The sequence below is a fragment of the Effusibacillus sp. SKA8 genome, from assembly GCF_058273125.1.
The window spans coordinates 1-115,343 of record NZ_JBZCSF010000004.1 but is presented as its reverse complement, the minus strand read 5'-3'; the positions used below and the strand labels follow the sequence as shown (position 1 = coordinate 115,343).

119 protein-coding genes, 1 pseudogene and 2 riboswitches (1 of these 122 running past the window's edge) are annotated in these 115,343 nt (G+C 51.3%); of the genes and pseudogenes, 27 read left to right on the top strand and 93 right to left on the bottom strand.

Annotation, left to right across the window (positions count from 1 at the left end):
- The 6 genes from AC4ED1_RS05310 to hisC all read right to left on the bottom strand — a co-directional run.
- Window positions 1-946, bottom strand: the 5' portion of a protein-coding gene (locus AC4ED1_RS05310) for a LutB/LldF family L-lactate oxidation iron-sulfur protein (protein ID WP_490936419.1). It extends 491 nt beyond the left edge of the window; only the first 946 of its 1,437 coding nucleotides appear in the window; the start codon lies at window positions 944-946; the stop codon falls past the left edge of the window.
- A 144-nt stretch (window positions 947-1,090) separates the two neighbouring features.
- Complete coding sequence (locus AC4ED1_RS05305) at window positions 1,091-2,134, bottom strand: ABC transporter substrate-binding protein (RefSeq protein WP_490936417.1); 1,044 nt, start codon at window positions 2,132-2,134, stop codon at window positions 1,091-1,093.
- 94 nt (window positions 2,135-2,228) lie between these two features.
- Window positions 2,229-3,023: an ABC transporter ATP-binding protein gene (locus AC4ED1_RS05300; RefSeq protein ID WP_490936415.1), complete on the bottom strand. Its 795-nt coding sequence runs from the start codon at window positions 3,021-3,023 to the stop codon at window positions 2,229-2,231.
- Between the two features lie 35 nt (window positions 3,024-3,058).
- On the bottom strand, window positions 3,059-3,964 hold the full coding sequence (locus tag AC4ED1_RS05295) for an ABC transporter permease (RefSeq protein ID WP_490936413.1): 906 nt from the start codon (window positions 3,962-3,964) through the stop codon (window positions 3,059-3,061).
- A gap of 176 nt (window positions 3,965-4,140) precedes the next feature.
- Complete coding sequence (locus AC4ED1_RS05290; protein ID WP_490936411.1) at window positions 4,141-5,232, bottom strand: bifunctional 3-deoxy-7-phosphoheptulonate synthase/chorismate mutase; 1,092 nt, start codon at window positions 5,230-5,232, stop codon at window positions 4,141-4,143.
- 17 nt (window positions 5,233-5,249) lie between these two features.
- Window positions 5,250-6,371: a histidinol-phosphate transaminase gene (gene hisC / locus AC4ED1_RS05285; protein WP_490936409.1), complete on the bottom strand. Its 1,122-nt coding sequence runs from the start codon at window positions 6,369-6,371 to the stop codon at window positions 5,250-5,252.
- Between the two features lie 130 nt (window positions 6,372-6,501).
- Here hisC and ilvA point away from each other — a divergent pair, with 130 nt between their 5' ends.
- From ilvA to AC4ED1_RS05260, 5 genes are all read left to right on the top strand, one after another.
- The gene (gene ilvA, locus AC4ED1_RS05280) at window positions 6,502-7,707 is read left to right on the top strand and encodes a threonine ammonia-lyase (RefSeq protein ID WP_490936407.1); all 1,206 of its coding nucleotides are present in this window, start codon (window positions 6,502-6,504) and stop codon (window positions 7,705-7,707) included.
- Between the two features lie 31 nt (window positions 7,708-7,738).
- A complete protein-coding gene (locus tag AC4ED1_RS05275) occupies window positions 7,739-9,898 on the top strand; it encodes a cell division protein FtsA (RefSeq protein WP_490936405.1) in 2,160 nt (719 codons plus the stop codon).
- Window positions 9,899-10,010: 112 nt separating this feature from the next.
- A complete protein-coding gene (locus AC4ED1_RS05270; protein ID WP_490936403.1) occupies window positions 10,011-10,241 on the top strand; it encodes a spore coat associated protein CotJA in 231 nt (76 codons plus the stop codon).
- Window positions 10,238-10,507 (top strand): spore coat protein CotJB, encoded by a 270-nt coding sequence (locus AC4ED1_RS05265; protein WP_490936401.1) that lies wholly within the window; start codon window positions 10,238-10,240, stop codon window positions 10,505-10,507. Before AC4ED1_RS05270 ends, AC4ED1_RS05265 begins: the two co-directional genes overlap by 4 nt.
- 21 nt (window positions 10,508-10,528) lie before the next feature.
- Window positions 10,529-11,098 carry a manganese catalase family protein gene (locus tag AC4ED1_RS05260; protein ID WP_490936399.1) on the top strand — a complete coding sequence of 190 codons (570 nt, stop codon included), beginning with the start codon at window positions 10,529-10,531 and terminating at the stop codon, window positions 11,096-11,098.
- A 73-nt stretch (window positions 11,099-11,171) separates the two neighbouring features.
- On the opposite strand, the gene AC4ED1_RS05255 is transcribed toward AC4ED1_RS05260, so the two are convergent.
- Window positions 11,172-11,624, bottom strand: a complete 453-nt coding sequence (locus AC4ED1_RS05255; protein ID WP_490936553.1) for a Fur family transcriptional regulator — start codon at window positions 11,622-11,624, stop codon at window positions 11,172-11,174.
- Between the two features lie 71 nt (window positions 11,625-11,695).
- A complete protein-coding gene (locus AC4ED1_RS05250) occupies window positions 11,696-12,295 on the bottom strand; it encodes a DUF502 domain-containing protein (RefSeq protein WP_490936397.1) in 600 nt (199 codons plus the stop codon).
- 205 nt (window positions 12,296-12,500) lie between these two features.
- Between AC4ED1_RS05250 and AC4ED1_RS05245 the strand changes: the two genes are divergently transcribed.
- Entirely contained in the window at window positions 12,501-13,166 is a 666-nt protein-coding gene (locus AC4ED1_RS05245) for a lytic transglycosylase domain-containing protein (RefSeq protein WP_490936395.1), read from the top strand.
- Window positions 13,167-13,214: 48 nt separating this feature from the next.
- On the opposite strand, the gene AC4ED1_RS05240 is transcribed toward AC4ED1_RS05245, so the two are convergent.
- From AC4ED1_RS05240 to AC4ED1_RS05185, 12 genes are all read right to left on the bottom strand, one after another.
- Window positions 13,215-14,243 carry an NADH:ubiquinone reductase (Na(+)-transporting) subunit F gene (locus AC4ED1_RS05240; RefSeq protein WP_490936393.1) on the bottom strand — a complete coding sequence of 343 codons (1,029 nt, stop codon included), beginning with the start codon at window positions 14,241-14,243 and terminating at the stop codon, window positions 13,215-13,217.
- 63 nt (window positions 14,244-14,306) lie between these two features.
- Window positions 14,307-15,092 carry a 2-keto-4-pentenoate hydratase gene (locus AC4ED1_RS05235; protein WP_490936551.1) on the bottom strand — a complete coding sequence of 262 codons (786 nt, stop codon included), beginning with the start codon at window positions 15,090-15,092 and terminating at the stop codon, window positions 14,307-14,309.
- 93 nt (window positions 15,093-15,185) lie between these two features.
- On the bottom strand, window positions 15,186-16,994 hold the full coding sequence (locus AC4ED1_RS05230) for a XylR N-terminal domain-containing protein (RefSeq protein WP_490936391.1): 1,809 nt from the start codon (window positions 16,992-16,994) through the stop codon (window positions 15,186-15,188).
- 106 nt (window positions 16,995-17,100) lie between these two features.
- Window positions 17,101-17,346, bottom strand: coding sequence for a hypothetical protein (locus tag AC4ED1_RS05225; RefSeq protein ID WP_490936389.1), 246 nt, complete (start codon window positions 17,344-17,346; stop codon window positions 17,101-17,103).
- Between the two features lie 13 nt (window positions 17,347-17,359).
- A complete protein-coding gene (locus tag AC4ED1_RS05220) occupies window positions 17,360-18,871 on the bottom strand; it encodes a YHS domain-containing protein (RefSeq protein ID WP_490936387.1) in 1,512 nt (503 codons plus the stop codon).
- 35 nt (window positions 18,872-18,906) lie between these two features.
- Complete coding sequence (locus AC4ED1_RS05215; protein WP_490936385.1) at window positions 18,907-19,209, bottom strand: MmoB/DmpM family protein; 303 nt, start codon at window positions 19,207-19,209, stop codon at window positions 18,907-18,909.
- Between the two features lie 7 nt (window positions 19,210-19,216).
- Window positions 19,217-20,329, bottom strand: a complete 1,113-nt coding sequence (locus tag AC4ED1_RS05210) for a ferritin family protein (protein WP_490936383.1) — start codon at window positions 20,327-20,329, stop codon at window positions 19,217-19,219.
- A 207-nt stretch (window positions 20,330-20,536) separates the two neighbouring features.
- Complete coding sequence (locus tag AC4ED1_RS05205; RefSeq protein ID WP_490936381.1) at window positions 20,537-21,784, bottom strand: FAD-dependent oxidoreductase; 1,248 nt, start codon at window positions 21,782-21,784, stop codon at window positions 20,537-20,539.
- A gap of 136 nt (window positions 21,785-21,920) precedes the next feature.
- Window positions 21,921-22,967, bottom strand: coding sequence for a calcium/proton exchanger (gene cax, locus AC4ED1_RS05200; protein WP_490936379.1), 1,047 nt, complete (start codon window positions 22,965-22,967; stop codon window positions 21,921-21,923).
- Between the two features lie 179 nt (window positions 22,968-23,146).
- Entirely contained in the window at window positions 23,147-24,676 is a 1,530-nt protein-coding gene (locus AC4ED1_RS05195) for a solute symporter family protein (protein WP_490936377.1), read from the bottom strand.
- Window positions 24,676-25,035, bottom strand: a complete 360-nt coding sequence (locus AC4ED1_RS05190; protein ID WP_490936375.1) for a DUF485 domain-containing protein — start codon at window positions 25,033-25,035, stop codon at window positions 24,676-24,678. The genes AC4ED1_RS05195 and AC4ED1_RS05190 overlap by 1 nt, the downstream gene beginning before the upstream one ends.
- Before the next feature lie 354 nt (window positions 25,036-25,389).
- Window positions 25,390-25,773: a DUF309 domain-containing protein gene (locus AC4ED1_RS05185; RefSeq protein ID WP_490936373.1), complete on the bottom strand. Its 384-nt coding sequence runs from the start codon at window positions 25,771-25,773 to the stop codon at window positions 25,390-25,392.
- Between the two features lie 77 nt (window positions 25,774-25,850).
- On the opposite strand from AC4ED1_RS05185, the gene thmT reads away from it, so the two are divergent.
- Window positions 25,851-26,042, top strand: coding sequence for a 2-hydroxymuconate tautomerase (gene thmT, locus AC4ED1_RS05180; protein WP_490936371.1), 192 nt, complete (start codon window positions 25,851-25,853; stop codon window positions 26,040-26,042).
- Window positions 26,043-26,103: 61 nt separating this feature from the next.
- On the opposite strand, the gene corA is transcribed toward thmT, so the two are convergent.
- The 3 genes from corA to AC4ED1_RS05165 form a co-directional block, all read right to left on the bottom strand.
- Window positions 26,104-27,075 (bottom strand): magnesium/cobalt transporter CorA, encoded by a 972-nt coding sequence (gene corA, locus AC4ED1_RS05175; protein WP_490936369.1) that lies wholly within the window; start codon window positions 27,073-27,075, stop codon window positions 26,104-26,106.
- A 127-nt stretch (window positions 27,076-27,202) separates the two neighbouring features.
- A riboswitch (M-box (ykoK) riboswitch) is annotated at window positions 27,203-27,372 on the bottom strand.
- A gap of 74 nt (window positions 27,373-27,446) precedes the next feature.
- The gene (gene acsA / locus AC4ED1_RS05170) at window positions 27,447-29,180 is read right to left on the bottom strand and encodes an acetate--CoA ligase (protein ID WP_490936367.1); all 1,734 of its coding nucleotides are present in this window, start codon (window positions 29,178-29,180) and stop codon (window positions 27,447-27,449) included.
- Between the two features lie 153 nt (window positions 29,181-29,333).
- Window positions 29,334-30,683, bottom strand: a complete 1,350-nt coding sequence (locus AC4ED1_RS05165; protein ID WP_490936365.1) for a hemolysin family protein — start codon at window positions 30,681-30,683, stop codon at window positions 29,334-29,336.
- Window positions 30,684-30,985: 302 nt separating this feature from the next.
- Between AC4ED1_RS05165 and AC4ED1_RS05160 the strand changes: the two genes are divergently transcribed.
- Window positions 30,986-31,474 carry an inorganic diphosphatase gene (locus AC4ED1_RS05160; protein WP_490936363.1) on the top strand — a complete coding sequence of 163 codons (489 nt, stop codon included), beginning with the start codon at window positions 30,986-30,988 and terminating at the stop codon, window positions 31,472-31,474.
- A 72-nt stretch (window positions 31,475-31,546) separates the two neighbouring features.
- On the opposite strand, the gene AC4ED1_RS05155 is transcribed toward AC4ED1_RS05160, so the two are convergent.
- On the bottom strand, window positions 31,547-31,804 hold the full coding sequence (locus AC4ED1_RS05155; RefSeq protein WP_490936361.1) for a hypothetical protein: 258 nt from the start codon (window positions 31,802-31,804) through the stop codon (window positions 31,547-31,549).
- A gap of 107 nt (window positions 31,805-31,911) precedes the next feature.
- On the opposite strand from AC4ED1_RS05155, the gene AC4ED1_RS05150 reads away from it, so the two are divergent.
- On the top strand, window positions 31,912-32,694 hold the full coding sequence (locus AC4ED1_RS05150; RefSeq protein ID WP_490936359.1) for an ABC transporter substrate-binding protein: 783 nt from the start codon (window positions 31,912-31,914) through the stop codon (window positions 32,692-32,694).
- A gap of 46 nt (window positions 32,695-32,740) precedes the next feature.
- Here AC4ED1_RS05150 and AC4ED1_RS05145 read toward each other — a convergent pair whose 3' ends face one another.
- Both AC4ED1_RS05145 and trpS read right to left on the bottom strand, forming a co-directional pair.
- Complete coding sequence (locus tag AC4ED1_RS05145) at window positions 32,741-33,667, bottom strand: peptidase U32 family protein (protein ID WP_490936357.1); 927 nt, start codon at window positions 33,665-33,667, stop codon at window positions 32,741-32,743.
- 40 nt (window positions 33,668-33,707) lie between these two features.
- Window positions 33,708-34,688: a tryptophan--tRNA ligase gene (gene trpS / locus AC4ED1_RS05140; RefSeq protein WP_490936355.1), complete on the bottom strand. Its 981-nt coding sequence runs from the start codon at window positions 34,686-34,688 to the stop codon at window positions 33,708-33,710.
- 155 nt (window positions 34,689-34,843) lie between these two features.
- Between trpS and AC4ED1_RS05135 the strand changes: the two genes are divergently transcribed.
- Complete coding sequence (locus AC4ED1_RS05135) at window positions 34,844-35,596, top strand: C39 family peptidase (protein ID WP_490936353.1); 753 nt, start codon at window positions 34,844-34,846, stop codon at window positions 35,594-35,596.
- Here AC4ED1_RS05135 and AC4ED1_RS05130 read toward each other — a convergent pair.
- Both AC4ED1_RS05130 and AC4ED1_RS05125 read right to left on the bottom strand, forming a co-directional pair.
- The gene (locus tag AC4ED1_RS05130; RefSeq protein WP_490936351.1) at window positions 35,593-36,210 is read right to left on the bottom strand and encodes a sulfite oxidase-like oxidoreductase; all 618 of its coding nucleotides are present in this window, start codon (window positions 36,208-36,210) and stop codon (window positions 35,593-35,595) included. The two genes, AC4ED1_RS05135 and AC4ED1_RS05130, sit on opposite strands and share 4 nt — an antisense overlap.
- Complete coding sequence (locus tag AC4ED1_RS05125; protein ID WP_490936349.1) at window positions 36,207-38,009, bottom strand: ABC transporter ATP-binding protein; 1,803 nt, start codon at window positions 38,007-38,009, stop codon at window positions 36,207-36,209. Before AC4ED1_RS05125 ends, AC4ED1_RS05130 begins: the two co-directional genes overlap by 4 nt.
- A gap of 123 nt (window positions 38,010-38,132) precedes the next feature.
- On the opposite strand from AC4ED1_RS05125, the gene mqnE reads away from it, so the two are divergent.
- The 4 genes from mqnE (at window position 38,133) to AC4ED1_RS05105 (ending at window position 41,421) form a co-directional block, all read left to right on the top strand.
- Window positions 38,133-39,239: an aminofutalosine synthase MqnE gene (gene mqnE, locus AC4ED1_RS05120; RefSeq protein ID WP_490936347.1), complete on the top strand. Its 1,107-nt coding sequence runs from the start codon at window positions 38,133-38,135 to the stop codon at window positions 39,237-39,239.
- A gap of 130 nt (window positions 39,240-39,369) precedes the next feature.
- Window positions 39,370-39,729, top strand: a complete 360-nt coding sequence (locus tag AC4ED1_RS05115) for a DUF2512 family protein (RefSeq protein WP_490936346.1) — start codon at window positions 39,370-39,372, stop codon at window positions 39,727-39,729.
- Window positions 39,729-40,136 (top strand): DUF1540 domain-containing protein, encoded by a 408-nt coding sequence (locus AC4ED1_RS05110; RefSeq protein WP_490936345.1) that lies wholly within the window; start codon window positions 39,729-39,731, stop codon window positions 40,134-40,136. Before AC4ED1_RS05115 ends, AC4ED1_RS05110 begins: the two co-directional genes overlap by 1 nt.
- 154 nt (window positions 40,137-40,290) lie before the next feature.
- Window positions 40,291-41,421, top strand: a complete 1,131-nt coding sequence (locus AC4ED1_RS05105; RefSeq protein ID WP_490936344.1) for a UDP-N-acetylmuramoyl-tripeptide--D-alanyl-D-alanine ligase — start codon at window positions 40,291-40,293, stop codon at window positions 41,419-41,421.
- A gap of 61 nt (window positions 41,422-41,482) precedes the next feature.
- On the opposite strand, the gene AC4ED1_RS05100 is transcribed toward AC4ED1_RS05105, so the two are convergent.
- From AC4ED1_RS05100 to AC4ED1_RS05070, 7 genes are read right to left on the bottom strand one after another with little or no spacing between them, the layout of a single operon-like run.
- A complete protein-coding gene (locus AC4ED1_RS05100) occupies window positions 41,483-42,424 on the bottom strand; it encodes an NAD-dependent epimerase/dehydratase family protein (protein ID WP_490936343.1) in 942 nt (313 codons plus the stop codon).
- A complete protein-coding gene (locus tag AC4ED1_RS05095) occupies window positions 42,421-43,734 on the bottom strand; it encodes a UDP-glucose dehydrogenase family protein (RefSeq protein ID WP_490936342.1) in 1,314 nt (437 codons plus the stop codon). The genes AC4ED1_RS05100 and AC4ED1_RS05095 overlap by 4 nt, the downstream gene beginning before the upstream one ends.
- Window positions 43,731-44,489, bottom strand: a complete 759-nt coding sequence (locus tag AC4ED1_RS05090) for a GT-D fold domain-containing protein (protein WP_490936341.1) — start codon at window positions 44,487-44,489, stop codon at window positions 43,731-43,733. The genes AC4ED1_RS05095 and AC4ED1_RS05090 overlap by 4 nt, the downstream gene beginning before the upstream one ends.
- A 2-nt stretch (window positions 44,490-44,491) precedes the next feature.
- Complete coding sequence (locus AC4ED1_RS05085; protein ID WP_490936340.1) at window positions 44,492-45,601, bottom strand: YheC/YheD family endospore coat-associated protein; 1,110 nt, start codon at window positions 45,599-45,601, stop codon at window positions 44,492-44,494.
- On the bottom strand, window positions 45,598-46,764 hold the full coding sequence (locus AC4ED1_RS05080; RefSeq protein WP_490936339.1) for a glycosyltransferase family 4 protein: 1,167 nt from the start codon (window positions 46,762-46,764) through the stop codon (window positions 45,598-45,600). The genes AC4ED1_RS05085 and AC4ED1_RS05080 overlap by 4 nt, the downstream gene beginning before the upstream one ends.
- The gene (locus AC4ED1_RS05075) at window positions 46,761-47,573 is read right to left on the bottom strand and encodes a glycosyltransferase family 2 protein (RefSeq protein WP_490936338.1); all 813 of its coding nucleotides are present in this window, start codon (window positions 47,571-47,573) and stop codon (window positions 46,761-46,763) included. Before AC4ED1_RS05075 ends, AC4ED1_RS05080 begins: the two co-directional genes overlap by 4 nt.
- Window positions 47,560-48,657, bottom strand: a complete 1,098-nt coding sequence (locus AC4ED1_RS05070) for a glycosyltransferase (RefSeq protein ID WP_490936337.1) — start codon at window positions 48,655-48,657, stop codon at window positions 47,560-47,562. The genes AC4ED1_RS05075 and AC4ED1_RS05070 overlap by 14 nt, the downstream gene beginning before the upstream one ends.
- A 672-nt stretch (window positions 48,658-49,329) precedes the next feature.
- On the opposite strand from AC4ED1_RS05070, the gene AC4ED1_RS05065 reads away from it, so the two are divergent.
- Entirely contained in the window at window positions 49,330-50,541 is a 1,212-nt protein-coding gene (locus AC4ED1_RS05065) for a glycosyltransferase family 4 protein (protein WP_490936336.1), read from the top strand.
- A gap of 20 nt (window positions 50,542-50,561) precedes the next feature.
- On the opposite strand, the gene AC4ED1_RS05060 is transcribed toward AC4ED1_RS05065, so the two are convergent.
- From AC4ED1_RS05060 to AC4ED1_RS05020, 9 genes are all read right to left on the bottom strand, one after another.
- Window positions 50,562-51,356 (bottom strand): peptidase associated/transthyretin-like domain-containing protein, encoded by a 795-nt coding sequence (locus AC4ED1_RS05060; RefSeq protein ID WP_490936335.1) that lies wholly within the window; start codon window positions 51,354-51,356, stop codon window positions 50,562-50,564.
- On the bottom strand, window positions 51,347-52,210 hold the full coding sequence (gene rfbD / locus AC4ED1_RS05055; protein ID WP_490936334.1) for a dTDP-4-dehydrorhamnose reductase: 864 nt from the start codon (window positions 52,208-52,210) through the stop codon (window positions 51,347-51,349). The genes AC4ED1_RS05060 and rfbD overlap by 10 nt, the downstream gene beginning before the upstream one ends.
- The gene (gene rfbB / locus AC4ED1_RS05050) at window positions 52,207-53,211 is read right to left on the bottom strand and encodes a dTDP-glucose 4,6-dehydratase (RefSeq protein WP_490936333.1); all 1,005 of its coding nucleotides are present in this window, start codon (window positions 53,209-53,211) and stop codon (window positions 52,207-52,209) included. Before rfbB ends, rfbD begins: the two co-directional genes overlap by 4 nt.
- An 11-nt stretch (window positions 53,212-53,222) precedes the next feature.
- The gene (locus tag AC4ED1_RS05045) at window positions 53,223-53,678 is read right to left on the bottom strand and encodes a dTDP-4-dehydrorhamnose 3,5-epimerase family protein (protein WP_490936332.1); all 456 of its coding nucleotides are present in this window, start codon (window positions 53,676-53,678) and stop codon (window positions 53,223-53,225) included.
- 37 nt (window positions 53,679-53,715) lie between these two features.
- Window positions 53,716-54,198, bottom strand: coding sequence for a class I SAM-dependent methyltransferase (locus AC4ED1_RS05040; RefSeq protein ID WP_490936331.1), 483 nt, complete (start codon window positions 54,196-54,198; stop codon window positions 53,716-53,718).
- Window positions 54,195-55,055 carry a glycosyltransferase family 2 protein gene (locus AC4ED1_RS05035; RefSeq protein ID WP_490936330.1) on the bottom strand — a complete coding sequence of 287 codons (861 nt, stop codon included), beginning with the start codon at window positions 55,053-55,055 and terminating at the stop codon, window positions 54,195-54,197. Before AC4ED1_RS05035 ends, AC4ED1_RS05040 begins: the two co-directional genes overlap by 4 nt.
- Window positions 55,056-55,067: 12 nt before the next feature.
- On the bottom strand, window positions 55,068-55,661 hold the full coding sequence (locus AC4ED1_RS05030; RefSeq protein ID WP_490936329.1) for a methyltransferase domain-containing protein: 594 nt from the start codon (window positions 55,659-55,661) through the stop codon (window positions 55,068-55,070).
- A gap of 36 nt (window positions 55,662-55,697) precedes the next feature.
- Entirely contained in the window at window positions 55,698-56,711 is a 1,014-nt protein-coding gene (locus AC4ED1_RS05025; protein WP_490936328.1) for a glycosyltransferase family protein, read from the bottom strand.
- A 166-nt stretch (window positions 56,712-56,877) separates the two neighbouring features.
- The gene (locus AC4ED1_RS05020; RefSeq protein ID WP_490936327.1) at window positions 56,878-57,417 is read right to left on the bottom strand and encodes a CatB-related O-acetyltransferase; all 540 of its coding nucleotides are present in this window, start codon (window positions 57,415-57,417) and stop codon (window positions 56,878-56,880) included.
- Between the two features lie 160 nt (window positions 57,418-57,577).
- Between AC4ED1_RS05020 and AC4ED1_RS05015 the strand changes: the two genes are divergently transcribed.
- Entirely contained in the window at window positions 57,578-58,270 is a 693-nt protein-coding gene (locus AC4ED1_RS05015) for a glycosyltransferase family 2 protein (protein ID WP_490936326.1), read from the top strand.
- An 83-nt stretch (window positions 58,271-58,353) separates the two neighbouring features.
- Here AC4ED1_RS05015 and AC4ED1_RS05010 read toward each other — a convergent pair whose 3' ends face one another.
- From AC4ED1_RS05010 to AC4ED1_RS04910, 21 genes are all read right to left on the bottom strand, one after another.
- On the bottom strand, window positions 58,354-59,433 hold the full coding sequence (locus AC4ED1_RS05010) for a YncE family protein (RefSeq protein WP_490936325.1): 1,080 nt from the start codon (window positions 59,431-59,433) through the stop codon (window positions 58,354-58,356).
- Between the two features lie 131 nt (window positions 59,434-59,564).
- Window positions 59,565-59,987: a class I SAM-dependent methyltransferase gene (locus AC4ED1_RS05005; protein ID WP_490936324.1), complete on the bottom strand. Its 423-nt coding sequence runs from the start codon at window positions 59,985-59,987 to the stop codon at window positions 59,565-59,567.
- A gap of 60 nt (window positions 59,988-60,047) precedes the next feature.
- The gene (locus AC4ED1_RS05000) at window positions 60,048-60,485 is read right to left on the bottom strand and encodes a rhodanese-like domain-containing protein (protein ID WP_490936323.1); all 438 of its coding nucleotides are present in this window, start codon (window positions 60,483-60,485) and stop codon (window positions 60,048-60,050) included.
- Window positions 60,486-60,994: 509 nt separating this feature from the next.
- A complete protein-coding gene (gene lgt / locus AC4ED1_RS04995; protein WP_490936322.1) occupies window positions 60,995-61,777 on the bottom strand; it encodes a prolipoprotein diacylglyceryl transferase in 783 nt (260 codons plus the stop codon).
- A gap of 34 nt (window positions 61,778-61,811) precedes the next feature.
- A complete protein-coding gene (locus AC4ED1_RS04990) occupies window positions 61,812-62,582 on the bottom strand; it encodes an urease accessory protein UreH domain-containing protein (RefSeq protein ID WP_490936321.1) in 771 nt (256 codons plus the stop codon).
- A 72-nt stretch (window positions 62,583-62,654) separates the two neighbouring features.
- Entirely contained in the window at window positions 62,655-62,816 is a 162-nt protein-coding gene (locus tag AC4ED1_RS04985) for a hypothetical protein (RefSeq protein ID WP_490936320.1), read from the bottom strand.
- 186 nt (window positions 62,817-63,002) lie between these two features.
- Complete coding sequence (locus AC4ED1_RS04980; RefSeq protein ID WP_490936319.1) at window positions 63,003-63,518, bottom strand: multicopper oxidase domain-containing protein; 516 nt, start codon at window positions 63,516-63,518, stop codon at window positions 63,003-63,005.
- On the bottom strand, window positions 63,455-64,057 hold the full coding sequence (locus AC4ED1_RS04975; RefSeq protein WP_490936318.1) for a multicopper oxidase domain-containing protein: 603 nt from the start codon (window positions 64,055-64,057) through the stop codon (window positions 63,455-63,457). Before AC4ED1_RS04975 ends, AC4ED1_RS04980 begins: the two co-directional genes overlap by 64 nt.
- A 170-nt stretch (window positions 64,058-64,227) precedes the next feature.
- A complete protein-coding gene (locus tag AC4ED1_RS04970) occupies window positions 64,228-64,449 on the bottom strand; it encodes an SHOCT domain-containing protein (RefSeq protein ID WP_490936317.1) in 222 nt (73 codons plus the stop codon).
- An 88-nt stretch (window positions 64,450-64,537) separates the two neighbouring features.
- Window positions 64,538-65,896: a sensor histidine kinase gene (locus AC4ED1_RS04965; protein WP_490936316.1), complete on the bottom strand. Its 1,359-nt coding sequence runs from the start codon at window positions 65,894-65,896 to the stop codon at window positions 64,538-64,540.
- Window positions 65,889-66,593: a response regulator gene (locus tag AC4ED1_RS04960; protein WP_490936315.1), complete on the bottom strand. Its 705-nt coding sequence runs from the start codon at window positions 66,591-66,593 to the stop codon at window positions 65,889-65,891. The genes AC4ED1_RS04965 and AC4ED1_RS04960 overlap by 8 nt, the downstream gene beginning before the upstream one ends.
- Before the next feature lie 139 nt (window positions 66,594-66,732).
- A complete protein-coding gene (locus AC4ED1_RS04955; RefSeq protein ID WP_490936314.1) occupies window positions 66,733-66,990 on the bottom strand; it encodes a hypothetical protein in 258 nt (85 codons plus the stop codon).
- 49 nt (window positions 66,991-67,039) lie between these two features.
- Complete coding sequence (locus AC4ED1_RS04950; protein ID WP_490936313.1) at window positions 67,040-67,603, bottom strand: acyltransferase; 564 nt, start codon at window positions 67,601-67,603, stop codon at window positions 67,040-67,042.
- Entirely contained in the window at window positions 67,600-68,574 is a 975-nt protein-coding gene (locus tag AC4ED1_RS04945) for a Gfo/Idh/MocA family oxidoreductase (protein ID WP_490936312.1), read from the bottom strand. Before AC4ED1_RS04945 ends, AC4ED1_RS04950 begins: the two co-directional genes overlap by 4 nt.
- Window positions 68,571-69,695, bottom strand: a complete 1,125-nt coding sequence (locus AC4ED1_RS04940; RefSeq protein ID WP_490936311.1) for a DegT/DnrJ/EryC1/StrS family aminotransferase — start codon at window positions 69,693-69,695, stop codon at window positions 68,571-68,573. The genes AC4ED1_RS04945 and AC4ED1_RS04940 overlap by 4 nt, the downstream gene beginning before the upstream one ends.
- A 6-nt stretch (window positions 69,696-69,701) precedes the next feature.
- Window positions 69,702-70,889, bottom strand: coding sequence for a glycosyltransferase family 4 protein (locus AC4ED1_RS04935; protein ID WP_490936310.1), 1,188 nt, complete (start codon window positions 70,887-70,889; stop codon window positions 69,702-69,704).
- 5 nt (window positions 70,890-70,894) lie between these two features.
- On the bottom strand, window positions 70,895-71,860 hold the full coding sequence (locus tag AC4ED1_RS04930; RefSeq protein WP_490936309.1) for a GDP-mannose 4,6-dehydratase: 966 nt from the start codon (window positions 71,858-71,860) through the stop codon (window positions 70,895-70,897).
- Entirely contained in the window at window positions 71,857-72,921 is a 1,065-nt protein-coding gene (locus tag AC4ED1_RS04925) for a glycosyltransferase (protein ID WP_490936308.1), read from the bottom strand. Before AC4ED1_RS04925 ends, AC4ED1_RS04930 begins: the two co-directional genes overlap by 4 nt.
- The gene (locus AC4ED1_RS04920; protein ID WP_490936307.1) at window positions 72,915-74,048 is read right to left on the bottom strand and encodes a glycosyltransferase family 4 protein; all 1,134 of its coding nucleotides are present in this window, start codon (window positions 74,046-74,048) and stop codon (window positions 72,915-72,917) included. Before AC4ED1_RS04920 ends, AC4ED1_RS04925 begins: the two co-directional genes overlap by 7 nt.
- Entirely contained in the window at window positions 74,045-75,403 is a 1,359-nt protein-coding gene (locus AC4ED1_RS04915) for a glycosyltransferase (RefSeq protein ID WP_490936306.1), read from the bottom strand. The genes AC4ED1_RS04920 and AC4ED1_RS04915 overlap by 4 nt, the downstream gene beginning before the upstream one ends.
- 85 nt (window positions 75,404-75,488) lie before the next feature.
- The gene (locus AC4ED1_RS04910) at window positions 75,489-76,634 is read right to left on the bottom strand and encodes a glycosyltransferase family 2 protein (protein WP_490936305.1); all 1,146 of its coding nucleotides are present in this window, start codon (window positions 76,632-76,634) and stop codon (window positions 75,489-75,491) included.
- 85 nt (window positions 76,635-76,719) lie between these two features.
- Between AC4ED1_RS04910 and AC4ED1_RS04905 the strand changes: the two genes are divergently transcribed.
- Window positions 76,720-77,754 carry a glycosyltransferase family 4 protein gene (locus tag AC4ED1_RS04905; protein ID WP_490936304.1) on the top strand — a complete coding sequence of 345 codons (1,035 nt, stop codon included), beginning with the start codon at window positions 76,720-76,722 and terminating at the stop codon, window positions 77,752-77,754.
- Here AC4ED1_RS04905 and AC4ED1_RS04900 read toward each other — a convergent pair.
- From AC4ED1_RS04900 to AC4ED1_RS04890, 3 genes are all read right to left on the bottom strand, one after another.
- Window positions 77,703-78,443: a sugar phosphate nucleotidyltransferase gene (locus AC4ED1_RS04900; protein WP_490936549.1), complete on the bottom strand. Its 741-nt coding sequence runs from the start codon at window positions 78,441-78,443 to the stop codon at window positions 77,703-77,705. The two genes, AC4ED1_RS04905 and AC4ED1_RS04900, sit on opposite strands and share 52 nt — an antisense overlap.
- Window positions 78,444-78,480: 37 nt before the next feature.
- Window positions 78,481-79,503 (bottom strand): mannose-1-phosphate guanylyltransferase, encoded by a 1,023-nt coding sequence (locus tag AC4ED1_RS04895; protein WP_490936303.1) that lies wholly within the window; start codon window positions 79,501-79,503, stop codon window positions 78,481-78,483.
- 101 nt (window positions 79,504-79,604) lie between these two features.
- Window positions 79,605-80,699 (bottom strand): inositol-3-phosphate synthase, encoded by a 1,095-nt coding sequence (locus AC4ED1_RS04890; RefSeq protein WP_490936302.1) that lies wholly within the window; start codon window positions 80,697-80,699, stop codon window positions 79,605-79,607.
- 203 nt (window positions 80,700-80,902) lie between these two features.
- On the opposite strand from AC4ED1_RS04890, the gene AC4ED1_RS04885 reads away from it, so the two are divergent.
- Window positions 80,903-81,127 carry a hypothetical protein gene (locus AC4ED1_RS04885; protein ID WP_490936301.1) on the top strand — a complete coding sequence of 75 codons (225 nt, stop codon included), beginning with the start codon at window positions 80,903-80,905 and terminating at the stop codon, window positions 81,125-81,127.
- 130 nt (window positions 81,128-81,257) lie between these two features.
- Here the strand turns inward: AC4ED1_RS04885 and AC4ED1_RS04880 are convergent, their stop codons facing one another.
- From AC4ED1_RS04880 to AC4ED1_RS04850, 7 genes are all read right to left on the bottom strand, one after another.
- Window positions 81,258-82,541: an S-adenosylmethionine decarboxylase related protein gene (locus AC4ED1_RS04880; RefSeq protein WP_490936300.1), complete on the bottom strand. Its 1,284-nt coding sequence runs from the start codon at window positions 82,539-82,541 to the stop codon at window positions 81,258-81,260.
- A 136-nt stretch (window positions 82,542-82,677) separates the two neighbouring features.
- Window positions 82,678-83,340, bottom strand: a complete 663-nt coding sequence (locus tag AC4ED1_RS04875) for a DUF2642 domain-containing protein (RefSeq protein ID WP_490936299.1) — start codon at window positions 83,338-83,340, stop codon at window positions 82,678-82,680.
- 14 nt (window positions 83,341-83,354) lie between these two features.
- Window positions 83,355-84,749 (bottom strand): arsenic transporter, encoded by a 1,395-nt coding sequence (locus AC4ED1_RS04870; RefSeq protein ID WP_490936298.1) that lies wholly within the window; start codon window positions 84,747-84,749, stop codon window positions 83,355-83,357.
- Window positions 84,742-84,900 carry a hypothetical protein gene (locus tag AC4ED1_RS04865; RefSeq protein WP_490936297.1) on the bottom strand — a complete coding sequence of 53 codons (159 nt, stop codon included), beginning with the start codon at window positions 84,898-84,900 and terminating at the stop codon, window positions 84,742-84,744. Before AC4ED1_RS04865 ends, AC4ED1_RS04870 begins: the two co-directional genes overlap by 8 nt.
- Window positions 84,901-84,981: 81 nt before the next feature.
- On the bottom strand, window positions 84,982-85,851 hold the full coding sequence (locus AC4ED1_RS04860) for a hypothetical protein (protein ID WP_490936296.1): 870 nt from the start codon (window positions 85,849-85,851) through the stop codon (window positions 84,982-84,984).
- Between the two features lie 346 nt (window positions 85,852-86,197).
- Window positions 86,198-86,710, bottom strand: a complete 513-nt coding sequence (locus AC4ED1_RS04855) for a hypothetical protein (protein WP_490936295.1) — start codon at window positions 86,708-86,710, stop codon at window positions 86,198-86,200.
- 172 nt (window positions 86,711-86,882) lie between these two features.
- Complete coding sequence (locus AC4ED1_RS04850) at window positions 86,883-88,133, bottom strand: glycosyltransferase family 4 protein (RefSeq protein ID WP_490936294.1); 1,251 nt, start codon at window positions 88,131-88,133, stop codon at window positions 86,883-86,885.
- A 198-nt stretch (window positions 88,134-88,331) separates the two neighbouring features.
- Between AC4ED1_RS04850 and AC4ED1_RS04845 the strand changes: the two genes are divergently transcribed.
- From AC4ED1_RS04845 to AC4ED1_RS04835, 3 genes are read left to right on the top strand one after another with little or no spacing between them, the layout of a single operon-like run.
- The gene (locus AC4ED1_RS04845; RefSeq protein ID WP_490936293.1) at window positions 88,332-89,606 is read left to right on the top strand and encodes a nucleotide sugar dehydrogenase; all 1,275 of its coding nucleotides are present in this window, start codon (window positions 88,332-88,334) and stop codon (window positions 89,604-89,606) included.
- 15 nt (window positions 89,607-89,621) lie between these two features.
- Complete coding sequence (locus AC4ED1_RS04840) at window positions 89,622-90,593, top strand: NAD-dependent epimerase/dehydratase family protein (RefSeq protein WP_490936292.1); 972 nt, start codon at window positions 89,622-89,624, stop codon at window positions 90,591-90,593.
- An 18-nt stretch (window positions 90,594-90,611) separates the two neighbouring features.
- Window positions 90,612-91,529 (top strand): NAD-dependent epimerase/dehydratase family protein, encoded by a 918-nt coding sequence (locus AC4ED1_RS04835; RefSeq protein WP_490936291.1) that lies wholly within the window; start codon window positions 90,612-90,614, stop codon window positions 91,527-91,529.
- Between the two features lie 16 nt (window positions 91,530-91,545).
- Here AC4ED1_RS04835 and AC4ED1_RS04830 read toward each other — a convergent pair whose 3' ends face one another.
- The 4 genes from AC4ED1_RS04830 to AC4ED1_RS04815 form a co-directional block, all read right to left on the bottom strand.
- Window positions 91,546-91,707, bottom strand: a complete 162-nt coding sequence (locus AC4ED1_RS04830; protein WP_490936290.1) for a hypothetical protein — start codon at window positions 91,705-91,707, stop codon at window positions 91,546-91,548.
- 155 nt (window positions 91,708-91,862) lie between these two features.
- Entirely contained in the window at window positions 91,863-92,333 is a 471-nt protein-coding gene (locus AC4ED1_RS04825; RefSeq protein WP_490936289.1) for a hypothetical protein, read from the bottom strand.
- 138 nt (window positions 92,334-92,471) lie between these two features.
- Window positions 92,472-93,860, bottom strand: coding sequence for a class II fumarate hydratase (locus AC4ED1_RS04820; RefSeq protein ID WP_490936288.1), 1,389 nt, complete (start codon window positions 93,858-93,860; stop codon window positions 92,472-92,474).
- Between the two features lie 43 nt (window positions 93,861-93,903).
- Window positions 93,904-94,383 (bottom strand): hypothetical protein, encoded by a 480-nt coding sequence (locus AC4ED1_RS04815; protein ID WP_490936287.1) that lies wholly within the window; start codon window positions 94,381-94,383, stop codon window positions 93,904-93,906.
- Window positions 94,384-94,459: 76 nt separating this feature from the next.
- Here AC4ED1_RS04815 and AC4ED1_RS04810 point away from each other — a divergent pair, with 76 nt between their 5' ends.
- Genes AC4ED1_RS04810 through AC4ED1_RS04795 form a run of 4 tightly spaced genes read left to right on the top strand, consistent with a single transcriptional unit; the run spans window position 94,460 to window position 98,603 of the window.
- Complete coding sequence (locus tag AC4ED1_RS04810) at window positions 94,460-95,596, top strand: glycosyltransferase family 2 protein (protein WP_490936286.1); 1,137 nt, start codon at window positions 94,460-94,462, stop codon at window positions 95,594-95,596.
- A complete protein-coding gene (locus AC4ED1_RS04805) occupies window positions 95,593-96,768 on the top strand; it encodes a hypothetical protein (protein WP_490936285.1) in 1,176 nt (391 codons plus the stop codon). The genes AC4ED1_RS04810 and AC4ED1_RS04805 overlap by 4 nt, the downstream gene beginning before the upstream one ends.
- Entirely contained in the window at window positions 96,765-97,484 is a 720-nt protein-coding gene (locus tag AC4ED1_RS04800) for a glycosyltransferase (RefSeq protein ID WP_490936284.1), read from the top strand. Before AC4ED1_RS04805 ends, AC4ED1_RS04800 begins: the two co-directional genes overlap by 4 nt.
- Window positions 97,485-98,603, top strand: coding sequence for a glycosyltransferase family 4 protein (locus AC4ED1_RS04795; RefSeq protein WP_490936283.1), 1,119 nt, complete (start codon window positions 97,485-97,487; stop codon window positions 98,601-98,603). It abuts the gene before it with no gap.
- Between the two features lie 226 nt (window positions 98,604-98,829).
- Here AC4ED1_RS04795 and AC4ED1_RS04790 read toward each other — a convergent pair whose 3' ends face one another.
- The 8 genes from AC4ED1_RS04790 to AC4ED1_RS04755 form a co-directional block, all read right to left on the bottom strand.
- A complete protein-coding gene (locus AC4ED1_RS04790) occupies window positions 98,830-100,728 on the bottom strand; it encodes a tetratricopeptide repeat-containing glycosyltransferase family 2 protein (RefSeq protein ID WP_490936282.1) in 1,899 nt (632 codons plus the stop codon).
- Window positions 100,729-100,739: 11 nt separating this feature from the next.
- Window positions 100,740-102,398, bottom strand: a complete 1,659-nt coding sequence (locus AC4ED1_RS04785; RefSeq protein ID WP_490936281.1) for a glycosyltransferase — start codon at window positions 102,396-102,398, stop codon at window positions 100,740-100,742.
- On the bottom strand, window positions 102,355-104,367 hold the full coding sequence (locus AC4ED1_RS04780) for a glycosyltransferase (RefSeq protein WP_490936280.1): 2,013 nt from the start codon (window positions 104,365-104,367) through the stop codon (window positions 102,355-102,357). The genes AC4ED1_RS04785 and AC4ED1_RS04780 overlap by 44 nt, the downstream gene beginning before the upstream one ends.
- Window positions 104,368-104,514: 147 nt before the next feature.
- Window positions 104,515-105,237 (bottom strand): DUF6385 domain-containing protein, encoded by a 723-nt coding sequence (locus tag AC4ED1_RS04775; protein ID WP_490936279.1) that lies wholly within the window; start codon window positions 105,235-105,237, stop codon window positions 104,515-104,517.
- 212 nt (window positions 105,238-105,449) lie between these two features.
- Window positions 105,450-106,094 (bottom strand): DUF6385 domain-containing protein, encoded by a 645-nt coding sequence (locus AC4ED1_RS04770; RefSeq protein ID WP_490936278.1) that lies wholly within the window; start codon window positions 106,092-106,094, stop codon window positions 105,450-105,452.
- Between the two features lie 459 nt (window positions 106,095-106,553).
- Window positions 106,554-107,567 carry a DUF881 domain-containing protein gene (locus AC4ED1_RS04765; protein WP_490936277.1) on the bottom strand — a complete coding sequence of 338 codons (1,014 nt, stop codon included), beginning with the start codon at window positions 107,565-107,567 and terminating at the stop codon, window positions 106,554-106,556.
- Window positions 107,564-108,115, bottom strand: coding sequence for an RNA polymerase sigma factor (locus AC4ED1_RS04760; RefSeq protein ID WP_490936276.1), 552 nt, complete (start codon window positions 108,113-108,115; stop codon window positions 107,564-107,566). The genes AC4ED1_RS04765 and AC4ED1_RS04760 overlap by 4 nt, the downstream gene beginning before the upstream one ends.
- A 32-nt stretch (window positions 108,116-108,147) precedes the next feature.
- Window positions 108,148-108,978 (bottom strand): aminotransferase class IV, encoded by an 831-nt coding sequence (locus AC4ED1_RS04755; protein WP_490936275.1) that lies wholly within the window; start codon window positions 108,976-108,978, stop codon window positions 108,148-108,150.
- Between the two features lie 361 nt (window positions 108,979-109,339).
- Here AC4ED1_RS04755 and AC4ED1_RS04750 point away from each other — a divergent pair, with 361 nt between their 5' ends.
- Entirely contained in the window at window positions 109,340-110,833 is a 1,494-nt protein-coding gene (locus tag AC4ED1_RS04750; protein ID WP_490936274.1) for a methyl-accepting chemotaxis protein, read from the top strand.
- A gap of 98 nt (window positions 110,834-110,931) precedes the next feature.
- Here the strand turns inward: AC4ED1_RS04750 and AC4ED1_RS04745 are convergent.
- From AC4ED1_RS04745 to AC4ED1_RS04720, 6 genes and pseudogenes are all read right to left on the bottom strand, one after another.
- Window positions 110,932-111,696, bottom strand: a pseudogene (locus AC4ED1_RS04745) (urease accessory protein UreD); the annotation flags it as partial.
- A 51-nt stretch (window positions 111,697-111,747) separates the two neighbouring features.
- Entirely contained in the window at window positions 111,748-112,425 is a 678-nt protein-coding gene (gene ureG, locus AC4ED1_RS04740) for an urease accessory protein UreG (protein WP_490936273.1), read from the bottom strand.
- Between the two features lie 30 nt (window positions 112,426-112,455).
- On the bottom strand, window positions 112,456-113,184 hold the full coding sequence (locus tag AC4ED1_RS04735; RefSeq protein WP_490936272.1) for an urease accessory protein UreF: 729 nt from the start codon (window positions 113,182-113,184) through the stop codon (window positions 112,456-112,458).
- An 11-nt stretch (window positions 113,185-113,195) separates the two neighbouring features.
- On the bottom strand, window positions 113,196-113,573 hold the full coding sequence (locus AC4ED1_RS04730; protein WP_490936557.1) for an ABC transporter substrate-binding protein: 378 nt from the start codon (window positions 113,571-113,573) through the stop codon (window positions 113,196-113,198).
- 69 nt (window positions 113,574-113,642) lie between these two features.
- A riboswitch (guanidine-I (ykkC/yxkD leader) is annotated at window positions 113,643-113,767 on the bottom strand.
- 15 nt (window positions 113,768-113,782) lie between these two features.
- Window positions 113,783-113,935 (bottom strand): hypothetical protein, encoded by a 153-nt coding sequence (locus AC4ED1_RS04725; protein WP_490936271.1) that lies wholly within the window; start codon window positions 113,933-113,935, stop codon window positions 113,783-113,785.
- A gap of 307 nt (window positions 113,936-114,242) precedes the next feature.
- Entirely contained in the window at window positions 114,243-114,650 is a 408-nt protein-coding gene (locus AC4ED1_RS04720; RefSeq protein WP_490936270.1) for a MerR family transcriptional regulator, read from the bottom strand.
- A 391-nt stretch (window positions 114,651-115,041) separates the two neighbouring features.
- Between AC4ED1_RS04720 and AC4ED1_RS04715 the strand changes: the two genes are divergently transcribed.
- Entirely contained in the window at window positions 115,042-115,284 is a 243-nt protein-coding gene (locus tag AC4ED1_RS04715) for a YbaK/EbsC family protein (RefSeq protein ID WP_490936269.1), read from the top strand.
- Window positions 115,285-115,343 lie beyond the last annotated feature (59 nt).

Below are 115,343 nucleotides of genomic sequence, written 5' to 3'. Positions count from 1 at the left end.
AGGCCCCGCAACGAATGCATTTGAGAACTTCCTGGTAGACCGTTCCCAAAATCCCGGATCTTCCGTTGTCGAGGATCACCAAATGAAACTCTGCGGGACCGTCGCGATCCTCCGGCTGCCGGGGGCTGTTGATCGCTGTCATGTAGACGCTGATTTTTTGGCCGGTGGCGCTGCGGGTCAACATCGACACGAGAATGTCCAGTTCCTCCCATGTCGGCACAATTCGTTCCATCCCCATAATCGCGATATGAACCTTCGGCAACGTTGTGGTCAAACGAGCGTTGCCCTCATTGCTGATCAATACAACGGAACCGGATTCCGCAACCGCGAAGTTGCAGCCCGAAATGCCGATATCCGCCTGAAGAAACTCTTGCCGCAACTGCTGCCGGGCAAAGGAGCATAACTCCGTCGTTTCGCCGGACAACTGCCGGTTGGCCACTTCCGAGAAAAGTCTGGCGACATCTTCCCGCGTTTTGTGAATAGCCGGCGCGATCAGGTGGGAAGGAGTCTCTCCGGCAAGCTGAATGATGTATTCTCCCAGGTCGGATTCCACCACCTTCACGCCGATCGTTTCCAAATGTTTATTAAGATGGAGCTCCTCCGATACCATCGACTTTGACTTGACGACAGTCCGGGCTCCTTTTTCCCGTACGACGCCGGCAATGTAAGTTAACGCCGCTTCCGCCGTCTCCGCAAAATGGACGTGACCGCCGTTCTTGCGAATGTTGGCCGCCAGTTGCTCCAAATAACTGTCCAGATTTTCAATCGTATGCGTCCGGATGGCGGAGGCCAGATCCCGCCACTCTTCGATGTTGCCGAGAGCGCCGGCGGCAAGGGATCTGCCTTTGCGCAACCGGTCCTGGGTGAGCGGCACGGCTTTTCTCATCTGTGAATTCTGCAGCGCGTCCTTCACGCGTTCAAAAAAATCGGTTGGCTGCCGGCTCATTTGTCCATCCCCCACTTTCATTGCCTGCCCCTTTTCAAACAGCCCCATTCAAACGATGAAAGAAAAGAGTCCGGCGAGCGACGAATTCCCGCCGGACAAAACCCCTTTTTAAATTTAAAAATCTCTTTTTCCATTGGCGATGCGTTATTTGCTCTCGATCTTGTCGAAATAGACAGGGTTAAATTTCTCGATTTTCCCCTTCAGCTTTTCAAGATCGATACCCTGCTTGGCAGCGGCTTCCTTGTTCACGCCAAGCCGCAGGTCTTTCGGGAATTGAACGGGCATATCGCCGGGCTTCACCTCTCCCTTCAGGATTTTCACCGCCATCAGGCCCGTTTGATAGCCGTGGTCCTTGTAATCGATACCGTATCCGGCAAAGCCGCCGTTGCGGACAGAGTCGGTTTCGCCGACAAACAGCGGAATCTTGTTGTCGGATACCACTTTGACAACCGCTTTCAACGCCGAGATGACCGTATTGTCCTTGGGCAGGTAAATCGTGTCCACGCGCCCTACCAGCGATTCGGCGGCCTGCTTCACTTCCGTCGCGTTTGCCGCGTTGGCCTCGACAGCTTCCATGCCGAGTCCGGCGAGGGCTTTCTTGGCTTCCTTCACGTTCACCACGGAATTGACTTCCCCGGAATTATAGATGATCCCGACTTTTTTGGCGTCCGGGAAGAGTTCCTTCATCGCTTCCATCGTCTTCCTGATGTTATCAGGGTGGGTATCGGAGTAACCCGTCACGTTTTTCCCCGGTTTTTCCAGATTATCGACAAGCTTTGCGGCCAGCGGATCGGTGATGGCGGAAAACAGGACCGGAATGTTTGTGCCCTGCGTCGCTTTGACGACCGCTTGGGCGCTCGGCGTTGCGATTGCCAGAATCAGGTCTTTCTTGTCGGCGACAAACTTCTGGGCGATGGTGGAGGTGTTTGACGGTTCGCCTTGTGCAGATTGATAGTCGATTTCGATGTTTTTGCCGTTTTCGAAACCGTTGTCTTTCAACGCGGCGATGAAACCTTCCCGCGTTGCATCAAGCGATGGATGTTCGACGATCTGTGTGATTCCGATTTTCAGTTTGGCCTTTTGGCCTTCGCTCCCCTTCGGAGCCTGCGCGGCCGGTTGCGAACATGCCGCCAGAAATAGGCAGGACGTCAGCATCAGCCAACCGGAGAGACGCTTGTTCCATCTCATTCTTCTGATTCCCCTTTTTTCATATGTTTTTATTTTTTGATATAGCGTTCTTGCTGCCTCCACAAGAAGCGCTATGGTTCAAACAGCAAAGCGTTTAAGCCAGCATCACGCGGTCGCTTGCCAGTTTTTCCCCTCTGAGTTGTTCAAATTTCTTCAGCAACTGTTCAATGGTGAGATGTTTCTTTTCCTCTTCCGACACGTCGAGAATAATCCTTCCCTGATCCATCATGATCAAGCGGTTTCCCAGATCCAGCGCCTGCTTCATGTTGTGGGTGACCATCAACGTCGTCAAGTTGGAGCGTTCGACCACTTCTTTCGTCAGGTCGGTAACCAACCGAGCGCGTGCGGGATCAAGCGCCGCCGTATGTTCATCCAGCAAAAGCACCTTTGGATGGGTAAATGTCGCCATCAACAGGCTGAGCGCCTGCCTTTCCCCGCCGGAAAGAAGGCCGACCTTCGCGGACAAGCGATTTTCCAGGCCGAGATGGAGGGAAGCGAGCTGTTCCCGGAACAGCTCCCGTCTTTGCCGGGTCACCCCTCTATGTAAGGTCCGTTTCTTGTCTCTCGCGTAAGCCATTGCCAGATTTTCCTCGATCGTCATCGAAGGCGCGGTTCCGGCCATCGGGTCCTGAAACACGCGGCCGATCATCGGCGCCCGTTGATGTTCAGACAGATCGTTGACAACAACTCCGTCGATTTCAACCGTTCCCGCATCCGGCCGGAGAACGCCCGAAATGATGTTCATCAACGTCGATTTTCCCGCCCCGTTGCTGCCGACGATCGTCACGAAATCGCCCGGCTTCAGCGTCAGATTGATGTCTGCCAGCGCAATCTTTTCGTCGCTGGTGCCTTTATTAAAAATCTTGTTGATCCCCGTCAGTTTCAACATGACTTTCACCCCGGTTTGTCTACCGCGTTTGCTTCCTATCTGCCGATTGAACGCGTGCGTTTTGCCTTGAAAGATTCCATCATTTTGGGCGATACCAGCGCCACGACCACGATAAAAGCGGTAATCAGCTTCATGTCGGACGGATTTAAGCCAATGCGCAGGGCGAGAGCAACGATGATTCGATAAATGATCGCCCCGCCGATGACGGCGATGGTGGTCCGACGAATCGTCGGATGGCCGAAAATCGCTTCGCCGATGATGACGGAAGCAAGACCGATGATGATCATGCCCACTCCCATGGAGGCGTCGGCAAATCCCTGATACTGCGCCATAAGTGCTCCCGACAAAGCGACCAGGCCGTTTGAAAGGCTCAATCCGATGATCTTGGTGGTATCCGTATTCGCGGAAAAACTGCGGATCATCCTCTCGTTATCGCCTGTAGCGCGGATGGCCAGACCGATTTCCGTATCGAGGAACCAGTCGATCGACCGCTTGACAAGCAATGCGAGGACGGCCATGCTGACAAAAATTGCAAAACCGCCTGTAAACGGGATATATTTGCCGAAAAACGAAGCAATTTGCGTGAACAGCGTTTCTTCGCTCAATAGCGGGACATTGGCTCTTCCCATAATCCGCAAGTTGATCGAGTAAAGCGCTATCATCGCCAAAATTCCGGACAGCAAGGCGTTGATTTTGCCTTTTGTGTGGAGGATTCCCGTCATGATTCCAGCTGCGCATCCGAGAATCACGGCAGCCGCCGTGGCCAAAAGCGGATGATATCCGGCGACAATCATGGTCGCCGCCAGGGCGCCGCCCGTCGTAAAACTGCCGTCGACCGTCAGATCCGGAAAATTCAAAATCCGAAACGTCAGGTAAACCCCCAACGCCATGAAAGCGAAAATCACTCCTGTTTCAAGAGAACCTATCAATGCGGGAAACATTACGAACACTCCTCAACCCTGCACATCTTTTTTTAACGCTAGCTTCGATTGTTGCCGCATTTGGAAGACCTTCCGGATCTGCCCTATAAACCCCATTATACTAGTAATCTTTCAAACGCAAAAGGGCAAGAAAAAGCCCGCCCCTCCAAAGGGTGGACGGACAGGCTTGGAGCAATTTATTTCACCGGCACCGGCTGCGTCTTCAGGTATCCGCTCGCCCGCAATCCTTCCATCAATTCGGCAAACTGCGGGAGATTCAATTGTTGTTTCGCGTCGGACAACGCCACGCTCGGTTCCGGATGCACTTCCACGATCAGCGCGTCGGCACCGACAGCCAGTGCCGCTTTCGCGATCGGGAACATGATGTCTTTACGGCCGGTGGAATGCGTGATATCGACGACGACAGGCAGGTGGCTTTCCTGCTTCAGGATCGGAACCGCCGAAATATCGAGGGTATTGCGGGTGGCTTTCTCATAGGTACGAATGCCCCGTTCGCACAGAATCACCTGTTCGTTACCGCGCGACACGATATATTCGGCCGCAAACAACAGCTCTTCGATCGTCGCGGACATCCCCCGTTTCAAAAGAACCGGTTTGCGGACGTTGCCTGCTTCCTTCAGAAGCTCGAAGTTCTGCATGTTTCGCGCACCGATCTGGATGATATCGACATAATCGAGGGACATCTCGATGTCGGACGGAGAGACGATTTCCGAAACGACGGCCATCCCGTATTTGTCGGCCGTCTGGCGGATCAGTTCAAGCCCTTTTTTGCCGAGGCCCTGGAAGTCATAGGGCGAAGTGCGCGGTTTGTAAGCGCCGCCACGGAGCAACAAGATGCCCTGCCGCTGCAGTCCCGCCGCCACCGTATCCATTTGCTCGGGAGTTTCGACCGCACAGGGTCCCGCGATAATGACCGGCTCCCCGCCGCCGATGCGAACCCCTTTGACCTCGACCACCGTATCTTCCGAACGCTTTTTGCGGGATACGAGCAGCACCTTCTTTTCTTCTTCCATCAGGCCAAGCGAAGCCTGGAAAATCTGTTTGAACAAATGCCGGATCGTGTTGTCGTCAAAGGGCCCCGGGTTGGCCGCCACCAACTTGTCGAGCATCTCCTTTTCGCGAATCGGGTCAAACCGTTCGGTGCCTTTCCGTTTTTTGAGATCGCCGATTTCCTGAACCAGTTCCGCCCGCCGTGACAACAGCTCCAGAATCTCGATGTTGATTTCGTCCAATTGGGCGCGAAGTTCTTCCAGCCGTTCTTTTGCCATTGTTCTCTCCTCCTCCGCTACACCGCAGCTTTCATTTCGCTCAACGACAATTCCAGTGCCTGCAAAAACCGCTCGTTCTCTTCCGGCAATCCGATCGAGACGCGGATCCAGGTCGGGAGTCCGAAGAAAGCGCCGTCCCGGACGATCACCCCTTTTTTCAGCAACGCCTGGAACAGCGTTTTCGAATCAACGCCGGTGTCGACGAGAATAAAATTGGTTTCCGTCGGAATATAACTGAGCCCCAGTTTGTCGAATCCCCGGTACAAAGCTTGTTTGCCCTCGGAGTTGACGCGGCGGCTTCGCTCGATATGCTCCCGGTCGTGCAAAGCGGCGATGGCGGCCACCTGCGCCAAATGGTTGACATTGAACGGTTCCCGCACGCGGTTGACGTAACCGATGATCTCGGGTTTTGCGATCGCGTAGCCGACCCGCAGGGACGCCAGCGCAAACAATTTGGAAAATGTGCGCATCACCGCCAGATTGTATCCTTTTTTCAGCAACGCAAGCCCCTGCGCGTAATCGGGAGCTTCCACGTACTCATTGTATGCCTCGTCGATGACGACCAGGATGTCGGATGGAATTTGCCGCAAAAACGCCTCAAGATCGGCTTGCCGGATATAAGTGCCGGTCGGATTGTTCGGCGAACACAAAAACACGATCCGCGTCCGGTCCGTAATCGCGGCGGCAAAACCGTTCAAATCGTATTCAAACCCTTCGCCGAGCGGCACTTCCACGGTCTTCCCCGCCATCACCGTCGAAGCGAATTTGTATTCGGAAAAAGACGGGCTTGGCACAACGATTTCGTCACCCGGTTCAAGAAACGTCGCGCAAAAGAAGGAGATCACCTCATCCGAACCGTTGCCGATCAAAAGCATATCCTCCGATACGTTGTGGTAGGCGGCGAGTTCGCTTTTCAGTTCGATTTGTCCGCCGTCCGGGTACCGGTGGAGATCGTTAAGCGCCGCTTGGATCGCCGCCTGCACCCGCTTGGACGGACCGACCGGATTTTCGTTGGACGCGAGCTTGATCACGTCCCGCAGCCCCAGTTCCCGCTGGACGTCGGCAATCGGTTTGCCGGGAATATACGGCTTTATGTCATGCAGAGAAGGACGCACATGTTTTAAAATCGGATCTGTCATGGTTCCCACACTCCCGATCTCCGAAACTTTTTGGTATATTGAACGTATCGTATCACAGTTGATCCTTTCAGACAATCATCTACTTGCAAAAAAGGCTGTCACCCATCGCCCAACCTGCCAGGAGGTCGCCATGCTTGAAATCAAAGATTTTGAATCCGCGAGGCAACTTCTCGCCGGCGTCATCCATCGGACGCCCCTCGTTCACTCCAGCACCTACAGCAGATTTTCCAACAACGAGATCTATTTGAAATTGGAAAACACGCAGAAGACGGGCTCTTTTAAAATCCGGGGAGCTTACAATAAAATCGCCTCGCTTGCGCCGGAAGAACGCAAACGGGGAGTGATCGCCGCTTCGGCGGGAAATCATGCGCAAGGCGTGGCCTTTGCGGCAAAGAACTGGGGAATCCCATGCACGATCGTGATGCCGGAAGGAGCGCCGCTGACAAAAATCGAAGCGACAACCGGCTACGGCGCGAAAGTGGTACTGCACGGGGCTAACTACGACACCGCTTTCCAGTACGCGCAGCAACTGCAAGAAGCGAACGGGATGACCTTCGTCCACGCCTTTGACGACTCCGCCGTCATAGCCGGCCAAGGCACGATCGCTCTGGAAATCCTTCAGGAACTGCCGGATGTGGACGCGATCGTAACTCCGATTGGAGGAGGCGGCCTTGCGGCAGGGGTCGCCAAAGCCGCCAAGCTGTTGAAACCCGATATCCGAATCATCGGCGTCGAGGCCAAAGGGGCGGCCAGCATGCTTGCCTCCCTGCAGGCCGGAGAAATCCGCACCCTGGAATACGTGGAAACCATCGCGGACGGCATCAAGGTGAAACGCCCCGGCGACTTGACCTTTGATCTGGTCCGCCAGTATGTGGATGACGTGGTGGCCGTCGATGACGACCAGATCACAAAAGCGATGCTGCTTTTAATGGAACGCAGCAAGACGGTCGTCGAAGGAGCCGGCGCAGTTGGACTGGCTGCCGTGCTTGACAAGCAAATCCCGTTCCGCAGGAAAAAAATCGCCGTTCTGCTATCCGGCGGCAATGTCGACGTCAATCTTTTGTCCAAGATTATCGAACGCGGGTTGGTCGGGGCCGGCCGTTACCTCCGCTTGGTGACGATTGTGCCGGACCGTCCCGGCATCCTTTTCACCATGGCGAAAATATTCGCCGAAGAAAAATCGAACGTCATCTCCATCCACCATCACCGGATGGGAGAGCGAATCCTGCTGGGACAAGCGGAAGTGGAAGTCAATTTGGAAACAAGGGATCGGAACCACATCGGACGAATTCTTAAGAGACTGAGCGATGCGGGATTCACTTACACGATTCGATAAATGACCGATTGGATGTTAAGGAGGGGTAGCGATGGCGGATCGTGACCTGATTTTTGCATTGGATATTGGAACGCGTTCCGTCGTGGGACTTGTCGGACAATACGGCGAAGAAGGGCTTGCGATCCTGGCGGTGGAACAGCTGGAACACGCAAACCGCGCCATGTTGGACGGCCAGATCCATGACGTGGAGCAAGTTGCCGCCGTGATCACAAAGGTGAAAAACAAGCTGGAACAACAAGTCGGTCCTTTGCGCAAGGTAGCGGTAGCGGCGGCCGGCCGCGCCCTCAAGACGGTGCGTTCCAAGGTTGAACGCGAAACCGGCGGCGAACGGCTGACCAAAGATCAAGTGCTGGCGATGGAGCTTTCCGCCGTTCAAAAGGCGGAACGGGAATTGCAGGCCGTCATGCCGGACGCCGCCCGCTATCATTGCGTCGGCTATACGGTCATCCATTACATGCTGGACGATGCCCCGATCGGTTCCCTGGTCGGCCAGCTCGGACTGAACGCCAGCGTCGAAATCATCGCCACCTTTTTGCCGCGTGTGGTTATCGACTCTTTGCAATTCGCCCTCGAACGCTCCGGCCTTGAAATGGCCGCCTTGACGCTGGAACCGATTGCAGCGATCAATGCCCTGATTCCGTCCACCATGCGCAAGTTAAACCTGGTGCTGGTCGATGTGGGCGCCGGCACCTCCGACATCGCGGTCACGGCGGAAGGAACCGTCACCGCGTACGGGATGGTTCCCTGTGCCGGGGACGAGATTACGGAAGCGCTGTCGCACAAATACTTGTTGGACTTCCCCGTCGCCGAAACCCTGAAACGGCAGCTTCTGCTGCAAGACACTGTATCCTTCAGCGACGTTTTGGGGATTTCAAGCGAATACCCGGCACGGGAAATCATCGCCGCCATCGACCCGGAAGTCACCGATCTCGCCAAAAAAATCGCCAATGAGATCCTGCAGTTAAACGGCAAATCCCCGCAGGCGGTCATGCTGGTCGGGGGCGGTTCCCAGACCCCGCTTTTGCGCGAACGGCTGGCGGATCTGCTCGGCCTGCCGAAGGAACGGGTTGTGATTCGCGGGGCCGACGCCATCGGACAGCTTCTCACCAAACACGAAAAATTGGCCGGTCCGGACGCCGTCACCCCGGTCGGCATTGCGTTGGCGGCAATCCATACGCCGGTCTCGTCCGTTTCCATTCGCGTGAACGGACAAGCTGTCCGGCTGTTTGAATTTCGGCAGGTGACCATCGGCGATGCCCTGCTTGCCGCCGACATCGACATCCGCAAACTGCACGGCCGCCCCGGCATGGCGCTCACCGTCGAAGTGCACGGGCTGGTCAAAACGTTAAAAGGCACGCTTGGCACTCCGGCCACCATTCTGCTCAACAAACAGCCGGCCCATCTGGATGACTTCATCCGGCACGGGGATGAAATTGAAATTATTGAAGGCCGGCCCGGTGAGGACGCGCAAGGCACCATCTCCGACATTCTGCCGGAATGCCCGCCGCTGCGGGTAAAGGTCAATGGACAAGAGCGGGAACTCCATGCTGTCATCCGGATGAACGGCGAAATCGTTCAGCCGGACACCGCACTGATCGACCGGGCGCAAATCGCGATTCATATGCCGGAAACATTGATTGACGTCTTGCCGTTGCTCGGCTTCGCGCCGGAAAAGTTCCGTGACCATACGGTGTCGGCTACCGTCAACGGCGAAATCCGGACCGCTCGCCGTGAAGGCGCCCGGATACTCGTCAACGGAGTTCCCGCTCCGCTGCATGCCACGGTAAAATCCGGCGACGAAATCGAGATTGCGGACAGCGACCGCTCAACTGTGACAATCCGCGACATCCTGCGCCCGGAGGAATTGGAGCCCCACAGCATACAAGTGATCGTCAACGGCGACCGGGTGCAATTGCACGGACCGGCTCCCGCCGTCGAGCTGAACGGAGAATCGGCCGACCTCGACGCATGGTTGCCGGAGTTCGCCACCGTTACGGTTCGCCGCGAGCCGTGGCTGCCCGTCTTTTCCCATATTTTTCAGCATGTGCATGTCGACAGGGAAAGGCCGGCGGGCGCGATTGACCTGCGGATGGAATTGAACGGGGAGAAAGCCGATTTCTCAACTCCTTTAAAAGACGGGGATCTGATCGTAATCGAATGGCTGTTGCGGGATTCAAAGAAAACCGGATAAAATTTTATCAATTTCTTTCCATCGACCAAAAAAGGGGCTCCCGCCCAACACCCCTCCTGGGTATTTGACATATGGTAAAATGTCTAACTCCCATGTGAAGGAGGGTTCCCCATTGCATCCGCAAATCCGGGCGTATCGCCCCTACGTCGGGCCGTTTGACCCTTGTCCGCCCCAACTCGTCAAGACGTATGTCGTGCCTCCCAACCTGTTTTTGGGCTTCCAACCTCCCAACCTGCCGCAGTTTTCACCGGGGGAAGCTTTGAAATACGGCGTATTGTGGCCGATTTTGTACAGCCCTTACGAAGGCCGCGGCGATCTGGAAGGAGTGAGGGATGACCGATGAGCGAACAGCGCACGATGGATCAACGATACTATCAACTCCTGCACCAACTGCAGGCACTGGATTTCCTCCTGGTTGAGCTGAACTTGTACCTCGACACCCATCCGGATGACACCCACGCGATCCGCCAATACAACCAGCATGTACAGCAGCGTTGGAAAATCGCGCAAGAGTTCGAGTCCTGCTATGGTCCGCTGCTGCACTTCGGGCACAGCTATTCCGACTCTCCCTGGCAATGGGACGACGCGCCCTGGCCTTGGCAAGTCTAGCCGCAAGGAGGAAGCAAAAACATGTGGATTTACGAAAAGAAATTGCAGTATCCCATCCGCGTCAGCAAATGCGACCCCAAGATGGCCAAATATCTGATGGAGCAATACGGCGGGGCGGACGGGGAACTGGCCGCCGCCTTGCGCTATTTGAATCAACGCTATACCGTGCCGAACAAAGTCATCGGCATCCTCAACGACATTGGAACCGAAGAGCTTGCCCACCTTGAGATGATCGCGACCATGGTCTACAAGCTGACAAAAGACGCGACTCCCGAACAACTGGAGGCGGCAGGTCTGGGCGCCCATTACGCCAACCATGACAAAGCCCTTTTTTACGGCAACGCGGCCGGCATTCCCTGGACGGCGGCCTATATCCAGGCAAAGGGCGATCCGGTCGCCGAACTTTACGAAGATATCGCCGCCGAGGAAAAAGCCCGGGCCACTTACCAGTGGCTGATCGATTTGACGGACGATCCCGATTTGCGGGACGGCCTGAAGTTCCTGCGGGAACGGGAGGTCGTTCATTCCCAGCGCTTCCGGGAAGCGGTCGAACTTCTCAAAGAGGAGCGAGACCGCAAAAAATTCTTTTAAAAAAACAAAACGCTGATGGCAGCATCAGCGTTTTGTTGCTATAAACTTCATCCGCTTGTTCACGAATGCACAATCAGTTGTTCGCCGAAACCTGCTTACCGGATGATTGGCATTCTTCGCACAGCCCGTAAAACTCAAGCCGGTACGAACGTATTTTGAATCCGCACTGAGCGACAGCCGGCGGAAGCACTTCCTCCATGACGGGAGACTCCACATCCCGAACCGTTCCGCATTGTTCGCAAACCAGATGCGCGTGCTCCTTTTCATTTCCGTCGAAACGACTTGACCCATCTCCGTACGATAACTCCCGGATGACTCCCATTCTGGTCAACGTATGCAGGGTGTTATAGACGGTAGCAAGGGAAATGCCGCCCAATGCTTTCGAGACTTCGTGGTGGACCTGTTCCGCGGTTGGATGGCTGTGGGTTTCCTTCAAATACCGCAGAATCCATTGCCGTTGCGGCGTCAACCGGACACCGTTGGCACGAAGCTCCGCAATTGTTTCTTCAAATCCCGTGCGTTGCATCGTCTTCACCTGCCCCTTCCAATTTTCCTGATATCATTCTAATCTTTTTATTCTTGTTATGTCAAACCAAGTCAAGGAATTGTCGTTTTTTTGACATTATTTTGCGAACCGCTCATCCCCGCCGAAAGGATAAAACGCATGGCGTCTTCCGTGGCGATATCAAGCAATTCCACGTCCTCTTTCGGAACGAGAACCGTCATGCCCGCCACTTGAAACGTCTGCGGGATATAAACGGCAATATGACCGTGTAGACTGGCTGACAATTTTTCCACTCCCTCCGATGTGACAAACCCGATCATCCGCATCGATGTGTTGGGAATGCGGATTAACGCCACTTGCGAAAAAGAGCGTTTCTCGCCAAAGAAAGATTGAATGGTTTCTTTAATGATGGAATATAGGCTCTTGACGATCGGAATACGGCCGATAAAACGTTCCACCAATTGCAGAACCGATCTGGAGACATATTGCGTCGCCAGCCACCCGACCAGCGTGATCATGACAATGCTCAACAACAAACCGATGCCGGGAATGTAGGCCTGCATCCGTTCTTTTAAAAATTGCCCCAACAGGTTGTCGAGAAAATCAAACACTTGCACCACGACATAAAGGACGAGACCGATCGGCGCGATCGTGATAATGCCGTTGACGAAATACTGCATCAAACGTTTCAAGCTGCGGCACCTCCTGATCCGTTTCACAAACAAAGACCGCGGGCCCTGAACTATTCCCCTACTCACCGTTACTCTACACACCGTTACTCTACTCAGTTTACCTTTTGCGGGGAATCTAGTAAACTGTTGACAGTACATATTTCGAATGGCCAACTTACCCGCCACAGCATTTTGGGGCGGAAGGTGTTAGGAGGCTTTTCCCCTGATGGATGCAAAAGTACTGGGTGCCTATCTGCAAATGAAAGCGCTGCGGGCCATGCCGCTGCCTTCCGGCGAGCGGACGGCGGAACCGGATCTTTTCGCCGAATACCTCAGCACCTTGCTTGCCGAGCAGGCCTCCGAGCCGGTACCGGCGGCTTCGGAAACACTGCCGCGCATACCCAAACCCTTGCCACGAAGAGTTATGGTCACGGCAACCCCCGTGGCGAACGGTCTGCCGGCGCAAAGCACATCCCGCACATCTGAAACTCCCGCAGCTTCCGCAATCCCTGTGGATATCGACGCACTGATCAAAAAATCGGCCGCCAAATACGGAGTCGATCCCGATTTGATCCGGGCGGTCATCCGGCAGGAATCCAATTTTCGGATCGATGCGACCTCGCCGGCAGGGGCGATGGGATTGATGCAGCTGATGCCTGCGACCGCAAAATCGCTGGGCGTTACGAACGCGTATGATCCGGCGCAGAACATCGACGCAGGGACCCGTTATCTGAAAAATCTCCTCAACCGGTATGACGGGAATGTGGCGCTTGCGCTGGCGGCTTACAACGCGGGCCCCGGAAATGTCGACAAATACAACGGCATTCCGCCGTTCTCCGAAACCCGCAACTATGTGGCCAACATTCTCCGCAACTATCGCAAACCGGTTTGATAGGTCACAAAAACAAGCTGCCGCATCCTTCGCGGCAGCCTCCACATTTCAGAATTCGTCATAGAAAATGTTGGAACTTCGCAACCCACATTTATATAGCATTTTCAGGGTGGACTGGATCATCACCGGCGGCCCGCAGAGGTAAGCGTCCATGTTGCCCATTTGCGCAAAATGGCGGCTGACGACGTCCGCAATGTAGCCTTCTTCGCCCGTCCACCGGTCTTCCGGAGCCTTATTGGACAAAGCGGGAACAAAATGAAAGTTCGGATGTTTGGCCGCAAACTCCGTCCATTCCCGCATGAAGAACAAATCCCGCTCGGACCGGGAGCCGTAAAAAAACCACGCTTCGTGCCGGTAAGGCTGTTCAAACAACTCTTCGATCAGCGCTTTGACCGGAGCCATCCCCGATCCGCCTGCCACAAACAACAGATTTTTATTGCGGTCACGCAACTGTGTCTTTCCGTAAGGGCCTGATCCGGCCACCGTCGAACCTTCCCGTAAATCGCACATATAGTTCGACCCGATGCCTCCCGGAACCCGTTTCACATGAAACTCCAACAGATTGCCGGGAACATAGCGTCCAGCCATCGAGTACGCTCTTGTCTCCGGCAACCCCGGGATCTCAAACTCAAAAAACTGCCCCGCCGCGTACGGGATATCCGCCGGTTCCTCAAGCCGCAAATAAACACCTTTGATATCATGCGTCAAATCGACTGTCCGCTCGACCTTCGCCCGAAAATCGTAAACCGGAAAAAAACGGAGCGCCGGATCATTCTCTTCTTCCACTTCCACGACCAGATCGCTTTCCGGAATTGTGCTGCAAAGCAGCACATACCCCTCGTCCCGTTCAAAACCGAGCAGCGCAAATTCGGAAACCTGACCGAGCAGTTGATACTCGCCTTCCAGAACCTGCGCTTTGCAGGCGGAACAGTTCCCGTGCCGGCACCCGTAAGGAATTTGCAAACCGGAACGGATGGCCGCGTCGAGCAGAGTCTGTCCTTCCTTACAAACGAATTCGCGCCCGCTCGGCTCCAATCTGATTAGATACATCGCGGTTTTTCCCGCTGCAAGATTCATTTGAAACCTCCTCATCAAAGAAGGTCCGACCCCGACATGGATCGTTCCTAATTGTTCGGACTCCTATCCGGGAATCTTGATCGTTACGGTTCCAAGTCCGCCGAATGTCACGTCAAAACGGTCGCCTGGCGCAATATCCACGGCGGCCGACACCGCACCTGATAAAATGATCTGCCCCCGTTTCAAATAGGAACCGAACTCGCTCAATTTGTTGGCCAGCCAGGCCACTCCCCGCGCGGGATGTCCCAGAACGGCGGCGCCTGCCCCGGTCTGCACAATCTCGCCGTTTCGTTTCATGATCATCCCGACGGTCCGCAGATCACATCCGATCGCCGGCACGGCCATATCGCCAACCACAAAACAGCCGGAAGAAGCATTGTCGGCAATGGTGTCAGGCAGCTTAATTTTCCAGTCCTTGATCCGGCTGTCGATGATTTCAATGGTTGGAACCACGTACGCGGTGGCACGAAGGACATCCAGCACATCGAGATTCGGCCCCTGCAAGTCCTCTTTCAACACGAATGCGATTTCCGGCTCCGCTTTCGGTTGAATCAGCTTCGCCGTCAATTCGCTGCCGCTGGAAAACATCATCGAGCGCAGCAGATGCCCGTAGTCCGGCTCGTTCACGCCAAACATCTGTTGGATCGGGCGGCTGGTCAAGCCGATTTTATGCCCCACCACCTCATCGTCGTCCTCCAGTCGGCGCTGAATGATGTCCAACTGCACTTCATAGGCGTCGTTTACCGTTAGATGAGGGTAACTTTGCGTGAGCGGATCGATCGGTATCCCGTTGCGCCACGCTTTATACAGTTTTTCGGAAAGTCGGATCAGGTCCGCCGCCGTCGCCATACTGATCACAGCCTTCACCTCGCAATCCCAATTCCTCCCCGAATTTCATCATTCGCTGCAAATGGTATGCGGGGAACGAAAAATCGGGCACTTTCATTCAAAGTCTTTAAAAAGCCGGTAGATCTGCACTCCAATATGCATTTTAAGCCGGTCGTTGCCGTCATCGAGGTCAACCTTGGCGATCTCTTCAATTTTCTCAAGCCGGTAGCGAAGTCCCGTGTTCGACACATTCAATATTTGTGCGGTTTTACGCAGGTTGCATCCCAGCTCAAGGTAGGCTCCCAACGTCAAAATCAAATCGGAATTGTGTTTTGAGTCATAGTCGATTAAACTCCCCATCACGCGCCGGTAGTAATCGGCCAACTTTGCGGGTTCGTCCGTATGGAGCAGTACGGAAACAAACCCAAGTTGTTCATATGCCATCGCCCGCGTTTCTCCCAGGCGGGCCCGGCTGACAAATTTGCACGAGGCAAGAGCTTCTTCATAACTTTTGACCAATTGAGCCATATCCGTATAAGCCCTACCGGCGCCCAAATACAGCTCCAAACGGCGAAATTTCGCCTCAATCTGTTTGCGAAGATAAATCAGGTAATCGGATATCGGTGCCTGACGTTCCCACAAAACCGCTTCCGGCAAGAGCAGCACCAGTTTTCCTTCCCGTACGACCGCATTCAAAGCGGTATTTTTGTCGCACAGAAAAGAACGGATTTCTTCCAATTGCGTAAAAGGCTCCGCTTGGATTACCACAAACCGGTGCGGTGCTTGAACGTCATACCCCATTCCTTTCGCATGTCGCAAAATCGTTTCCCGGTCGACATTCCGCGACAAAAGCTCTTCTAGAAAATCCCCCTTCATTCTGCGCTCCGATTCAAGGGCGATTCGGTCATAATACATCGTGATCGCGCAAACCAGAGCCGCCCGTTCCAGAACCATATGCCCAAGTGTGTCCAAATCGCGCTCGCCAACTACAACAAAAGAGCCAAATTGCTCCTGATGGGCGACAATCGGTACCCGGTTCATCACTCCTTGCGGTTCTGGATTTGCCCCAGTACCGGAACGGTAAGACTGACAGTACTCGGCGTGTGCCGGATTCCGGCAATACTCCGCAACAATCCCGCCGCCGGCAGACTGGACGTATACGCTTGCATCCAGAATATCGCTGACCGTACGGCAAATGTCTTCCAACTTTTTGCCTTGTAGTACCAGATCCGTCAGCGATTTGTGAATGTCAAAGGAACGCATCAATTTTTCATTCAGCATCTCAATCCGTTTGTATGCCCGATCCAATTCGGAGGATAGCGACTCCGCTTCATAATAGCGCAGTTCGTCCGCCCATTTTTGATCCTTTGCGTCAATCGACTGGGCTTCGAATACGCAATGCGGATTCCCTTTTCCCATGCACATCTTTTCCGTTACGATCACCCGGAAGCCCAGTAATTCCGTCAAATAGCCGTTTGCGTAGCCAACCAGCGTCCAGCATACCGGCGATTCGCTGAATCCGAACTGGTGAATGTGTTCCTCCGCTTCGTAGGAGTTCTCCCAAACTCCTTTCATGTACAGAGTTCTGTTGCTTGAATCGACTTCCAGCACCTCGGGCGTTACTTTCACCACGCCTTCCAAAGTGTGGAGCATGGGACCGGCCAAGATCATTTCCTGCTCTGTCTCCCAACAAGGCATGGCCCGAACGGATCTGGCATCGTTTTGTCCCCACGCATAACCGTAGCGGAGCAAAAACCCTTTCGCCCGTTCCATCCCCATCGTATTGACCAGGTCACGCCGAATCATTCCCAAGGCGGAAGTTGGAATCAACACCATTCTGTGCGAGTTGATAAACAATTTTCCTTCCGCCGCCTCAGCCCGCAGCAGATGTTTCAAATTCAACTGCACCGTCTTTTTTGTCATAACAGCCCTCCCAAGCTCCTCCAACTTTCCAGCTGTGACTGGTTTCTTGCATGAAGACGTTACGGAATGGGGGATTTGCCAACGGTCCCCATGGTAAGAGTTTTGGCTATGCGACAATGAAGTCAATCGGGTCGCCGTTGCGCACACCACTCTCCTGCAACGTTTTGTCCAAATCGATCTCCCTGTTTCCGTCGGGATGGACCCGGAACAGACGGCAAGGCCTCGGCTGCATGTTCCACATTTGGAAAACGGCTTGCACCAACTCCTGACCGGTCATCTTTGGATCTGCCGGTATTCCTTGCTGCCCCGTAAACCGGTCATCCGCCAGATTGCGCAACCAGATGATATACATCCCGCACCACCTCCTATACAACCGTAAACTCCTTGTTCAGGCCGAGTTCTTCACGGTATCTCAACCAGCGTTGATAATCGCGGGACGAGTAGAACTCGTTTGCTTCTTCTGGGGAAAATCCGAAATATTTAAACAAGTCACCCGGCACTTCTTTGCCAAATTCCCCTGACAAATACGCTTCTCCCGGCCACCACCACTGAATGTATTTGTGCGGTTCCTCCAGAAAAATCTGCTTGCATCCAGGCGAACAGAAGATATGCGTTTTGTTGTTGTATTCCGCATACTGCGTCCAGAACTGTGTCGGGTTGTCAGGATCGGGGAATTCCGTCGGAATTTCGCAAACGGCGCATGCCGCCGGAATGCTCGGCGCGGCAACAGCCAGCACATGGTCGTCCATTTTTCGGAAAAACGGAGCGTAGTACCGTTCAAAGGTATCCGGATATTCGTTGTGCAACCACTCGTAATCGTCGGGCTGCAACTTGAATCCGCGGAAATAGTTCGCATGTTTGTAATGTTCCAGAATCCGCATCGTCGCATGGGAATAATGGTTTTTCTCGCGAATCGAATCTTCGGCGTTTCGCGGCGGACGAATTTCATATTTCGCCAGATCCCTGAACAGGCCATCAAACACTTGATCCTCAACATACATCTCGAACGCCTTTCTCCAGGAAATCGCCCGAACGCGCGGATAATAGTCCACCAGTGTCGCCACGACGGAAAAGATGCGATAAGCCCGCCAATACCACTTGTCAAGCCATCTTTGGACGATCGGAATGTTGCGGTCATCCTCTTCCAACAGCATCTTGAGAGCCGCCATGCCAAGCGCCATATGCCGCGATTCATCCGACTGCACGCTTTTGCCGACAGCCGCAAAATGCTCGTCTCCCACAGCGGCGGCGGAAGCAGCAAACGGCAGGAAAAGGATGTTGGTGAAGACGTATTCGAACGAAAAAGCGATGGCAATCAGAGCCTCAAACGGACCGGCCGTCAACGCATCATCAAAAAATGATTTCGGAACGGTGTTGAACCAATGGTTTTCATTTGTTTTGGCATAAGCGTGAAAACCGTCATAATATCTACTCATGTGAGCGTAATGCTTAATCTCGATCTGTGCGTGGCGCAGTTCGTCCAGCGCTTGGTTGAAGGTGGCAAACCGGATCGCCTCAATCGGAATGTTGCGCCCGATGTAGGCCATCAAGCGGTGCGCGGAATACTCAGCCGGCTGTACCGCCACCGCAAACGCTTTTACACCTTCGAACCAGCGGCCGTCAATTACGCGTGCATGATCCTGATTTGCTTCGTACGCGGCGCGAATCGCATGATGCAAATGGTCTTTCTCCGATTGGATTCTCACATATTGATCGTAGGTCATCCGAAACGGATCTTCCCACCGTTTCGGGTCTTTGATCCGGATCCCTTCCGCTTCGATCAATGGATAGATCTTCTTCAGATCGACAGCTTTCGGATCCCACATCAGATCCCGCGTTAAAGCTCGGTATTTTTGGGCAACCCCCATTTTTGCCATATCGTCGGCCTCCTCTTTCCCGAAACCGGCCCGAATTATTCCGCGTTGTTCCAGCGGATCAATAGCCGGTTTTCGTCCCAATCTTCGATAAAACCAAAGTAAGACGACATGAAAATGTGCAACTCATCCATCGACCAGTCACGGCCGAGTTTTTCTTCGACCGTCTCCCGCCGGATCACCATCTGGCCGGGCGCTTTCACCTTGACATAAACATTGAAATCGTTCAGTTCCACGCCTTGGTTGTCCTGCCGGATCGCCTCGATGATCGCGGTGGTCACTTCCCCGCCGTTTTTGTCGAGATCAATTCCGACAAATCCCTTTTTGGAATCGACAGCCATCCCTGCTTCACCCCACAATGCATGCCGGTAAAGACACGCCGATTTTTTCGAAATAGGGAGCGAGATCCTGTTTGGTTACCCGGTTGACCGCTTGCTCAACGGAGAACCCGATCCCGTTGCGGTTAAACACTTCCTGCAGCGGCAGCACCGCTTCGGTTGCGGCGGGGATCCATTTGTTCGCCCATTCCGCAATGATTTCCAGATTGCTCAAGGATTCTTCCGGCGTCAGCCGCGGGTCGTTGAGCACCTTCCCCCACCGGTAGTCCCGCCAGCCCTCATAGCCTAACGCTTTCAGATATTCCCATCGGCTGCGTGCAGGGTCTTCCGCCAGCATTTCAAACAGATTCCGGCTCCACTGTTCCTGCCACTTCACCTGTTCGTCACAAACGATCCCTAACCCCGGCAGAACAGTGTCCCCATGTTGGACTCCAACCTCGGTCAGCAGCCGGTACGCAATTCTTGCAAGCAACGGATCAATCGCCAAATTAACTGCCAACAACACTTCCGCCCAATCATCGGTAACCAGAACCTGTTCCATATATTCCCGCAGCTTTCGGTACGCCGGGTCCTCACACCACAATTCCTTACCCGCCTCAAGCAGCACCGTGTCTTCATACTCCGTCATTTCAAGGGCCCAAATCGACAGCCATTGCGCTCGTCCCTGTTTGTCGAACGCGTTAAAAGTCGCCGCCTGCTCAATCGGACATCCCATCGCATAGCGGACCACATGCTGCAATTGAACCGCGCCGCTGTACTCGAAGTGACGCAGAGGAACGTAAAACTCTGCCGCAAACCGTTTCCAGTCCGGGTTCATCCGTTCAAACAACCGCAGTTGCCTGGCCCTTTCAAAAATCGTATTGACCTCGTCCGACATTTTCTTCCGGTTGACGGTGTAGGTCGAATACCACAATTTCTTTGGGTCGCGGAACGCATCCCAATCCGAACTGCGTACCCGCGTGTAGCGGGGATCGTAAATGTCATAGTCCCGCGTGTCGAACTTGTGGCGGTAATGGCCGTGAATATACGGCTGCATGCGTACGGTTACCTCTTCATATTCGTTTTTGGTAACCCAATCCCACGGTCTTTCGCGAACCGGCGTCAGGGCTTTTACCTGACTCATGGACAACACCTCCAAATCAAAAATTCAATAAATTCAATATTGATAGCGTTTTCACAATAAAATTATACCAACATCTTTCAGCCGTCTGACACTGCCAATTTCCACTAATTTTTTTGAACTTTCTGTCATTTTTTGCTGTCAATTTGCCACCATAAAACGAAGGAGACAAAAAAAGCCGAGATCACTCGGCTGAAAACTGGATCGAGATTAGCTGTACTGCGGGATCAACTTGCCGCGTCTGTTGACGTAAGCATCCGCTCCCATCGCGGCAATCGCACCGTCCGCAGCCGCTACAACCGCCTGTTTTACCGGTGTCCGCCGCGCGTCGCCGCCCGCAAACACTCCCTCGATATTCGTCTGCAAGAACTCGTTCACTTCAATATAGCCGTCGGTGTCCCGCTTGATCTCGTCGCCGAGGAACTCGGTGTTCGGCTTGTTCCCCGCCATGTAAAAGAACACGCCGTCCAACTCATAAGTTACTTGTTCGCCGTCCGGCTTTTGCACCAGAACCCCTTCGAACTTGTCGGTTCCCACCACTTCACGCACGCGGTGCTGCCAGAGCACTTCGATGTTGTTGCAAGATTCCGCCGCCCTGATGTCCGCTTCACCTTGCAGTTTCTTTGCCGGAATGAAGAAATACACGTGTTTCGCAAATTTGGCAAGGGCGATCGCTTCCGTCAGCGCCTCCTCGTTATCGCCGGAAACCCCGACGATCCGGTCCCGGAAAAACGCCCCGTCGCAAGTCGAACAGTAACTGACGCCGCGGCCGGTAAACTCTTCTTCGCCTTTCAGTTTCTTGTTGTTGCCGCGCGCTCCCACCGCGATAAAGACCGTTTTCGCTTGCACGACCCCTTCCGGCGTTTTCAGTTCTTTCATGTCACCCTTCAGATCGGCGGAAAGAACGGACGTCCGCACAAAAGTCGCGCCAAACCCTTTCGCTTGCCGACGAATCCGGTCGACCAGCGCAAGCCCTGTCAATTCCTCGTTGACCCCCGGATAATTGGCGATTTTGTGGGTGATGGCAAGTGCGCCCGCCCCCGGCGCTTTGTCGAGCACGATCGTTTTCATGCGGCCCCGCGCCGCGTACACCGCCGCCGACGCACCCGCCGGCCCGGCGCCGATAATCGCCAGATCGTACACTTCTTTAAAAATCTCACCGGAAGGGGCGGAGAAAATTTCGGAAGCGTCCCGCTCCGGCTCGTTTGCCTTGTCGGCCGTTTCTTCCCGAATGCCGAGATAATCCTTCATCTTGTTCGGCCGGTATCCGATAAACGCTTCTCCGTCAATAAAGGTCACAGGCGTCGAGAAGATCCCCTTTTCATGCAAATCATTAAAATAGCCGGGATTTTCCGTAACGTTTCGCTCTTCGTATGCGATCCCCCAATTCGCAAGATCTTTTTTGATTTTCTCGCAGTAAGGGCAACCGGTGCTTGAATACACAATCGCTTTCTTCATCCTTGCTTTCCTCCCTTTTGGGCTGGTTTATATTACCCGTAACCTAGCTCTCTTATTTTATATATTCTAATTTTATATTAACTCTACATTTAACCCATAACCCTGTCAATCTTTTCGTTTTTCATTGTAATCCGGCTTACAGGAAATAAAATCCTATCCCAAAAATCACGTAGGCTCCCAAAGCCATCGCTCCTTCCAGCCAATTCGATTCCCCGTCATTGGCAAGGAACGCCGTCATAAAAACGGCCAATGTCATCGCCGCAATCTCCGGCCACGTAAACACCAGCGGCAGCGGCTTTCCGATCAGCCATCCCGCAAACACCAGCACCGGCGTGACAAACATCGCGATTTGGAGCGAACTTCCGACCGCGATTTCCATCGACAGATCCATCCGGTTTTTCCAGGCCATGAGAATCGCCGAACTGTGTTCCGCCGCGTTCCCAATAATCGCGACGATAATCACTCCGATAAACACTTCAGACCATCCCAGGGCATGGGAAACCGTCTCAATGGTGTGCACCAGCGTCTCCGACACGTAAGCGACCGCCAAGGTCGCCAAAGCGAGGATGGCGGTCGCTTTCCCAAGCGACCATTCGGCTTCTTCTTCCTCCATGTCCTCGGTGTAATGAAACACATGTTTATGCGTGAACAACGCAAAATACAGCCCCAGCAGATACAGCGCCAAAGAAACGGCTGCCACGCCGATGCTTAGGTTGTCTGCAATATGTTCGTTCTGCATGGTAAAAATCGCCGGAATGATCAGCGCAATGACCACCCCCAGCATCATCATCGCGGAGTTGGTGCGGGCAACGGAAGAGTTGAATTTCTGGATCGGATACTTAATGCCGCCGACGAGGAAACTGAGTCCCGCCACCAGCAGCAGGTTCCCGATGATCGAGCCGGTGATTGACGCCTGCACCACTTGCGTCAATCCTTGCCGCAGCGCAAGAAAAGCGATGATTAACTCCACCGCGTTGCCGAAGGTCGCGTTCAAAAGCCCGCCGATGCGCGGACCGCTATGTACCGCGATGCTTTCCGTCGCCCTGCCCATGATGCCCGCCAGCGGTATGATCGTGACGGCGGCCAACGCAAACAACAGCACTTCATCGAAATGCAAAAAATTGCCGATCACCGTTAACGGCAAAAAAATGAGCAACAGAATGAAAAGAATGCGCTTCACCATACTTCATCCCCAATCGTCCCGGATATCCATAGGTCATGTTTCCCCATACCGGATTTTAGCAGAAATATATCACGCCGAAAACACGACGGCAAAACACAAGAAGTGCATATCGGATGGAAATATAAAAACCGCTGGCTCCCGCAGGTGCCAGCGGCTCTGTCGCTTGCAATATACCTTACTTATTTGTCCAAGCCGTACCCGGTATTCGCACGGACATAAATCTCGCTGAATTTTTCTTCCGCTTTCTGGTCTTTGGTCACAAGCGAAGTGACGATAGCAGCCAGGAATCCGAGCGGGATGGAGACAATTCCCGGGTTTTGGAGCGGGAAGATCGCTTCCTTGCCCATCACGCCCTGGCCGATAAAGGTGAACAGCAAGGCGGAAGCAAGACCGACCAGCATCCCGGCAACCGCTCCGGCTGTGGTGAACCGTTTCCAGAAGACGGTCAGCACGATCACCGGCAGGTTTGCGCTGGAGGCCACCGCGAATGCAAGCGCCACCATGTACGCGACGTTCATCCCTTTGGAAGCGATACCGATGATGATTGCCAATATACCAACCGCAAACGAGGTGATCCGGGCCACTTTAATTTGTTCCTGCTCGGTTGCCTTGCCGCCGCGGACCACGTTCGTATAGAAGTCATGGGCAAAGGCGGAAGAGGCCGCAATCGTCAACCCGGCAACCACGGCGAGAATTGTTGCGAAGGCAACCGCCGCAATGAAGGCAAACATGAAGTCGCCGCCCAAAGCCTGCGCCAGCATCGGAGCCGCCATGTTGCCCGCCTTGTCAACTTTGACAATCGCGTCTTTCCCTACGAGGGTTGCCGCGCCAAATCCGAGGAATGTCGTCATCACGTAGAACAAGCCGATGATCCACATCGCCCACACCACGGACTTCCGCGCTTCCACCGCATTCGGCACCGTATAGAAACGGATCAGGATATGCGGCAGGCCGGCCGTCCCGAGGACCAGCGCAAGGCCGAGCGAAATCTGGTCAAGCGGATTGGTAAACTTGAGGCCGGGCTCCAGGAACTTCTGGCCGTACATGGAAGCCGCCTTGTCGAACATGTCGCCGACATTGAAGTTGAACTTGGCAAGAACCATGATCGACAGCACAATCGTACCGCCCATCAGCAAAACCGCTTTGGTGATCTGCACCCAGGTGGTCGCCAGCATGCCGCCAAACACCACATACAGGATCATGAGTATGCCGACACCGATGATCGCATAGTTGTAATCGATGCCGAGCAGCAGCTTAATCAGGCCGCCCGCACCGACCATTTGGGCGATCATGTAGAAAGTGGAAATAACGATTGTCGATAAAGCGGCAACGGAGCGTACAGGCTTCTCGTTCAGACGGGACGCCAACACGTCAGCCATCGTATATTTTCCGGTATTCCGCAGCGGTTCCGCCACCAGCAAAAGAACCGTCAAATAAGCAACCAGCCAGCCCACCGAGTACATGAATCCGTCATAGCCGGACAACGCAATCAATCCGGCAATTCCGAGGAAGGAGGCGGCGCTCATATAGTCGCCTGCAATCGCAACCCCGTTTTGCCAACCTTTGATGGAACTGCCCGCCGCATAAAATTCGCTGGTGGTGTGGGTGCGTTTTGCCGCCCAGTAGGTAATGATCAACGTAATCGCGACGATGCCAAGGAAAAGCGTAAATGCCAACGGGTTAAATACACCGAATTTTGCAGCAGACATTACTGGCTCCCTCCCTTAATAAATTTCCGCATTTCGGAGGCTGTCGCATCAAACTCGTTCGCCTTTTTCATATAAAGATGAGCCAATCCCCAAGCCATCACAAATTCGGACAATGCGAACAAATATCCGAAGTTCATGGAGTCAGTGACCTTCGCCGCCATTAACGGCTTGAAATAACCTGCCAAGGTAGGGAGCGCAAAGTAATAAACCATGAAAAAGACCGTCGCAGGTACCAGAAACGCTTTTTTCTTGCTGACCATCTGCTTAAATTCGGCAGATTCCGCAATTCTGTCCCACTCATTCTTCGTGCGTGCATTGCTTGTGGAAGCGTTTACACCCGAATTGAAATTTGTTTGCATGTTTCTCCCCCATTTCTACTTGTGGTCTTTTCTTTCTATTATTAAATAAAGAAAACTGCAGCCGCCCATCCCCCTTTCTATCAAACTCTTCAGATAATTCCATCTGCGGAACTAGTATATCACGAGAGAACAAAACAAACAATCTTTTTTTCACAAAAACGACAAACTATTAATTAAAATTTTTCTGAATTGAAAATCAGATATTTGGCCTGGTTTTTCTTATAACAAGTCCAAGATGAGAGTTTAATATCAATTTATAGTTATTCCTGTTTTTTCCTTATATGTTGCGGATGCAGCAGCCCCTTCCCGCCGTACCAAATGTTACAGCGGTACCCCCCGCCGCCAGGACAACCGTCAGCAACACCTTTCGTCCAGCAGTTGCAGCCGGATCCCTTTAATCCCCAGTTTCTCCGCTTCTTCCCGTTCCATTTCGTCAACGCCGGGAAGTTTTTGCAAGCAGTCCTCGATATAGGAGAGGACCTGTTCGACACTGATTCTTCGAAACACCGGACGATACGGCGCCAACAAGAACTTGGCCCTTTCCAACAGGTATCTCGCCCCCTTGATGTTGCCGTTGCGGAGGTGAAACAGCGCGACGGCAACCTGGATCATCCCTTTGTAAAAATCGATGCGGTCGCTGTGCCACAAATCCTCCAAAACTTCATGCGCCGCAAAATAATCCTCTTCGTTCACGCATCGCATATACTCGAGAAACTCCCGGGGAATCGGATCCGTCATACCGATCTTTCCTTTCGTTGACATCTGGTGCTGGACAAGCCATAATTTACTTATTACCATGGCGGGAGGGACGGATCATGCCGTTTATCACCATTGAAATGCGGGAAGGACGCACACTGGAACAAAAACGCAGACTCGTCGCGGAAGTGACAAAAGTGGTAAGCGAGATTTGCGAAGTGCCCGCAGACCGCGTCTACGTCTTCCTTGAAGATCTGAAAAGCGACGCCTTCGGCAAAGCGGGCAAGCTCGTAATCGACGAAAACCAATAGCCTCCATCGGAAAGAACCCGCCTCTTCAGGGGGTTCTTACTTTTTATCTGTTTCCCGGATTCTAGATCCATTTCTTTCGCCGGAAATATTTCAGCATCCCGAATGTCATGCCCGCCAGCAAGAAGGTCACCAGAATCGTCGAAACCCAGTGGTCCTGCAGAGGCAGCGGCACGTTCATACCGAAATACCCGGTGACGGATGTCAGTGTCGCGGTAATCGTCGTGATGATCGTCAGGATGCGGATCGTATCGTTGGTCCTGGCGGTGACCAGGGAATAGTATGTCTCCATGGCGCCAGACACCAGATCGCGAAACACTTCAAGAGAGTCAGAAATTCGCTCCAGATGGTCCACCAGGTCAATAAAATAGGGCACATTGTCCTCCTGCACGTCAAACGAGTAACGGCCGCCGACATTGGCGAAGATCCGTTTCTTCGGTTGAATCACCCGGCGAATCAGCACGATCGTGCGTTTGAGCGCAAGAAACTCCTCGGTGATCTCCTGCGCGGGATGTTCGTACATCTCGTCTTCCAATTCGTCAATCCGCGTGGAAATCCGTTCCATAATCGGAAAATATTCATCGGTGATCCCGTCAACGATGGAATACAGCAAAAAATCAGGCCCCTTGTTCATAAAATGCGGTTCCCGCAAAGAACGGGCGGCAATCCGGCCGATGGAATGCAGCGGATTCTGGTGAACCGTCACGATATAGTTTTTCCCGAGAAACACATTCAGCTCCTCGGTCGTGATTTCCCGCTCGCTCTCTTCATCGTAGCGCAACGCGTGAAAGACAAAGAAATAGTAATCGTCGTAATTGTCCACCTTGGAACGGGGCGAATCGTGCAAACAGTCTTCTATCGCCAGCGGGTGAAAATCGAAGATCGCACCGACAAACTTCAGTTCGTCGACCGTACAATTGTAGAGGTCGATCCACAGCAGATTGTTCTCGTTCTGCAGCAGTTCCGCTTTCCGCAGCAAGTCGACATCATGGTACATCTTCGCATCTTCGTGGTTGTAAAAATAGGTCTTGATCACAATCGGTACCTCCCTTCCGAAGGTTGTTTCAGACATAGCGTGCGCAGAAAACAAAAAGAGCCTTCAAAGAAATGAAGGCTCCGAATCCAACATGGCGCATTCCAAAGATTGTCGGATTGCTCCGATTCGCCTTCTCCACTCGTCCAAGCTTTAGCACATACATAGCTAGAACCCGAAGGTTCAGCCACATTAGGTAAAACCTTAAGCCGGCAGTACCTGTTGACCCATTGGCGTCTCTCGACGTTTCCGGGTAGTGGCGTATGATCTATGCAGAAGCCTCACCTAACGAAGAACCCTATGCGGTTGATACACCTCAATTATATTCATGCCAAAGGTATCAGTCAACTCGATCTTCCATCAATCGCATATCCTCAATCTTCCATCGTCGACAGGTCACCGGTCGGCAGCCCCAACTCCCAAGCTTTCAGGACGCGGCGCATGATCTTGCCGGAACGGGTCTTCGGCAACTTGTCGCGGAACTCGATTTCCCGCGGAGCCGCGTGGGCCGCCAGGCCTGTTTTTACAAACTGGGCGATCTCCTGTTTCAATTCCTCGCTGGGTTCATATCCCGCGCGGAGAGAGATGAACGCTTTGATGATCTCGCCGCGAACCGGATCCGGTTTGCCGATGACGCCCGCTTCAGCCACCGCCGGATGTTCGACCAGGCGGCTTTCGACTTCGAACGGACCGACGCGCTCGCCCGATGTGTTGATCACGTCATCGACGCGGCCCTGGAACCAGAAATACCCGTCTTCGTCTTTGTAAGCGGAATCTCCGGACACATACCAGCCTTTCAACTGGAAGTACTCTTTGTATTTTGCCTCGTTATTCCAGATTGCACGCATCATGCCGGGCCAACCGGCGCGAATCGCAAGATTGCCCATACGGTTGGGCGGCAGTTCGTTCCCCTCGTCGTCGACGATCGTCGCGTAGACGCCGGGAATCGGTTTGCCCATCGAACCCGGTTTGATCGGAAGACAGGGGAAGTTGCTGATCAAAGTCGACCCGGTCTCCGTCATCCACCAGTTGTCATGGATCCGTTGGCCAAAGGCTTGCAATCCCCACCGGAACACTTCCGGATTCAGCGGTTCTCCTGCGGACAGGATATGGCGGAGGGAAGAAAGGTCGTATCGCTTCACGACTTCGTCTCCCGCGGCCATCAGCATCCGGAAAGCGGTCGGCGCGGAGAACCAGACGGTCACCTTAAACCGTTCTATGGTGTCATACCAGTCTTCCGGCTTAAAGCGGCCGCCCCGCAGAACGACTGTCACCCCGTTCAACCAGGGAGCGAACATGCCGGCGGAAGTACCGGTTACCCACCCTGGGTCAGCGGTGCACCAGTAGATGTCGTCTTCTCTGAGATCGTACACCCAGCGTCCGGAGCGGTGTTGATGGATCATCGCGTTGTGAACGTGAACGACGCCTTTCGGCTTGCCGGTGGATCCGGACGTATAGTGGATGATATAGGGATCTTCCCGGTCCATCCATTCGATTTGAAAATCGGCCGGCGCTTCCGCCATCTCCCGCTCGTAGGAGACTTCGCCCGGTCCCACTTCCTGCGCCCCGACCAGAATCACGTGCTTCAGGTTGGGCAGTTCGCCGCGCAAAATCCGCTTGTTCAATTCCGGAGTCGTTACGACGGCGACCGCTCCGCTGTCCTCGAGACGGTCTTTGACCGCCGCTTCCATGAACGCTTCAAACAACGGACCCGCGATCGCCCCGATTTTTACGATTCCAAGCAATGCGACATACAGCTCTGGGCAGCGCGGCATGTAGATGAAAACCCGGTCCCCCTTGCTGATTCCGAGCTTGCGAAGGACGTTTGCAAACTTGTCGGAAAGCGTTTTCAAATCGGCAAAAGTATAAGATTCCTCGCGCTTGTCGTCCTTGAAGAAAAGCGCCGGCTTGTCCTTGCGCGAAGTCGCGGCGTGCCGGTCGATCGCTTCATGGGCAATATTCACTTTCCCCGTCTCATGCCAGGAGAACGCCCGCTCTTCCTCTTCCCAGGTCGCAACCTTGTACATTTCGTCATAATTTGTGAGATTGCAAGATTTTGACATGGGCGGCACCAGTTCCTGGTTCTGAAGTTTGGACACGTTTTCCATACCCCCATCTCCCTCCGAAAATTTAAACATTTACTATATTTTTTTAGTATTGTATCACAACAAGCATAAGACGTCAGCCTCTGTTTGCGAACAAAGCAAAAAACACCCCAGAGGGGTGTCACTTCGGCAACCCTGCTCTTGCTTCCAAAAAGACTACGCGGGTTCCGCAGTCGGCGCTTCTTCATCTTCCAGCCGTCTGATGTGCAGGCGGGTGATGCGCAGGCTGTCCATCTCCGCCACCTCAAACCGGTAGCCTTCCACATCGACAAAGGAGCCGATTTTCGGAGGATGTTCAAAATGGGCGTACACCCATCCGCCGATCGTATCGACCTCGTCGGTGCTGATATGGGTATGAAAATGTTCGTTTACGTCTTCAATCAGCATCCGCGCGTCAATCGAGCTAATTTCACCGTTGGTCTCGATAAACGGACGTTCCTCGTCAAATTCGTCCTGGATCTCCCCGACGAGTTCTTCCAATATGTCTTCTGTCGTCAGCAGGCCGGCCGTTCCTCCGTATTCGTCGATGACGATCGCCATCTCCGAACGGTTTTTCTGGAGCATTCGCAAAACGTCTTTAATCGGGGTCGCTTCCGCCACCGTCACCGGACGGCGTGCAATCTGTGCGAGATCGAAATCCTCTTTGCCGCCAAGCGCCATCGAATAAAGATCCTTGATGTGCACGATGCCGATGATATGGTCCTTGTCTTCCACGCACAGCGGAAACCGGGTGTGTTTCTCTTCCTGTACTTTCGCCATGATTTCGGCGAACGGGCGGTTCGTGTACAACGTCACCATACTGGTGCGCGGCACCATGATCTCGCGGGCAACGCGGCTGGAAAAATCAAAAATGTTATCGATCAGATCCCGCTCCGTTTCGTCGATCACGCCACTCTCGTGGCTTTGCGTCACGAGCATCCGCAGCTCTTCTTCATTGTGCGCCAGTTCCGCCTCGGAGGCAGGCCGAATGCCGATCAGATTCAGGAACCGGTTGGCGGTTCCGTTCAGCAAGCGGATAAACGGATACATCAGTTTAAAAAACATCATCAACGGCCATGATGTAAAAAGCACGGTTCCTTCCGTCCGTTGGATGGCCAGAGACTTGGGCGCCAATTCTCCCAAGACGATGTGCAGAAACGTGATGAACGAAAACGCCATCGCGGCAGAAACGAGATGAACGGTACCGGAATCGATCTCCACGCGGCCGATGAGAACGGCGTCGAGTAAGGTGGCGATCGTCTTTTCGCCCACCCAACCAAGCCCCAGGGAAGCCAGCGTGATTCCCAACTGGGTGGCGGACAGATAGGCGTCCAGGTTGTTGATGATCGATTGCGCCACGCGGGCCCGTTTGTTCCCTTCGATGACAAGCTGCTCGATCCGCGTCGAGCGGACCTTTACGATCGCAAACTCGGCCGCCACAAAAAATCCGTTGGCAAACACCAATAGAAAAACCAAAATCAGGTTCGTGATTGTACCCAAGGGGTCAATACTAGGGCCGTCCGTCAAATCTGTACTCCCGAGCGCCACGGGACGCTGCGGGATAACACCTCCCGTTGCAGAAAATGATTCCAGATTAACAAATTTAATTTGGATTCAAGTATACCACACTCGGCATACAGCTCTCCACTTCCCAAAGTCATATCCCAAAAGTTATTGTGTGGCAAGTCATATGCGCTCTTTATGCGCTCTTAGAGTTATATGCCGCAACTCCGTATTGCATGATCAAGAGATGTTTGTCAGAAGATACCCTTTGTTGCTATAATGGGGAGGAAAATTTTTTAGGAGTCTTGAGGAGGGAAACTTTTCACATGTCAGATAAGCTGGTTGTAAACGCATTCATTGAAATTCCTACCGGCAGTCAGAACAAATACGAATTCGACAAGGAAACCGGCCGTTTCAAATTGGACCGGGTACTTTTCTCGCCGATGCACTATCCGACCGAATACGGTTACATTGAAAACACTCTGGCGGAAGACGGAGACCCGCTTGACATCCTGGTGCTCACCAGCTTCCCGACCTTCCCCGGCTGCGTGATCGAATCCCGTGTGATCGGCGTGCTGATCATGACGGACGACAAGGGCAAAGACGAAAAACTGCTAGCGGTTCCCACGGAAGACCCGCGTTTCAAGGAAGTACATACGCTCGACGATGTCGCGCCTCATGTCCTGAAGGAAATCGCTCACTTCTTCCAGGTTTATAAAGACCTCGAAAATAAGAAAGTGACAATCGAGGGCTGGCAGGGTGTCGACGTGGCAGCCCGCCTGCTGGAAGAGTGCAAAGCTCGTTACGGCAAATAAATTTCCTCTGCATACGCAAACAATCCTGGGTTGCCCCTATCGGCCCAGGATTGTTTGTATTTCCCCGATTCGTTACTGAAACATCCGGAAACCGCGGTTGCGCAGCGTCCGGATCGCGAACGCGCTGGCAAACGCCCCCACGGCGACCAGGGATAAGAGGATCCAATCCACCAGTTGCAGACTTTGCTCCACTTTCAGCATAATGTAAATGAACAGTCCCAAAAACGCGATGCCGCTGCTCAGCCAAAATTTGGTCAACATGTTCAATATAAATCCCACGCCGAATGACACGATCAGCGCCAGCAAAGCCAAAAGAATGATCATGACCATATTTGCGCAATCACCTCTTTTTTGCGAAACCATACCCGTTCTCATTGTACACGACCGCCCCGTCGGCCACAATCTATTTTTGAGTCTATTTTGAGGGAGGGTTCCCGTTGCGAATCGTATCGATTTGCCCCAGCAGCACCGAACTCCTGTATGCGCTCGGAATCATCGATCAGGTCGTCGCCGTCGACGATCACTCCGACTGGCCGGCTCACGAATTGGCCGGGCTTCCCCGGTTGGGTCCCGACCTGAATATCGATCTCGACAAACTGGCAAACTGTCAACCGGATTTGGTCGTCGCCTCTCTTTCCGTGCCTGGTATGGAGAAAAACGTGCAACGCTTGCAAGAGCGCAGCATCCCTCACATTGTGCTGAATCCGAAAACGATCGACGATATCTATGCAGACATCCGGCTGCTCGGAAGACACACGGGGACGGAACAGAAAGCGAACGAACTGGTTTCGTCACTGCAAGCGCGAGTCGACCGCATCCGGGAAAAAACGGCCACACGCGCCTGGACGCCACGCCTGTACTGGGAATGGTGGCCCCGCCCCTATATTTCTCCGGCCCACGATACGTGGCTTACTCCCGTCAGCGAACTCGCCGGCGCGATTAACATTTTTGCCGACCGTCCAGGGGACAGTGTGATCGACCAGACCGGAGCGGAGATCATCGGCCGCCAGCCGGATTTTATTTTCGCGGTGTGGCCGGGCGTTCGTCCGGACAGGATCGACACCGGAAAAATCCGCTCCCGCCAAGGGTGGGAAGAAGTTCCCGCCGTGCGAAGCAACCGCATCTATGTCATGGAGGAAGGGCTTTACTGCCGGCCTTCGCAGCGGCTGTTCGACGGTCTCGAACAGTTAGCCGATTTGCTCCACGCACACACAAAATAAAGCGTCGCAACGTCCCCCCTCGCGCCATACGTTGCAACCGCTTCGCCTATTTGGCCGCTTCCCGCACGTAAAAGCCTTCTGTCAGCGGACGGCCCGAAACTCGCTTGATACGCTCCAGCCATTCGGGCCGGTAGCGGTAACTTTCCGGATCACGCGAATACGCGTCAACCGCCTCGCGGTACACCGCTACAATCTCCCGCACATAATCGGGCCCGTGCGGGCGGGTCTCGATCCGGAACGCCGCCAATCCCGCATCCATCAACTCGGGAATGCGCTCAATCAAGCACAGGTCGGCGCTGCTCATCACGTAGGTTCCCCGTTCGTCTTCATAGACAGGGTAGTATTCCTCCGACCGCTTTTCTTCCTTTAACGCGTAAGACGTGATTTCTTCCTCCGGCTCGAAGTCAGCGCCGCGATACCGGTAATAGTTGCTGAGGATTTGGCGTCCCGTATAGAAGATGTTCATCGCGCCGTGCACCTGGCTTTCCACTTCCCCGGGCACGTTTGCGCAGATGTCTTTGATGTTCCTGAAGTTCAATTCCCTTGCCAGCACAATTCGCCGCGCCCCCGCCTGCACCCAGAACCTGGCGGAATCCCGGTTGGTGATCCCCATTTCCTGGTTGACATGGACGGTTAGTCCGGGCGCGGATTCCTGCGCCGTCAGCAGCACGCCGGGATCCGCCACGACGACTGCGTCGACGCCCGAGTCCGCAAGCTGGCTGAAATAAACCCGGAGTTTTTCGATGTCCCGGTTATGCGCGATAATATTCGCGGCAACAAACAGACGGGCCCCTTTGGCATGGGCCAGAGACACAGCCTGCCGGATTTCCCCGACCGTGAACCGGTGAGACATGGCGGCCAAAAACCCGAAATCCCCGTCCGCGATTTCAACCGCATCCGCCCCCACGTTCACTGCCGCCTCCAGTGTGGAAAGATCTCGCGCCGTCACAGCCAATTCCGGTGTTTTCCCCACCATGCCGCCCCCCTTTTTCGCAACGATTAGGCTGATCCGCTTATAGGACAAGTCCCATTTTTTCTTTGACGAGCTTGAGCGTCTTGGCCGCTTCTTCGCGGGCCCGTTCGGCTCCTTTCTGCAGAATGTCCAACACTGCTCCTGATTCAAGCAATTGGCGGTGCCGCTCCTGAATCGGCCGCAGGTGATCGACGACCACTTCGACCAGCGCCTTTTTCAGGGTGCCGTACCCTTGTCCACGGAATTTTTCCACGATCTGTTCCACCGGTTCCCCGGAGAACAGGCTATAAATGGTCAGCAGGTTGCTCACGCCCGGCTTGGCCGCCGGATCGTACCGGATCTCGTTCTCAGCGTCGGTCACCGCTTTCATGATTTTCGCCCGGATCTCGTCCGGCGTATCGGTCATGGTAATGCGGTTGTAGGGACTGGGAGCGCTTTTGCTCATCTTTTTCGTCGGATCGTCAAGCCCCATGATCCGGGCACCGAATTCGGCAATCAGCGGTTCCGGAATTTTGAACGTTTCGCCAAAGCGGTTGTTGAAGCGTTCCGCCAGATCGCGGGTCAGCTCCAAATGCTGCTTCTGGTCCTCCCCAACCGGCACCTGATCGGTCTGATACAGCAAAATGTCGGCCGCCATCAGCACCGGATAGGTGTACAGCCCGACCGATACCGTCTCTTTTCCCTCTCCTTTTTCCTTGAATTGCGTCATGCGGCCAAGTTCCCCAAAATGGGCCATGCACTGCAGCAGCCAGGCGAGTTCGGTGTGTTCCGGCACGTCGGCCTGCGCAAAAATGGTCGCTTTGTTCGGATCAAGCCCGACGGCAAGATACAGGGCTGCCAGATCGACGGTTTTCTCCTTGAGCACCATCGGGTCCTGCGGGACCGTCCAGGCGTGTAAATTGACGATCGAAAAAAAAGCTTCGGTTGTGTCCTGAAAGTCAACAAACCGTTTGATCGCGCCCAAATAATTCCCGATCGTCACGTCGCCGGTCGGTTGGACACCCGAAAATACGCGTTTCATCTTTATGTACCTCCAGCTTCGAATCGAATATGTAATTTTCAGTATAGCAAAAAACCGGACAAAATGACGAGGGGCCGAACTTGTTGGGCCGAACTTGTTGTGCCGAACTTGTTGGGGAATGCTAAACAATGACACCCATGCAAGGAGGATGTCCCATGAATTGGCTCCTTAGCCTTGTAATAGTGGCTCTTGCCGGCGGATGCTCAGGGACCGGGGCGCCCAAGCAATCGGCGCCCGCCCCTGCTCCCGTCGAACAAAGCCAAGCGGAACCCGAGAAATCCCCCGTATCGGAGGGAGAACTTCACCTCCAACAAAAAGTCCTGTTGAACGCGCCGATCATTTCACAAAAACCGGAACTCAAAAACGGCTGTGAAGTGACCAGTTTGGCCATGCTCCTGCAGTACGCCGGAATCAAAGCGGACAAGATGGAGCTGGCCAACCGAGTGAAAAAGGAAGCACATCCCATCCAAGCAAAGCATGACAACGATGTGACCCATTGGGGAAATCCCAACCATGGGTTCGTCGGAGACATCACGGGAAAAAACAGGGGGTATGCAGTCTATCACGAGCCTCTGGCTGAGTTGATGGAACTATACATGCCAGGCCGGGTGGAAAATTTAACAGGAACTCCGTTTGAAGAACTGCTGAATCAGCTTCGCAAAGGAAAACCGGTGATCGTCTGGACGACCGTTCATTTCACTCCGCCAAAGCTCTGGGATGTTTGGCTCCACGAGAATGAACAAATCCGGGCCACCCGCGAAGAACACGCAGTTCTTCTTGTCGGGTTCGATCCGCATTTTGTATACGTCAATGATCCGTTGACAGGAAAAAAGGCCCAAAAAGTGAACCGCAAATCCTTTATCGACTCCTGGGTGGCATTGGGGCAGCAAGCGTTGTCTTACCGTTAACCTCCTATTGTCCATTCCGGATCGTCGCGGTACCGTTGTTCCCGCCAAGGGTCCGCATACAGGTGATACCCCCGCTCTTCCCAGAACCCCGGTTTGTCTTCCGCCATAAATTCGATTCCCCGCACCCACTTTGCGCTTTTCCAAAAATACAGGTGCGGCACGACCAGGCGCAGCGGCCAGCCGTGGTTGGGGGACAGCGGCACCCCGTCATGTTTGTGCGCAAACAGCACATTGTCGTGCAGTAAATCCGCAAGCGGTAGATTGGTGGTCCATCCCGCTTCCGCATGGATCATGACAAACCTGGCTTCCGGTTTGACCTTTGCCAAATTCATGACATCCCTGAACAATACGCCTTCCCACGTATTATCCAAACGCGACCAGGTGGTTACGCAGTGGATGTCGGATTTGACGACCGACTGCTGCAGGCTCATGAACTCCGGATAGGTCAGCGTTTTTTCTTCTTCCACCAACCCGAAAATGCGAAAGGTCCAGGTGTCCAGATTGATTCGCGGCACCGTCCCGGCGTGCAGCACCGGCCATCGTTCGGTCACGAATTGTCCGGGCGGTACCCGGTCTTTTTTCTTGTTCGACATGGTTATCACCTCGCTGATCATGATTGAACCACCGGCGATTTGTTGAACTGTTGGTGATACAAACCGGCGTACAACCCGTTTTTCGTCATGAGTTCTGCATGGGTCCCCTGTTCGACGACGCGTCCTTCCGACAGCACGACGATTTTGTCGGCCGCGAGAATGGTTGACAGGCGGTGGGCAATCACCAGACTGGTTCTCGATTTCATCAGTTCTTCCAAGGCGGCCTGCACAAGCGCTTCCGATTGGGAATCGAGGGCCGAGGTCGCCTCGTCGAGAAGCAAAATGGCCGGATCTTTCAGAATCACCCGCGCGATTGCAATCCGCTGCTTTTCCCCGCCCGACAGTTTGTATCCCCGTTCTCCGACGATCGTATCATACCCGTCGGGCAGGCTTTCGATCAGATCGTGGATATTGGCAGCCTTTGCCGCCCGCATGATTTCCTCGTCGGTCGCGTCCAGTTTTCCGTACCGCAGATTGTCGCGGATCGAGGCATGGAACAGGAAGGTTTCCTGCGATACGATGCCGATGGCCTTGCCCAGCGATGCAAGCGTCACATCACGGATGTCATGCCCGTCGATCCGCACACTGCCTCGCGTCGGATCGTAAAAACGCGGAATCAGATTCGCCAGCGTGGTTTTGCCGGCGCCGCTCGGGCCTACCAGCGCCACCAATTGTCCGGGTTCAACGGCAAATGTAATGTCGAGCAGGATCGGACGCTTCTGCTGATAGGAAAACCAGACATGGTCAAATTCGATGCGCCCTTTGACGGCGGAAAGCGCCTTTGCGCCGGGCCGGTCTTGAAGGTCAACCGGTTTGTCCAGATATTCGAACAGCCGCTCAAACAAGGCGATGGAACCGTAAAAATTGACATGCACGTTGGCCAGAGCCGAGACGGGACCAAACAACTTCTGCAAAAGCGTCGCAAAGGCGACAACCGTCCCGAGGGACATCGTCTGGCCGATCACCGAGTGCCCCCCGTACCAGTAAACAAGCGCCGGCCCCGCGGTTCCGATGACGCCGATGGACGCGAAGAACCAGCGGCCGATCATCGACTGGCGGATTTGCCAATTTTTCAGTTCCTGATTGATGCGGGAAAACCGCTTCAGTTCCCATTCCTGTCGCACGAACGCTTTGACCAGCATGGCGCCGCTGACGGACAGCGTCTCTTGCATCAGGGAAGAGAGTTCCCCGATTTTTTGCTGCGTGTTTTTCCTGACCTGAAAGTTCAGCTTCCCCACGCGCCGGGTCGGAAAAACAAACAGGGGAAGGGTTGCCAGCGACAATACGGCCAACCGCCAGTCCAGCGCGAACATGGTGATCACCAGGGACACCACGACCGCCAGATTGCTGATCGAATTGGAAATCGTTTCCGAGACGACCGTTTGCAAACCGTTTACGTCGTTATTCACCCGCGACATGATGTCGCCGGTTTTCGTGTCGGTAAAAAATTGCAGAGACATCCGGTGCAGATGCTGATACATTTCGTTTCGGATGTCGTACATGACGCCTTGTCCGATCATGGAATTGAAATACGCTTGGGCCACCCCGATCAGTCCGCCGGCGACCGCCGCCCCGACCATGGCAAGGATCAGCCAGTTGAGAAGTCCGGCCCGTCCCTCGGGGATGGCGACGTCGATAATCGATTTGATGATCAACGGCTGCAGGATGGTCAGCGCCGCTCCCGCCGCAATGCAGAGCAGAACGGCCAGAAACTGTTTCCAGTAAGGCGCAAAATAGCCTCCGATGCGCCTCAGCACCCCTTTTTGGATCTGGGGCCGGCCACCGGTTTCTCCCCAATCGTACGTGGAATAAAATCGCATGGTTTGCTTCCCGTCCTTCCGTTGACTCCATTCTATCGCGGTTGCGGCAAATCTGCCACCCCGCCGCATCCCGGATATGGTACAATAAAAAAGCATGCGACTGGTGAAACAGGAGGTCCGGGAATGATCACGATTACGCGCGGGGACACCCTTCAGGATATACGGGAGAAAGTCATCAACGGAGAGCGGTTGTCGTTTGCAGACGGGGTCCGTCTGTTACAGTCGCCCCACCTGCTGCAACTTGGAGAGATGGCGGACATCGTGCGGCAGCAAAAAAACGGCGACTACGCTTACTTTATCTATAACACGCACCTCAATTACACCAACGTCTGTTATCTCGACTGCAAACTTTGCGCTTTCGGTTTGAAAGCCGACAACCCGAACGCCTACACGCTTTCCCTTGAGCAAATCGAGCGGAAGTACAGGGAGATGGCACCGAAAGGTTTTTCCGAACTGCATATCGTCGGCGGCGTGAATGCCAGGTTGCCGTTTGAATATTACGAGGACATGCTGCGCCTGGCCAAAAAAATTCTGCCGGGAGTTCACGTACAGGCGTTTACCGCCGTGGAACTCGATTACATCGCGCGGGTGGCGAAGCTTACAGTCGAAGAAACGCTGGAGCGCCTGCGGATTGCGGGCCTCGATTCGATTCTCGGCGGCGGCGCCGAAATTTTCGACCCGGAAGTGCGCAAAATCATCTCCGGGCACAAGACGGACGCGGACCGCTGGTTCCATATCCACGAGGTGGCCCACAAGATGGGGTTCCGTACCAACGCGTCGATCCTGTACGGGCATATCGAGAAAGCGGAGCACGTGATCGACCACTTTGTCAGACTGCGCGAATTGCAGGACAAAACCGGCGGCTTTAACGCGTTTTTCCCGTTCTCGTTCCACCCGGACAATACGCCGCTCGCGAAAGAGTACAACTTGACGGAACTGACCAGCGGTTGGTACGACCTGAAACTGCTGGCGGTGGCCCGCTTGATGCTGGACAACTTCGACCATATCCGCTCCTTTTGGATGATGATCGGGCAAAAAATGGCCCAGGTCTCCCTTGCATTCGGAGTCGACGATTTGGACGGCACCGTGATGGAGGAACAAATCGTTCACGCGGCGGGAGCCGAGACGGCCCATTACACGCCGAAAGAATCGTTTGTCCGGATGATCCGGGAAGCGGGCCGGATTCCGGCGGAACGCGACACTTTGTACAACATCCTGCGCACTTATTGAACGCAACGACAGCGCATCCCCGGCTGCCGTCAGTCCGTCAAGCGCCATATGGCGCCTGGCGGACTTTTTTTTGTAATAAAGCCGGGCGTTTAAGGCAGACTATCAATATCCTTTTGAATGGGGTGATCCTGTGAACAGATTGTTGGTCAAATTGGCTGTCACTTTCCTTGCGATTTATATACTGGCGTTTTTGCTGCCCGCCGTACGCGTTTCCTTCCTGTACGTTTTGCTGACGACATTGTTGATCGTCCTGCCCGGGTGGGCGGGCGACCGGATGGTGCTGCCCCATTTGCGGAACATCGCGTTCGCTGTGCTGGACGGCGTATATGCGTTTTTCGTGCTTTGGATCGCAGCTTTGTTGGCTCCTTTTTCGACGGTTACGTTCACGTTTCTGACGGTGGCGGCATTGGCCATTTTTGCGTTTGAGTATCTGTTCCACCCCTGGGTGTTCAATCCGCAAGATTACAAACCGAGAGGAGCGAAATCCTGATGGAAAAAGGCGATCTGTACCCGAGAGTGAAATGCGTGGTCGACACTTGTACGCACTGGGTCACCGGCAACTTGTGTTCCGCCCGCAATATCGACATTATGCACGAAGAAGAAGGGAAAATGTCTCAAATCATGGAGCAAACCATGTGCAAAACGTTTGCTCGCGCCTCTTCCTTCGCCAATATGCTGGGTTCCCTGGATAACGTGAACTGGGGTGGAGCGGCGAGCAACCTGTTTGCGGGAGGGGAGATGTATCCGACAGTGATGTGCACCATCCATTCCTGCGAGTATTGGCACGACGGGGACCGCTGCGTCGCCGCAGCGATTGAAGTCACCGGCCGCCACGCCAACGAATGTCAAGACACAAATTGCCAAACTTTCAGAAACAAACAGGCGGCCCGATCTTGATGTCGCGCCTTTCCGACCGCAAGGAACGCAAGATAAACTTTTCGGCAAAAACGGGGCTAAGGAAAAAGTGGAGATAACTGAGGCGATCACCCAATCAACCGCAAGGGGTCTCACATACTATATGTTGCATCCCCATTGCAAAGGAGGTTATGCGTTGACACAGCCTCTTCAACTTGCGAGACCCGTGATCGCCATCACCGGCAGCGCCGGAAAAACCACCACCAAAGAAATGATTGCCTCCGTTTTGAAGAAGCGCTGGAAAGTGTTTAAAACAAAAGGAAACTCGAACCTTCCTTCCCATACGGCCAAATACGCCAAACAGATCGATTCTTCTCACCGCGCCGTAGTTTTGGAATACGGGATGGCCCGTTCCGGGCAAATCAGGCGGCATTGTCGCTTGATCCGCCCGAATATCGGCGTCATTACAAACGTGGGGACCGCCCATATCGGGAATTTTGGCGGGAAAGTGGAAGGGCTTGTCCGGGCGAAATCGGAACTCATCAAATACATGAACCCGTACGGAACTCTTTTTCTGAACGCGGACAACTCCCTCTCCCGGCTGCTTCATACCCGCGGATTCAAAGGAAAAATCGTAAAAGTCGGCATCGCAAACACGGCGGATTACCGGGCGACCCATATCCGCTACGTCGCAAACGGCATGACATTTCAAGTGAAACTCGATGGTGTCCCCCACGCTTTTTATATCCCGATTTACGGCAGACATAACGTGTATAACGCGCTATTTGCCATAGCGGTTTCTCACCGCCTGGGTTTTTCGGTTCGTGACATCCGTGCCGGACTCAAAACCTACCGGCGTCCGGACAGAAGATTGGTCGTTTACCGGCTGGGTGACGGAATTCAAATTCTCGATGATACATTCAGCGCCAATCCCCATGCGACAAAAGCGGCCATCGACGTCCTGTGCTCCATCGCAAAAAACAGAAAAATCGCAGTTTTGGGCAGCATGCTGGAAATGGGAAAGTATTCCGTAAACGGCCATAAAGAGGTAGGAAGATACCTGGCGCAAAAAAACATCGATTTCCTTTATACGGTTGGCAAAAGCGCCAGACAAATCGGAATCGGGGCTGTCGAGGCGGGAATGCCTTTCCGCAGGGTGAAGCACTTCCCTTCGAAAGAGCGGCTCCATCCCGCAATTGTGAAGCAAATCGGTCCAAACACGACCGTGCTGGTAAAAGGCTCCCATAAAACGAAGATGATCGATACGGTTATCTACTTGATTCGCGCGGTAAAAAGGCGAATGAAAATCGGCGGCAGGCGGACTTGAAAATCGCCCTTCCCTTGTTCGGGGAGGGCGATTTTACGCCAAACGCTTCCGTATTACTCCATTACTCCGAATAGATCTCCCGTATATACTGCCATTCTTTCTTTAATCCGTCCCGCAGCTTTACTGCCGGTTTGTAGCCAAGCTCTTTTTGCGCTTTGGCGATGTCGGCCCAAGTATGCAGCGGATCTCCCGGCTGCGCCGGATGATATTCCACGCGGATGTCTCTTTCTGTTACAATTTGTATCATGCGAATCACTTCATTGACGGAAACCCTTTCCGCCCCTCCGATATTAAACACATTCCCGTGCTCTTTCAGGTTCATCGCCCGCACATTAGCCTCCACCGCGTCGGATACATAGGTGAAATCCCGCGTTTGCTGTCCGGTCCCGTAAACCGGAAGCGGCCTCCCTTCCAATACCGCTTTTAAAAACTTGTGAAACGCCATATCCGGACGCTGCCGCGGACCATATACGGTAAAATAGCGCAAAGAGGTCGTCGGAACACCGTAATTCATATGGTACATCCTAACGAGATGTTCCCCCGCCAGTTTGCTCACCCCGTACGGGGAAATCGGCCGCGGCGGCGTTTCCTCGGATGTTGGGCCATCGGTTCCGCCATAGATTGAAGATGACGATGCGTAGACAAATTTTTTCAGCCCGCGATGCTTGCAAGCCTCGAGTAAGCGCTGGGTCGCCAAAATGTTCAGGTCTGCGTAGGCTTGAAAATCGGCGCCCCAACTTTTCCGGACGCCCGCGATTGCCGCTTGGTGAAACACGACATCCACGTCCCGCAGGATTGCCGTAAGATCAAGCTCCAACAGGTTGCTCTCCAGCAAAGTGAAACCGGGATGCTGCAACGCCCGGGCGATGTTGAAACGCTTAAACCGGTTCCAATCCCGGTTGTTGAACATGTCAATCCCGATTACCTGGTGTCCGTCCGCCAACAGGCGGTCTGTCAAATGCGATCCGATAAAACCCGCCGCTCCCGTGACAAGGATCTTCAAGTCTGCTTCCCTCTTCCCACTGCCAGATATTGCATGCCGGCCGACCGGATTTCTTCCGGATTATACATGTTGCGCCCGTCCACTAAAATGGGATTCCGCATGTAACGAGCCGCTTCCTTCCAGTCCATCTTAGCAAATTGATCCCAGGCGGTGCAAAGAATTGCGGCGTTCACCGCGGAAAGCGTTTCTTCAGCCGTTTTGCAGACGACGATCCGGCGGTCGTCCGGCCAGGGAGTCTGGCTCGGAAATTCGATTGTCGGGTCGAGAATTCGAATCTCCCGGCAATCCTTCAAGAGTCGTTCGACAATCCGGATGGCGGGGGACTCCCGCTGGTCGTCGGTATCGGGCTTGAACGTAAAACCCAAGACGGCAATCATCCACGGTTTTTCAACACCATGTAGGGCCTTTTCCAATTTTTCCAGATAGAGATCGGGTTGCGTACGGTTGACACGCTCCACCGCCGCCAAGATTTCCGGAACGACCCCGGACTTTCGCGCCGACTCCATCAGCGCTTTGACGTCCTTCGGAAAACAGGAGCCCCCGTATCCGATTCCCGCTTGCAGAAATTCGCCTCCGATTCGCGCATCCATTCCCATTCCCCGCGCGATTTCCGTTACGTCAGACCCCACGCGATCGGCAATACGGGCAATTTCATTGATGAACGATATCTTGGTGGCAAGAAAAGAATTGGAAGCGTACTTGATCAATTCCGCCGTCTCCCAATCGGTAATCAGGAAATGGCTGCCGATCGGTTCATAGATTTCTCTCAGGATGGCAATCGCCCGTTCGCTGTTTCCGCCCAACACGGTGCGGTCCGGCCGCAGCGCATCCCGCAGCGCGGATCCTTCCCGCAAAAATTCGGGATTGGACACCACATCAAACCGTGTGGCGTCGCCGATTTTCTGCTGCAAGTAATCCGACAGCCACCTGTTTGTGCCCACAGGCACCGTGCTTTTGACCACAATCACTTTGTATTCGTTGATGGCCTCCGCAATCACGTCCGCCGCCTGCTGCAAATAGCGAAGATCGGCCGCGCCATCTTTTCGCGCGGGAGTCCCGACGGCAATAAAAATCACTTGACTCGCCTGAATCGCGCTTCTGATGTCGTCCGTGAATTCCAACCGTCCGGTTTTTGCCATATCCGACAACAGCTCATCGAGACCCGGCTCCCGAAACGGAACCGTTCCCTTCTTCAACTTGCTTATCTTGGAGTATTCCGTGTCAGCCCCGATTACCCGGTGGTTTAAGGAAGCCAACACGACAGCCGTTGTGGTTCCGACATAACCTGTGCCAATCACGGCGATCTTCATGCGGTGTCCGCTCCTTTCCACGGCCGTACCCGGTCTTCCTTGCTTTTTACCATGAACATTGCCGTCTTTCCGAAATCGATGGCGACACGCCCTTGTTTACGGGCCAAATTTTCCGCAAGTATTACCGCATTGACACCTGCGGAGATCAACACGATGTCACAATCCACCCGCTTCATCTTCCGGAGCACTTGTTTGATTTCGGAGTAATGGGAAAACGGAATTTTCGCGACAATGCGGATGCCAAAGGCGGAATATTCCCTCTCGACCAGTTCGGCAAACGAATTTGCCCAGCGGCTGATCAGTGCGACTTTCCGGCCGCGTAACATTTCCCAGAAGCTCTTCTTCTCCACCAAATGCCGGTTGACCAATGTATGGCAAATTTTCCCGGGATGAATTCCATACCGTTTGAAACATTGATCGGTCAAAGGCCGGAGATATTTCTGCTCCGCCCTCAATTCGCGGTCATTGTAACAGGGAATTCCAACCAGATCCGCCCGTTTGACGGCTTCGATCATCCGGTCGCGGGCTTTCTCGCTCGGAAGGCTGATGCCCTTGCTGTTCGTCCTTCGGGACAGTCTTCCCCAGCGGGTTCGAATGACCTGGGCAATCGGCATCACGTGCCGTTGCGCCAAAACGAGATTTTCACCGTCTCCGACGCGAACGAGACAAAATGGCTTTTTCTCGCGGACTGCCCGGTCAATGATCCGGATGACTTGTTCAGTTGTCAACATTTTGCCGTATGATACCCGTTTCATGTTTATAGCCGTTCCTCCCGCTTCATCTTTTGCAACAGATAGACGCCATACAAAATCGGGTTCTGAAATGTGCGTCTCCACATTTTTCGCTCTCTGGCATTTCGAAACGTGATTCGCAAATCCCGTCCGTTCGCTTCGATGAATCTGATCGCGCCTTCTTTTGTCACCGTCAGGTCAAGACCGAGATCCGCAAGATGGGGACCGATTCCTTCAAGCTGGCGTGCGATCAACAGCGAAGCCGCATTTATTTCCCGCAATACGGCTCCCGCTTTCGACTCTCCAAAAGCTGTTGCCAGCACCTTTTTGGCGGATACCGCCTTCCCGCCGACCGCAAGATTGGTCGCATGGGCGTTCAAAGTCCCCAACTTTGCCACCGCCCCCGAAACGGTCCAATCTCCGGAGGCACCCTTTTGCACCGAAACCCGGAAATCGATTGGCTGCCCTTGAATTTTCAAAAGGGGAATTCCCTCTTGGATCAAATAGGGCCGCATGCCGATTTTCGCCCTGATCCCCGCGATTTTGCCGAAAGAAGCCAGAAAATGGCGCGATCTTCCGTTGGCTGTCCGCGAAATTTCCAGTTGCCCGCCATCCGATTGGCGCAAGCGAATCACTCCGATTCCGAGGCTTCCGCTGCGCGGCTTCAAATACACCGTTTGATGCCGTTTCAGCCACGCCAGGATCTGCCGACAAGAGACCAGCCGTTCCGTCTTCGGCAAATACCTCGCCGTCAAGGGGTTCATCGCAAGCCGCCGGTGAACCTCCCACTTGTCATATCGCATACGCCCGTTGAATAAAATCGCCCGGTTTTTGGTGAGCAGCGGATAAATCCGCCTGACGTGGTGTTTCGATAAAAGGGCACGGTTGTGGATCACGGAAGGGATCTCATAAACACCGCGGGAATACGTCCGGGTGGCAGGGTCCCAACAAAAGGCACGCACGAGTTTGTTTTTTGCGAGAAAAGACCGGTTTGAGAAGAAAACCACGGTAACGCCGGATTTTTTGGCCGCTTCCGCGTAAAACGGCAAATATTCGAACCGGTAACGTCCCTTGAGGGCGCTTGCCAGCGAGGAATGGTTCAACAAAACCCCCAGGTCCGACTTCTGAATTTTCACTCGTCTCCCCCCTTCCGTTTTTTTCCGGTCGCAAGCGAGGCGTAAATCCCTTCCAAATCCTTTGCCATTCGTTCGAAATTGTAGAGTTTCTCCGCCAGTTCCCGGCCCAATATTCCCATTTTCCGGGCACGCTGGGGATTGGACAACAACGCGCCGACTGCCTCTGCAAATTTTTCCGGATTGTGATATTCCTCGATCACCAATCCGTTGTACCCGTGGCGAACCACTTCGTGATTTCCGCCTCTGCGGGTGGTGACAACCGGCAAACCGGCGGCCATCGCCTCATAATGAACTCTCGCCAGCGGCTCTTTCCATTGGGAAGCGCAGACAAACAGATCGGAAGCCGCATAGTACTTTGGAATGTCGTCCACCGGAACATAAGAGGCAAATCTCACATGACCGGGTATGCCGCGGGCCAGACGCAGCAGCTTCCGAATATAGGCGTCTTTCGTATCGTCCGCGTACCATTTGCTGCCTGCGATCAGCAATTTCACTTTCCTGTTCGACTTTACAACTTTCTTCATCGCTTTGAGGAGCAGATGGCATCCCTTATAAGGAACGAGTCTTCCCACAAATAAAACAACCCGCTCCCGCTCGCCTATCCGGTGCCGGGCCCGAATTTGCTTTCGCCATTGCCGACCCCTTTTTGTCCAGACAGGGGCGTATTCCGTCAGGTCGACCCCTGTATAGAGGACCCGTGTCTTTCCCGCCGCTGCGGGTACTTTCCGCAGCATGTCACCGGCCACAAAACGGCTGACAGTCAAAATCAGGTCCGCTTGCCGGACCCCGCGGTTCGCTTCTGTCGGAGTCACCTTCAAGGTTTCGTAAAGCAGATTGTGCATCGACAGTAGGATTGCCGCATGGGGGGCCGCCCTGCGCAGAGCCGGGATCCACGCCGGGCGATTGTAAACCTGGATGACATTAAAATCCTGCTCTTCCACCCGCCTGCATACACTTTCCAAAAATTTCTTTTGCGGATAGCGCTGATACCGGACCCGTTGCGTCGTCTCCATATCGGCCAGTTCCGGGTCCGCAATCGAAAACACGGTGACTTCATGTTTTCTGGCAAGCAAGGGCGCCAGCCTTGAGATCAAAAGTTGGATGGCTCCTCCCCTGACCGGCGGGCACGGTCCCCGGTCGGAACATACCAGTGCGATCCTCATCGGACTTCACCCCGGCGGTATTTTTTCGTTTGCTCCTTTTTTCGGAACCGGATCTTGTTGGTTCGATGCCGGCTCTGCTTGCCGTATAAATCTTCCAGCCGAGCGAGGGTCTTGTCGTCCCAGCCGTATAACTTCAACGCGGATTGCAAAATCTCGGGATGATGAATCCTGATGCTCAGGCTGCTGCGATTGTCTCCGTGCAGCCGGTATTCGGACAGCGGTTCCTCCAAACAATCCCCGCGATAGTGGGCCGCCAGGCGCAACCACATATCCCAGTCCTGGGAATACCAGTACTTTTCGTTAAACAGCCCCGCTTTCTTAAAACAGCTTTTGCGAACCAGCACCGTGGAGGTTCGGATGGTGAACCTGCGCGTTAACAGGCAATATTGCAGGTGCTCGCGGTTTTTGCAGCGCAGCGGTTTCCTCAGCTTCGTGATTTTTCCCTTGTCATTGACGTTGAAATACCAGGTATAGAGAAAGCGGCATTCGGGATGGGAACGGATGTATTTCATTTGCTTCTCGAGTTTTTCAGGCAGAAACCGGTCATCCGAGTCGCAAAAGGCGACATATTTGCCCCTTGCATGTAAAATCCCCGTATTCCTTGCGGCGGAAGGCCCCTGATTCTCCTGGTAGATATACCGCACGGGAGCGCCAAATTTTTGCACGCGCTCCCTCGTGTCATCCGTAGAACCGTCGTCAACGACGATAATCTCGTAATCTTTGTGCGTCTGGGCAAGGACACTCTCGATCGCTTCGGTAACAAAAGGCCCCCGATCAAAAGTGGGGATGATGACGCTAACCTCCGGCACAATTCCAGCTCCTTTCCATGCACAGAACGCGGTCATAAATATCTTCCAACTCTAGTATTTGGTTTTGTAGGTGAAATTTTCGCATCACCGTTTTGCGGCCCTTCTTGCCCATCTCTCCCCATCTCTCCGGATGGCGGATCAGTTCGAGCAGCCGCTCGGCCAACAAGTCGGTGTCCCGTTCCGGAACCAGAAACCCGGATTTTCCGTCCCGGACGAGTTCCGGGATTCCCGCATGCCGTGTCGAGACGACCGGTAGGCCGCAAGCCATTGCCTCTTTTAACACATTCGGAATCCCTTCCTGGTCCCCGCAGCTTGTTGTGATACTGGCAAGTGCAAACAAATGGGCCTGTCGCATTTCCTTGACCACCTGATCGTGCGAAATTTCGCCAAGGAATTTCACTCTGTCCGACAGGTTGAGCCTCTCGACTTGTTCGCGCAGTTTATTTCGGAGCGGGCCGTCTCCCGCAATGCGCAGCCGCACATTCGAATACTGCTTCTGCACCTGGCGGAAGGCGGCAACCAGGTATCGAATTCCTTTTTTTTCCACAAGACGCCCCACCGACAGCAGTATGATTTTTCCGTCGGCGGGCATTGTCCGTTTTTCAAAGGCAAACCGCTCCACGTCGATTCCGCTGTGATGGACAAAAATTTTCTTTTTCGGGCATCCGAATTGAACCAAAATCCGTTTCATATTGTTGGAAGTGACCGTAAACGCCTCCCCTTCCGCAAAAAGGCGTTCCAGTTGCCCGTTGTATCTGGTCAGGCTCCTGCGGTTGGTCGGCAGGTCGAACCCGTGAAACGATGTCAGCATCGGCAGGCCGAGTTTTTTTTTGACATCGAGTATTTCCGCGCCCGTAATGCCGAAACGGGCATGAATGAGATCCACCTTTTGGGTGCGGAAAATTTTTTCCAAGTCTTTCAGGTTCCGAAACACATGAATCGGTTTAAAGGGAAACCGGTCCGGATTCATAACTCTTTTGGCACAGACGATCGGTGTCACATGGTTCAAATTGACCAGTTCCGAATAAATGAACGTCTCGCTGGCGGGCAGAAACCAGGAGCGAACAACCGCCACTTTTGCCACGATTTGCACCTCCGACTCCCATCGAATGCAGCGCCGTGTCGGGTCATCTGTAACCTTATACTATGAGCTGAGGGGCGGCTGCTCTTGTGCGAAAGCATAGAATCCCCCGAATGTTTTGCCCATTTTTGCCGGACACCCCCGCAATATTGGGCTTTGTTCCCAACCGAAACCACGGCGTTCTAATCGGTACAGATGCCCTTTTTTCGGGATACAGGCTGCTGTCCTATACAGAAAGGCGCCCACCTGCATCCTATGTACTATCTTCACGGTGGAGTGAGGATACATGTTAAACGGAGAGGAGGCTTACCGTGTACGGAATTTTTGGCGGATACACTCGCTGGGCTGTCGTATTCCTGATCATCTTCGTGCTGTTCTTCCTGCTCGTTCCCGGTTATCCGACGGCAACCGCAACCTAATGATCCGGTACGCGTGTCCTAAACGAAAACCACTCCAAGGAGGTAGTTTTATATGAGCGCTGTTGCTGCACCCGGTTATTACGGGATCTTCGGCGGATACACCCGTTGGGCGGTTGTGTTCCTGATCATCTTCGTGCTGTTCTTCCTGCTCGTTCCCTACTATGGAATCTAAGCCGTACGCATAACAGCGAAAAAGCAGCCGGCTTCCTTTTTTACGGGCGGCCGGCTGCGATTTGTTTTGACGGGAGGAACGGGAATGAGGATTTTGTTAGCCACTTACTGGTATTTGCCGCATGTGGGAGGGGTCGACACCTATCTGCGGGTATTGCGCCAGGGGTTGGAAGAACGGGGACACCAGGTGGACATCCTTGCCCATCATCCCCACATGAATGACGTATATCTGCTGAACCGGGACCGACTCGTTAAGAAAAAACCCATTCTTTTCCCTTTGTACGACATGATGATGGATTGCTATAACCGGGAATTGCCCGATTTGGACGATTGGGCCCGGTTTCGGGATATTGAGCGTTACGTGTTTGAGATGGCTTCCGTCTTGCTCGGGCTTGGCCAGTACGATCTGATTCACACCCAGGACGTGATTTCCTCAAGAGCCTTGTGCCGCGTGAAACCGCCGGAAATTCCCCACGTTGCCACCATCCACGGGTTGTTGATGGAAGAGTTTTTTGTGACCGGGGAAATCGAGCGGGAAGATTCCATGAAATGGAAATACAGCTTTGTGGAAGAACATCTCGGAGCTTCCTCGCCGGATGCCACGATTCTGCCGAGCGAATGGCTGCGCAGGGAATATCTCAACCGGTTTTTTGTCCCGCCGGAAAAATTGACTGTCATTCCCTATGGATTGAATACGGAAGAAATTCTTCGGCAAGCGGACAGGATTGAACGGATTCCGCGGCCCGACGGCAAACTGGTAATCATCTGCCCGGCCCGGCTGGTCCCGTACAAAGGACAGCGTTATCTGCTGGAGGCACTCGCCAAGCTGGTCAATGTCCGGGATGATTTTATCTGCCAGTTTGCCGGAGACGGCCCGCTGAAAGAAGAATTGCAGGAAATGTCGCGGGAATTGCATTTGCAGAATCATGTTCAATTTTTGGGAAACCGAAAAGATATTTACCACTTATTGAAACAGGCGGATCTCTTCGTTCTTCCCACGCTTGTTGAAAACCATTCTTTAGCGGTTATGGAAGCGCAGGTGATCGGACTTCCGGTCATTACTACGCGGGTCGGGGGAAATGCCGAATTGGTGATCCATCTTCATACCGGAGTTCTGGTGGAACCCCGAAACAGCGCGGAGTTGTATCATGCCATTTTGATGCTGCTGGATAACCCGGACCTTCGAAACGATCTGTCCGCCAACAGCAAGCAGTGGGCCAGGAAATACTGGCATCCCGATTACATGGTGGAACGGACATTGGAAGTGTATAAGAAGGCGGTCGAAAAATACAAGTGAGGCGCTCGCCGAGCACCTCATTACGAAAGCGGCAACATGGGAATATGAATGGTTTTCCCGTACCCCTCGATTTGAACTTTAATTTCCTGCTCCCCATAGTTTTCCGCTTTTCCCGCTATGATGAATTCTCCGGCTGCCAGTCCGTGAAACTCATAATGTCCCTTGACATCGGCAGATGTTTGCATTATGAGTTTTTTCCCTTTGTCGAGCAATCGGACTTCGGCCTTTTGCAAATCATGACCCGAAAATTTGTCATAGACGGTTCCCCGTATGAACGATGAGGGGGAAGGTTGGATCTTTTCCCACCATTCCCTTTCTTGCAACGGGTTTAACATGGCCCGGTCAGGCACCTTGTAGGTGTCGGCAAGCAAAAAGGAGAGGGAGTCCCACACTTCTTCCTCCAGAAAATACACTTTTTTTGAAGGTTTGAAATCGAACAAACCGGCATAAGGCTCCATCAGATCCGACAGGCCGGGAACCATGATTTCATCCAATAAAAAAGAAAGTTTTCGCTCGTCCTCATTCATGCCTTTTTCCTTTGGGACAAACACATCGCTTGCCACAATCTCCAAATTCCCCCTGATCATGGGCGGGATCGCGGCCGTAACCGTAAACTGTCCTCCCGGATTGATTTCCTGATGAAGCAGTTCTCCGTTCACATAAACGAAAAGGGTCAGTTTCTCCGGATAAGGGAGCCGGCGACCGTGCAGGATCAAGGACGATTCTTTTTTGACATTTCGCAGCGGGACGACAAAACGCTTCGAAACCCATCCGTCATGATAGCGGCCTGTAAATTCTTCGTTATTCATGGACATTTGCCGCCTCCTTTTGCGAAACTTGATCCGATAAAAGCTTTCAAGGCGTCTCTCCAATGCCGCAACTCCGGAAAACCGTTCAGCCGGATCGCCATATGGTCAAGGACGGAATACGCGGGTCTGGGCGCCGGACGGGGAAAATCTTTGGTTGCAACAGGGATTACTTTAATCTCCCGTCCCGTTTCCGCAAAAATGGCTTCTGCGAAATCATACCGGGAACAGGCGCCGGTATTGGAGGCATGATAGACGCCATACTTGTCCGTTTCGATCAAATCCTTGAGAAAACAGGCAAGGTCCAGCGTATAGGTGGGAGAGCCCACCTGGTCGCAAACGACAGGCAGTTCCCATCGATCTTGAGCCAGTTGCAACAGGGTCTTTACGAAATTATGGCCCTGCTTGCCGTAGACCCAGGAAGTTCTTACGATGAAGTACCTGTCGGACAGGGTCTTGACCAATTCCTCGCCGGCCAGCTTGGATTTGCCGTAGACGCTCCGGGGAGCGGGAGGATCAAACTCTTTGTAGGGGGCGGCGCTTTGCCCGTCAAACACGTAATCGGTGCTGATGTAGACGATTTTTGCTCCCGCTTGCCGGGCGGCCACCGCCACATTGCGGGTGCCGTAAGCATTCACGAGATACGCCCTGTCCTGATCGCGCTCCGCCTGATCCACCCGGGTATAGGCGGCGGTGTGAAAAATGACATCCGGTTTGATGCGATGAACGGTTTCGACAACTTGGGACAAATCGGTAATATCCATCTCCTGTCGGCTGCAGCCGAATACTTGGTGATGACGCGACAGGACGCTGACCAGGTCGCTGCCCAACTGCCCCTTCGCTCCCGTTACCAGGATTTTCATGGAATCCCCCCGCTCTTGATGCGTCTCCACCATTCCCGGTTGGCGGTATACCATTTCACCGTTTCCCTGATTCCCGTTTCAAACGTATATTTCGGCATCCATCCCAGTTGGGCGCGAATCTTTGCGGCATCGACCGCATAACGCCGGTCGTGGCCGGGACGGTCCGGGACAAAACGAATTAAATTCTCCGGTTTGTTTAAAAGAGATAAAATCTGCTTGACGATCCCGATATTGGTGCGTTCGTTGTTTCCGCCCACATTGTAGACTTCGCCGGCCTTCCCCTTGTGAATCACCAAATCAATAGCCGCGCAATGGTCTGCCACGTGCAACCAATCCCGGACATGTCCGCCGTCGCCGTAAACCGGCAGTTTCTCATCTGCGAGGGCGTTCGTTATCATAAGCGGAATCAGCTTCTCGGGAAACTGGTAAGGCCCATAGTTGTTGGAGCAGCGGGTGATGTTCACGCATAATCCATAGGTTTCATGGTACGCGCGAACCAGCAGGTCCGCCCCCGCTTTGCTGGAAGAATACGGACTGTTGGGAGCGAGAGGCGTCTCTTCAGTGAAACGGCCCGTTTCCCCCAGAGTGCCATACACCTCGTCGGTGGAAATCTGTACGTACTTCTTCACGTTGTACTTGCGGGCCGCCTCCAACAACACTTGTGTCCCGAGGACATTCGTGCGAATGAAGATATCCGGCTCCGTGATACTGCGGTCCACGTGGGATTCCGCAGCAAAGTTGACAATCACGTCCACCGGGCCGTGCGAGATGCCGACTGTCCGCTTCCCCGCCACAAGGGCTTCCACCAGCTCCCGGTCACAGATATCCCCTTGAACAAATTGATAATGGGAATAGTTTTCAATGTCTCTGAGATTCTCAAGGTTTCCCGCGTATGTGAGCAAATCAAGATTCATGATCCGATAATGGGGATATTTGCAAAGCATGTACCGGATAAAATTGCTGCCAATAAAGCCTGCTCCGCCGGTGACAAGCAGTTTCATGCGTCTCCCCCTTATTTGAACCTGGTGGTCCAATCGAACCCGATCTCCGGATCGTTATAGGGAATTCTGTGTTCATCAGGATCATTCGGATCATAAGAGAGATTGGTCAGGTAGGTAATGATGGCCGGTTCATTGCCAAGCACCCGGTATCCGTGCGCCACCCCGCGGGGAATGAAAAGGGAAATCGGGTTGTTTTCCCCCATATAGTAAACATCCGTTTGCTTATGGGTCGGAGAATCTTCGCGCAGGTCATAAAGGACCGCCTGCACGTTCCCTTTTGGAAAAAACCAGATATCATCCTGTTTTTGATGGTAATGGAAAGCTTTAATGACACCGGGATAACTGAGGGATACCGACAACTGGCCAAATCGCTCCAACAGATGGTCGTCGTCGCGCAGGACTTCCATGAAATAGCCGCGGTCATCGGCATGTTTCAGCAATTTTTTGATTTTTACCCCGTGGATCAAAGCGAGTCATCCTTTCCCGCACAATTCTTAAACAAGTTCACTGCCGTTTTTTTAAAATCGCCTTTAAATGCGACCCGGGCGATGTATGGTCGATCAGACACTGTTCCACGATATCGAATTTCGTGTTGATCCCGTACATCAAATTGGGAGCTGCAAAATATTGCAGGGAAGCTTCCGTCCATACCGATTTATGGGTGGGGTCCTGCCAAACCTCCCGTTTTGGGTAAACCGGAGTGAAAATCTCGAAAACGCCGCCCGGTTTCAAAATGCGGTATACCTCATTAAACAGTGTGATAACGGGATACTCCACTTGCCACTTGCCATTTTCCTTGTAACAGACATAGGGAGGTACGTGCTCAATAAAATCGTAAGCCACCACTTTGTCTGCGGAATTGTCCGCCAACGGTATCGGTTCCAATCCGAGATTGCAGACAATATCCGCCTGGCTGGCCGGCGGAGAAACGATATCGATTCCGACATCCCCTCGCTTGTTTGCACCGCATCCCAAATCCACAATCATGATATCCCTTCCTTCCAGATTTCTCTCCATCTCGCAAGGCGCTGTTCCGTCAACCGATTCAACTTCAAGTCCTGATAGATGCGATCCCCAATCTCCCCCCATTTTCGAAGGAAAGCATTGCCCGAATCGATCAGTTGGGGATAGCCAAATTCCCGGCTGGTTGCGTTGCCGAAATGGTGCACATAGACTCCCCCAAAAATCTCCACCCTGTTCCAACGCGGGCCGATCAGCGCCCTTTGCACAAAATCCACGTCTTCCCAAAACGCTATGCCAAACCCTTCTTCAAATAATCCGATCGTGTCAAACAGCTCTCTGCGGATGACCACCACGGAAAAATGAATATCGAAAATTCGCAAATCGGCATTTCTTTGCGAAAACGATGCCGCGAAGGAATCGAATCCCCCATAGAATTGGTCCAACTCCGCGATCGACCAGCCGATCGGGTCCTCTCGCCGCCGAAGAATGGTTTCATTGGGAAAATGTTGGGGATGCGCCCACATATACGTATTTTCCACCGGGCTGATCATACCGTTTCGATTGTCCGCTTCGATTTCGTACAGCAAAGCTTCCATCCAGCCGCGGGCAACCACGACATCGTTATTGCAAATGCATATATATGGCGCTTTCGCAATTTGAACTCCTTGATTCCATCCCTTGCTCACGCCAAGATTCCGCTCGTTTTGAACCACAACAACGTCCGGCAGACTTTGCAAATACTGCTTTGTACCGTCTGTCGATCCGTTATCCACCACGATTAACTCGTAAGGAACCATTGTGTGTTTCCTTACGCTTTCAATAAACATCCGGGTGAATGGAAGCTGATTGTACACACAGGTCACAATACTGCACTTGATCATGCGGGCCTCCTGCTAGCCATTTATGTTCAAATGGCTGGAGCGCACCGTAAATCCGTATCTGCCCCTTACCTCGTCAAGAAACGATTGCAGATTTTCCAAAGGAGGATCACTGTTTTTCATCGCAACGGCGTATACTTCACAGGGATCCACTTCCAGCGGATGTTTTTCCCATAAAACAGTCAAAAACGAAAACTTCTCCAGCAGCATCCGGATGCAGGACGGAGTAAAACGCCAGTAATCAGACGGGTAGTCATGGATTTGAAAATTAAAGGGAACCGCCAAAATAAGCAGCCCTCTATCCTCTAACACCCGATGAATTTCCCGAATCGCGGAAAAAGGATTTGCAACGTGTTCCAAGGTATCCACAGTGATGATCGTGCCGACCGATCCGTCCTGCAGCGACAACGATTCGACGTTTTCAAGCCGATCCACGCCGGGTCCGGGCCGCATATCGCACCCCACATATTGTTTCCCCGGAAAATACGGGCGTAAATCCGCATACCCTTCCTGGCCCGCTACCTGGTAGGAGCCGATTTCACAGATCGGCTCCGGGACCGCAAAATGTTTGATGGCGATCTCCAAAAACTGTTTTACGATGCTTTGCACCCGTTCATCATCCCCCGCTGAAATATTTGATTCGCCTTACTCACCTGTCAACTCCAGATACTTCCAGGCAATATGCTGCCACTGATGTTGTTGTACATACTCCAGTTGTTTTTGATTCGGAGAAAGCTGACCGATGGCCGCAAGCCGCTCGCGCAATTCTCCTTCATCTTTTACCTTGATCGCCACATCTGCCGGGATATCCCTAAACCAGCCGACATCATTGACAATAACCGGCCTGAGCGATGCCAGCGCTATACATATGGCGCTTGAAGAGACCAAAGCGTCGGTTTCCGGGTACCAAAGGACGATGGCATCTGACGCTCCCAATCGCATGACCAATTGATCCATCGGCAGCCATTCCCGGATATGCATGATATGATCTCCGTCTATCAGACAACTGTGGGTCGAATCCATGACCGCAAACCGATAGCCCAGTCCTGCGGACACTTTGGAAATCAGCCTGTAATCGGTTCGCCCCAACCCGAATGTGGATACAATGTTGCCTTCATAGTGAAAACGTTGTTTGAGAGCGGCTTTTTCAGCCAGCAGGGGAGGCGGATTTCCATGGGGAAGGTGGTGGCAGCCGGGAATGAATTGTTTGATGCCGGAATGGGTACACGCAAAGTTTTCGACCAGATCAAACGGAAACTGCGGACCAATGCATGAATCGTGAAAAGTAACGATCGCTTTTATAGCCTGTTGTTTACAATGTTGAAAAAGGGGTCTTAAATTTTGATCATGAAAAATTCCGTTTTGGTACTGCATGATGATAATTTCGATTTGTCTCCCTTCCAGTTCCCGAAACAGCAGCGGGTAATCGAAATCCCCGGATTCGCTCCATGCGCCGGCATTAAAACAGCGGACGATGTCAACCGGTTCGCGGATATCCTCCTCCGCGATCAGCCACCTTCGATCGGGGCGAACCGTTTCCGTTTTATTTCCGAAAATGGTGACGGCATGCCCCAACTGTTGGAAAGCATAATAAAGCGACAAGTTGTATTGAGCAATTCCGCATTTCATTCCATGCGAGCTAAACAATCCGATCCGCAAGGCACGGCCTCCCCCCACCGCTTTTGCCGTTTTGAATCATGTTTATGCCGACGGTTACCTGATTGAAACGTGGCATTGTTATCAAAAACCACCTACATTTCATTTAAACCGAATCCGTCCCCGAAAGCGGATCGGTGCCTGCCTGTCTTCGCATGTGACGCCAAATTTATCCGTATTTTTCAATGAATTCTTCTATTTTATCGGAAAGCAATAACGGCCACGCCTTGGCGATTTCGTGTATCTCCCAATGCCACCAAGCGATTTGTTGCAAATTGTCGATTATGCTTTGAGGAAAGCGAAACCGAATGATTTTTGCCGGATGGCCGCCTACAATGGCATATGGCGGAACGTCCTTCGTTACTACACTGCGTGCTCCTATGACCGCTCCATTCCCTATCGTCACTCCCGAGAGAATGAGCGCGTCTTTCCCTATCCACACATCATGTCCGATAATCACGTCTCCCTTGGATTCCGGGTGTCCTTTAAACGCTTCAGCCCCTTCGAAAAGGGGATTAAACGGGTAGGTTGTCACCCAATCCGTGCGATGTTCCCCGCCCAACAGAATCGTCACACCATCGGCTATCGAACAAAATTTTCCAATTTTTAGAGTTGTCCCGTCCCCATAAGAAAAAATTTGCGGAGTGCCGTATGTCCAATCGCCTATTTCGTATGGGGCGTAGTAAGGGATTTGGTTTGTATAAATCATTCCGCTCCCTCCTTTTGTTTTCCGCAATTCACTATATTTGCCGCCGCCTCCTGAAGGCACGGCCGTTGATTCACCGAAGGAATACAGATTTTATGTTTTCACCGACTTTTTTTCCGCCGCATACAACATAGTAGGAAACGAGCAGGGAAGGAGCATCCAGATGGTAGGGCTTATGCTGACCACATACAATCAGCTTGAAGATACGCAAAAGTCTTTGGAAAGTCTTGAAAAAAACACGACTCACCCATACAATATCGTGATTGTAGACAATGCTTCCACGGACGGAACCCTTTCATTTTTAAAGGAAAAAGAATATCATGTGATCGAAAACAAACGTCCCGTCTGCCTTTCCGTGGCATTAAATCAAGGTTTGCGCCGCTTGCTTTCGGATCCCGGGAACCGTTATATCGGCTGGATCCACAACGATATGACGTTCTATCCGAACTGGCTGCAGCGATTGACAGATCATTTGATGCATAACCCTTCTGTCGGAAAGCTGGCTCCCGTCAGTCTGCATCTGTTCGGGCCGGATGATCCGGATTTTGCGGAAGAATTTATGACACGGCATCAGGGCATTTGCTATCCCGGCAATGCTTGTCCCTGGATCATGCCGAGAGAGGTGATAGAAAAAGTGGGGGAGTTTGACGAACGATTTATTAAATGCGGGGGATACGAGGATTGGGATTATAATAACCGGATTCTGGAAGCGGGTTACCAGGTTATGATTACCAAGGGAAGCGTTGTGTGGCACCCGGCGATGGGGACCCGGAAAAACCATGACGAGTCCGCATCGGCTCGACATAACGGCAAAATTTATTATGAAAAATGGGGAATCAGCCACCCAAAGGTATAGCCATTCCCCAGGACCCATATGACAAACGAATAAACCGGACTCAACCGCCGACATATAACCCGTTTCCGTCATTTTGGGTTGGTTCAGGGCTTAAAACTGATCCCGTTCGGAACCTTATCCACCTTCACCGTTGCGATTACCTTGTTTTCGTTATTATCGATGACACTGACTGTATTTTCAAACATGTTTGTGACATACACATATTTATTGTCGCTACTGGTGACTACGCCGTGAGAGCCTTGCCCGGTTTCAATGGTTGCAACCACTTTCTTCGTCGCCAAATCAATCTTGGAAACACTGTGGGAAGGTTTCTCTTCCGTTCCCTGGTTTGCCACAAAAACATATTTATCGTCCAATTGAACAAACACTTGCGCCGGCCCTTCACCAACAGGCACTTTTTCCACTTTATCCGATGCAAGATCGACAATGGCCAGTGCATTCTCGGCATTTATCGTTACGAGAAGCGTTCTCCCGTCACTTGTGATTCCGGTTTGCACCGGAGTCTTGCCAACCTTGATTTTTTTCATTTCTTTTAAATTTGAAAGATCCAATACACTTACCGTATCTTCACCCATATTAGCCACGTAAGCAAATTTGCTATCAGGAGCTATGCGAAGCCCGTGTGGGCCCTTTCCCGTGGAAATCGTTTGCACCGGATTATAGGTTTTGGCATCGAGCACCGTAACAGTATTGTCTTCGTTGTTTGTAACGAGAACATATTTTCCATCCTGTGTAAACACAATGTGGGCAGGATGGTTCCCAACCTGAACCGTTTTGATCGGTTTATTTGTTTCCGCATCGTAAAACACGGCGGATCCTTTCATTTCCATGTTTCCATGGCCTTCCATCTTGGGAACCAGGGTCGCTCCCAACACTTTGCCGTCCGGAGAAACCTGCACATTATGGACAGATCCGTCCAGCTTGATCGTGTCCAGCACCGTATATTTTACAGCGTCAACCTTTGAGATGCTGCCCCCTTCATTTGCCGTAAAGAAAAAGGAACCCTTCTGCTGTTTCGCTTCATCCTTTTTGATATCTTGCGCTTTGGCAGGTGCCTGAGTGTTGGCCGATTCGCCGCTTTTGCCTGTTTGTGAGTTGCTGCAGGCCGTCAATCCTGCAATCAACAAAGTGGATACACCCAACAAAACATATTTTGATTTCATTTCCCATCGCCTCCCCCTTTTATCTTTTATTATTGTAATCTTGAAATGTGGAGAACCGGTGAATATAGCCTGTGAGAATAATCACACCGTCAAATGCCGCAATATTCTTCCACGCCGTATGCCCTTCAAATTTATTTTTTGTTTTCTGCCTCAATCGCCAGAAAGAGACCGTTGGCGTACCCTTCCACGCGAACAGTCTGAAAACCGGTCCGTCCAATCAGTTCGAGCGTGTTTCGGTTTAAATGACACCCGTCGCAGAGACGCTTCCATACAGGCGTCAACCAATCCTGCAATCGGCCGAGTACGGGGCGATTCATTCTTACGTGTTCGAAAAAAAGGACTTTTCCATCCGGTTTGCAAACCCGACGAATCTCCTGCAAAGCGATGGACGGATCCGGAATGGTGCAGAGAACCAGGGTCCCAACCACCGTATCAAAGGAATTGTCCGGAAACGGGAGATTCTCCGCTCCTGCTGAAATCACTTCAATCGGGACGCGCCCCTTACTGGCCCAAGGTTCCATCAATCTGTCATACCATCTGGAGAACCAACTCAACTCCGTTCCCCCCTTACTGAAAAAAGTAATACTTAAAATGATGGAACCTAACAATCACTTTTATTCACTCACTTTGTTACGGGACCGTCCCACGCAGCCATACCGCCTTTTAAAACCGCCTTTTAAATTCGAAACGTTTTGGATTCCTTTCTCTACCATCATTTGACTGGTAACATCCCCCATCGGACCTGTATGGCAAACGAACACCACCGGCTTGGTGGGTGAGACTTCGTTCATTCTGTTCTTGAACTCGTCAAATGGGATGTTCACGGCTCCGGGAATATGGCCATTCTTGAAAAGGGAGGGCTCTCGCAGGTCGATGATTTTCAGATCCTGCTTGCCGTTTAACATCGAAATCAACTGAGATGAGGCGATCACCGAATATCCTTTGCCGGAACCGGTGTTCGCATTGCGGGAACCGGCAAATTGATTCCATGCGAAAACAGCGGCAGAGATGAGAATCGACACCAGTGCAAATATTGCCAGCCAACGTTTCATCCGAATCCTCCTTCCCGAGCGAAAATCCGATTCCAGATACTCAGAATCCATAGTTCGCATACAAAAGATAAGCTACCGAAAAAATGGTCATGGCCGTCGACAAACCTAATGTCACAAGGCCAGATCTCGTTTTCCACGATTTTGATTTCCACGCCATGAAATAAGCCAATCCGAGTGAACTGATCGCCAGCCCGAGTAACAGGTATTGATATTTAAAGAAAAACGCACTGGCTGCAAACGCGACACCGCTCAGACCGAGCGGCAAAATGAGTATGGGCGCCAGTCAGGCGAGACAAGACAACCAGGAAAATACAAGGGCCGTCTTCTGAACGAGTTTGCTTTTTTGCTGCGATTTCAAATCCCCGCCCTCCTTTCTCAATGGACCTCGCAAAATCATTCACTCCACCGCTCAGCCGGCTAATTCACCGGTTGCCAACCGGCGTTACCGAATCATGGCAAACGTGAAAATCACGGCTGCAGATAACAAAACGGTGAGCCGGGTTAAAAAATCAGGCACTCGTTGCATGCTTGGCAACTCCTTTTCTTGTTACCAGCAAAAGAACAACCGTGACAAGCACAGCCGCAACGCTCGTCCATTGGGCGGCCGTCCACCCGAACAAGTATCGAGGGGTATCGCCTCTTAAAAATTCGAGGGCGAACCGACCCAATGAATACAAGGCAACATAAGACAAAAAGAGAGTCCCTTGCGACAGTGGCCGATTTTTCAGGATGAGCAAAAGCGCAAACACAATCAGATTCCACTGGCCTTCCCAGACTTCTGCGGGCCACAACGGCTGACTTCCGTATTGTTCGTAAGCGGCTGTACCAGGTGGATATACGATACCGAAGGGACTTCCTGTCGGAGAACCATAGGCATCCCCATTCAGAAAACAGGCTGCGCGCCCAACTGCCTGCCCCAAAACCATACCGGGTGCAAACAAGTCGGCAGTTTCCCAGAACTTCCAGCCAAATTTTCGGATATACCAGACGGCTACCGCAACGCCGCCGACAAGGCCGCCCTGGATCGACAGACCTCCGTGCCAGATGGAAAAAATCTCAGCCGGATTCTTGAAATAATATCCGGGCTGAAAGAAGAAAACCTCCCAGAGCCGGGCCCCCATCAACCCGCCGACAATCGAAAAAAGGGACACATTGACAACCTGTTCCCGGTCTTTATCGCTTTGTTTGGCAAAATATAAAGTCACGCCGATCCCGATTAAAATCGCCAAGGCCACAATCAATCCGTATGAACGAACCGGAAACCCCCAAAGTTCGAACAGGACAACCCGCATACGCTCTCTCCATCCTTCTTTAGAATTTGCCTCACTATAACATCCAGTACAGGATGGTGTCATTCAGTCCAAGCACAATAAATACAACGGCTACGATCTTGGTAACCACCCGGTTTATTTTGCCTGCGTATCTGACGAATTTTTTCTTCAACGCATCCCCTCCTACCGCCAGTAAATAAGCCAGGAAGAGGAGTGGAAGCGCAGTACCGACTGCAAATACCGCCGGAAAAAATATGCCGCCTGTTGACTGAATCCCCAACGGTATCAGCATCCCAAAGAAAAGCAGAAATAAAGTCGGGCAAAAAACAAGGGAAAATACAATCCCCAATAAGAAAGCCCCCCAAATTCCCTGCTTGGGTACAAATTTCAACAGTTTGTCTTTCGCATTTTCACCCACGGTTTTCCTGAACTTAAGCAGGCCCAGCATGATCAATCCACTCAAGATAAAAATTGGCCCCATCCCTTTTCGAATCAAACTGATGACCGGGATTAAATTTTGGGATATCGCTTCCATTTGTGTGCCAAGGAAAATCACGGTTCCTCCAATGAGTGAATACGCCAAGACCTTACCAGCCACAAAGCCAAGCGCCTGGTTGAGTGTTGCTTCTCCATTTCCCGCATATCGTGCAACATACCCGAAGGCCCCCACGTTAGCAGAGATCTGGCACGGGGCTGTTGCACCCGCCAACCCCAACAATAGCGCAACAAGAACTGGAATGTTGATTCCCCTGGACAACTGATAAATTGGTTCCGCAAGCGAATTTGCAAACTGGGAGTACCATACATAGAAATCGGTCCACTTCATGTCCAATCCCCCAGAAATGATTGAGTGAAAAACCCACACATGGGTGTGGGCCAAAAAACTATTGTCTTATTCTTATTTTTTGTCGTTATTTTGCATCTTGCTGTGGTCCATGCCCGGCATGTTCTTGTCGTTCATGTTCTTGTCGTTCATGTTTTGATTCTCTTTGCTCGAACATGCGGTGAGAAGCCCCGCAGCCAAAACTGCAACCATGATTAATGAAATCCCTTTTTTCATATCCACTTCCTCCTGCATATTGTTGCCAGTCCTCGTTCTCCATTGCCGCTCTTCCCTAAGAATCAAAATAAAACAAAAATGTGTAGTTTCAATGAAGACAACAAAAAAAGAACATCCTGTGCAGGTGCACGCAGAAGATGTTCAAACTGCCATTACCCGGTATAGGCCGACTTGGCTGACCCATCTTTATTTAACGTATTTCACCACAACCATAAGCCCGCCTGGTTCCACGTCGGCATTAGTCGTGTGATGGAGTTCATGGCAGTGAAATACCCAATCTCCCGGATTGTCCGCAACAAAATCAATATCATAAGTTTCGTCGGGGTTTACCGTAACAGTGTTCATAATTTGCGGCGTGGGTAACGGATGCCCGTCCTTCGCAATGATCCGGAAGTCATGGCCGTGAAGATGCATGGGATGAATACCGTTGCTGATATTGGCGAGACGCACTCGAACCAGTTCGCTGTATTTCACCTCCAAAGGAGCCGTATCCGGGAACGATTTACCGTTTATCGTCCAATAATTGTAATTCATTCCCATGACAGAACTGCCTGCATTGTCACCAGGTTGAGGGGTTGTCATATTCGTTCCGCCATGCGGTTCTTTCTGTTGGTCTTTGTTCTTCATCCCCTGTTCCATCATGCTGCGTATATCGCCTTTCTTTTTGAGAGGGTCGGGCTGTCCTTTGGACATGCCAGACATCCCGTCATGCCCTCCTCCTTGTTGTCCCTCCTTTTTTGATCGACCTTTTGGCCAGGGATGTCCCATCCTCCGAACAACATCGTGTATTCCCGGTTATGCTTCAATGGCTGATTCTCGTTCTGCGGATCGATAACCAGAAGTCCGTACAACCCCCTGTCGATCTGTGCAATGCTGTTAAAGTGGGAATGATACATATAGGTCCCCGCATGATTGGCAATAAATTCATATGTAAATGTCTCCCCAGGCTTGATCGCGTGTTGCGTAAACGAGGGCACACCGTCCGTCTTATTCGGAACATGCAATCCGTGCCAGTGAATCGCCGTCTCTTCCGGCAAGCTGTTTTTTAACACGACTCGAATGGTACCCCCTTCCCTGGCACGAATCGTTGGACCGGGTACCGTTCCGTTAAAAGTGTAAGCGTCTGTTTGCACACCGGAGACCACTTCCCAGCGGGCGGGCTTCGCCTCTAATTTGTACTCCCGGACCTGACCGGTGGGATGGATGACATCTGTGGCTGTCAGCGCCGGTAGACTTCGCAATTTGTGGGTTGTCAGAATCTCTTGTTTCTGCTGTTCCGTCAGGTCTCCCCCCCTGTGTCTGCGTGCCCGGAGTATGTCCCGCGGGGTGCTGATTTAGACAACGCCCATGCCGGGCGCACACAAAAAGGGTGGTGCTTTAACAAGCACCACCGAATGGTTACCGTTATTGTTCACTTTCTTAAGACTTCCCGCATATGTTCGTATTCTTCCTGTGTGATTTCACCTCGTGCAAACCGTTCCCGCAGGATGGTTTCCGCATTGTCTTTACTATTTTGGGCAATCAAGCGATCTTTTTTCAGCAAGCTCACCAGGAAATAGATAACCCCCGCAATAATCAACAATTGAATCAGCATACCGACCCAGTCCATCCCCCAACCGTAGCCCATCATCATGTTGTGCTCACTCCTTTCCTGTCTATAGAGTAACAGAAAGTTATGAAGAACTTGTTTAGAGGATCTGAAGAACAGAAGAGACTAAAGATTATTTGGGCAATCGAACGGAAAAAACCGCCCCATGACCCAGTTCACTTTTTACGGATACGATTCCTCCATGCGCCTCAACAATTGCTTTTGCGATTGTAAGCCCTATACCGGCTCCCCCTGTTTTACGATTTCGGGACTTTTCTCCTCGATAAAATCGTTCAAATATAAACGGGATCTCTTCCGGTGCAATCCCCATTCCCGTATCATTTACTTCCGCCACAACCTGATTAGGCTTATCATTCACGGTGACGGTAATGTGTCCCGCTTCACCCGTATATTTGTAGGCGTTATTCAATAAGTTGACAAACACCTGAAGCAAACGATGATAATCCCCGTATACGATAACCGGACCATTTGCCGGCAAGTTCAGTTGAATCTGTTTTTCGGTCCATAATCCCTCAACCGAATTTGCTGCTTCCTTGATCACTTGAATGAGATCAAGTGGCTCTTTGTTTAATTTCAACATTGGATTTTCGACATCGGCCAAATTTTCCAAATCATTGATCAGGCGAATCAGTTGCATGACTTGTTCGTGACAGATTTCCAACTTGTCGGGTGTCGGTTCCCAGATCCCATCTTGAAATGCCTCGATATGACTTCGGACGGTGGCCAACGGAGTGCGCAGCTCATGCGCAATATCCGCAGTAAGATGTCTACGCAGACGTTCTTGCTCTTGAAGAGATTCGGCAAGGCGGTTTAATGCAGTTCCGACTTCTGAAATCTCGTCAGGGGTTTGACTGCTATTCACACGTTGAGACAAGTCTCCCTTTTGCATTTTAATGGCAGCCTCCCTGATGCGGATAAGAGGAGCGCTGATTCCGTTGGAAATATAGCGGCTGAAAAAGTAAACCCCGGTTAAGACCATTCCCAGAGCAATCCATAACAGATTATTGAAAAGATCTGTAAACTGTCGTTTCTGCGTTTGAATATGATTGTCGGTGGATTGAACCTCCAGAACGCCAATTTTTTGTTGTTCTTTCATCAGGGGAACAGAAAGCGCCGCACTGCCACCTTGACTTGGGACAACGCCATTACCCTGAGGCAGTTGGCGGCCCATCATGTTTGAAGTATCCCAAATCAAACGATTGTTCTGGTCAAACAAACGAATCGTCAAATTTCGCATCATCGCATAATGAGAAATCCCCATCAGGGAACTTGGGGCCCAATTGGCTCCCGGTTCATAGGAAGAAACCAACTCATTCACCAGAACATCCGTTTCTTCTTTACGTTGATTGTCGAGATACTTGGTAAAGGAGTAAGACACTGCCACGTTTACTAAAAGAGTGATCGTCAAAAGGGAAATCAACGCCACGCCAAGAAACGAAAGCAGCAGTTTTTTTTGAATTCCGTTATTCATCTTCCGTCACCTGGAACTTGTATCCTACGCCAAATACAGTGGCAATGTAGGAGGGATGTTTGGGATCATCGCCGATTTTTTGCCGCAGATTCTTTATGTGTACATCGACAGTCCGTTCGTACCCTTCAAATGTGTAACCCTGTATTTGATTGATCAGTTCCACCCGGCTAAAAACACGTTTTGGATGTTTGGCTAAAGTAACCAACAACTTAAACTCAATCGGTGTCAAATAAACAGGTTTTTCTTCATGAAAGACTTCATGATGTTCCAAATCAATCTTTAACCGGCCGTTTCGAAACCGTAAAACCTTCTGTTCGAATCCCCCGGTTACTTGTGAACGACGAAGCAGACTGACAATCCGCGCCGTCAATTCTCTTGGGCTGAAAGGTTTTGTTAAATAATCATCGGCTCCAATGAGCAATCCGTTTACTTTATCGTCTTCTTTGCTTTTAGCGGTTAGCATTAAGATGGGAACGTTGGATGTTCTGCGAACGGTACGGCAAATTTCCTCTCCGGTGATATCCGGAAGCATTAAGTCTAACACCAAAAGGTCCGGTTGTAAGTTTTCAAAAAGTTGAAGCGCCGCTGTTCCCGTTTCAGCCACATATACAACATACCCGTTTTTTTCAAGATATGCCTGAATCACGCTTAAGATAGTTGGCTCATCGTCCACCACAAGAATTTTGGGAGCTGTCAATTGTCTCACCCTTTATGTCCGGTATCGGCCAATTGGCTATATCAAGATTATCGCATCATTGTGAAGATTTACTGAAGAGAATTGAAAATAAAAACCCCCCAATCCAGGGAGGTTCCATGGTGATTGCCTTATAGATTCATCATGCTTTCGGGGTCATTTGAGGATTCATGGGTTGAAAGTTTTTGCCCGGTGCTGCCCCACCCGTACCATGACAAGAGTTATACATATCTTTCAATTGTTGTTCGGAAAGATCAGGATGCATCTTTTTCATAAACGGCAGCATCTGTCCAAAGTTGATCGTTCCTTCCCCATCCCCATTTCCTTCTGCGAACACCGCGGCGGTTCCCGCTCCAAGCACCAATCCGGCCGCCAGCAATCCAACAACCATTTTTTTCATTTTCATTCGCCTCCTTTGATGAAAAGGATAGACGAAAAACATGAAAAACTTATTTGCTACTTATGAAGAAGTTGTGAAGGTGCCGGTAGTCCGTTTTGCAGGCAGGACATGTCAAATCGGCGGCCAATCTGTGTCCGCACCGGCAAACCCAGCCAATCCGTCTGGCCGGGTTTCCCGCCATCAGCGCATAGGGTTCCACATCCTTGGTAACAACCGCGCCCGCTCCCACCATCGCGTATTCTCCAATGGTGATGCCGCAGACAATCGTGGCATTGGCTCCGATCGAGGCTCCCTTTTTCACCCGGGTCGGGGTGATTTCCCAATCCTGATTAAATGCTCTGGGGACCAAGTCATTGGTAAACGTCATGTGAGGTCCCAGAAACACGTCATCTTCAATTTCCACCCCACTGAAAACGGAAACCCCGTTTTGAATTTTGCAGCGATTCCCGATTCGTACCCCCCGGTCAATATACACGTCTTTCCCAATAATACAGTCAGAACCGATTGTGGCTCCTTCTCTGATCTGAACCTGATTCCAGACAAGCGTGTTTTCTCCAATCGTTGCCTGCGGGGACACTTCCGCGCTCATGTGAATCCGAACTCCCGGTCTCATTGTTTCTTACCTGCCTCACGGTAATTGACGATGTTTTGTTTCACTGCCTCCGCCATCCGCAGGGTATCCAATCCTTCTTTTGCCGTGACAAGCGGGGTTTTATTGAAACATACGCAGTCGATAAAATGAATCAATTGTTCCTTCAAGGGCTCGTAAGGGGGAACGATCACCTTTTCCAGAATGTTTTGCTGTTTATAATCCGCGTCAGAATTTGACAGGAAAAAGTTGGTGGAACGGGAAATCAAAATCTTTTTGTCCATCAAATCGGCCCGTATATAGGCGTGCTTCGTTACGACATCGATCGTTCTCACTTTTTCCTCCGTGACAATACTGGCGGTCAGGGTGGCCAGCAGACCGTCTGCATATTGAAACGTGGCCACCACATGATTCAGATGCCCATGCAGCGCTCTTCCATAAGCCGTGCACGACACCGGATCGGGGCCGCCCAGATAAGAAAGGATATACAGATCGTGAATCATGGTGTCCATGATCACATCCATATCTTTTACTCTCTCATCAAACGGGCTTAAGCGGTGAATGTCGATCGCGATCACTTCTTCTTGCTGCATGATCGTTTTTAAAACCCGAATCGTCGGATTAAATAATTCAATATGCCCGACTTGCAACTTGAGATTTTTATCGCGTGCCAGTTGTCCCAGTTTTTCTCCTTGTTCGACAGTGGCCGTCATCGGCTTCTCGATTAAGACGTGAACCCCCTGCTCCAAACATCGTCGGGCGACTTGGTAGTGGGCAAAGACGGGAACCGCTACGACTGCGGCATCAACGGCACTCAGCAATCGATCCAGCGTCGGGAACGGTTGTGTTGCAAACTCCCGGGCAATGTGAACCGTCTTTTCCGCATCCGTATCATAGATTCCGATCAAACTGCAGCGATCCGTCAGTCCGGAGAGGGCCCGAACATGGTTTTTTCCCATGGCTCCGGTGCCGATGACACCTATTTTAAGAGTCATGAGCCGCTCCCGCCTTTATAAAAAGCGGCTATGGATGCAGCAACCCGCCCGACCGCCTCTTCCGTCATTTCGGGATAAAGCGGGAGCGAGCAGACTTGATCGGACGCTTGTTCCGCGTTCGGGCACGTTCCTTTTCGGTAATTCAGATGTTGGTAGCTGGGCTGCAAGTAGATGGGTTTCGGATAATGGACCGCCGTCTCGATTCCCCGGTCGCGCAGAAAGGATACAAAATCCTCCCGCTCCGCTCTTGCGGACGTTCGCACCGTGAACAAATGGTAGACGTGATGCATGTTTGGAAATTCGCAAGGGAGTTGCAGAGGAACCCCCCGGAGAAGCGAACAATACTGCCTGGCAAGCTCCCTTCTCCTGCCATTCCAGCGATCGATGTGGCGAAGCTTTACCCGCAGAATGGCTGCCTGGATTTCATCAAGCCGGCTGTTGATCCCCTGCAGTACATGGTGGTATCTGGAAGAGCTGCCGTGAGCCCTTAACATGCGCAATTTGGCGGCAATGTTTTTGTCTGCGGCAACGATCATCCCTCCATCCCCGCATCCTCCCAGATTTTTGGTCGGAAAAAAGGAAAAACAGCCGGCATCTCCCAAGGTTCCGGCCTTTTTCCCCAGACAGCCGGCGCCAAAAGCCTGGCAGGCATCTTCTATGACAATCAGGGAATGTCGCTTGGCAATCCTCATGATCCGGTCCATCCGCGCGCACTGGCCATACAGATGAACCGGTATGATCGCCTTGGTTCGCGGGGTAATCCGTTCCGCAATCCGATCCGGGTCCAGATTGCAGGTATCCAAGTCTATATCGGCAAAAACCGGCTTTGCGCCGGCGCGCAAAATGGCATCGCCGGTGGCCACAAACGAAAACGGGGTCGTGATCACTTCGTCTCCCGGGCCGATATCAAAGGCTTTCAGCGCCAGATACAACGCATCGCTGCCGCTCCCCACCGCAATGCCTTCCGTTGTCCCGAGATACCCGCCAACCTCTTCTTCAAACATCCGGACCTGTTCGCCAAGTATATATTGACCTTTTCGCAGAACTTCCTGAACGGCTTCCGCAACTTCGGTTTGAATCCTGTTGAATTGTGCCTTTAAATCGATCAGAGGGACATTCATGAATCCTCAATCACTCCTATCCCGGCTCTGGTCATTTGCCGACTGCCGGATCATTTTTTTGATCCGGGTCTTAAATAACTCCATACCGTACCACATGGCGGCACGTTCCCGTCCCTTCCTCCCCATCTCTTCTCTTTTTGCGGAATCTCCGACCAGATCCCGGATTGAAGAAGCCAATGCAACAATATCTCCTTTGGCAGTCAACAACCCCGTTTCCCCATGCACCACCATTTCCCGCAAACCGCCCGACTCGTAGGCAACCACACTTTTGCCAAACGCCATGGCTTCAAGCGCCACATTGGGAAAAGCTTCTTCCACAAGACTGGGAACAGCCACCAGATCTGCGGCGGGAAGAATCTCTTCGATCCGGGGAAGCACGCCCAGGTAACGGAACTCTACCGAGCCAATCCGTTCCGCTTCTTCCCGGCAAACATGAAAATACCCGGGGTCTACCACATTGCCCGCCGCCAACAGAACGGCAGCTTTGCCTTCAGGTCTGAGATCGGCGGCAGCCCTGATCAATTCCAGCAATCCTTTCCCGTGATAGATCGATCCGAACCACCCGACAACAACATGGTTGTCTGTCCAGCCGTTCTGACAGCGGGCTGCTTGCCTGTTTCCCGCAACAAGGGAATCGGAAGGAATCTCAACTCCATAAGGAAGCAGCTCAGGCGAACCCGGGGCCCCGTTTTCCCGAGAGATTGACTTCTTGGCGGCTTGCGACGGGACCAGTATCCGATCCGCATAACGGAGGATTGACAAGAATCCTCCGATTCCGTCAGAGTTGGGAATGACTTCGTGAATATACCACCAGACGGGCAGCTTTCTTTTCTGCGCAATCATCGCCGGCAGCCCATTAATGGCGCTGTTGGATACGATCAAATCGGGGGAATATTCCGCAATCGCCCGATCGAGCTGGCCGTCTTCCGCCGCTTGTCGAAGCAAATTCAACTCTGCCGCCAGGCGGTTCGGATCATGGATGAGGCTCCATAATAAAGGAAAAGGCACCACTTTTGCGTCCATTCCCATCCGCATCGCTCTGTCAAGGGACAAACCCGGTTTCGGACTGATCCACCCCACCCGCACCTGCAGGGCCTGACAGGCCGAACCAACCGTCAGCAAAGCTTTTTCCGAACCGGATACCATTTGCGGATGAGCGTCATGACTGACCAGCAGCACTTTCCGAATCTGCACGGAGATCACCCGCATACTTTGGCGCGCCAATAATCGAGCAGATCCCGCAACGTTTGCTCAAAAGGAATTTGCGGCCGCCACCCGGTTTGGCGGTGAAACTTCTCATAGTCCCCCAACAGAATCTCCACATCCGAAGGTCTCATTCTGCCGGGGTCTTGTTGAATTTCAATCTGCACCCGACTGAGTTGGAGCAGTTTATTCAGCATTTCTTCAATGGTATACGCAACACCGGAAGCAATATTGTACACTTCGCCGGGAATCCCCTTTTCCACAGCCAGCCAGTAGGCTCTTGCCACATCCCTGACATCGGTAAAATCCCGTTTCGCCCGCAAATTTCCCACATACAAAACAGGAGGTTTGATCCCCTTTTCGATTTCCGCAATTTGCTTCGCAAAATTGGAAGTGACAAACGCTTCTCCCCGGCGGGGACCGGTGTGGTTGAACGTACGGGTGCGGATTGCTTTGAGGCCGTAACTTCGGTGATACTGATAAGCCAGATAATCCTGTCCCACCTTGCTCACCGCGTAAGGGCTTAACGGGCGCAGGGGATTCTCTTCCCTGATCGGAACTTCGGCGGGATCGACTTGACCGTATTCCTCGCTGGAACAGGCGATTTGAACGGCGCAATCGAGACCGTGCTTCAGAACGGCTTCAAACAGGTTCACCTGCCCGATTTGATTGACCAACAGCGTCTCGGCCGGCGAATTCCATGACGTGGGCACAAAACTCTGGGCGGCCAGATGAAAAATGAAGTCCGGTTTGACCGTTTTGATCATTTCGTCGACAGAGTGGGGATCTTTTAATTCGCATTCCACCAAACAGATATCGTTTCGAATCCCTTCGAGATTCTCCATCCGGCTCCGCAGGCGATACGTGCCATAGACTTCCACGTCTTTTTTGTTCCGTAAAATCCATTCGGCAAGATGGCTTCCGGCAAATCCGGTGATTCCGGTGATCAAGGCTCTTGTCAAGGCGTGTTCTCCTTTCCTTCTCTTGTCGACGCGAATTTCCGGTAAAGTTCACGATAACTGCAGCTGATGCGGTCCCAACTGCTGGTCCGAAGAAACAAATCCCCGTTTGCAATCAATCGCTCCTGCAGAGTGCTGTCCAAGAGAACCCGACACAGCGCACCGGCAATTGTCCCGCTTTCGGCGTCCGGAATCTTGTACACCTCATCCTTCAAATCTGAAAAATACAAATAATCGGTTGTAATAACCGGTCTCCTGGCAGCCAGCATCAGCCTGACGGCTGCGGATATCCCTTTTTGACTGTGATCCGCATAAGGAAGCACGTTCACATCCATGCAATGCAGCAAATTGACGATGGCGGGTTCCGGCAGAAATTCTTTGCACCAGATGAAATGGTCGTTTTGATCAAATAGGGACTGCAGTTCCCGGAAGAAAGAGTAATAAGGATGATCTTCATTGAGGTAATCGGGATAATGGGTGAAAAAATAGCCTTTGATTTCGGGAAAATAGACCTTGATCTGATTCAGGGCGTCCATCAGATTGCGGATTCCTTTGTGGGGGAACGGAAACCCAAAAAATCCGATGCAAGGATACCCTTTCATGTCAAACAGCTTTCTTGTTTTTTCTTTTGCCTGAAGGGGGAACGAACTGCAGCCGATCGGCATGACAACCACTTTTTCCGGGGGGTAACCTTGCTGGACGCACAGTTTTTTTACCTCGTTGGAATGAACAATGATGCCGGAACTTCTGGCGGCAATCAATAAATTGTGGGAAATCAGGTTGCCGCTCCAGGAATGCAGGGTGGTAATGATGGGAATTCGCAGTTGGATCAAGCCGGTCATGATGTGATATAAAGCGGTGAAATCATAAATCGAATATTCGTATTGAAAGTGCACGAGGTCGATCGAATCGTTCTCGATTGCGGACAGAAGGTCCGCATTTAGGTCCGCATAAATTTGAACTTGGATTTGTTTACTGGCGATATGATCGATCAGTTGCCTGGTATAATCGGCGACTCCACATTGTTTTCCCCAGGTGGGGATGACCATTCCGATGTTTACCATGCCGGTTTCCCCTCCACAAAACCCAACAGGGCAACGATTCGCTCGATCATTTTGGCGGTGCTCCAATAACGCACGGCATGTTCTCTTGCCAATTTCCCTTTCTCTTTTATTTCCGCGGGATGTTCAACCGCATGCCGCATCCGTTTCCGGATATCGGCCAAAGAGGGAACCGCCCATCGCGCGCCGCTGTAAATCTCGTCGTTTGGAATTCCATACTTCAGAATGGGTTCCAGTCTTTCCACTTCCAGCAAATAGCCGTTTTCCTCATTTACAAAATCCAGATGCGCCGACCAATTGGTCGTGATCACCGGGATGCCGGAAGACATCGCTTCCAGCGCGGGCAGATTCCATCCTTCGCCGCGGGTCGGGATGACATAGCAGTCGCCTGCCGGATACAATGACGGAATTTCGTCATATGTCATGCCTCTTGTCAGAAGTTCCAGCACCGGGGGGTTCCGGACGCCAAGCATCCCGACCATTTCACTCCACGCGCGATGCATTTTGGCCCCGGTCGGATCGAATTGGCTTCCGTCATAGGTCTTGACGACCAGGACAACCGGATCCGCTCCGGTAAACTCCTCCAGATAAGCGCGTAGCAAAAGATCGTACCCTTTGCGGGGAACCCATTCAAAGTTGGACAAAAATACGAACCGTCCCCGGGTCTGCCCGAAAGTCATGGGCGTGACCGCGGGATGAAACCGGTCCACGTTGACCCCAACCGGAACCACCTTTATTTTTTCCGGCCGGACTCCGCTGTTTCGAAATGTGGTTTGGTTAAATGTCGACGGAACCCAGACTTGATCCATTTGATTGCATTTTTCCACCCACCGTGCAGGTAAACGGTCACATTCCAGCATGGTCATTCCAATGTTGAACCTGCCTGCAACGGGTTGAAAATCCTGCGCTTCGCAGATCTGAATGACCGGACCTTCCGGAAAAATCCCGGAACCGCAGAGCGCCAGCAGTTTTTGTTTTTGCGGAGAAGGCAAACCCGCATCGAGTTGACTCCAATCCCTTGGCAGGACGCGAATCGGATAGCCGCGGTCCAGCAGTCCGAAAATGATGGAACGGGCGGCTTCCGCGTAGCCGGAAGCGTCAAAGGCAGGGCAGATAAATGTCAGTTTCATTCCGTATTCCTCTTTTTAAACCGCCCGATCTGCGGCAGAAACAAATCCTGCCGGACCGCTTGACTGGAAGAAGTTCGCACCGGTTTTTTCCCGCCGATTTGAATCATCCAATGTTCGTAATACTCCAGACCGACGTTTTCCAAACCGGCTCTTTCCATCATTTCGCACAGCGCGGCATTGTCGAGGATGCAGCGGTGCCTTTCCCATCCGTCCCGGTCATCGCCGAAAATCAGTTTGTTAAAACTTTCGTTGCTGATCTCCCCTTTGGCATAGGCGGTGGCAATTTGCCGCCCGTCATAGGCGCGAACCATCACGTGGCCGCCCTCTTTGACGATCCTGCAGCATTCCCGGAGAGCCTTGACGACATCGTGATAGGGCAGATGCTCCATCAGGTAGCCGGGCACAATCACCTCGTCATACGTGTTGTCCGCCACCGGAATGTTCCGGATGTCTCCCACAATATCCACATGGGGCAACGGACGGATGTCCATATGTTCAAAACCGAGACTGATACAATTGGGCAGACATGCGATTTCCAGAGATCTTGCCCGCTTTTCCGCTTTCGCTTCGGATGCCGCAGCTTTGGAGGAGGCAACCGAATCCAGACGATTTCTCAAACTCTTTATGTCAACAGGGGGTTTCGTTCTCTCCCCTTTGTATCCTTTTTGTTCGATATATTCTTCGATCACCTGGGGATGCCTGTAGCGAAAAGGCCTTCTTTCCGCCTGCTCCAGCAGGTGTTTTTCCGTTCTGCCCTGGTAGTAGTAGGGTTCTCCCATTCTTCGAGCGTATTGCTGCAGCTTATCCATGATAAACGGCAGCGGTTTGGCATACCCGTAATGAACATAATGCAGGCCGGAATCGGCAATGACGGAACCTATCCCTGTCAACGATTCGTGCAAGGGATTGACAAAACGGACTTCCGGCCGGTTTTGAAAGAGAAAGATCCGTTGAAAACGGCTGTCGTGTTCATCCACATTCTGCATATGGCCCCAACCCAGCATCAGATTAAAAAACCGGCAGGTGTATCCGTCAATCCGATCGTATTCCACAAGAACAGGGAGAACCTCTTCGATGTCCCGATAAAAAACTTCATCTCCGCCCATATATAAAATCCAGTCTCCCTGGCACCTGGAAAGAGCAAAATTGCCCAATCCCGAAAAATCTTCCGTTGTGTTCTCAAACCAGCGCACTTTGTCGAATACGCTCAACCGTTCGCGGGTTTGATCCGTCGAACCGTTGTCAACGACCACGATTTCATCCACCGCGTTATAAATCGAAAGGATCGAATACGGGGCAAATTCCTCCTCATTTTTTACATAATACATGGCACTGACCCGAGGACGGTTTGGCAAAAACGACAGCCTCCTTTCTCTCCGATTCGCCGAACGTTCAAGTTTACACTATGCTGAGTTGGCGGAATTTGTTATGGAACAGCGATTATTTGGGTTTTCCGCCATGTTGGGAGGCTCTGTTGATCCATGTATGGACATTTTGCGGATCGGGAGGGTGTTTCCAACGATTTTCGTCAATCCGAATAACCGGCAGAAAAATCGACCGATTTTTTGTCAGTTCCCAAGCGATTTCCTCATCATTGGTAAAAATCGCTCCGTGCCCGGCGCTTTTCAGATTTTCCAAAAACGACACAACAGCAGGATTGAGCTCATCCACCTTTTCCAGGTAAATTTGACAGCCGTGTTCCCGCAAGCCGGCCATCAGATTTACGATTTTTTGCGCGGGCGGAAGATAACATCGTTTGCTCAGGACAAAGATCAGGGCGAGATTCCGCAGCGGACGGACCGACGCATAATTCTTCCACCGCGTCCAAAATGTAACGTGCGACCGCAACTCCTCTTCATACCATTCATCCGGCTTGTCTTCCCTATGTCTCCCCCTGGTTGATCCTTCGTCATGTACGGCAGCCGCCGTTCCGCAATACACCACCCGCCAGCCCGCCTGCCGGGCCCGCAGACAAAAATCCACATCCTCATAAGACAGGAGATAATCTTCACACAGAAAACCGACATCCGCAAGCACCTCCCTTTTGATCAGCATCAGGGCGCCGGTGACAGCCGTTGCGTCGTAGATAAGACGGGCTTTCGGATAATCGCCTTGCTGCCCCCTGTATAAGTGCTCATAGCGTTCCCCCGGCAGCAAAATGCCGCCGGCATGCTGGATCGTCCCGTCCGGATAAAGCAATCGGCAGCCCACTATCCCGATATTCCAGGCGGCTTCCGCCGTTTTTAGCATGCGCTGCAGCCAACCCGGCTGTTGAAAAACAACATCGTTGTTCAGAAGCAACACATATTTTCCCGCCGCAACCTTCAACCCCGCATTCACCGCTTTTGCATAACTGTTGCGCGACGGCATTTCGATCAGCTTAAAACCGTACAGGAAAGCGAGATTCCTGATTTTTTCCCTTTCTTCCTGTCCGCTTCCGTCATCCACCACGATCCATTCACAAGGAACATGACGGACCGTTTGAATAAAACTGGAAATGCAGCCTGCAACCAATTCCGAACCGTTCAGCGTCGGTATGATCACACTGACCAAAGGCTGAGGGTCAGGCTTCTTTTGCAATTTCATGTCGTGATCACCTTGATGGGAAGGTCAAAGCGTACTGGCTTCCCACATAAAATGTTAGAAACATCATTCAGGGAAAGTGGTCGATATGAAAATCGCATTTTATTACGATTCTTCATTTGATTGGAATGACAGCGATCTTGAAACCAGGGGAGTCGGAGGTTCCCAACTAGCCCTCATCCGGATTTCCCGCGAGTTTGCAAAACGCCATGACGTTACCATCTTCAACAGCACGTCCCGGGAAGGGGTTTACAATGGTGTACGGTACCGCCATTACCGCTCCTTTCATCCGGACGAACGGTGGGATGTATTTATCAGTTATCGCTGCGCTTTCCCTTGCCCCTACGTCAAAGCCTCCTGCAAAATTCACTGGTGCATCGACCCGGGCGACAACAGCGTGGAAAAAGATCTGCCCTATCTCGATAAGATCCTGACCGTAAGTCCGTTTCATACCAAAATGATGCGCAATATTTTTCATATCGACGAAACCAAAATTTATGAAGCTCGTCTGGGAATTCAGGCGGACGAGTACAGAGAACCCCTTCCCAAGACAAAAAACAAGCTGATTTTCTGTTCCGCGCCGGAACGGGGGCTGCAGCACGTCCCTCTCATTTATTCCCTTGTCAAACGGCAAATTCCCGATGCTTCCCTGGTTATCACGATGGATTACAGTCTTTGGGGATTTGCGCCCGGAATCGAAACCTACCGCGATTTGTTCAAAGGATTGGAAGGGGTGAATTATCTGGGAAAAATTTCGCGCCGGCGGTTGGTCGAGGAACAAAAAACCAGTGTGATTCATATTTATCCGTGTGACGGACCTTACGAAATGTTCTGTTTGGCGTCTATGGAATGCCAAGCTGCCGGAACTCCGACCGTCGCCACAAGCCAAGGCGCCCTCTCCACCACTGTTTGTGACGGCGAAACCGGTTTGTTGATTTACTCATTGCCTGACCATGACCCGAATTTCTATCAATCATTCGCGGACGCCGTCATCCACCTTTTAAAAAATCCCTCCATATGGCGGGAGATGAGCAACAGAGCCAGAGGGAGGGCACTTTCCCAATTTTCTTATCAAGACCTGATCCTTGAGTTGGAAAGAAAATTCAATGAGTGGTGCAATTGATTCACTTTGTAATAAGACTGCAAAGTTCCCGCATCTTCCCACCACCCCTGTAAAATGTCATAGGAAAGCTCTCCGGTCCGGATAAAATGATTATTGACGTCCGTTATTTCCAGTTCTCCTCTGGATGAGGGAGACAACAGCGCGATGATGTCAAACACCTCCGGTCTGTACATGTAAATACCGGTTACCGCATACCGGGATTTCGGTTCGCCGGGCTTTTCTTCAACGGATACAATTCGCTGCTCCCGCAGCTCGGCTATGCCAAATCCGCGGGGATCGTCCACCTCTTTCAGGAATAGTTTCGCTTTTTCATGCCCTTTGACAAATTGTTCGACAAACGGAGTCAGATCATCCTCAAAGAGATTGTCTCCCAACAGCACAACACAGGGGGACGTTCCGGCAAAATCCTTCCCCAGGAATAACGCTTCCGCAATGCCGCCCGGCTTCTCCTGCACCCGGTAGGTCAGACTCACCTGAAAATCGCTGCCGTTTCCCAACAGCCGTGCAAACTCTCCCACATCTTCCCTGCCGGTAACAATGAGAATGTCCCGGAGACCGGCTTGCCTCAACTTTAAAATGGGAAAATAAATCATGGGAAAGGGGCCGACCGGCAACAGATGTTTATTGCAAACCTTCGTCAGCGGATACAACCTGGTGCCCTTGCCGCCCGCAAGTATAATTCCTCTCACGCTCTTTCCTCCCGCCTCCATCCGCCGCCGGCGTTTTTCAGACAAGATTTTTGATCTCCTGTTCTTTGTCCTTGCGACAAATGAGAACGGCCTGATCCGTCACGGTGATGATCAGGTCTTCGATCCCAATCGCTCCGACGAAAACTTTTTCGCTGTAAACAATGCAGTTGTGAGTGTTCAGGAGTTTGTGTTCGCCAACCACCACATTCCCGTCGCGATCTTTCCCGATCAGTCTTTCCAACGCCGACCAATTGCCCATGTCATCCCACACAAAGTGCCCGGGTACAAGGTACGTGCAGGGAGCTTTCTCCAACACACCGTAATCAATCGAGATTTTCTCCAACTTCCCGTATTCCTCCCGAAGGGTCTTCCTTTCGTGCTGTGTACCGAGGCCCGCCCGGATTTTCCGCAGACTGTCCGCCAGGACCGGCATATACTGCCCGATCAGGGTTTCGATGGTAGAGGCTTTCCAAACGAAAATACCGCTGTTCCAGTAGTAGTCCGGAACGTTCGTCCAGCGTCCTGCCGTTGACAGGTCCGGCTTTTCCGTAAATCTTTCAACCGACAACAGATTTTTACGAACCCGCTCCTTCACCTTAATGTACCCGTATGCGGTTTCGGGTCTGCTCGGTTGGATCCCCACGGTAACGACGCACGGAAATTGTTCCGCCTGGTGATAGGCTGTCAACAAAGCGTCGCGAAAAGCATCCTCGCCATCGATATAATGGTCGGAGGGAATTGTAATCAAAACAGGATCTTGACCGTTTTGCAAAAATCGGGCCGCGGCCAGTCCGATACAAGCCGCGGTATCCTTCGACTCAGGCTCGACGATAATATTTCCGGCAGGCAGCTCCGCCTGTTCCTGTACATACGGCACGTACTTTTCCACCGTAACCACATAAATATCTTCAAACGGCAGAAAAGAGGCCAACCGGCATATCGTTTTTTGGAACATGGACTGTCTGCCTAAAAACGGGATAAATTGCTTGGGCAAATCCGGTTTGCTTTTCGGCCAAAGCCTGGTCCCGTTGCCGCCGGCCATGACAACCGCTTTTAACACCCCAACTACCTCCTGACTGCTTCCCCCATTTTTCCCGACCGATTTATTTACCAAGATATTAAATTCCGCGGCAAACGGAAACGGCGTTTGACCTTCTGTTGTCATCTCTGAATTTTTCCTTTAATGAATTGCTCCATCCGAATTCGGGCTTCCTCATCCGTAAGTTGAATATAAGGGTGTTTCATGGTATAGGCTGCCACCGAAGGCAAGGCGCCCGCCACCCCTCTGTCAAGCGCTAGCTTGCAGCAGCGTATGACGTCCATCACCACACCGGCGCTGTTGGGGGAATCCTCCACGGACAGTTTGACGTCAAGTTCGACTCGAACCCCGCCAAATTGCGTTCCCTCCACCCGGATATAGCAAATTTTGTTGTCGTTTAGCCAGGGAACATAGTCACTCGGACCAATATGGATGTTTTCTTCCGGGAGGGGCGTATCCAGTTGGGATTGAACCGCTTCCGTTTTCGACGCTTTTTTCATCGACAGCCGTTCACGATTCAACATGTTTAGAAAATCCGTATTTCCCCCTATGTTTAATTGGTACGTGCGGTCGATGCGCACACCCCGTTCTTCACACAGCCGGGTCAAAACCCTGTGAAGGATTGTCGCCCCGATCTGGGCTTTGACATCATCCCCGATGATCGGCAGTCCCGCGGCTTCAAACCGGGAAACCCATTGCGGATCGGAACCGATAAAAACAGGGATGCAATTGATAAAAGCAACGCCCGCCTGCAACGCACACTGGGCGTAAAACGCCGTGGCCCGTACGCTTCCAACCGGCAGATAATTCAGCATCATTTCCGCTCCGCTTCGTCTTAACTCGGCCACAACGTCACACTCAGGTTCCTCCGAGACGAGAAAGCGCCTGTCCATCGGATAGGTTTCCATATGGCCCGAAACGCCGTCGCAGAGCCGCCCCTTTTTTACAATCACGGCTGACTCTTTCATTTGTTCAACAAAGACCCGTGTGCAGTTGGGCGGCGCGAAAATCGCTTCATGCAGGGGTTTGCCGACTTTGCGGACATCGATATCAAACGCGGCTACCACTTCAATATCTTCAGGGACATACCCGCCGATTTCGGGATGCATCAAACCGACCGCTTCCTCTTTGCCGCAAGATTTATAATAGTGAAGACCCTGAATCAGGGAAGAGGCGCAATTCCCCACTCCTACAACAGCCACCTTGATTTTTGACACAGCCGTTCTCCTCCTTGACAAAAATTTTGGCTCCCCCATCTCACCGCCACGACAGTCTATGCATCGCTTATGTCCAAATCCACAAGGCAGGAAAAAGCGAAATTTGGGTAAATCACTTCCCCAAAACGTCCGAACTCTTTTGCGTTTTTTCAGAATAAATTGTTAGTGTACAACATCTTCAACACGGATGGGAGGAGCGACAAATGCCAAAAATAAAAAAAGTCGAAATAAATAAGCGGGCACAATCGAATAAATCCGAGAACAAAACCCCGGCCACATTCGATTATTCCGCAGACGCGCCCGCCAACGGAGCCGGTAGCGGTCCGTTTACAGGACCCGGGACAGGGCCTGGGACCGGAATCGGAACCGCTCCCTATACCGGGCCGGGTACAGCCCCCGGCACGGGACCCGGAACCGAATTGATGTGAATCACCATCTCATCCGGAAACAAACGTATCGGGAGGAACCATATGGAGGAATTTGTCTGTATGGTTCTTTTTCCGTTTGTTTTCCCAAAATGCAAAACGCCCTGCCGTCGGGCGTTCCCAATTGCCGGAATCATTTTGTCTGCTTGTCTTTGAATTGCCTCATTCTTTTGTGAAGCGGCCCGTCAGACCTTTTATTTTGGCCGTAAACAAACTGTCCCATATGGTAAGTCAAATATTCTCCGTATTTGCTTTTTGTTTCACGCAACAGTTTATCGACATAATAGACTCCGCGGGGGAGACCGTCCAACAGCAAACTTGAGACGGCTGCGTAGATTCCGCAAGCCACTTGGAAATATGTCGCATTTGTTTTATATTTAGCAGATACACTTGCATTGCTCATCTCATTGTACAAAAAAAGTTCCTTGTCCTCATAAACCAGGAGCACGCCCACCAAATCTTTTCCTGTTAATTTCGCGTCGTTGGGGTCAAGGACTTTATGCTTCCAATTCCATAAATCATCCGCATTTTGCAGATTCTCCCGCAACAATTTTGTTGTATGGTCGTTGACTTTGTAGATAAACCCAACTTCCATATCATACAATTTTCCCAATGTGAGCGTTTCTTCATGGGGCATTAAACAGCCGTAAAATTCTTTATCGCCCAAGGTTACTTTAAACTCCAGTTCATACACACGGTTATACAAAAAGTGCGGAACGCGATGTTTGACAAACATGGGATAACTTAAAATCGCCTCGTCAAGAAAACATTCCACCGACCAGGACACGTAGATCGTATCCGTTCGCGCCACTGACTTGTCGGCATAAAACGAATCGTCAAGCTCCACAATATAGCAGCCTTTCGGTTTTTTCCGCGGCAATTTTTTCATCAGTTCGAGCGCCATCCATTGGACAACACCGGGGTTCATCCCTGAACACACAATCGCCGAGGTTTTCGAAAAACTCTTCCTTTTCGCCTCGAATCTTCGATACCGTTCGATTAGCGTGAATCCCTCGAGATCCTCATTCTGATCCACCTCGGTGCTTTCCAAAGCGGAGTTGGCATAGAGGACCCCCAAATCATTACAACTTTCGAGCATCTTGACTGTATCCGCCCACGAAACGTCAATCACAAGAGCAGTCTTTGTGCTGGCAAGATGTTTCTTAAATCGGTTTGTGTCATTAAGGTCAAACTGATGCAAGACCAATTTATTTTCCAAATTGGGGCAGAGATTCTTAAAAAATTCCCGCTCTTTTTGGTTTCGATCGACCAGATGAATTTCACAATTCCGGATATAAGAATGGATCGGGTCGTTTCCGTCCATTGCCGATTGGTTTAATATGGCGAGAACTGCCCTGGCCGCTCCACCGCCGCTGCCAAGTATGGAAATGACGGTTCTCCGTTGATTTTTCAACAATCGATCCCACTTCCTCTCATTCTGCTCCCATGCTATGCTGAATCCCGGAAGCGGTATGGACAGCTTCCGTATGCATACGTCTGCAAAACACAAATGGGTTAGGAAGCTTGGTTCCTCCCCCATTTACATGAAACTGTCAAGGCAAATGAACCGTCTTGAGATGTTGAAGATTCCAATAGATTTTTTCGCCGTCCGCCATGACCAGTTCAAGAACATTGTTTTGTATCTTTTGCAGCATTCCCACTTTGTCCGGTTCTTCGCCCAAATCAAAAATCACCATGGTTCCTTCCAGCTTTTGCAATTGTTCACGGAAAGTTCGGGCCAGAGTCAAATGTGGGGGATTGGCAGGAACCTGATGCTTCTTAAGCAAGTAGGGCATTGCATGGCGGTCTTTTGGAATTAACCATTTCAGGTGGGTAAGTGGAATGAACATCGTTTTGAAAACCGGAGAGTAAAACACAAAGTAATTGCTTAAGATATTGGTCAGATACCCATAGATGGGTTGTTTCCCGGTTACATAAATCTCCAAAAAAATCCCCTTCGCATTGTTTAGTATTTTTCTGTATGAGATTGGATCTATGTCATTGTCAATAGTGGAACCGGAGGGATTTTGGATTTCAGAATCACCTGAGTTATTTGGCTTACAATGCTGGATGTGGGAAAAAGGGATATACACAAACTGCCGTCCATCGTGAATAACCAAAATATCCAATCCGGAGTCGACCAGAAGCCCCGTCCATTTTATTTTTCCCGAAATCTCCAAATCCACTTTTTTCCCAATAAAATCCTGATAGCTCATTACAACTCCTTCTTTCAATAAAATAGCCACTCTGTCCAAAAATAAAGACTTAATAAACTGATAAGCAAGCCGATCGGAATGATCATCACCGCAATTTTAAGATATTCATGCCAGCTGACAGGTATTTTGTTTTTCCTCAAAATGAACATCCATAACAATGTTGCCAATGTTCCCATTGGGGTCATAAGCGCACCGATGTCGCTTCCGATAATGTTGGCAAGGTACGCCACCTGAAGGGTATGCAAGTCGAGCCCCATTTCCGTCAGGGCGAGGGTGCCGATCATAACTGCAGGCAAATTGTTGCATACATTCGACAGGACAGTAAGGAATACCCCGATGATTAAACTGGCATTCAGATGGTTCATTGCGACAAGCTCCCTGAAGTGTTCGACAAGAATGAAGGTTAAACCCGCGTTTCGAAGTCCATAAACAATTACATACATGCCAAAGGCAAACACAAGAATATGCCAAGGGGTATCCCGAATTACATCGGAAATTCCGGTTCCTTTCCGTTGCCACCTGACCGCAATCATCATACAGGCACCGACGATGGCAATCCATTCAATGGAAATTCCAAAGTTTGAAAAGACAAAGAAACCGGCTCTGACCAGTATGACGATCGCAAGGCAGACACGGAACATCCACCAATCGACGGATGAATCCGAATCCCGGGTTTCCTTGCTCAGAGGAGCGGATAATGGGTGCCTTCGCAAATGGTCTTGCCAACGCCAACCATCCTTGTCGGATAAAGGGAAGTCCGTTCCTTGAAAAACGGGGATCTTTCTCGGAATATCTTTTCTGAAATACAGAAAAAGAAGCAATGCGATCGTAGAAATCCCAATCATGGAGGGAACAAACATCATGGCTGCATAGGTGTTTAAATCCAAACCGACAATTTTCAGGGCGATCAGATTCGCCAAGTTGCTGACGCCGATCGGCGCACTGGCTGCGGTAGCAACCAGTGCACCGGAAAACAAATACGGCATCATCTGCTTCCGTTTCAGCTTTAGAATCGAAACTGTTTGAATGATAATGGGAGTGGTGATCAGTATGCTACCATCATTATTAAAAAACATTGTCATTAAAAAACACAGCAATTTGACGTTCCAATAAAGTGCAATCCCCGATCCCTTTGCTCTATTCACCAGATTGAAAGCCACCCAGCGAAAGAAACCGATACTCTCCAGCACAATCGACATGATGATCGTCGAGAGAATCGTGATCGACGCCCCGTTTACAATGCCGAATATTCCAAATATATCAGAGAAAGGAACCGCTCCCAACGCAAAGACCAATGTCGCCCCCACCGCTGCAGGAATCGACTCATTGATCCCATGCGGCCTCCACAGTATAAACAGGACCGTAAAAGCAAATATAACGATCGTATATACGGCTGTAATATCAAGCATTTGAGTTCGCCCCGTTGCCGTATGAGACAGGGAAATCAACTTCAAGCGGCACGGTTGAATCGATCTTGGCAGCGGCTTGGGGAATACTGGGCGGTTTCACTAGAGAATGAAATAAGCAGCCGGCCAGTACAAGAAAAACCGCGATGAACACTGTTTCCTCCTCCCCCCTTTTTGTCAAGCAGGCCCTTTTTAGCCGGTTTATTGCGGGGAAGCACGCTTTTCGCGAAAGCGGCTATTTTTTCTTTTTGCCTTTTTTCTTACCTCCTTTCTTCAAATCTTCACTCTTCTTGGCATGATCATTTTTGCGGCCATTTTTGTCTTCTTTTTGTTCACCAGCGCTCTTGGCTTCCGCATCCTGCAGCGAGCCATCGCCTCCGGAATTTCCGTAACTCTTGGATTGGCCGTCAATACTGATGTTCCGGATGTGGAATGTCGAGATTCGATGAACTTCCTTGTTCGTAACTAATATAAGATGGTCATCCTCGCCGTTCACAAGAATCCCCTGAATACTTTCGGGCCCGCCGCGGTTGATTTTTACCCAATAGTATTTCATGCCATCCAGCAAATCCCTAAAGTCATCGGCTTCTATATATGTGAGGGAATTTTCGGCATGAAAACGATTTCCGGACTTGTCGCTTCTGACAGGTATCTCCTGGCTGACGCTCTTAATGTGGTGAACCGTGTAATACAGGACTCCTTCTTCTTCGGTTTGCAGCACAAGATGATCCGGTTTTACATCCAATAACCAGCCGCATCTCGATTCCGGACCGCCCCGGTCAATACGGATCCACTGGCCGGTCAAGTTCTCCAGCAAGCGATTAAAATCATTTGCTTCGATAAAATCGGGAGTCTTCTCATCTGACGCAAGTGTAAGTCCGGTAATATCGGTAGAATCTTCCACCAGACTCTTAATGTGATGGATTTTATAGTACACAATCTGATTGCCGTCGCCCCCGTCGTCATTTCCGCCAGAATGGGTCTGCACGACCAGATAATCTGACTGGACAGCCAACAACTTGCCTTTTCTGGATTCCGGTCCACCTTTATTAATACGGACAACTTTTCCAATAAGAGACTGTGGCAGGACAATTTCCTTTTCCACTAGCATCTGTCCCCTCTCATTTGTGGATTTCCTTTCGATACTGCATAAGTACGCATGTTCAGTGACGGTTGGACCAAACGTTTGTCCTTATTTCAACCAAATTCCACTGGTATACATGGGAAAAACATAACAATACCCGAAACCGAATCGTGACCAGAGGCTATCCCAAAACCAAAAAAGGGATCAGTCTTTCGTCCCCGTAAGCAAATCGCCCTTGCACCTGCACGCCAAGGAAGAGGTCTTGAAAGCCAGGCAGTGAACCAAGACTTTGCGCAGAAAAAAAGCCCATGCATTTCATCAAAAAGGGAAATGCACAGGCGAAACGAAGGATTCAAACGGTAGTTTCTCACTCTGCGAATGGCTGAGCGTCCGGCGCCGGCTCCTCTGAGCCTGATTGTTCCAGGGGGCTGGTAAGCGCTTCGATAAACGAATTGAAGGTTGCAGGATTGTCCGCCGGAAGGGTTTCCTGTACCAGGTTCCAAGCCACTCGTTGTGTCAATTCCTGAATAAACGCAGGGTCTGGAATGGTGTACTCTGCCGGTACGGCCGCATAAACGATGTTCCACACAGTGGGGTCAACCCAAACATGAGGAGTTTCGACATGAAAGCCAAAAATTGAATCATACAAATTTGTGCCCGTACTCAACGAGTTCCAGTTCTTGTTCAGTGGAACAGCAGATTCGAGGTTCTCCTCGGGGTTTTGTTGCTCGATTTGATCGTCTTCTGCATGGTCAATCCCGTTCTTCTCATGGCTTTTCAGGTCGTCTTTTTTCTCTTCCCGTTTTTTCAACCGATACGGTTTTGCATAAACGAAGTCGACGGCTTTTCCTTCCTTGTGGTGTTTCTTGTCTTTGGGCACACTTTTCTTTTTCCTGTCTTTTTCCCTTTTTTTCCGGCCTTTTTCCTGCTTGTTCCGTTCTTCTTCCCTTCTTTGGAAATTGCGTTTTTTGGGACGCGGCCGTTTTTTCTGCTTCCGCTTGTCTTCCCGCTTTTCGCGGCGCTTCGGTTGCATTTTTTTCTTCTTCATCTTTTTAATTTGTTCGTCTTTGGCGAACAAGTTTGCTCCCTCCTCCGCTTTGTGTCGCAATTACCTTTTCATACACCGCTAATGTCCGATCCATCATCGTATCTATGGACCATTGAAGCATTCCCCATTCTTTTGCGTTTTCAGCCAAACGGGCCCGCAAAGAATCATCTTCCATCACTGTTTTTAAGGTGCCGTACAGAGACTCGCTGTCACCGGCAGGGAATATGAAGCCGGTCTTCCCGTGTTCAACCATTTCCGGAATGCCACCCGCGTTTGAGACAATTACTGCCTTACCGGCCACTTGGGCTTCCATAACCGAGAAAGGCAAATTGTCCTGCAGACTGGGAAGAACGAATATATCCGCCTGCTTTAGCAAGGCAGGAACGTCATCCCGATTTCCCAAGAAGGCAACATTTCCTTCCAAATTTAAACTTCTGCTTTTTTCTTCCAACTTCTCCCTTAGCTCACCGTCCCCAATAAGCCAGCAAACCCAGTCGCTTCGCTCTTGTTTCAGCTTCCCAAGCGCGTTCAACAAATGTTCATGACCTTTAACCGGAACGAGTCTGGCAGGGCAGGCAAGAATTTTTTTATTCCTGGGACGTGCGAACCCGGATCTCCCGTCCATTTTTTTCATAAAAGATGGAATGTCCATTCCGTAAGGAACAACGGTCAATCGGGACTCGGGAACCTTAAAATCGTTTACCAACAAATTCTTCAGCCATTGGGTGGGCACGATTGTGCTGTCACTGGATATGGCTCCGTAATATTCCTCGGCAGCAGCATAATGCCAAGGAAGGCTCTCCCTGTCTTTTACTTCTCCCGAGTAAAGGAATTCGGTGGCAAGACATCCGTGAATGGTTGCAATGAGGGGGGTGCGTTTGGCTTTGACACGCCAAAGCGCTCGCGTAGAAACAATATCCTGGGTATGGATCAAATCGTATTTCGTTAATCCAAAAACGGTCGATGCCGCTTCGAAACTGTAGCGTTCAATTTCCCTCCAACGAATCCAAGGGTCGACTTGCGGAAGTCTCTGGTTATAAAATCCAAGAACTTTTTCATAAATCAGGTCTTTGATTTTGGGTTTATCCAGATAACGTCCATTATTTGGCATATAGTATTTTTGCATATCCGGATGATGGGCAAAGATATCAACATCATGCCCCATTTTCTCCAGTTCCCGTTTCAACTCATAAACATAGGTTGAGACTCCCCCCACATGCGGCAGATACCAATACGTGGCCAATAAAATTCTCATTTATCCCATCCTTTCTGGCCCGATGTCGCTATATCCTATGACCGGAAATTATCTTTTGAAAGTTATACTTGACTAGATTTCATATGGATTAAGTGTCTATTTTTTCCAATCATGGATAGGAATCTATTACCATTGTGAAGTTATCCACGTAGGATAGGGTATCTTAATATTTTCAACCAAAAGAAGGGAGAGTGGGAAATGGCGAAAGTTTATACGGTCGGGATCATCGGGTTAGGATATGTAGGCCTTCCGCTTGCTCGTTTGTTTCTCGAAAAAGGTCATACGGTTTACGGCATCGACCTGGATCCCGCCAAAATCCATCGACTCGCAAAGCGCCAAAGTTATCTGGCGGACTTTACGGATGCTGACATAAGAAGTATGTTTGCCAAAGGATGTTTCCGTGTCGGCAGTTCCTATGACGCAATTGCAAACGTGGAAGCAGTGATTGTATGCGTGCCGACCCCGTTGGACGGTCAGGCAAAACCCGATTTGAGCTTTGTCCGGGAAGCCATGCAAAGCGTGTTGCCTTACCTGCAACCGGGTCAATTGGTCAGCCTGGAGAGTTCCACGTATCCCGGAACCACGGAGGAAGAACTTTTGCCGCTGATTGAATCGCGCGGACTGAAAGTCGGAACGGATGTGGCGCTTGTCTATTCGCCGGAGCGGATCGACCCCGGACAGCATCGGTTTTCTTTGCAAGAAATTCCGAAAGTTGTCGGCGGGATAACGCCGGCTTGCACGGAATTCGGGAAGAGAGTCTACGAATCAATTTTTGACCGGGTGGTTGCCGTTTCTTCCGCAAAAGTTGCGGAAATGACAAAACTCCTGGAGAACTGCCAACGGTTTGTCAATATTTCATTCATGAACGAATTGGCGATGTTGTGCGATGAGATGAAGATTGATCTCTGGGAAGCAATTGCTGCCGCAAGCAGCAAACCGTACGGTTTCACACCCTATTATCCAGGCCCTGGCGTCGGGGGGCACTGCATCCCTGTGGATCCTCTGTACCTTTTATGGAAGGCCAAGCGCTACAACTTCGACTTGCAGTTTATCGGCTTGGCACACAGGATCAATGAGCAAATGCCGGAGTTTGTCATTCATAAAGTCCAGAGACATCTTTCCGGCAAAAAACCCTTAAAGGACAGCAGGATTCTCGTCATCGGAGTCACGTACAAAAAAGATGTGAATGATCTGCGGGAGTCAAGGGCGCTCAAAATCATCGAGGGACTTCTCGATCTGGGAGCCAAAGTCAACTTCTACGATCCCTATATTGAAGAGCTTGCGGTAAAAGGCGTGCGCTTAAAGAGAATCCCGCTCACGCAACGATATGTGAAACAACACGACTGTACCTTGATTTTAACCGACCACACCCGCATTCCGTATGAAGCGATCGTAAATTTTTCGCCCTTGGTGATCGACACACGCAATGCAACAGGTCATTTTAAAAATAACGGCAATGTGGTTTTGCTGTGACAAGGGAGGATAGGGATGAAAATTCTTGTTACCGGCGGGGCCGGTTTTATCGGTTCGCATCTTGTGGAACGCCTGTTGCAAATCGGCCATCAGGTTTGGACGCTTGATGACCTGTCAACCGGGCATCCCGAATTTTTGAAGAGAGCCATGTCAACTCGAAAGCACACGTTTGTCCACGACTCCGTAACCAACCGGGAAATTGTGCGAAAACTCGTCGAAAATTGCGATGCGGTTTTCCATCTGGCTGCGGTTCTCGGCGTCAAAAATACGGTGGAGAATCCGTTAAAAGTCATTGAAATCAATATTGACGGGACCCGAAATGTGCTGGAAGCCGCCTATAAAAAAAACGTCAAAGTGATCCTTGCGTCGACATCGGAAATCTACGGAAAAAACCAGACCCTCCCTTTTAAAGAAGATTCGGACCGTGTATTGGGAGCGCCGTCGATTCATCGCTGGTGTTACTCCACCGCCAAAGCGATCGACGAGCATCTGGGCTTTGCCTATGCGGCGAAAGGATTGCCGGTGACGATCGTCCGCTATTTCAACGCCTACGGACCGCGACAGACGTCTTCCCAGTATGGCGGTGTGGTTCCGCGCTTTATCAAAGCCGCACTCAACAATGAGCCGATTGAAGTATACGGTGACGGCACACAGTCCCGCTGTTTCACGTTTATCCAGGATACGGTGTCCGGAACGATGGCCGCACTCGGTCCGCGGGCGAACGGGCTCGCTTTCAATATCGGTTCGGACCAGCCGATTGCGATACAAGATTTGGCAGTCACGATTCGCAGGCTTGCAGGGTCTTCATCGCCAATTGTACGGGTTCCGTATGAAGAAGCATACGGGCCCGGTTACGAAGATATGGCGGCACGCATTCCCGATCTTTCACGTTCGAAGTCAATGCTGGGATATAAACCGACCGTCCCGCTCGCAGAAGGATTGCGCAGAACCATCGAGTGGTATCGGGAAAACGAAACCATCACATAAGAGCTTGGGGGTGGAGACATGAAAGCGATTGTAACGGGAGGGGCGGGATTTATCGGATCGCACCTCGTTGACGCCCTTGTCTCAACGGGCGCTACGGTGCATGTTGTGGATAATCTCTCGACCGGTCAACGGGAATATGTACATCCCAAGGCTACCCTGCACGTATTGGATGTTCGCAGCAAAGAAGCCAAAGATCTTATCGTACGCGAACAGCCTGACGTCGTTTTCCATCAGGCGGCACAAGTGGATGTGCAACGTTCCATACGCGAACCGGAATACGACGCAAACGTGAATATCGTGGGGACGATCAACGTGCTTGAAGCCAGTTGCCAAGCTTCCGTAAAAAAATTCGTTTACGCGTCATCCTGTGCGGTTTACGGGGATTTGGAGACGAACCTGATTACGGAAGAACATACGACCCAGCCAATCTCTTTTTACGGAGTCTCGAAATTGGCACCCGAATCGTTTATCCGCTTGTTTCACAGGATCTACGAAATTCCTTACACGATTTTACGATACGCAAACGTCTATGGTCCCAGACAAACCGCAAAAGGAGAAGGAGGAGTGGTGGCGATTTTCCTGGACCGGATCAAAAAAGGCCAGCCGCTCGTCATCCACGGGGATGGGGAACAAACGCGCGACTTCGTCTATGTAAAAGATGTGGTCACAGCGAATCTTGCCGCGGTGCAACAGGGGCATCAGGAGATTATACAGATTGGAACCGCCGCTTCAACGTCGGTAAACCAATTGGTCGAATATCTGGAGAGGATACACGGTTCTAGAATTTCCGTTGAGCACGGACCTGAACGACCGGGGGATATTCGGCACAGTTGTCTGGACAACCGGAAAGCCTACCGTTCGCTCGGCTGGAAACCCAGATACAATGTAATCGAGGGATTGCAAGAAACCTACAGCTTTGTCATGGAAAAAGCTTGAGCCGTTTGCTCAAGCTTTACAGCAGATTATGCCACTCCTTGTTTTGGGCGATTTCCTCGTAACAGTCCTCGCAAAGCTGACCTGCACCGTCGATAAAGCGTTCCCTCATGTAAGCCGGAGTCTCTTTATCTATGTCCGTCGTTTGTTGACAAAGCGCACAAAGCTCTCCATTTTGCATGTTCTGGTCCCTCCCTGATGTGTTCATTCACTATTATACAAATTATCTGAAAAATATCCAGGCAATTTTTTTGAATTTTATGCGAAAAACCCAAGCGGCTTGTCCGGTGGTTTGCGGATGAAAAGGCCTCCAAACATTGGAAGCCTGCATCTTTTTTACCACCAGAAAGGCCTTGGAAAGAATGGTCCGGGGAAAAAGGGCCTCGGGAAGAAGGGCCCGGGAAAAAAAGGCCTCGGAAAAAAGGGGAAACCGAATCCCAATCCCAATGAAGGACCGAACGGAGAGATTCCGAAAAACGGGAACGGCTGGCGGGTGTAAGCCCCGTCCGTCGCTTCTTCCTTGCCGGCTTCCTCCAGCCGATACGGAAATCCCGGAAAATACCCCCACGGAATCTGATACAATTGGGGGTAAATCGTTCCCGGAGGAAGATGGAACGGCGGCGCGTACGGAACGTTCTGCCATTGATCGGCGGATGTCGGCGCCATGTCCGGTACCGCGCCTGGCTGCTCTCCGGGATAGCCCGGCTGAATGGCCCCAGGCAGCTGAGCCATTTCGCCGTCTTCCGGCTCTTCTTCGATTTCTTCCGGGGCTTCCCCCGGCGTCATAAAACGTTGTTCTTCACTCATGCGGCAAACTCCCTTCTATGGATTAAGATGGATTATCGCCCGGATTGCAGGCACATTCCAGACTATGCGATAACCCAGGGAAGGGCGCTTGCCCCAGCAAAAATGGGCGCCTGCCGGAAACGGCAGCCGGCAAAGCTGCTATTTGCCGGTCATCGCCCGCAAATTCAGATACGTTGCCAATTGTTCTTCCGTCAGACCCTCGGCGCGGGCCACCTCTCTGACGGGCTTGCTCTCGGCATAAGCTTTTTTCGCGATTTCCGCCGCCCGGTCATAGCCGATGACCGGATTTAAAGCGGTTGCCACCGACGTGCTCAGCTCCACGTAATTCATGCAGCGTTCTTCGTTGGCTTCCATGCCGACGATGCATCGGTCCGTAAAAACGCGAACTCCCGTCGCCAAAATGTGAATCGCTTGCAGCAAATTAAAGGCCATCACCGGCATCATCACATTCAGCTCCAACTGCGACGCGGACCCGGCGGACACCACCGTTACGTCGCATCCGAACACCTGATAACAAATCATGTTCATCATTTCGGCGATGACGGGATTCACCTTGCCCGGCATTATGGAAGATCCGGGCTGCACGGCGGGCAGCCGGATCTCCGCCAATCCGGTCCTCGGGCCGGAAGACAGCAGGCGGATGTCGTTTGCAATCTTCATGAGGGTGGTTGCCAGCGCGCGAAGCTGACCGCTCACTTCGACGGCGGCGTCCGGATTTTGCACGAAGGTGAAATAATTGTCCGGTTTCCGGAATGGCAACCCCGTGAACCTCGCAACCTCCGCGATCGCTTTTTCCGAAAAATCGGGGTGGGAGTTGATTCCCGTTCCGACCGCGTTACCGCCCAGCCCGATGATCAACAACCGATCGCTTACCTGCATTAACATCTCCCGTCGCATCTTGACCGCGTTGGCATAGCCGCCAAATTCCTGGCCAAGGCGCATCGGAACCGCGTCCTGCAGGTGGGTGCGCCCCGCTTTCAAAATGGGATCCCATTGTTTGGCTTTTTTGAACAATTCTTCTTCCAGATGAAGAACGTTGGGCAGCAGATCGCGGCTGATCGCCTCCATCGCGGCAATGTTCATGGCGGCATGGATCGTGTCGTTGGTTGATTGTGCCATGTTGACATGGTCGTTGGGATGCACGAGAGAGGTGTCCCCCCGCTGGCCGCCCAGCAGTTCGCACGCCCGGTTGGCAATCACTTCGTTGGCGTTCATGTTTTGCGAGGTGCCGGCACCCGCCTGGTACACGTCCACCACAAAGTGTGCATTGAATTTCCCGTCGATCACTTCTTCCGCCGCCGCGATAATCGCAGCCGCAAGCGAGGGGGCAAGGGCGCCCACATCCCGATTCGCAATGGCCGCAGCCCGTTTGATGATGCCTTGCGCACGTATGAATCCCGGTTGCAAACGAAGCCCTGAAATGGGAAAATTATGCCTTGCCCTTTCCGTTTGCGCCCCGTAATACGCGCTTGCCGGAACCCATATCTCCCCCAACGAATCCCTTGCAACACGACACTCTTCCGTCATCCGTCTATCCGCTCCTTCAAACAGGATGTTTTATCTCCCAAGATCATACCACCGCATAGGGAAGATCGGGAGCGGCCCCCGCATCGCGCAGCCGCTTGATCGCCTTCCCGCTTTTTCTTTTTCTCCCGAAATGGTGAATCCCCCTTTGTGGCTGAGTCCCTCCTTTGTTGCGGCGGCCATTAGTTAGTGTACACCGAATGAATCCATTTGAATCATGTTGAAAACCATCCAAATTGCATTCCCTTCCTACCGCTCCCGCTGAAAACCGGGCTTGGCGAAACTTTTTATCGAAGCGAGGTTCCTTCAGGGAAGAAGATTGGAAAATTGCCTGGATCGTTTTCCACTCTTTCGCAAAATCGGCAATGGTTGCATAAATAAAAAGAACGGGGGGTGAATTATGAATTTCAGGAGTCGTTGGGGGGATTTTCTTCGTGACCCGTTTGGAACGTTTAGCAGCCCGTTCGATGCGATTACTTGCTGAAGGTGTCCTGCCTTTACCGACAGACGAGACCGTTACTGTCATTCTCCTCAGTACTCGATCTGACTGGACGTCTTTTTGTTTGGAAACCTTGGAAACATGCACACGAGAGCGTATACAGGTGCAGGTCATTCCGGACAATTCCTATGATCCGCAATTCGCCGGCATAGACCGCTTCAATTTAGCCTTGTCACAAGTGGATACAAATTATTTCATTTTGTTGGACGATGGCATCATTGTCACGCCAGACTGGTTAACACGATTGCTTTGGACTTTTTATGATGATGCCAAAGTAGGGATTGTAAGTCCTTCCGCCAACATGGAACATGATTCCGCTTTTTGCTCCACTTTGGACGAACTGTTTGCTTTATCGGGGGAAATCGCCAAGCAGAACGGTGGAATCTGGGAACCTGTTTCAATTCTTCGCGGCAGATGTTTCGTTTGCCGCACAGCTTTGTTGGACGAAGTCGGAGGGCTTGATTATTCCCTGCAAAGCCATGAAGCACGCATTCTTGATTGGTGTTTGCGCGTCAAAACAAAAGGTCACCTGTTTGCCTTATCGAAAGACAGTGTTGTTTATGAACTGCAGCCGGTTTCTGCTGATGCGGAAGATGAGAAGAGTATATGGATTCCATTTCGCAAAAAATGGGAACTGGAAGATACGGCCGATCCCTATACGGCAACCGGCAAAACGATACATCCTTCGCTTATTCCTCTGACGGCCGAAGCGCTCTCACCTCCCCTCGTTTCGGTGGTTGTCATGTCTTTCGAATCCTCGCTACGGTCTCTGCACGATGCGTTGACCAGCGTTGAACAACAGACCTACCCAAACATTGAGATTCTTTTGATTCGCCAAGGTTTGCCTCCTCATCTGCCAAGATCGATTCGCAAACCCGCTGCGGGAATTTGGATCGATGGACAAATACAGATCAATAAACTGCTTGAAAGCATCTGGCGTCTTGCACAAGGACAATACATCGCATATTTGGAGACAGGATATGCCTATGAAAAAGATCATATCAGCCGTTTGCTGGATTTAATCCACCGGAAACGCGCAAGTATTGGGATTGCAAATACAGATGCGGACAATGAAATTCCCCTTTCATTTGTCATGCACCTTCATCCGGCAATAAAACCGGTTGATCTTGATATTCGGTTTTCACAAGACAAAAACCTCAAACTGATATGTAACGAAACAGATTCGATCGAGGTTGTGAAAATCACCGAGAAAACGGTGAAACGAAGGGTGAAATCATGAACTATGTTTGCTTCGGAACTGCCCCACAGGTCTTTCCGTACAACAGACTGTTACAATTACTGCCAGACTGCGAAAACTTGTTTTTGATTCCGGATCTTTCGCCTTCAATCCTTGATTCCCTCGTCCCGCATGAGACGGTGGCGCTGGTCTTTCATCCGTTCTGGATACGAACCGTTAACCGGTTTGCTCCCAAGTCGATCGTTTCATTCATCGAACCGTGTCCGCAAGATTCCGATCCGGTGATATGGGAGAAGCTTTGGAACTTTTTAGGAGCCAAGTCGGTCCTTGTTTGCACGTCATCCGAAAGAATCTATTTGGAACAATGTTTTCGCCGTGATTCAGTCATTTTACTGATGAGTGAAGAACGAAAACCGTTTGATATTTTCCAAATAAAGGATGGAATATTGTTTCTGCGCGATTATGAGATGTTCTTTCATGACGCAATGGAAAGAGTGTTACAAAACCGTTCTGTGAAAGATTTGGTTAGAAAACAATGGAAATTACGCAAACAATACTACCGTAGCCTTGTGGATCAAGTGAACATGCAAGCAACCGTGCGATTTTTGCTTTCCGTCTATCAGTATCTTTTAGGGGAAAAAGCAGCCCGTGACTCTTTGCTTCAATCCTTTGAACAGTCCCTGCTTGCGGGGAACACAGACTGCCTGACAACTCATTATCGTTTCCTGTCGGCTATTGAAGCACAAGCCGGAGATCTGGACCGTGCGGTCAACACCTATGGAATTACCGCCCTTTTGCCAAAGGAAAAACAAACGTACAATTCCCTGCTGTCCCTATTGCGGCAAGGAAAATCAGGCTTGGTGCAGGCTGAACTCTTTCGGTTAAATGAAGATTATCGATCGGCAGCATCGGCTTTAAGTACGATAACTTCAGATGATGGGCGGCGCATGCTGATTCAGATCTATCTGCATATGGGACAACTGGAAAAATCACTTCAGTTGATTCAGCCGTCCGATCTTGTTTCCGTCCGTGACCGCCAGGATTACTTTCTGCTCAAGGGCACCGTGCGATCGATAAACGGAGATCGGCATGAAGCCATTCACTATTTTCTTAAAGCTGCCGTCTACGATTATGACGCAATTGCTCACGTTTTGGAATTACCAGCATTGGATGAGGGTTTGAACAGCCTCGTCAAAAGGGAGGTGGAAGATTGATTCGCAAATCCCAAAATAACCGTCTGACGGCAATGATGCAGGTTCGAAACGAAGAGAACCGATATTTGAAACTGACACTGGAGAACCTTTCACAATTTGTTGATGAAATTGTGATTGTGGATGATGCGAGTACGGACAATACGGTACAAATCTGCAAATCCTTTCAAAAGGTCACCCATGTTGTTGAACTGTCAGAGTCTCATTTTGATCGCGAATGGGAACTGCGGACCACTTTATGGAAGGCAGCCGCATCAACAAATCCGGATTGGCTGCTGGCGGTTGATGCTGATGAAGTATATGAAGAGAAAGCGAAAGAAAGAATTCGGAAGCTGATTGATCAAGACGAGTTCGATTGGGTAGGATTTCGTTTTTATGACTTTTGGGGAGGATTGACTCATTACCGGGAGGACGAATTTTGGAATATCCACCATCGGCATACCATGACACTGGTACGTTATTTGCCTGGATACCATTACTATTATCCCCCGTACAATCATCATTGTCCGCGGCTTCCCTTGACGTACCAAGCGCTTCCGGGCCACCTGTCCGATCTTCGGGTCAAACATCTGGGATGGGCAGGCAGCGAAGAAGAACGCTATCAAAAGTATCTCCGCTATCTATCGATTGACCCGAACGGAACCTGGGGAAGCCTGGATCATTACCGGTCGATTCTGGACCCCAATCCGAATCTTGTTGAATGGAAAGAAGATGAGTAAATGAAGTGTGTAAGCATTTTGACACATAGCTACCTTGACGCTTACAACCGCCGTTTTACCCGCATTTTTGGCGGAGGGCTTGAACGGTACATCTACGATCTTTGCGGCGTCATCAAAGAGATGGGTTATCTGCCGGAGATCCATCAATTATCTTATTTCGAACCTTTTCAAACGAGTATCGAGAATATCGATGTATACGGATACACTTACGATTTTGACCATATTCCCGAAGCGTTTGAAAAAATGGCTTCCCATGCCCGCGGAGCGTTGATCTATGCAAGTTGTATTTGGCATCCGATCCGGTATCAGAAAGACAGCCTTGGCATCAGTCATGGAATCAATTGGGACCGGCACGATTTACCGAAAACGGAGAAAGCGTATGTTGCCAAATCCGTTCAGTCGGCACTTGATCAACTGAATCGCATCGTGTCGGTTGATTCCCAATTTCTTACGTTCTGCCGTTCGGTTTGCACCTATCAGGATCCTGAACAAGTTATCCTGTTGCCCAATTCGGTTGATACAAATCACTTCAAACCGGCTGCACGAAACGGTCATTCCGGACAAATTCGAGTCCTGTTCCCCCGCCGTATCAGTTTTGAACGGGGCATTGTCCCGATGATGCTGGCAATCGATCGACTATTGGAGCAATACCCAAACCTCGTCGTGGAATTTGCCGGTGAACTGGTTGAAGACAGCCCGATTGGCGATACGTTTCTGATTTGGATGAAGGAGCACCCTCATCAGGATCGAATCCTTCACCATACCTATCCATTCGATAAAATGGTCGATGCCTATCACCAAGCAGATATTGTAGTAATCCCCAGTATCTTTTCGGAAGGTACGTCCTACTCCTGCCTGGAAGCCATCAGTTGCGGTGTTCCGGTTGTTGCAAGTAATGTCGGGGGGCTTAACGATATCATCATCGATGGTTTTAATGGACTATTGGTCGCTCCAACGGAAGAACGTCTGACGGAAGCAATCATCCGCTTGATCGATGATGAAGATTTTCGCAGAAAACTCGGAGACAATGCCCGAAAAACGGCGTTGGCCTTTGACAAAACCGCTTGGAAGGAGCGTTGGAAAAAGGTTTTGCAGGATTATTTAGGAGAGGTAAAATGACTGATCCGCAAAAAGACATATGGGACCGGTTATGGTCGCAAGAAGTGATCATTCAATCTGAGAAAGGGTTCGCTTTGATCTTGTGTGACATTGCAATAAATTACATCAAAACCAAGCAGACTCAAATGATAAAGCAACTGCTGAGGACGTTGCCGGTGATTGTGAAAATCAAAACACGGGAGATACAGAATCGGTGGCAGGGTATCTTTCACAAGTATTCCTCCATTTATTCACAAAGTGTCAGAAACCGGAGATCACTTGCAGCAGAATCAATCGGTTGGCCGCTGATTGATCGAGCCTTCGCCACAAACACATGCAAAAGACCTACAAAAGGTGCAATCCGGTTGGGAAATTGCTCATGGGTTGTGGAAAACCAGTCATACGCTTCATGATATTCGCCGCAGTCGCAAGCAAACATCCCGGCAGCCAGCATCTCAGGGTAAGTCAATGTATCCTTCCTTTCTTTGCACAGCCGGATGAACTGATGTTTTACGGAGGAGGGTGCTTTCAGCAATCCATAAAACATCCGGGCTGGCATCCATGACCAGGTAACCTCAGTTGGAATTTTACTTTGCAACCGGATAAAACCATCCCACGCTCCCACCTGCAGCAGGGCATGTTGGCACTTGCGGCATGCCGCTTCGGAAATGTTCAGGATGTCATCTCCTTTCATGACTCCTTCGATCGGTGAAAATGATGAATCAAGAGCGGACAGTTGTTCCAGTTGTTTCACGACGGAAAACGTGTCGTTCGCTTTTATGGCAAGTGCCCATAAGTAAAGATGACACAGCGCTGTCCCGCCCGAATTCCAAAGCTTTTGAGTAAGCCCCTCATCATGCAGTTGTGTCAAAAGAACGCCTTCCAGAATCGGGTCTAATGGTTTCGCAACGCCTTGACACATCAAGACCCGGGTGGCAAAATCAGGTTCCCGGAGGTTGATCGCAGTTTCAATTATGAGATTCCAGACGGTCTCCGGAATTTGATTCCGGTGTTCCGCGAGGAAGTGTAACAGTTCTTCCGTCTCTCTCAACAGGAACGATATGTTGGGCAAACGCCGCCAGACAGGCAGAAATCCCGGATGATGGAGCAATGCCTTATAATAGTGATTTTTTGCCTCTTCCCACAAATACAAATACTCGCAGGTCAGTCCCGCCAGATAGTGGGAACGGTATGTTCCCGAACCGGAAGACGACGTATATTTGTAAGATACATCCCCCGTCCGGATCGCTTGCGAAAGGGACGCATAGGCATCCTGATAGTTTTCCAGATCCATCAGTATCATCGCTTTCAATTCCAGCAAATCCGTGAAATCGGGATAGAAAAGCAAGGCTTCCTCAATTACATGCAGCGCTTCTTGTTTACGACCGGTTTCCCCCATGGCATAAGCCGTTTTCAAGAGCAGATCCGAATCATACCCGCTGAACACAGGCACTCGGGGAAGAATGGATTCAAATACAGCCAACGCATCGGTATATTTTTCCCGTTGAAAATATTCAGTTCCAAGCGCATACAGCAGACGAAGATCCTGCGGGGTACGTTTAATGGCCCTTTGAATGATCTTCAAATTTCTTTCGTTCTTATTTTTGCGGTGAATCACTTCCTCAAGATACCCGTAATGACGAACGGTTATTTCGGAAAATTCGATCCGCGCATTGGGGATTGTCAGAATGGCGGGAGTCACTTCTTCATGAATGCTGCTTATAAAACGAACTTTTGGATGGTTGCGAAACAAGCGGCAGACGGAGTCTGTCACATGTTCTCCCGACGATAAGGTTCCCACGTAATTCTTCATCTTCACAAAATAGCCGTACACTTCTTCCTGCTGCAATAAGTGATTTAGATACTCAAAATCCAGTTCCTCCAATTCTTCATCGGCGTCCAGCACAAGAATCCAGTTGTTTGTTGCTTGTTTCAATCCTTCGTTTCGGGCTTTGGCAAAATCATCTTCCCATGGCACCGTGATCACGGATGCCCCGAAACGTTTGGCTATTTCTTGGCTTTTATCAGTTGAACCGGTGTCCACAACAATGATCTCCGAAACAATGTTTGATACTGAGGAGAGGCAGCGCTCAAGACGGTCCTCTTCGTTTTGAACAATCATGCATAACGAAATATCAAAACTCATTTCAACCCTCCTTAAAACCCGTCCTCACAGGGAACAGCCAGTCGCGCATCTTGCGCCAAATCGCGAAACCTGTTTGATTTGCTCAGTACTTCCAAATGGGAATCTGCCAGGCTTGCCAGTGTTCGTATGATTCGTTTGCCAGCTTCCGGACCCTCCAGTCGATTCTGCCACTGGTCGAGCAAGCGCAGCGCTTCGTCTTTTCGCCCAATGGCAAATGCGAGTTTTACAATAAATGTAAATTCCTCATCGGAAAGTGAATCTTCCGCTATCCGACCTTTGCTTTTCTCTGCCCAATTCAACCACTTTTCTAACTTTGTCTTTGCTTGAGAACGCATGTGGCGTAAAGTATTTCGAGCACTTTTCAGATTTCCCGTTAACAGCTGACACTTGATTTGAGACACGGATTTGAATTCTTTGAATTTCCCGCTCTTCAATTGCTCTGCGAGTGCCGGGATAGGTTCCAAACAATCGGTGTCAAACAAAATTTGTATCACCTTTGCCATTGCATCCTCTGTTTTGATATCAAAGCGTTCTTTTAGAAAAGGGGAGATTTGCGACTGCGCCCCGTTGCATCTCATAAGATGAAAAATGCGATATAACGGCGGATTTAAGCTTGATTTGAAACGGACAGCCCGCATGTACCATTGCACTGCAGCGTTGTAATCCCGGGTCGCTTCATGCAAAATCCCCAATGCGTAACAGGTCTGATAAGTGCCCATGCCTTCTTCCGTATGGTATCCGCTGGCAGCAGGCCCCAACTCAAAAGCATACCGGTAGCATTTTTTCGCTGCCTCGATCTTTCCCAATTGTGTCAAACATGTTCCCTTTATATGATGCAAATCGGTATACTGCGGGTAGAGACCGATTCCCTCATCACAAATTTGAATCGCTTCTTCGACCTGTCCAAGTGCCAGCAAACAGCGAATTTTATACTTAAACAACAAATGAGCATAATTGGATGTCACAGGATCGATCAGGGATTTGGCTTGCCTGAAAGCGTCAAGCGCTTGCTGCGCATCTCCGATGCGAAGGCATTCAACCCCAAGGTTATATTTGGTAAACGGATCGCCCGGTTTTTCCGTTTCCATTTGCTGAAGCAAGTGAATATTGCGGCGAATTTTATCTTTTTTTATTACGATTTCCTGCCGGTATCCGTAATGGTGTATTTTGATATCCGTAATGTAATAAACGGCCTCCGGTCTGTGCTTATAAATGCTTATGGCGATCTGTTCGTGGATTCGTCCTTCAAACCTGTATTCGGGACGGTTTCTGAACATTCGCAAGACGGGGTTAATGGTGGCTCCTTGCGATCCGTCACCTGTATAGTTGTAGATCTGCAACAAAAACGCTTCAATTTCCCTATGTTGAGCATATATGCGGAGTTTTTCCCGGTCCGTCGCCTCCAGTTCTTCGTCCGCATCGAGCCATAAAATCCACTCTCCTTTGGCTTGATCAATACCTGCATTACGAGCGTAAGCAAAATCATTTTGCCAAGGAGAGCAAATGACATGTGCCCCGAATCGACGGGCAATATCCACCGTGTTGTCGGTTGAACCCGTATCCACTACGATAATTTCATCCACAACTCCTTTGACGCTCGATAAGCATCTTGGAAGATGTTCAGCTTCATTTTTGACGATCATGCACAGCGAAATCGTTGGCTGACGCATGGAGATTCCTCCTTTGTGCACCATTCCACGATGTGTGCCATCTGATTCCGCCGAGCAATTGTTTGCTGTTCCGGATCCGTTCCAGGTCGGTTTGGATAGCGGAATGATTCGGAAACCGCTTCAGGCTTTCAATTGCAATATCTTGTGCCATTTCTAAATAGCACAGGGCGGCGGCGGTTCTCGTTTTTTCATCCCCCGGCATTTCGTCTGCCATTTTCTCAAACAACGCACAAGCCTGGCTGTAATATCCTTTGTCATACAGAATTTCCGCCAGCATAAACAGCCCTTCGCCATCCAGTTGTTGATTTTTCATTGCCTGCAACAAACGATCTGCCGCCATAAGCACAAATCCGTTCCGATACAGGCTTTTCGAATACAGAAGGAACAAATCGGAATTTAGTTGGGAAAGCTTGTCAGCTATTCGAATCAGCTTACGTTGAATCGCTCGTTCCAGCAAACTTTGTACAAGTTTCTGCGGAACCGGAACGGGTACAACATCCTCGGCAAGCCAACGATCAACCCGTTCATACATCTGTTGTTCAGTTCGTGTCAGATCTTTGTAAAAACTGAAGGGCAAATTTCGTTCTTCGCTCCAGCGGCACAACGCCCGGTCTTGCACGAAAGCTTCCCGATCATTTTCATCTGCGGATGAAAGCAAACCGCCTAATTTTTCATATGCTTCAGGAAATTGTCCTGTCTGCATCAGACACTCACACAGAAGTCGTTCTCCTTCTAACGGCAAAGACTCCATTGTTTTTAGCAAAATCAATGCCTCGGAATATGCACCGATTCCGGACATAACCTCTGCCAACAAAAACGAATCGCCGGTCACTGCTTTAAGCTGTGCAAGAATTTGCTCGTCCGATTGCCCCGAAAGATACTGTGTTTCAGCCCATCCAGCCAACGCCGGCGCATAGCTTGGATGAAACGACAATGCTTGCCGATAATAATGAAGCGCTTCTTCCTTTGCGTCCAATTCCTTTGCCAAAGTCGCCATTTCATGAAGCGACCGAAACGTTCCCATCCCGGCTTCCGTCACATACTTTGACGGGGCCGCTCCGGCATGCACCGCCCTTTGGTAGGTTTGCAAAGCTTCCCGTAAAAAACCTTTTTGTTCCAACGTTTTCCCCAGCAGATGGTACAAATCAGGATAATCGTTGTAGCGAGTCATTTCATTGCGGAGCAATTGTTCCGCTTCTGTCCATTCTTTCAATTCAATCAGAATTTTTGCCCGGTCGCGAATTAAAGTGGGGCGATAGGATGTTCCTAAGGGTGCAAGTTCTAAAGCTCTTTTCATCAAACGGTCGGCATCATCAAGATTCCCCAGCTGGCAATAGGTAACTCCCAAATTGTAAAGATGAAACGGTTCCTCAGGATTTTCTTTCACCGAGAGTTTAAGAATCCGAAGATTGCGGCGAATTTTGTCTTTGCCGGAAAGAACAGGCGGCAAGTATCCATAATGAACAATTTGCAGCGGAGAATGTTCAATTTTCGAGATCGAATGCTTCTCCAAAATGGAAGGAATGATTTGCTCATGAATCCGGCCGCGAAATTGGTAGGTTGGATCTCTTCGGAACAAGCGGACTGCTTGATGTCTGAGCCGATCTTCGATACGACTCCCCAATACATTATCAATTTCAACGAAAAAAGCTTCCGCATCCGTATCTTGCAAGATGATTTGAATCTGATCTGCTCCCCCTGCCAACACTTCGTCCGCATCAAGATAGAGTATCCATTCGGTTTGGGCGTGAGAAAGCGCAAGGTTTCTGGGTTTTGAAAAATCATCCTCCCATTTCGCATGAACAATTGTTGCCCCGTAAGACGTTGCAATCTCTATGGTGCGGTCTGCCGATTCCGTGTCCACAACAATGATTTCATCCGCGATGTCTTTTACACTGTCCAAACATTGGGGCAAAAGTTCTTCTTCATTATGAGTCATCACATGTACCCCGAGCAGCAAGTTTTGCATATGGCTCCTCCTAGAGAAAAGAGTACATGGACTCCATGTACTCATGTGCTGATGTACTACTTTCTGGAAGATTATTGCTGGCGGATCTGCGTTCCTTGACCTTAGAGGAATACAATATGCTCTTCTTGAAGATGGCCGTCGTCAGATCTATGTTCCTTGGCCGTTAAAGAATACGTCAATGGTCGTGGGAGCTCCCGCCGTAGAGGAACGATAAGCCAAACGCGTATATTTTAAGAATTTCGACGGGACCAGCACGTCGACGGAACCGACGGCAATACCGGTTACGGTGTCGACGTTAGCGTACCAGTTCGTTCCGTTCGCACTGATCTCAACCCGCGCATCCACCTTATTGGTGCCAGGTCCCCTGTTATAGATAAAGAACGAATAAGTACCGAATACACTCGTTGTGACGGCAGGCAGCGCTGAAAACGCATCGGCAGTTACAATGTTTGTTGTTTGCTGCTCCTGGAAGCTCTTCTGTGAAATCGAGGTCACACTGCTGAGAGTACCGGCGGTAATCGTGGTTCCCAATACGCTGGTGATCGTACCGTTCAACAGGTTGGTCAACGTACCGGCGGTAAGGGTGGCTCCTAAAATACTGGTGATCGTACCGTTCAACAGGTTGGTCAACGTACCGGCGGTAATCGTGGTTCCCAACACACTGGTGATCGTACCGTTCAACAGATTGGTCAACGTACCGGCGGTAAGGGTGGCTCCTAAAATACTGGTGAGTGTTCCGTCCAAAGCAATGTTTGTCAATCGTCCGCTGGTATCGGTAGCCAGTGCGCGGTTTGTGGCAGTGCTGTCTCTGCCAAATATTAAAGTTCGTAAATCGTCCGGATTGGTGTTAAACGAAGCAAAATTTGGCAATTCATTTCCTCCTTTATTAGCATATTTATACACCCAAAAAGGTGTAATAGACAGCTGCGGATTTTTTACAAAACCATCTTTCTCTTGATTTCAGCTGCCTAAGACATATTACGACCTTTTAAAATTGATTGCCTGTATTCTAGTCCTTATTTAGAAGAAAATATATGTATACCTATAGATGAGAACTTGTCCAACAATAATATAAACTGCCATTACCCGACTGATTGCGATTGAAAATAGATATCCAAAACGGTTTGATGGCCCGGTTGTTTTGACCGAACAGAAACACGCGTATAGCGAAGAAACCGAGTGGGAACCATGACAATCGTCGTGTGGGGATTCGCACCTTCTTCCCGGTCGGTTGCAAAATCAATGGAATTCGGGCTCACTTCAACCCGTATGATCGCGGGATAATTCCCTTTGTTGACAACCGCATATGAATAGGTCACTTGAGTTGAGGTGTTTTGAGGTTTCAACACGGTCCAGTCATCTTGTGTTTTAATATTTAAAAACTTTTCTTCGTGAAAGATCCGTGAAGGGAACGGACTCTCTTGAACCACTTCCACTCTTCCCTTTGAATCCGTACGGACAGGTTTTACCTGTTTCCCGTCAAAACCAAATATTTGAATCCTGTCCCGTTTGGCTTGCAAGCTCCGAATTTCAAATTTGTATCCGTTAACACGAACAGGTTGCAAAACTTTTTTCACGATCACTTTTTGTATATTTTTATGCTTTCTTTTGTTCATCCTCTTGCTTTTACAGATACAAATAATCTGGCAGAGCCCTTTTCTTTTCTTCGAACGATCTGTTTTATAAACTTTTTTTCTCATTTTCGTTTTTTTATCCTGTTTTCCCACCCCATTTTCCTCCTTCCATTGTGATAATATACGTTTGTTGTTATGGAAGCTGGCACGACTCCTGTCACGATCCATTTTGAAGAATGGTCTTGTGAACTGCAAAAAGACACAACGTTTATCGGTAGACAGGTCTTGCGTATCATTCGCAACCTTCACTGGGAACGAGTTCGGCGCCTACTCGGTGAGCTATCACATCAAAAAGATCGCTTGGTTCGGTAACCAGGAAGTACTGGCGGGGAACCGGTAACAGGAAGAGAGACTCGGAGGCGGGCAACCTACAGGGTCTCTCTTCCTTTTTTCACCTCCCGTAATGATTGTCGTTATAATAGGGATTATCATACGACAATCACCCACAGAATCCTTCGACATTGAACGTGACAAAAAACCGCTCATCCGCCGTCAAACAGCGTGAGCGGTAACACCATCCCGAAGCGGAACCCGTGGACAAACATCAATTCGTTACCGGATCGGTTCAAATGAAACTTCAATTTTCGAGGATCGCCGCAAGGAATCAATTACGGAGCCTCGCTCTTTAATCGCTTGCTGGATCTGGACGGGATCACCGCCGACCTCCACCACATAGGGAGGCGCCATCGAAATCCCGTTTACGACCAGCCTGCTGTCGTTGGCGTTGAGCGAATCTTGCGCATCGACCATCACGCCGTTTACCTTGACCCATGCGGCGTTGGCCGCAAACAATTCCTTAACGATCAATCTTACGTCCCTGGGGGTAACCGCATCCGCCGCTTCTTTGGCCGCCAACTGCCGCCTTACGCTGGAAGCGTCCCGCAATGTGATCTTTACCCCTTTTTCCAAAGCGGCTTGCCCCGTTTCGAAGGAATTGGGTTCTTTCGAAGCCGTCCGGGCCCCTGATGCGTCATTCCCCTTCGCGGCGGCCACAAACGTGTCGGGAACGTCGCCGCTTTGGGAAGGTGCGTGTCCCGACGAGTCGGGTTTCCCTTCGGAATTGCGGACGTCCGCAGCTGCGGAATTTGGAGGGGCCGCAGCACCGGCTGCGCTTCCCTGCTTCACGCCTGCATTGGGAGTTTGGGTGGGGACGCCGTTCTTTGAAGCCTCGATTGCGGGTGCCTTCTCCTGCTTGATCCCGCCAGTGGGTGCGGTTGGAGTTGCATGATTTTGCGCAATCGAAGCACCAGGCATGGAGTCCCGCAATCTATCCGAATCGCGCGTTTCGGCCGGCTTATCGGCTGCTTCATGCTGGGAGCCGCTCTTCCCGAAAGCGCCAAACTGCGCAAAGAAAATCCCGCCCGCCAGAACCGTAACTCCGGCAAACGAGGCAATCGCTGCCAGCGAACTCCCCTTCATCCACCGGAAACGCTTTGGGGTCTCAGCCGGGACCGGCTCCTGCAGGATTCGCGCATAGATTTCCTGTTCCAATCCCGGTCTCGGTTCCAGCGGTTTCATGGCGGACAACCAATCCGCCACGCAATCCGGCTTCTCGTTTCGAATCACAGCGACCTCACCTCCTCCGAAGCAACTGTTCCTTCTACGACAAACGTCGGATCGACCGACAAAATTTTTCGCAGTTTGCGCAGCGCCCGAAACAACTCGACTTTCACCTTGGTTTCGGTGCAATTGAGAATCCGTGCCGTCTCTTTGGTGGAATAGCCGTGGATGTTACGCAAAATGACAATCGTCCTCTGGGTTTCATTCAATTGCAACAACGCTCTTTGTATTAGACCCGATCGTTCGCGATCGGTTACAACCCGCTCCGGGGTAGCGTCGGGCGAAGGAAGCTTGAGCAATTCCTCTTCGCCGTTGACAATCGGCTTTTTTCTGGCGAGGTGGCTGCGTACCGTATTTCGGGCGATCACAAACAGCCAGGTGCGAACCTCCGCATCTCCGCGAAAGGAATCGAAGGATCGGTATGCCTTGAGAAAGACTTCCTGTGTAATGTCCTCCGCTTCGGTCTGGGAACCGACCGAGTAGGCGATATAGCTGTAAATGTCGCGAAAATGGGCCGTGTAGATCTCCCGGAACCTTTCTGCCATATCCGGCATGCCCTTCCTCCTTTCACACGAAAACGCAATATTTAGATTCCCGTTTCCCGGCGAAACGCCTCTTGAATCTTGCGGGTGACCGGTCCGACGGCGCCGGTGCCGATCTTCTTGCCGTCGACTTCCACAAACGGCGCCACTTCGCTTAAGGTGCCTGTCAGGAACAGTTCGTCAGCCGACCATACATCGTCTCTCGTAAACGGTTCCTCCCTGACCGGGATGCCAAGCTTGTTGGCCAGCCCGATCACCACATGCCGCGTGATCCCGGGAAGAATCCAGGGACCGTTGGGATGGGTGAGCAGACAACCGTTTTTCACAATAAACAGGTTGGCGGCAGATGCTTCCGTCACGATCTCCCCCCGGTGGAAGATCGCGTCGTCCGCTCCGCGTTGGAGCGCCTCCTCTTTGGCCATGCAGTTGAGCAGCAGACCCGTGGTTTTGATGTTGCACAGCTGCCAGCGCAAATCTTCCACAAAAATCGCCCGGCCCCCCTGCTCCCAAATCCGGGTATTCGGCTCGAAAGGCTTTACATAGGCGACCACAGTCGGATTTTCCAAATTGGGAAGACCGTGCACGCGGGGAGCCGCGCCGCGCGACACTTGGATGTAAAGCATCCCCCTTGCATGCCCCGGGTTGCGCTCAAGCAATTCCCCCAGGACGGGCCGCAACTCGTCTGTCCGGTATGAAATGCGCAACCTCTCCAATCCCTGCTGCATCCGCTCCAGATGCAAATCGAGTTTAAAATAGGCGCCGTTATAAATATGTAAAACTTCATAAATGGCATCGGCAAAGACAAAGGCTCTGTCCTGAAAAGATACGGCGGCAATCGATTCATCCATCCATTTCCCGTTCACGTACACGATCATAACGCATCCATCCCCTCGGTTGGCATAGCTCCTATTTTATTTATTTTACTATTGTACATGTGAATCAAACAATGTGAAACATATCGTATGCAGCGATCGCGACTCCGGTAATCTTTTGTGTTATGTTTCATTACACAAAGCTATAAAACTCAGCCAAAAAGACAAAAACTTGCCGTTTTTTTGATTTTATGTTAGAAAATATTACAAATATAATTGTTTGAGTCGTAATTTGGTTACTACAATTGAGTAAAAAATGGTGCCCTGGACGGCTGCAGTCACGCAATCGGCATGGAGCAACTCTATCGAAACAAAGAAAATCGCGTCGGGAGGGGAACAAACGATGTTGGCAGGGAGAGTGAGTATGGCAGTTTGCGGCGCGGGAACCATCGTACAACTGTACGCAGTTTGGCGTCCCAGTCAGGTAACGGCGTGGTTGCAGTTGCTTGTGTTTGCCGCGCTTTTGGCCTGCTTTTGGCGGGAAAGGCGGAACAGCCGGGAAGCGGTTGAAGCCTTGTCCTCTCACGCAGAAAACGGTCGCAGATTCCGGGAGTTTGTCAACGAATCGCAGGTGGTGGCAGACCGGCTGGTAGCGGCGATTGAAGAAGTAAATGCCGCGATTGTGAATCTCACGGAAATAGCGGACAATTCGACCGAACAGGAAAAGAAGCTGCAGGAGAAAAGCCGGCATGCCATGCGACAGATCGAACAGGCTTTTTCCTCGCTGCAGCAGATTGCCTCGGCAGCGGATCAAATTACGGATATAACGGTCACCATGCGGAAAGAAAGTGAGTTTACGAAAGATACGGTGCTTGACATCTGCCAGACGCTGGACAATACCGACACGGTGATGGGTGAAATGCTGACCAACCATGATGCCATGCGCGAAAGGATTGAAGAATTGAGCGGCCATACCTCGAAAATCGAGGAAATCAACACGTTTATACGGGAAATGGTTGCCCAGACCTCCTTGCTCGCCCTAAACGCTTCCATCGAAGCGGCCAGAGCGGGGGAACACGGACGCGGGTTCGCCGTCGTCGCACAGGAAATCAAAAAATTGGCCGAACAAAGCCATGAGGCGGTCAGCCGCTCTTCCGACATCCTGTCTTCCATCGTGCAGGGAGTCGATCATTTCATTGCGGCGGTCGCCAAAGAAAAACGGGCTGTCGAAAACAGCATTCAGGAAATGAGGGGAGTGAAAGACAAAATCGATTTTGTGCTGGCCCGCACGCTTGAAGTGAACGATCTGGTGGTGACAACGGCGGAGGCAAGCAAACAGCAGTCCCACTTGATGGTGAATTCGACCGCCATGTTGGGAGATGTAGTGGAAATCGTCAACGCCACCCTCACCGGCGTGGAAGAGACGCTTGAACTTATGACGCTGCAGCGCAGGCAAATCAGCCGGTTGCAGGAAATCAACCACAACCTTGAGGTAACATCCGGTGAATTGTTCCGGTCCATCCAGTCCATGGGAGTCGATGCGACAGACGGCAAGCAAGTGGCTCACCTGGAACAGATGAAAAACGTGTTGGAGAGCCTTGTCGCCATGCCCGACATTCAATCGCTGGATCCCGCAAAGCACAAACAGCGCTTGAGCGACTGCATGGCCAAAACGGAAGGAATCGAAGCCATCTGGTCCAACCGCTCGGACGGTACGTTTATATTTTCACAGCCGCAAGCAGGTCTGCTCAACGCCAAAAGCCGGGAGTGGTGGAAGCAGGCGATGGCGGGACAATTGTTCGTTTCCTCCCCCTACATTTCCGCCATTACCAAAAAGCCGTGCGTCACTCTGTCCAAAGCGATTGTCGACAACCGGGGACAGGCGGTTGGCGTTGTCGGAATCGATCTGACGGTTTAGCAGGCCGGAATCTCTTTTCTTCTTTCATAGAACCTGTTTTTCTAGCGGCCATCCGTCGCCGGATGGCCGTTTCCTTTTGCTTGCGACGTTCTTGACTTCTATTTCCGGATCTGAAAGGCCGGTTTTCCCAGCAGTTCGCGCCGAACCTGATCCCAGCAGCGATACATCACGCTCTGCAGCTCCCAGGCGGACCTTCCCAGCATCCGAATGACAAGCCCGTTGCGGGAAAGCAGGCTGACGCCCGCGTAAACGGAATCGCTGCCAGAGGTGTGCAACAAATCCCGGATCATTTGCACGTGAAGGCTCGTGACCTTCCCGGACAACACCCAGAGGGTCGCCAGATGCGTGTACTCCTCGAAAATCCCTTTTGCAAAGCGCCACCGGGCAGGCTCCAGCAAAAGGGAGTCCCATACCGCCAGCTCCTTTTCCCGGAAGACGGAAAACCGGCTGGCTACCGTCCGGTATTGGAATGTCTCCCCGCGTCCCGCCCGGCCCGGCGTCAGGATTTCCCCGATGATCGCCTGTGCGTCCGTTTCCATCCAAACAACGGTTTCCCCCAGGTGGCAGGCTCCCTTGTAAGGAACCAGCGGTTCCGGAAAATACTCCAGCACAGCCCCTTCCCGCAAGTGAAACCGCTGGATTTGGCGGCTTTCGGCCGGTTCCGGTGAAGGATGCAGTTTGCAGGAGGACTGATTGGTCAAAAAGAGGCTGGCCCCTTTTTCCACGGTGCAATCGATCTCCTGCACGTCCCCGTTGAAGAGTCCCGGCGACGCGTCCATCAAATACAGGATGAGTTCCCCTTTTTCCCCGGCAAACGGTTTTGCCGCTTTCAGAGGGGCCTGATGAAAAGAGGAAAGGAGCGTGCTGCTCCCCCCCCCTAATTCCGACTGTCCCCCGCCAAAGGCCGTGAACTCTCATGGCGTCCCTTTTATTCCACCGTTGTGATAATGCCCGCAAATCCAGCCGGCAATTTCCGGAACACCGAAATTTTGAAACAGATCGGTAAACAAGAACGGTTTGTCTCCCCGCATCCGTTTCGAGTCCCGCTCCATCACCTCCAGACTGGCGCCGACGTAGGGGGCCAGGTCGATTTTGTTGATCACCAGCAGATCGGACCGGGTGATACCGGGGCCGCCTTTGCGCGGAATCTTTTCGCCCTGGGCAACGTCAATCACGTAAATGAACAGATCCACAAGTTCGGGACTGAAAGCGGCTGCCAGATTGTCGCCGCCGCTTTCGATAAAAATGATGTCAAGGTCGGGAAACCGCGCTTCCAGTTCCTCCACCGCCGCCATGTTCATCGAAGCGTCCTCGCGGATGGCCGTATGCGGGCAACCTCCCGTCTCCACCCCGACAATGCGTTCCCGCGGCAAAACCCCGGTTTGGGCCAGGATTTCCGCATCCTCTTTCGTATAGATGTCATTGGTGATCACCGCCAGACTGTAGGTATCTTTCAACATCCGGCACAGTTTTTCCGCCAGGGCGGTTTTGCCCGAACCGACCGGCCCGCCGATACCGACCCGCATCGCCCGTCCGCCTCCGAAACTTCCGTGTTCCCACTCGTGATGATGATGGTCGTGGCCCTGACACATGTTTTTCCCCTCGCTTCATGCAATTTTGGATCAAGACATAAACAGCCGCGAATACAGGGTTTCATGCCGCATCGCCCCGATTTCCTGCGCCAAAGCGTGGCCCGACATTGAGTCCGGTGGCGGGGGATCTTGCACCAGCCGCTCCGCTTCCCGTTCCACTGCGGAAATCAGCGATTTCAACACTTTCTGCCCTTCCGTTTGACCGATCGCCATGGCCCGCAGCGCGTTTTGCACAAGGCTGTTCACCCCGGCATACAGGTGGCTGGCGACCGCATCCCGTGGCAGATACCGCAAATGCGCGCATATCCAGCCATGCACGACACAGGCATTGCCGTAACATTCTCCTCGGCGAATCCAATCCCCGTACCGTTCGAGAGCCGCCTCCGGATAAAGCTCCCCGGCGACGCGCAGGTACCTTTTCCCGATTTTGATTCCCCCTTCGCGGGATTCCCGCGCCAGTTTCGCCAGGGTGAGCCGCCGATCCAGCATTTTCAGATTTGTTTCAGGATCCGCTCCCGTCAGCCCCCGTTCCGCATGACAGCCTGCAAGTTCCTCCGCGTACCGGTGCGCCCAGTACACGCCCACCCCTTCCATCGGAGCAAGGCTTCCCGTCAAGTAAGAATACAGCCATTCCTCCAGTTCCGGAGCGTTTGTCACCCTCCCTTCCTGCAAAGCGGTTTCCAGGCCGAAGGAATGGGAAAAGGCGCCTGTGGGAAAAGCGGAATCGATCAGTTGGATGAGAGTAAGCCGAGAAAGCATCCGATCCCCCCTCAAAACAGGAAATACCGCTGCGCCATGGGAACGGTTCCGGCCGGTTCGCAGACGATCAGTTCCCCGTCCGCCCTGACTTGATAAGTTTCCGGATCGACTTCAGTTTGGCTGTTCGCGTCAATTTTGCCTGCGGACAAAGCGGTCAGTGAGTCGCTGTACACCGGAAACCAGACCAATTCCACGTCGACGCCGTTTTTTTCGAAAAAGCCCTTTTCCTTCACCAGATACCAGACAAACCAGCCGGGCCAGGGACTGAGTCCGAGGCGGATTTTCTGTTTGTTTTCCTGCCCCGGCGCTTGCGAGACCTGGCTCTTGGAACATCCCACGACACTTGCCAACAAAAGAAGCAGGCAGAGCAGCAAACCAGCCTTTCTCATGCAAATCCCCCCAAGGAAATTGGATTAAAAAATTGGAATAAAAAAGGAGATAACACCATTGCTGTTGTTACCTCCCGGGCTTTTCTCCCTCCGTGTAGCGCCTGTCCGCGCGGCGGATTCGACGCCGTTTTCTCTCGGACCAGTCCTCACTTGACCAAACAGGGCAAATGAGCGGAACCCTAGAAAACTTTTTATGCTTTTTAATTTGATCAGGATTTCGGATGCCATCCGTTTTGCACGGCCCGCAGCAGTTCATGCGCGCGGGAACCCGCCACAGCCGCCAGCTTTTCCCACATTTGGTCCCGCAACAGATCCAGCCGAACGATTTCTTTCGCCAACTCCAGGGCTTCTTCCCGCTCCACAACCGTTCCCTCCCAGTCCATCAAAAGTTTGAGGTTTTGAATTTCAGTATGTTAAAGAAAACATACCAAATGCCCCTATTTCGTAAAATGAATTTTGTTAGATAATATAACATGAAATAATAAAAAGTATTGTTATATAATCTAACAACCCATGTTTTCCTCGCCCGGTTCCTTTGTTACAATCCAGGTAACCTCTCCTTTTTCTCCACTGGAGACCGCTTGTCTGGTCCCCCCTCTGTGGAATATTCTCTGCGCCCTCCCGGTGAGGGCAAAAAGCACCCTCGCCTGACGCTGGGTGCTCTTTTTTTCATCTTTTTTTGTTGCGATAAAACTGCGACAACTGCCCCTCAATGATCGTTGTCGACCAGGACCGTTCCGCTCGGGTTTGGATCTGTCCCCGAATCTCTTTCAGCAGTTTGCCGTCGTCCATTTCCTGTTCGGAGGGAGTCGGCCGCGTCTGGGGTTCGACGGGTGCGGTTGGCGGCATCAGCACTTTTTTGATCTGCGAGATCGGATACTCCTGGTCCATCATGTCTTTGATGCGGAGCAAACGGGCGACATCGTTAATCGAGTACAGGCGGTGTTCACCGCTTGAACGATAGGGACAAACTAGCCCGATTTCTTCATAATACCGAATCTGCCGCAAACTGAGTCCGGTTAACTGCCTCACGATTCCAATCGTAAGGACTGCCATATCGCGCGGTACCGGATCCATTCGCCATCCCTCCAATCCGTAGTTTCAACAAATATTGTTGCTTATTGCGGAAAAAAGCCCCGCAACTCCCAATTGCCTCCTTCTCCGATAAGACGGCGTCAAGACCGATCCCGGAGAAAGAATGCAACAGGTTGTGCAGGGCTTCTTTGCCGCAGACACGGTGTGGCTCCGTTGCCAAACCGCTTTTTGTGTAAGATTTTATTACGTGTAATGTTATTATATGTTGTAACAAAAGATTTCACAAGATTTATGTTAGGTTTTATTTCACGTTGACACACCCCAAAAAACCGATCTCTTCATTCGTTTTTCCGTTCGTGCGTTAACAAGATATTGGCGAGCCGGTTTTGGTAAAATACGTTTTAAAGAAATTCTAAAAAGGGGGCTCCCTCATATGGACAATTTAAAAACCATTTTGCAAGAAAACGAAGTTCAATTTGAAATCATTCATCACGAAAATCCTATTCGTACAGCACAGGAAGGTACGGATTATTTTGGGATTGAATTAGGTCAGACAGCCCCGACATTGGTTCTCAAGTCAGAAAAAGGCTATTTTGCGATGATCATTTCCGGAGGTCGTGGGCGTGTAAATTTAGAAGAAGTGTCAGAAGTTTTGGGATGTAATCAACTACAATGATATCACCATGGTCAAAATTTGAGAAACTGATATTGTTGGTTCCAGTCGGATTCCCGAAC

Bases quoted from the DNA above. Each gene is read 5' to 3' on its own strand.
- AC4ED1_RS05305 (WP_490936417.1), bottom strand. From the start codon at position 2,134: ATGAGATGGAACAAGCGTCTCTCCGGTTGGCTGATGCTGACGTCCTGC.
- AC4ED1_RS05300 (WP_490936415.1), bottom strand. From the start codon at position 3,023: ATGTTGAAACTGACGGGGATCAACAAGATTTTTAATAAAGGCACCAGC.
- AC4ED1_RS05295 (WP_490936413.1), bottom strand. From the start codon at position 3,964: ATGTTTCCCGCATTGATAGGTTCTCTTGAAACAGGAGTGATTTTCGCT.
- AC4ED1_RS05290 (WP_490936411.1), bottom strand. From the start codon at position 5,232: ATGGCAAAAGAACGGCTGGAAGAACTTCGCGCCCAATTGGACGAAATC.
- hisC (WP_490936409.1), bottom strand. From the start codon at position 6,371: ATGACAGATCCGATTTTAAAACATGTGCGTCCTTCTCTGCATGACATA.
- ilvA (WP_490936407.1), top strand. From the start codon at position 6,502: ATGCTTGAAATCAAAGATTTTGAATCCGCGAGGCAACTTCTCGCCGGC.
- AC4ED1_RS05275 (WP_490936405.1), top strand. From the start codon at position 7,739: ATGGCGGATCGTGACCTGATTTTTGCATTGGATATTGGAACGCGTTCC.
- AC4ED1_RS05265 (WP_490936401.1), top strand. From the start codon at position 10,238: ATGAGCGAACAGCGCACGATGGATCAACGATACTATCAACTCCTGCAC.
- AC4ED1_RS05260 (WP_490936399.1), top strand. From the start codon at position 10,529: ATGTGGATTTACGAAAAGAAATTGCAGTATCCCATCCGCGTCAGCAAA.
- AC4ED1_RS05255 (WP_490936553.1), bottom strand. From the start codon at position 11,624: ATGCAACGCACGGGATTTGAAGAAACAATTGCGGAGCTTCGTGCCAAC.
- AC4ED1_RS05245 (WP_490936395.1), top strand. From the start codon at position 12,501: ATGGATGCAAAAGTACTGGGTGCCTATCTGCAAATGAAAGCGCTGCGG.
- AC4ED1_RS05240 (WP_490936393.1), bottom strand. From the start codon at position 14,243: ATGAATCTTGCAGCGGGAAAAACCGCGATGTATCTAATCAGATTGGAG.
- AC4ED1_RS05235 (WP_490936551.1), bottom strand. From the start codon at position 15,092: ATGGCGACGGCGGCGGACCTGATCCGACTTTCCGAAAAACTGTATAAA.
- AC4ED1_RS05230 (WP_490936391.1), bottom strand. From the start codon at position 16,994: ATGACAAAAAAGACGGTGCAGTTGAATTTGAAACATCTGCTGCGGGCT.
- AC4ED1_RS05225 (WP_490936389.1), bottom strand. From the start codon at position 17,346: ATGTATATCATCTGGTTGCGCAATCTGGCGGATGACCGGTTTACGGGG.
- AC4ED1_RS05220 (WP_490936387.1), bottom strand. From the start codon at position 18,871: ATGGCAAAAATGGGGGTTGCCCAAAAATACCGAGCTTTAACGCGGGAT.
- AC4ED1_RS05215 (WP_490936385.1), bottom strand. From the start codon at position 19,209: ATGGCTGTCGATTCCAAAAAGGGATTTGTCGGAATTGATCTCGACAAA.
- AC4ED1_RS05210 (WP_490936383.1), bottom strand. From the start codon at position 20,329: ATGAGTCAGGTAAAAGCCCTGACGCCGGTTCGCGAAAGACCGTGGGAT.
- AC4ED1_RS05205 (WP_490936381.1), bottom strand. From the start codon at position 21,784: ATGAAGAAAGCGATTGTGTATTCAAGCACCGGTTGCCCTTACTGCGAG.
- cax (WP_490936379.1), bottom strand. From the start codon at position 22,967: ATGGTGAAGCGCATTCTTTTCATTCTGTTGCTCATTTTTTTGCCGTTA.
- AC4ED1_RS05195 (WP_490936377.1), bottom strand. From the start codon at position 24,676: ATGTCTGCTGCAAAATTCGGTGTATTTAACCCGTTGGCATTTACGCTT.
- AC4ED1_RS05190 (WP_490936375.1), bottom strand. From the start codon at position 25,035: ATGCAAACAAATTTCAATTCGGGTGTAAACGCTTCCACAAGCAATGCA.
- AC4ED1_RS05185 (WP_490936373.1), bottom strand. From the start codon at position 25,773: ATGACGGATCCGATTCCCCGGGAGTTTCTCGAGTATATGCGATGCGTG.
- thmT (WP_490936371.1), top strand. From the start codon at position 25,851: ATGCCGTTTATCACCATTGAAATGCGGGAAGGACGCACACTGGAACAA.
- acsA (WP_490936367.1), bottom strand. From the start codon at position 29,180: ATGGAAAACGTGTCCAAACTTCAGAACCAGGAACTGGTGCCGCCCATG.
- AC4ED1_RS05160 (WP_490936363.1), top strand. From the start codon at position 30,986: ATGTCAGATAAGCTGGTTGTAAACGCATTCATTGAAATTCCTACCGGC.
- AC4ED1_RS05155 (WP_490936361.1), bottom strand. From the start codon at position 31,804: ATGGTCATGATCATTCTTTTGGCTTTGCTGGCGCTGATCGTGTCATTC.
- trpS (WP_490936355.1), bottom strand. From the start codon at position 34,688: ATGAAACGCGTATTTTCGGGTGTCCAACCGACCGGCGACGTGACGATC.
- AC4ED1_RS05135 (WP_490936353.1), top strand. From the start codon at position 34,844: ATGAATTGGCTCCTTAGCCTTGTAATAGTGGCTCTTGCCGGCGGATGC.
- AC4ED1_RS05130 (WP_490936351.1), bottom strand. From the start codon at position 36,210: ATGATCAGCGAGGTGATAACCATGTCGAACAAGAAAAAAGACCGGGTA.
- AC4ED1_RS05125 (WP_490936349.1), bottom strand. From the start codon at position 38,009: ATGCGATTTTATTCCACGTACGATTGGGGAGAAACCGGTGGCCGGCCC.
- mqnE (WP_490936347.1), top strand. From the start codon at position 38,133: ATGATCACGATTACGCGCGGGGACACCCTTCAGGATATACGGGAGAAA.
- AC4ED1_RS05110 (WP_490936345.1), top strand. From the start codon at position 39,729: ATGGAAAAAGGCGATCTGTACCCGAGAGTGAAATGCGTGGTCGACACT.
- AC4ED1_RS05095 (WP_490936342.1), bottom strand. From the start codon at position 43,734: ATGAAGATCGCCGTGATTGGCACAGGTTATGTCGGAACCACAACGGCT.
- AC4ED1_RS05090 (WP_490936341.1), bottom strand. From the start codon at position 44,489: ATGAAACGGGTATCATACGGCAAAATGTTGACAACTGAACAAGTCATC.
- AC4ED1_RS05080 (WP_490936339.1), bottom strand. From the start codon at position 46,764: ATGAGGATCGCACTGGTATGTTCCGACCGGGGACCGTGCCCGCCGGTC.
- AC4ED1_RS05065 (WP_490936336.1), top strand. From the start codon at position 49,330: ATGAGGATTTTGTTAGCCACTTACTGGTATTTGCCGCATGTGGGAGGG.
- AC4ED1_RS05060 (WP_490936335.1), bottom strand. From the start codon at position 51,356: ATGTCCATGAATAACGAAGAATTTACAGGCCGCTATCATGACGGATGG.
- rfbD (WP_490936334.1), bottom strand. From the start codon at position 52,210: ATGAAAATCCTGGTAACGGGAGCGAAGGGGCAGTTGGGCAGCGACCTG.
- rfbB (WP_490936333.1), bottom strand. From the start codon at position 53,211: ATGAAACTGCTTGTCACCGGCGGAGCAGGCTTTATTGGCAGCAATTTT.
- AC4ED1_RS05040 (WP_490936331.1), bottom strand. From the start codon at position 54,198: ATGATTGTGGATTTGGGATGCGGTGCAAACAAGCGAGGGGATGTCGGA.
- AC4ED1_RS05035 (WP_490936330.1), bottom strand. From the start codon at position 55,055: ATGATCAAGTGCAGTATTGTGACCTGTGTGTACAATCAGCTTCCATTC.
- AC4ED1_RS05020 (WP_490936327.1), bottom strand. From the start codon at position 57,417: ATGATTTATACAAACCAAATCCCTTACTACGCCCCATACGAAATAGGC.
- AC4ED1_RS05015 (WP_490936326.1), top strand. From the start codon at position 57,578: ATGGTAGGGCTTATGCTGACCACATACAATCAGCTTGAAGATACGCAA.
- AC4ED1_RS05010 (WP_490936325.1), bottom strand. From the start codon at position 59,433: ATGAAATCAAAATATGTTTTGTTGGGTGTATCCACTTTGTTGATTGCA.
- AC4ED1_RS05000 (WP_490936323.1), bottom strand. From the start codon at position 60,485: ATGAAACGTTGGCTGGCAATATTTGCACTGGTGTCGATTCTCATCTCT.
- lgt (WP_490936322.1), bottom strand. From the start codon at position 61,777: ATGCGGGTTGTCCTGTTCGAACTTTGGGGGTTTCCGGTTCGTTCATAC.
- AC4ED1_RS04990 (WP_490936321.1), bottom strand. From the start codon at position 62,582: ATGAAGTGGACCGATTTCTATGTATGGTACTCCCAGTTTGCAAATTCG.
- AC4ED1_RS04985 (WP_490936320.1), bottom strand. From the start codon at position 62,816: ATGAAAAAAGGGATTTCATTAATCATGGTTGCAGTTTTGGCTGCGGGG.
- AC4ED1_RS04980 (WP_490936319.1), bottom strand. From the start codon at position 63,518: ATGTCTGGCATGTCCAAAGGACAGCCCGACCCTCTCAAAAAGAAAGGC.
- AC4ED1_RS04970 (WP_490936317.1), bottom strand. From the start codon at position 64,449: ATGATGATGGGCTACGGTTGGGGGATGGACTGGGTCGGTATGCTGATT.
- AC4ED1_RS04965 (WP_490936316.1), bottom strand. From the start codon at position 65,896: ATGAATAACGGAATTCAAAAAAAACTGCTGCTTTCGTTTCTTGGCGTG.
- AC4ED1_RS04955 (WP_490936314.1), bottom strand. From the start codon at position 66,990: ATGAAAAAAATGGTTGTTGGATTGCTGGCGGCCGGATTGGTGCTTGGA.
- AC4ED1_RS04950 (WP_490936313.1), bottom strand. From the start codon at position 67,603: ATGAGACCGGGAGTTCGGATTCACATGAGCGCGGAAGTGTCCCCGCAG.
- AC4ED1_RS04945 (WP_490936312.1), bottom strand. From the start codon at position 68,574: ATGACTCTTAAAATAGGTGTCATCGGCACCGGAGCCATGGGAAAAAAC.
- AC4ED1_RS04940 (WP_490936311.1), bottom strand. From the start codon at position 69,695: ATGAATGTCCCTCTGATCGATTTAAAGGCACAATTCAACAGGATTCAA.
- AC4ED1_RS04925 (WP_490936308.1), bottom strand. From the start codon at position 72,921: ATGGTAAACATCGGAATGGTCATCCCCACCTGGGGAAAACAATGTGGA.
- AC4ED1_RS04920 (WP_490936307.1), bottom strand. From the start codon at position 74,048: ATGAAACTGACATTTATCTGCCCTGCCTTTGACGCTTCCGGCTACGCG.
- AC4ED1_RS04910 (WP_490936305.1), bottom strand. From the start codon at position 76,634: ATGAAATTGCAAAAGAAGCCTGACCCTCAGCCTTTGGTCAGTGTGATC.
- AC4ED1_RS04905 (WP_490936304.1), top strand. From the start codon at position 76,720: ATGAAAATCGCATTTTATTACGATTCTTCATTTGATTGGAATGACAGC.
- AC4ED1_RS04885 (WP_490936301.1), top strand. From the start codon at position 80,903: ATGCCAAAAATAAAAAAAGTCGAAATAAATAAGCGGGCACAATCGAAT.
- AC4ED1_RS04875 (WP_490936299.1), bottom strand. From the start codon at position 83,340: ATGAGCTATCAGGATTTTATTGGGAAAAAAGTGGATTTGGAGATTTCG.
- AC4ED1_RS04870 (WP_490936298.1), bottom strand. From the start codon at position 84,749: ATGCTTGATATTACAGCCGTATATACGATCGTTATATTTGCTTTTACG.
- AC4ED1_RS04850 (WP_490936294.1), bottom strand. From the start codon at position 88,133: ATGAGAATTTTATTGGCCACGTATTGGTATCTGCCGCATGTGGGGGGA.
- AC4ED1_RS04845 (WP_490936293.1), top strand. From the start codon at position 88,332: ATGGCGAAAGTTTATACGGTCGGGATCATCGGGTTAGGATATGTAGGC.
- AC4ED1_RS04840 (WP_490936292.1), top strand. From the start codon at position 89,622: ATGAAAATTCTTGTTACCGGCGGGGCCGGTTTTATCGGTTCGCATCTT.
- AC4ED1_RS04835 (WP_490936291.1), top strand. From the start codon at position 90,612: ATGAAAGCGATTGTAACGGGAGGGGCGGGATTTATCGGATCGCACCTC.
- AC4ED1_RS04830 (WP_490936290.1), bottom strand. From the start codon at position 91,707: ATGCAAAATGGAGAGCTTTGTGCGCTTTGTCAACAAACGACGGACATA.
- AC4ED1_RS04825 (WP_490936289.1), bottom strand. From the start codon at position 92,333: ATGAGTGAAGAACAACGTTTTATGACGCCGGGGGAAGCCCCGGAAGAA.
- AC4ED1_RS04820 (WP_490936288.1), bottom strand. From the start codon at position 93,860: ATGACGGAAGAGTGTCGTGTTGCAAGGGATTCGTTGGGGGAGATATGG.
- AC4ED1_RS04815 (WP_490936287.1), bottom strand. From the start codon at position 94,383: ATGACAGTAACGGTCTCGTCTGTCGGTAAAGGCAGGACACCTTCAGCA.
- AC4ED1_RS04805 (WP_490936285.1), top strand. From the start codon at position 95,593: ATGAACTATGTTTGCTTCGGAACTGCCCCACAGGTCTTTCCGTACAAC.
- AC4ED1_RS04795 (WP_490936283.1), top strand. From the start codon at position 97,485: ATGAAGTGTGTAAGCATTTTGACACATAGCTACCTTGACGCTTACAAC.
- AC4ED1_RS04790 (WP_490936282.1), bottom strand. From the start codon at position 100,728: ATGAGTTTTGATATTTCGTTATGCATGATTGTTCAAAACGAAGAGGAC.
- AC4ED1_RS04785 (WP_490936281.1), bottom strand. From the start codon at position 102,398: ATGCGTCAGCCAACGATTTCGCTGTGCATGATCGTCAAAAATGAAGCT.
- AC4ED1_RS04780 (WP_490936280.1), bottom strand. From the start codon at position 104,367: ATGCAAAACTTGCTGCTCGGGGTACATGTGATGACTCATAATGAAGAA.
- AC4ED1_RS04760 (WP_490936276.1), bottom strand. From the start codon at position 108,115: ATGCCGGATATGGCAGAAAGGTTCCGGGAGATCTACACGGCCCATTTT.
- AC4ED1_RS04755 (WP_490936275.1), bottom strand. From the start codon at position 108,978: ATGATCGTGTACGTGAACGGGAAATGGATGGATGAATCGATTGCCGCC.
- AC4ED1_RS04750 (WP_490936274.1), top strand. From the start codon at position 109,340: ATGGCAGTTTGCGGCGCGGGAACCATCGTACAACTGTACGCAGTTTGG.
- ureG (WP_490936273.1), bottom strand. From the start codon at position 112,425: ATGTGTCAGGGCCACGACCATCATCATCACGAGTGGGAACACGGAAGT.
- AC4ED1_RS04735 (WP_490936272.1), bottom strand. From the start codon at position 113,184: ATGCTTTCTCGGCTTACTCTCATCCAACTGATCGATTCCGCTTTTCCC.
- AC4ED1_RS04730 (WP_490936557.1), bottom strand. From the start codon at position 113,573: ATGAGAAAGGCTGGTTTGCTGCTCTGCCTGCTTCTTTTGTTGGCAAGT.
- AC4ED1_RS04720 (WP_490936270.1), bottom strand. From the start codon at position 114,650: ATGGATCCGGTACCGCGCGATATGGCAGTCCTTACGATTGGAATCGTG.
- AC4ED1_RS04715 (WP_490936269.1), top strand. From the start codon at position 115,042: ATGGACAATTTAAAAACCATTTTGCAAGAAAACGAAGTTCAATTTGAA.